Here is a 115,343-nt window from a genome sequence, read left to right on the forward strand (position 1 = left end):
GCGGCCTGCGCGGCGCCACCGGCGTGCTGCACCTGGACGGCTTCGGCAACATCGTGCGCACCCCGGCCTGGTCCACCTTCAGCGGCGGGCGCCCGACCCCGCTGCCCGATGGAAACTGAGCGGCGCCGACGCGGCAACGCGGTGGAAGCGGCGGCGCGCGCCGAACTGGAGCGCGCCGGCCTGCGCCTGATCGCCGCCAACGTCGCCTTCCGCGGCGGCGAGCTGGACTTGGTGATGCAGCAGGCGCAGAGCCTGGTGTTCGTCGAAGTGCGCTACCGGCGCAGCAGCGCGTTCGGCGGCGGCGCGGCCTCGGTCGACCTGCGCAAGCGCCGCCGCCTGCTGCTGGCGGCGCAACTGTTCCTGGCCGCGCATCCGCAGTACGCCACCTGGCCGTGCCGTTTCGACGTGGTCGAGGCCGAGGGCGATCCGCCGCGGCTGACCTGGCTGCGGGACGCCTTCCGCGCCGAGGATTGCTGAGATGCCCAGCATCTTCACCCACGCCGCGGTGCCGCTGGCGCTGTGGGCCGCCGCCGACCGCGGGCGCATCTCCACGCGCCTGCTCGGCGCCGGCATCGTCGCGGCGATGCTGCCCGACGCCGACGTGCTCGGCTTCGCCCTGCATATCCCCTACGCCGACGCCTTCGGTCATCGCGGCGCCAGCCACTCGCTCTTGTTCGCCGCGGTACTGGGCATGCTCGGCGCGCTGCTGCACCGTCCCCTGCGCGCCGGCGCGTTGCAGGCGGCCGTCTGGATGTTCGTCTGCACCGCCTCGCATCCGCTGCTCGATGCGATGACTTCCGGCGGCCTCGGCGTGGCCCTGGCCTGGCCGTGGAGCGAGCAGCGCTGGTTCGCGCCGTGGCGGCCGATCCGGGTCTCGCCGTTCGCCAACGGCTTCTTCAGCGCGCGCGGCGTGGCCACGCTGCTGTCGGAACTGCGTTGGGTGTGGCTGCCGCTGGCGCTGGCGGTGCTCACCTGGAAACTGCTGCAGCCGCCCTCGCCCTCCGCTCCCTCTTCACCGCCTTCGCCATGACCACACCCCTCCCCGCCGCACTCACCGACACCCTCGCCGCGCTGCTCGGCGCCGACGGTTGGCGCACCGATGCCGACAGCCGCCGCAGCTACGGCGAGGACGATTCGCGGCGCTGGGCATTGGCCGACGCGGTGGCACTGCCGCAGACCCGCGAGCAGGTGCAGGCGATCGTGCGCGCCTGCCGTGCGCACCGCGTGCCGCTGGTGGCGCGCGGCGCCGGCACCGGCACCGCCGGCGCCGCGGTGCCGTTCAGCGGCGGCGTGGTGCTGTCGTTCGCGCGCATGAACCGCATCGTGCAGTTGCGCCCGGCCGACCGCTGCGCCGTGGTCGAACCCGGCGTGCTCAACGGCGACCTGCAGCAGGCGCTGGCGCCGCACGGGCTGTTCTGGCCACCGGATCCGTCCAGCGCGGAGATCTGCAGCGTCGGCGGCAACCTCTCCACCAACGCAGGCGGGCCGCGCGCGGTGAAGTACGGCGCCACCCGCGACAACGTGCTCGGCGTGGTCGCGGTGACCGGCAGCGGCGAGCTGATCCGCTGCGGCGGCGCCTACACCAAGGACGCCACCGGCTACGACCTGACCCACTTGCTGGTCGGCAGCGAAGGCACCCTGGCGCTGATCGTGGAAGCGACGCTGAAGCTGTCGCCGCGGCCGCTGGCACAGGCCGGCCTGCGCGCGCTGTACCGCGACGCCGCCGGTGCCGCCGCGGCGGTGTCGCGGCTGATGGCGCAGCCGAGCACGCCGACCATGCTGGAATTCATGGACCGCAGCGCGATCGCGCTGCTGCGTCGCAACGGCAGCGACGTGCCCGAGGCCGGCGCGATGCTGCTGATCGAGGCCGACGGCGACCACGACACCCTGCCCTACAGGCTGCAGGCGCTGGGCGCGGCGGCCGAGGGCGACGGCCTGCTGGCCCTGGACGTGGCCGCCGACGGCAGCGCACGCGACCGCCTGTGGGCCGCGCGCCGCGCGCTGTCGCCGGCGCTGCGCACGATCCGGCCCGGCAAGATCAACGAAGACGTGGTGGTACCGGTGTCGCGCATCCCCGAGCTGGTTGCCGGTGTGGAAGCGCTGGCCGCCGAGTTCGACCTGCCGATCGTCGCCTTCGGCCACGCCGGCAACGGCAACCTCCACGTCAACATCATGTACGCGCCCGACGATGCCGACGAGACTGCGCGCGCGCAGGCCGCCCTGCCGCAGCTGTTCGCCCTGGTGCTGTCGCTGGAAGGCACGCTGTCGGGCGAACACGGCATCGGCGTGGCCAAGCGCGACTACATGGATCAGGCCTTCGACGCCGCCACCCTGGACGCGATGCGCGCGATCAAGCGGGCACTGGATCCGGATGGGATTCTCAATCCGGGGAAGGTGTTGCCGGAGGCTTGAGCGGGATTCGGGATTCGGGATTCGGGATTCGTAACAGCGTCTTTCGCGTGCGGATCCATTGAAACGTCGACCTAATCCTGATTTCCGTCGCTGTCGGGCTGTGTCCGTCGCGATACGCCCTGTGGAGCGACTTCAGTCGCGACGGGCCTTACCGAAAACGCCGGGTCGCGGCTGCAGCCGCTCCAACGAACACCGGGCAAGGCCGACGCGACACATCACGCGGACGGACACTGCACGCCGATGAAGCGCAGCCCCACGCCCGGCTCGGTGGCGATGTAGCGCGGGGCCACGGCGCTGTCGCCGAGTTTCTGCCGCAGCTTGCCGACCAGGATGCGCAGGTAATGCGTGTCGTCCTGGTGGGTGGGACCCCACAGTTCGCGCAGCAGTTGCGGCTGCGTCACCACGCGGCCGCTGTGCCGCAGCAGCAGCGCGAGCAGCGCGTACTCCTTGCGGCTGAGCGGCAGCGCCTCGCCGTCCAGGCGCACCTCGCGCAGGCCCAGGTGGATGTGCAGGCGGCCGTCGTCGAACACCGGCTCGGCCTCGCCGGCCACCGGCTGCATGCGCAGCAGCACGCGGATGCGCGCCATCAGTTCCTGCACGCCGAACGGTTTGGTCACGTAGTCGTTGGCACCGGCGTCCAGCGCCTGCACCTTCTCGTCCTCGCCGGCACGCACGGTCAGCATGATCACCGGCACCGACGACCATTGCCGCAGTTCGCGCAGCACGCTGTGCCCGTCCTGGTCGGGCAGGCCGATGTCCAGCACCACCAGTTCGGCGCCGTGCGCGGCCAGTTGCGCCAGGCCGGCGGCGCCGGTGTCCGCCTGCAGCACGCGGTAGCCCTGCGCGCGCAGGCTGATGTCGAGGAACCGGCGGATCTGCGGCTCGTCGTCGATGACCAGCACGCGCGGCGGCGGAATCGGATCGGCGTGGGACTCAGTCGGCATCGGGGCGGGACGGCGGCGCGGCGGGTTCGATGAGCGGCAGGGTAATGCGGATTGTGGTGCCACGACCATCGGGGCCGGGCAGCGCCTCGACGCTGCCGCCGTGCGCGCCGATCATGCCCTGGCAGATGGTCAGGCCCAGGCCGGTGCCGTGGCGGCCGCGGTCGCCGCGCTCGACGCTGTAGAACATATCGAAGATGCGCGCGCGCTCGTCCTCGGGAATGCCCGGGCCGCGGTCGCTGATGTCGATGCGCAGGCGGCCCTCGACCATGCCCGCGGCGACGCGGATCGCCGCATCCGCCGGCGAGAACTTGGCCGCGTTCTCCAGCACGTTGAAGATCGCCTGCTCGACCAGCGCCGGGTGCACCCACAGCGTCGGCAGGTCCGCGGCCAGGGCGATGTCCAGGCGCACCTGCGGCTGGTAGCGCTGCAGGCGCCGCGCGGCCGAGCCGATCAGTTCGTCCACGCCGATCCAGTCGCGGTTCAAGGTCAGCCCGGTGTGGCCGAGCCGGGTCATGTCCAGCAGGTTCTGGATGTAGCGATCCAGGCGCTCGCCTTCCAGTTGGATCGTCTCGAGCAGGCTGCGGCGATCGTCCGCGTCCATCGCCTGGCCGTAACTGGACAGGCTGCTGGCCGCGCCGATCATCGCCGCCAGCGGCGAGCGCAGGTCGTGCGAGACCGAGGACAGCAGGGCCGAACGCAGCCGCTCGGTCTCGCCGCTGACCCGCGCACTCTCCAGGTCGGCGACCAGGCGCGTGCGCAGCGCGGCCTGGCCGATGTCCTCGACCATCGCCTCGGCCAGGCGCTGCTGCTCCAGGCCAGGGCGCTGCACGCCGGCGCCGAAGCGCAGGCCGACCACGCCGATGGTGCCGCGCTCGTGGCGCACCGGCAGGAACCACCAACTCGCGCCGGCCAGCGTATCGGTGAAACGGCCGGTGGCCTGGCCGTGGCGCTGCGCCCAGTCGGCGGCGCTGCGGTCCACCGCGGCCATCGTCGGCGCGTAGTCGTCGGCGCCGTCATGGGCGCGCTCCAGCGGCTGCAGGCGCAGCCAGGCCTCGGCGTCGAGCGTACCGGCGAGCGCGCGGCGCCCGGCCTCCAGCACCTGGCCGAGGTCGGCAGCGCTGGTCAGTTCGCGACCCAGCCGCTGCAGTGCGGTGGTCTGCGCATTGACCGCGCGCAGCGCCAGCACCTGCATGCGCAGGCGCGAGGCCAGGCGCCCGGCGACCAGCGCGGCGACCAGGAACAGCAGCACCGTGACCACGCCCTGGCGCGCGCCGATCTGGAAGGTGAAGCGCGGCTCGATGAAGAAGAAGTTGTAGCTGAAGAAGCTCAGCAGCGCCGCCAGGACCGCCGCGGCCATTCGCGTCTTCGACGCCACCATCACCACCGCGACGATGAACACCATCGACAGGTCGTCGATACCGACCCAACGTTCGGCGACCCAGGCCACCACCACCGCGAGGACGGAGGCCAGCGTGGCGAACACCAGGTCGTCGCGCGACAGCCAATGCCCCGGACTGCGCCAGCGCCGCCGCGCGCGCGCGCGCGCCTCCGGCGAACTGATGATCACCAGCTCGTAGTGCGCGCCGCGTTGCAGCAGTTGCTGGGTCAGGGTGCGGTTGATCATGCGCGCCAGCGGACGCTCGCGTGTGCGCCCCAGCACCAGCGTGGACACCCCGCTGCGCGCGGCATGGTCGAGCAAGGTATCGGCGACGTTGGCGCCGTGCAGGAGCGCGGCGTCGCCGCCGAGCCGACGCGCCAGCGCGAAGGCGCGGTCGATCTCCAGTTGCCAGTCGGCGTCGGGCTGCGCCTGGGTCTGCACGGTGACCACGGTCCACGGCGCGCCGCGGCGCTCGGCCAAACGCCGTGCCACGCGCACCAGATAGTCGGACTGGCCGCGCCCGTCGATCGCCACCATCACCGTGCGCCGCAGCGCGACGCTGGTGCGGCCCTGCGCGGCCTGCACATCGCGCAGATCGTTGTCGACGCGGTCGGCGGCGGTCTGCATCGCCAGTTCGCGCAGCGCGGCCAGGTTCGACGGCGAGAAGAACGCCTGCAGCGCCTGCCCGGCCTGCTCGGGCAGGTAGACCTTGCCCTGCTGCAGGCGCTCGATCAGTTCGCGCGGCGGCAGGTCGACCAGCACGATGTCGCGCAGGCGGTCGAAGATCGCATCCGGCACGGTCTCGCTCACGCGCACGCCGGTGATGCGGTGGACCACGTCGTTGAGGCTCTCCAGGTGCTGGATGTTGACCGTGCTGTAGACGTCGATGCCGGCGTCGAGCAATTCCTGCACGTCCTGCCAGCGCCGCTCGTGGCGGCTGCCGGGCGCGTTGCGATGGGCCAGCTCGTCCACCAGCACCAGCGGTGGGCGCAGCGCCAACAGCGCATCCAGGTCCATCTCGTCGAGGGTGCGGCCGCGGTACTCCAGGCGCCGCCGCGGCTGCACGGTGAGGCCCTCCAGCAGTGCCGCGGTCTCGGCGCGGCCGTGGGTCTCGACCACGCCGACCACCAGGTTGCTGCCCTGCTGCTGCAACTGCCGCGCGCGCGACAGCATCGCGTAGGTCTTGCCGACCCCTGGCGCCGCGCCGAGGAACACGGTCAGTCGCCCGCCGCGCTCGCGCTGCAGTTCGCCGATCAGGGCGTCGGCCTGTTGGGTGCGGGGGTCGGGCATCGAAGGGCCGGGATTGGGGATTCGAAATTGGGGATTCGCGAAGCGTACAGCGTCAGGCCATGCGCTCTACTGCTTTTGCCCATTCCCGATTCCCGTTTCCCCATTCCCGGCCGCGTCCAAGGCCAAATTCAGCGCCAGCACATTCACCCGCGGCTCGCCAAGCACGCCGAACTGGCGCGGCTGGGTCTGCGCGGCGACCAGGGCGGCGACGGTCTGCGGCGGCAGGCCGCGCGCGGCGGCGACGCGCGCCACTTGGATGTGCGCCGCATCGACGCTGATGTCCGGGTCCATGCCGCTGCCGGACTGGGTGACCAGATCGTCCGGCACCTGCGCCGGGTCGATGCCTTCGCGCGCGGCGACCGCCTGGCGGGTGTCGTCCAGGCGCTTGCGCAGGTCGGGGTTGCTGCGCGCCTGGTTGCTGCCGGCCGCCGACATCGGGTCGTACTTGGCGCCGGACGGACGCGGCTGGAAGTAACCGGCAGCGGCGAACGGCTGCGCCACCAGCGCCGAGCCGACCACGCGGCCATCGTGGGTGCGCAGGCTGCCGTTGGCCTGCGCGGGGAACAGCGCGCCGGCCAGCACGGTGGCCAGCAACGAGTACAGCGCCGCGGACGCGAGCACCAGCAACGGCAGCACCAGCACGGCGCGCCAGCGCATCGGCTCGCGGGGAGAAACGGAAGACACGGTCATGGGAGCGATTCCGGAAGGAGCGTCAAAATCGGCGCCGGGCTCAGCCCAGCACCACAAGCAGCAGATCAATGGCCTTGATCCCGACGAACGGCAGCAGCACGCCGCCCACGCCGTAGATCAGCATGTTCCGGCGCAACAGCGAGGTCGCCGAGGACGGGGTGAAGCGCACGCCGCGCAGCGCCAGCGGGATCAGCGCGGGGATCACCAGCGCGTTGAAGATCAGCGCCGCGAGCACTGCGTTGGTCGGGCTGGACAGGCGCATCACGTTCAGCGCGGCCATCTGCGGGATCGAGGCGGCGAACAGCGCCGGCAGGATCGCGAAGTATTTGGACACGTCGTTGGCCAGCGAGAACGTGGTCAGCGCGCCGCGGGTGATCAGCTGCTGCTTGCCCACTTCCACCACCGCCAGCAGCTTGGCCGGATCCGAATCCAGGTCGACCATGTTGCCGGCCTCCTTGGCCGCCTGGGTGCCGGAGTTCATCGCCAGGCCGACGTCGGCCTGGGCCAGCGCCGGCGCGTCGTTGGTACCGTCGCCGACCATCGCCACCAGGCGTCCGCCGGCCTGCTCCTGTCGGATGCGCGCCAACTTGTCCTCGGGCGTGGCTTCGGCGATGTAGTCGTCGACGCCGGCCTCGGCGGCGATGGCTGCGGCGGTGAGCGGGTTGTCGCCGGTGATCATCACCGTCTTGACGCCCATCGCGCGCAGCCGCGCGAACTTCTCGCGCACGCCGTGCTTGACCACGTCCGACAGCTCGACCACGCCCAGTACGTGCCGGCCCTCGGCCACCACCAGCGGCGTGGCGCCGCTGCGCGCGACCTGCTCGACCCGGCTCTTCAGCTCCGCCGGCACCTGCCCGCCCAGCGCGGTGACGTGGCGGATCAGCGCATCGGCGGCGCCCTTGCGGATCGAGCGCGGCGACGCCGTGCCGAATGCCGGCAGGTCGACGCCGGACATGCGCGTCTGCGCGGTGAAGGCGACGAACTCGGCGCCTTCCGGGTCGGCCGGCGGCAGGCCCTGCTCGCGCGCCAGGCGCACGATCGACTTGCCTTCCGGGGTCGGGTCGGCCAGCGACGACAGCATCGCCGCCTCGCGCAGTTGCGCCACGTCCACGCCGCTGAGCGCATGGAACACGGTGGCCTGGCGATCGCCGTGGGTGATGGTGCCGGTCTTGTCCAGCAGCAGCACGTCGACGTCGCCGGCCACTTCCACCGCCTTGCCCGACTTGGCCAGCACGTTGGCCGACAGCGCGCGATTCATGCCGGCGATGCCGATCGCCGGCAGCAGCCCGCCGATGGTGGTCGGGATCAGGCACACCAGCAGCGCGATCAGCAGCAGCGGATCCACGTGCACGCCGACGAAGCCGGCGATCGCCGGCAGCGAGGCGACCACGATCAGGAAGGTCAGGGTCATCGCCGCCAGCAGCATGGTCAGCGCGATCTCGTTCGGGGTCTTCTGCCGGTTTGCGCCTTCCACCAGCGCGATCATGCGGTCCAGGAAGCTGTGGCCCGGCTCTGCGGTGACCTTCACCAGGATCTCGTCGGACAGCACCTTGGTGCCGCCGATGACGCCGGAACGATCGGTGCCGGCCTCGCGCAGCACCGGCGCGGATTCGCCGGTGACCGCGGCCTCGTTGATCGTGGCCAGGCCGTGCACGATCTCGCCGTCGGCCGGGATCAGTTCGCCGGCCGAGACCACCACCAGGTCGCCCGGGCGCAGTTCGGCGGCGGGCACGCTGGCCTCGCCGTCCAGCCGCGCGCTGGCGACCCGGCGCGCCACCAGGTCCTTGCGTGCGCGCCGCAACGAGGCGGCCTGGCCGCGGCCGCGGGCCTCGGCCACCGCTTCGGCAAAGTTGCCGAACAGCACGGTGACCAGCAGGATCGCGGTCACCGCCCAGCCGAAGCCGGCCGGGCCCTGGCCGGACACGGTGATCAGCGCCGACAGCAGCGTGCCGGCGAAGACCACGGCCATCACCGGGCTGCCGAGCAGGTGCCGCGGCGACAGCTTCAGCACGCTGTCGCGCAAGGCCGCGCGCAGCGCCGCGGCATCGAACAGCCCAGGCCGGCGCGCCGGCGAAGAAGCCACGGAAGTAGAAGGAAGCGGGGTGCTCATCGTCGTCGTCTCAGTGCGCGGCCAGGGTCAGGTGATCGGCGATCGGTCCCAACACCAAAGCCGGCGTGAATTGCAGAACGGTCAGGACCGCGATGACCGCGATCAGGGTCAGCGCGAAGGTCGGGGTTTCCACCTGCAGGCTGCCGCCGGTTTCCGGCGCCACCCGCTTGCGCGCCAGTTGCGCGGCCACGATCAGCGGCACGATCAGCGCCGGATAGCGGCCCAGCAGCAGCACCGCGGTGCAGCTCAAATTCCACCACGGAATGCCGTCGCCCAGGCCCTCGAAGCCGGAGCCGTTGTTGGCGAAGGCCGAGGTGTACTCGTAGAACACCTGGCTGATGCCATGGAAGCCGGGATTGGAGGTCGCCGAGATCGATGCCGGCAGTGCCAGGGTGACCGCAGTGAAGCCGAGCAGCACCAGCGGCTGCAGCAGGATCAGCAACGCCAGCAAACGCACTTCCGGCGCCTCGATCTTGCGCCCGAACAACTCCGGGGTGCGCCCGGTCATCAAGCCGGCCAGGAACACGCTCAGCAGCAGATACACCAGGAACTGCTGCAGGCCGCAGCCGATACCGCCCCAGATCGCGTTGATCAGCATGTTGACCATGGCCACGCCGCCGGTCAGCGGCGCCAGCGAGTCGTGCATGGCGTTGACCGAGCCGTTGGAGGTCTGCGTGGTCAGCGACGACCAGGCGGCCGAGGCGTCCACGCCGAAGCGCACTTCCTTGCCTTCCATCAGCGCGGCGCTGCCGGGCGCGTGGCCTTCGGCCCACAGCGACACCGCGGTGGACGCCAGCGACATCACCAGCATGCTGCCGAACACCAGCGCGGTGAATTTGCGGCGCCCGGTGAACGGCCCGACCATGAACGCCACCGCCACCGGGATCAGCACGATGCCCAGCATCTCCAGCAGGTTGGAGAACGGCGTGGGATTCTCCAGCGCCATCGCGCTGTTGGGCCCATACCAGCCGCCGCCGTTGGTGCCGAGCTGCTTGATCGCCACCATCGCCGCGACCGGGCCGAGCGGGATCTTCTGCGTCTGCTGCCCGGCGCTGGCGTCCAGCGGCGTGGCCACCGGGCCGGCGGCCAACGTCGAGGGCACGCCCTGCTGGGTCAGCAGCAGCGTCCACAGCAGGCACAGCGGCAGCAGGAAGCGCAGGGTCGGACGGATCACGTCGGCCCAGTAGTTGCCGACGTCCACGTCCTGCGGCAACTCGCCGCCGGCCGCCGCGCGCGCCGCATCGTGGCCGCGCCCACCGAACAGGCCGCGCAGCGTCGCCGCGACCAGCGCCAGGCCCATCATCGGGGTGATGAACTGCAGGCCGACCACGCCCACCGCCTGCGACAGGTACGACAGCTGCGCCTGGCCCGAGTAGTGCTGCTGATTGGTGTTGGTCAGGAACGAGACCATGGTGTGCAGGGCCACGTCCCAGCGCATGTTGGGCACCGCATCGGGATTGAACGGCAGCCAGGCCTGGGTCACGAATAGCGCGAACACCAGCACGCCGAGCACCAGGTTGCTGGCCAGGAACGCGCCGGCATAGGCGCGCCAGTGCATGCCGCGCGCCGGATCGGTGCCGAGCAGGCGGTACAACGGGCGTTCGATCCAGCCGAACAACGCGTCGCCGCGCATCGGCGCCCCGCGCATCACCTTGGCCAGGTACAGGCCCAGCGGCCATCCCAGCAGCAGCGCGAGCGCATAGACAAGCAATGTATCGATCATGGAAGTGGCACTCGGCTCAGAAATCTTCGGGGCGCAGGATCACGTACAGCAGGTAACCGGCCGCGACGATCACCGCCACGCCGCAAACGAACGAAAGCCAACCGCTCATGGTCTCAACTCCGAAACAAAGGGACGGCCCGCCGCAGGGCAGGCCGCAATCACGTGGGAACACCGCCGCACGCGACACGCGCACGGCGGCAGAAGGGAAGCGCAACATGGCGAGGGACGCCGGGTCGGACAGGCCTTCTGGCCCAGGCCGGCATTATCGAAGCCGGCGCCATAAACTCTCCGTGGCGAAGCCGCGCGGCGCGCATAAATTCTGCGTAAAACCGTGCGGTGCCGACGATCACACCGCACGTTGCCGGCGTGTCGCCATGGTCGGCGCCGGCAGCGCACGATGACGCGCGACGCGGCCGGCGCCGCGTACGCCGTCCTCAGTAGTGCAGGATCACGTCGATCAACGCCGTCGCCTGATGATTGCGGCGGCCGCCGTCGTAGGCGGGAAAATCGTAGGCGTGTTCGTAGCGCAGTTCCGGGCGGATCTCCAGGTCCTGCGACACCCAATGAGTGAGGCCGATGGTGTGGCTGGAGTAGCGCGTGGCGAAACCGGTGCGCTGGCCGTCGTGATCGTTCACGAACTCGTTGCGGATCGCCAGCATGTCCGAGGCGCCGAGCTGGATGTTGACGTAGTTGACGATGGCGTCGGCGCTACTGCGGCCCAGCGGGAAGTCGGGCGCCTCGCCGAGCGCATAACCCGGGCGTCCAGTCGGCGCGTGCGATTGCGACGGATCGGTGGCCAGCGCCTGGTCGCGCACGTAGAGGTGGTAGGCCTCGGTGAGCATGTGCACCTTCGGCGAGAAGCGATGGCCCCAGGTCAGCACGAACTCCTGCAGGTTGTTGTAGGTCTGTGCGGCGTTGTTGTACGACTCCACGCACGGATACAGCATGTCGTCGTTGCTCTTGGACACCCAGCGCAGACAGGCCTGCGCGCTCAGGCGACTGGTCGCGTCCCAGATCGCCGAATCGTCGCCGCCGTGCACGCCGAGCTGCAGCGTCCACTGATCGTTGAGCTTGGTGGTGGTGAGGATGCCCATGTTGGTATAGGCATCGACCGTGTACAGGATCGAATGGGTCAGCAGGTAGTTGTTCGGCGAGAACTGCGCCTCGATGTCCGGCAGCGACAGGTAGCGGCCGACCGTGACCAGCATGCCCTGCGCCACCGACGGCAGGTACAGGTCCACGTGCGCGATCATCGGATCGTTGCCGTAGATCTTGCCGTTGAGTGCGCTGTTGGGCTGCGGGTGGTGCAGCAACTGATCGCTGGTGACCCCCTTCATCGTGGTGTAGTGGTAGTCGTAGCCATACAGGTCGTCGAGATGGAAGCCCCAGTCGACATGATCGGTCTGCACGGTGTCCGGCACGCGCTGCAGGCGGATCAGCGCCTGGTTGAACTCGCCGCGATTAGGCCGCGTGGAGTAGGACAGCGGATAGTTGGTGCGCGAGGACGTGCTGGCGTTGAGCGAGGGATTGATCCAGCCGTACAGCTCGATGCGGTTGCGCTGCATCCACTGCCCCACACGCGTGCAGGCCAGCGCCTTCTCGACCGGGTACTGCGCATTCTCGTTGGGCACGCCGACCGGGTAGTCCACGGCACCGAGCTGCCATTCGGCCGACGGAAACGGCGGCGAGGAGAACGGCGAAGCCAGGCCGCGGCGTGCCGGCGTCGGCGCATCGGGATCGGCCGGTTGCGCATCCTCGCGATAGGCCGAGGCCAGGCGCGAGAAGAAGCCATTGGCACAATCGGCGCTGCGCGCCAGCGGCGCCGTGGCGGCGTCCGACGCCGGCATCGCGTCCGACACGGGCGCAGCCAGACCCGCGGCGGCGGCATCGCCGGCGCACAGCAGGGTCAGTGACAGGAAAAGGGGGTGCAGCTTCATGGACATCGCGACTTCGGCTCTGCGACGAGCCGTCCTTGTTTGGGTGGAGGGAGACAACGACAGCGCGCCGCGTCACGCGCACGCGCCATCGCCGGCGATGCGCCTGGTGGCGCATCGTGGGGAGAGAGTTGGAATGCAGCGCCGCGCTGGCGGCTGTGTCAGACAGTCAACGCGCGTGCAGTGAGCGCGCGCGGCGGCGTGGCGGCGGACGCTGCAGCGCGCTGCGGCAGACATCGTGGCGTCGCACCGCACGTGGCATGACGGCCACGCTGATGCGGGCACCAGGCGAATGCGCGAGCGGAGGCGACATATTGCGCATGCAAGCGATCGTTGCGGTCAGCGACACGCTCAAACTTCCAGCCATCGATTCCACGCAAGCATCCCCGTCGTCAGCGCGGAAAGTATAGGAATCGCCGGATATCTTCGTTGCAAAGCGCGCGCCGGTTCGAATAAAACCTACGTAAATTCGTCTGCAGAATGGGCCGGTGCGCTGTGTGGCGATGCGTGGTTCCGTACCCTCATCCGCCCCTGCGGGGCACCTTCTCCCGAAGGGAGAAGGGAAGAGCCGAAGCCCCTCTCCCACCGGGAGAGGGGTTGGGGTGAGGGTACGGCGCGCGAAGCGTCGCCTCGACCTGATCATGCGAGGCTACGCCCGTACCCTCATCCGCCCCTGCGGGGCACCTTCTCCCGAGGGGAGAAGGGAGAGCCAAAGCCCCTCTCCCTCCGGGAGAGGGGTTGGGGTGAGGGTCCGGTGCGCGAAGCGTCGCGTCGACCTGATCATGCGAGGCTTCGCCCGCACCCTCATCCGCCCCTGCGGGGCACCTTCTCCCAGGGGGGGGAGAAGGGAAGAGCCGAAGCCCCTCTCCCGCCGGGAGAGGGGTTGGGGTGAGGGTCCGGTGCGCGAAGCGCCACGTCGACCTGATCATGCGTGGCTTCGCCCGCACCCTCATCCGCCCCTGCGGGGCACCTTCTCCCGAGGGGAGAAGGGAAGAGCGTAAGCCCCTCTCCCACCGGGAGAGGGGTTGGGGTGAGGGTCCGGTGCGAAGCGCCACGTCGACCTGATCATGCGAGGCTTCGCCCGTACCCTCATCCGCCCCTGCGGGGCACCTTCCCCCGAAAAGGGGGCCATGGTCCCGAGGGGAGAAGGGAAACGCTAACTGCCTCAGTGCAACGGCACGCTCAGGAACGACGGCGCGGCCGACGGCGAGCTGAAGCTCACCGTGCCGCCGAAGCGGCTGGCCGAGGTATAGCGCGGATCGGTGGTGTCCACCACCAGCACCAGGCGGCGACCAGCCGGGATCTCGACCGCGGTCGCCTGCAGCGCCAGGTCGAGCGTCACCGGTGACCCTGGCGTCGCATTGCGCAGGGTGTACGGCACGTGGCTGAGCAATTGCGCCGAACCCGAACTGTCCATGCTGTACAGATAGGCGAACAGCGACACGTTGGACTGACTCGGGGTCACCGTCAGCCGCAGCGACGGCGCGCCGGCCAGGCGCTTGTCGCTGGACAGCGCCGGGCCGCTCCACACTGCGGCACCAGCACGGCTGACCAGCGGGATCGAGGTCGTCACCGGCTGGCCGAGACCCTGCAGCAGGCCGCTCAACATCACCACGCCGGAGTCGGCCAGGGTCGGCACGCCGGTGGCGATGCGGTAGTTCCAGCCGCTGCTGTTGCCGGTGCTCAGCGAGCCGGTCGGCAACAGCAGGCCGCTGGGGCCGGTCAGGCCGTAGCGCGTGGCGCCGGCCTGCACGCTGTTCCAGTCGGCATAGCTGAGCCAGGTGCCGCCGAGGGTCGACAGTTGCACCGGCGCTTCGCGGTCCACGCCGTTGTCGCGGCCCTTCAGGTAGCGGTCGAACCAGCGCGTGGCCTCGGTATACACCTGGTTCGGCAGGCCCAACGCGCCCGGCAGTTCGGCGGTGGCGTGGTCGCCCTGGCTGAACATCAGGTGCTTGGGCACGCTGAGCTGGTTGTAGAGGTTGATGTACTGGTTCGGCGGGAACAGGCCGTCGTTGAACGCATTGGCCAGCAGCACCGCCGGGCCGTTGCGGTTGAGCGCCTGCACCTCGTTGATCACCCCGCGTTCGGCGGCCTTGGGCAGGAAGCCCTGCACCGCACCGTCGTAGTCGCCCACCGCCACGTGCGCGGTGATCTGCGCCAGTTCCGGACCGGGCCGGCCAGTGGCGACCCCGGCGGCGACCAGCATGCCCACGCCCTGCTGGCTGACCGTGCTATTGGCGTACAGCGACGCCTGCAGGTCGGCCCAGCCGCTGAGCGCGGCCACCGCCTTGATCCGCGGGTCGCGTGCGGCGGCGAGCAGACTGGTGCCGGCGCCGTAGGAGATGCCCGACACACCGATCGCCTTGGCGTCGGCCGGAGTGTTGGCCAGCGCCCAGTCGATCACCGCGCTGACGTCCTCCACCGTCGGCTGCCCGGCGATGTCGATCAGCCCCTGCGAGTCCCAGAAGCCGCGCGAGGTGTAGCTGACCACCACGTAGCCGTCGTTGGCCAGTTCGCTGGCGCGGCCCACGTACTCCAGGTTGGGCAGCGACCAGCTGGCTGGCATCACCACCAGCGGGAACGGTCCCGGGCCCTGCCCCTGCGGCACCAGGACGAGCGCGCCGAGCTTGGTGCCATCGAAACTGGAAATGCTCTGGTACTGCTTGCTGAAGCCGGCCGCGGCCGCGGCGGCGGAGAACACCAGCAACATCGCGCCAAGGGCGATGCGACGTGACACGGACATGCGCATGGACTGCCTCCCAAGCGGCGCCGAACCGGAATGGCCGGCTGCCGGAACGGTACTGCCAGAACGGTGACAAGCGCTCGACACGGGGCCGGGCAGGCGGACCGTACCACCAGGTACGGGCGATATTCACGCCGCAGTGCGGCACAGTATGGAAGGGGCGTCGGTCGGCGTTGGCCGGAGGGCCTCACGTCCTGGCGCCGCGGCCTGGGCCCGGCGTGCGCTCAGGCCACTTGGCTCAGCTCAAAAAGTGCTGGTAGCCGCTGCGCGGCGGTTGCCACGGCCGGCCGGCCGCATCGCGCACCACAATGCCGCGGCCGGCGACGATGCGCCCGATCGGCGTCGCCGTGACCCCGACCGCCTGCAGCGCCTGCACGATCGCAACGCGCTGTACCGGGTCGGCAGTGAAGCACAGCTCGTAGTCGTCGCCGCCGCCCAGTTGCCAGGCGTGCACCTGTGCAGGGTCCGCGTCGGCCGGGGCGGCGACCGCCGGCAGCGTGGCCAGCTCCAGTTCGGCACCGACGCCGCTGCGCACGCAGATGTGGTCCAGGTCGGCCAGCAGGCCATCGGAGACATCCACGCAGGCCCGCGCCAGGCCGCGCAGGCGCAAGCCGGCCTGCACCCGCGGTGTCGGCCGCAGCAGGCGCTGGCGCAGGTGTTCGTGCAGCGGATCGGCGGCTGGCGCGGTCACGTCCAGGCGGCCGCCCTGCCACAACGCCAGCGCCGCGGCAGCCTCGCCCGGCTGGCCGGTCACCCAGACCTCGTCGCCCGGCTGCGCGGCATCGCGGCGCAGCGCCGCCGTCGCCGGCACGCTGCCGATCGCGGTCACCGACAACGCCAGCGGCCCGCGCGTGGTGTCGCCACCGGCCAGGCCGATGCCGTGCGCGTCGGCCAGGGCGAAGAAGCCCTCGGCGAACGCATCGACCCAGGCCATGTCGACCTGCGGCAACGACAGCGATAGCGTGCACCAGCGCGGCTGCGCGCCCATCGCCGCCAGGTCGGACAGATTCACCGCCAGCGTCTTCCAGCCGATGTCGGCGGCCGCGGTTTCGGCCGGGAAATGCACCCCGGCATTGAGCGTATCGGTGGTGATCGCCAGCAACTCCCCCGCCGGCGGCAGCAGCAACGCCGCATCGTCGCCGATGCCCAGCGGCAGATCCGCACGCGCCCGACTGCGCGCACGCAGGCGCTCGATCAGATCGAATTCGGGCATTGAAGGGCCGGGAATGGAGATTGGGGATTGGGGATTGGCAAAAGCGCGTCCTCGGACGGGAATGTCGCTCTGGCGAATCCCCAATCCCGAATGCCCAATCCCGCGCCGTCAGGCGCCGCCGCCGCCCGACTCCACCGCGCGCCACTGCAGCGCGGCGCGATCCAGGACGCCGTTGACGTAGGTGTGCCCGTGCTCGGAGCCGAAGCGCTTGGCGGTCTCGATGGCTTCGTTGATCACCACGCGGTACGGCACGTCCATGCGGTGCAGCAGTTCGTAGGCGGCAAGGCGCAGCACCGCGCGCTCGATCGCATCCACTTCCTCCACCGTGCGGTCCAGGTAGCCGACCAGCGCCTCGTCCAGTTCGGCGCGGTGCTTGAGCACGCCCTCGACCAGGTTCTCGAAGTACACCAGGTCGGCGATCTCGTGCGCCTGTTCGTGCGCGAACTGCGCGATCACGTGCTGGGCGTTGCCGCCGGAAATCTGCCAGGCGTAGATCGCTTGCAGCGCACGCCGACGCGCGCGCGAGCGCAGGACCGGATCGACACCATCGCGGCGTGGGTGGTGCTTGTGGCCAGCGGGTTTGTTCACGGCAGCAACTCCAGCAGGTTGACCATCTCCAGCGCGCTCAGCGCCGCTTCCTCGCCCTTGTTGCCATGGCTGCCGCCGGCACGTGCTTCGGCATCCTCGACCTGCTCCACGGCGAGCACGCCGTTGAGCACCGGGATGCGGAAGTCCAGCGAGACCCGCAGCAGGCCCTCGGCGCAGCCATCGGCAACGTGTTCGTAGTGGCGGGTATCGCCACGGATCACGCAGCCCAGCGCGATGATCGCGGCGTGCTTGCCGGTCGCGGCCAGGCGCGCGGCGACCAGCGGCAGCTCCCACGCGCCCGGCACGCGGATCACGTCCACCGCGTCATCGGCGATGCCGTTGCCGGACAGGCTCTGCCGCGCGCCGGCGACCAGCACGTCGGTGATGCGGGCGTTCCAGCGGCTGGCGATGATCGCGAAACGCGCCGACTCGGGAGTGCGGAGGTCGCCTTCGTAATGGGACATGGCGGTGGCAGCTTGAGGGGGTGGGAGAGTTTAACAGGCAGGGAGGCCAGGGCCCGGAAAGCGATCCAGGGGAACCGCGTAGTCGGCCGAGCACCGCCAATGGCGAGAATCGCGCGGAATCAGCCTTTACCGATTCCCCAATCCCGATTCCCGATTCCCGGCTCAATGTGCTCCACCACCTCCAGCCCGAACCCGGCCAGGCCGATCTGCCGGCGCGGCGTCCCGAGCACGCGCAGCTTGCCCAGGCCCAGGTCGGCCAGGATCTGGCTGCCGGCGCCGTTGCGCCGCCACTGGCCCACGTCCTTGCCGTGCGCCGCCTCCGGCTGCGCGCGCAGCCGCGCCAGCAGCGCCGCACTGTCGCGCGGCGCGGACAGCACCACCATCACCCCGCGGTCGGCCGCGGCGATCGCGCGCAGCGCGTCGCTGGCAGCCACGCCGAAGTCCTCGCGGCGCCAGTGCAGCAGATCGGCGAGCGGATTCTCCACCTGCACCCGCACCAGGGTCGGGGTGTCAGCATCCGGGGTACCACGGACCAGGGCGAAGTGCAGGTCGTGGGCGATGCGGTCGCGGTAGGTGACCAGGGTGAAGCCGCCGAACTCGGTGTCGATGGGCCGCTCGTCGATGCGTTCGACGGTGTGCTCGGTGGCCAGGCGGTAGGCGATCAGGTCGGCGATCGAGCCCATCTTCAGGCCATGGGTGCGGGCGAACTCCTCCAACTGCGGACGCCGCGCCATGCTGCCGTCGGGATTGAGCACCTCCACCAGCACGCCGGCCGGCTCCAGCCCCGCCAGCATCGGCAGATCGCTGGCGGCCTCGGTGTGGCCGGCGCGGGTCAGCACACCGCCGGGCTGGGCGATCAGCGGGAAGATGTGGCCGGGCTGGCTGAGGTCGTGCGGCTTGGCATCGGGCTTGACCGCGGTGCGCACGGTGTGGGCGCGGTCGTAGGCGGAGATGCCGGTGGTCACGCCTTCGGCGGCCTCGATGCTGACGGTGAAGTTGGTATGGAACTGCGCGGTGTTGCGCTGGACCATCGGCGCCAGGCCCAACTGCGCGCAGCGCTCGCGGGTCAGCGACAGGCACACCAGGCCGCGCGCGTGGGTGACCATGAAATTGATGTCCGAGGGCTTGACCAGCTCGGCGGCCATGATTAGGTCGCCCTCGTTCTCGCGGTCCTCGTCGTCGACGATGACCACCATGCGGCCGGCGCGGAGTTCTTCCAGCAGCTCGGGGACGGAGGCGAAATTCAGGCTCGGGGTAACGGAAGGCGACATGCGGGGACTCGCGGAAAGACGGAGGGTGCCGCGCGCGACGCAGGCAGCGGCGTGGCGCGACGAAAAGGCGAAACGGATGCGGCCAGGATCAGTCCTGGCGGCCCTGCAGCAGGCGTTCGACGTAGCGCGCGACCAGGTCGATCTCCAGGTTCACCGCCGCGCCGACGGCGGTCTGCGCGAACGCGGTGTGCGCCACGGTGTGCGGGATCAGCGCGACTTCGAAGCCTTCCGCATCGACCGCATTGACGGTGAGGCTGACCCCGTCCACGCAGATCGAGCCCTTCTTGGCGATGTAGCGCAACAGCGCCGCCGGCGCGGCGAAGCGCCAGCGCTGCGCGCGCGCGTCGTCGTGGATCGACAGCACCTGGCCGAGCCCGTCGACATGGCCGCTGACCAGGTGCCCGCCGAGGCGGTCGCTGGGGCGCATCGCCCGCTCCAGGTTCAGCGCCGCGCCCTCGGCCAGGCGGCCGAGCGTGGTCAGCGCCAGGGTCTCGGTGGAGGCGTCGGCCTGGAACGAGGCGGCGTCGAACGCGATCACGGTCAGGCACACGCCGTTGACCGCGATGCTCTCGCCCAGGCGCACGTCGGCGAACGGCAGGCTGCCGGTGGCGAAGGTGAAGCGGATATCGCCGCCCTGCGGCTGGCGTGCGGCGAGATGGCCGACGCCTTCGATGATTCCGGTGAACATAGCTACGTTTCTCGCAATGGGGTGAGCGAAAAACGCCACAAGGCAAACAGGCACGCGCACAGCCGCAAGGCTGCGCGAAGGCCGTCTTCTTTCATCCGGACTATACCGTCGGCTCCGGCATCGCACCGGATCTGCTGACCTTCCCGATTTCGACGCGTCGCGCCTGCGCCGGGAAGCGCTCGCGGGCTCGTGCGCGAACGCACCTACCGCCGGTGGGGAATCGCACCCCGCCCTGAAGACGTTTGTGGTCGCCGGCGAACCGGCCCGCGCATTCTAGCAGGCGCGGCATGCGGGCCCGGCCTGCATTACCCATCGCGGCGGGACGCTGCATCACGCAGCCCGCCGCGAAGACAGGAATGTGAAATATATGTTAAGATGCTGTTTGCGACAGGAGACGTCGCCTGTGTGCCGCCCTGCATTGGGGCGATGACACTGCCATTCATCCGGAGAGCACCACCCATGCGCAACACCCTGATCCTGGCTGCCCTGTTGGCGGCCGCACCTTTTGCCGCGTCGGCCGAAGGCCTGAGCTACAACTATGTCGAAGGCGGCTGGAACCGCACCGACATCAACGTCAATGCGTCCTCCGAGAACGTCAACGGCGGTTACCTGCGCGGTTCCTGGCAGATCGCCGAGCCGGCGTATGTGTTCGCCGGCTACCAGCGCGCCAGCGAAGACTTCGCCCTGTCCGAGGTGTACAGCGGCAAGGTGACCGTGCAGCAGGCCAACCTGGGCATCGGCTACCGCCAGGAAATGACCGAGCGCGTCGATTTCATCGCAGACGCCAGCGTGTTGCGGATCAAGGCCGAAGCCGACCTGCGCGAGGACGGCGTGCGTCTTGGCCGCGGATCCGATTCCAGCACCCTGGGTGCCGTCAATCTCGGCTTGCGCGGCAAGCCCTCGCCGCGGACCGAAGCCTGGATCAAGGCCGGCTACATCGACGGCAGCGATGCCGACGAAGGCAAGTTCGTCGGCACCCTCGGCGGCCAGATCAACTTCACGCGCACCTGGGGCATGGTCGGCGAAATCGAATACATCGATGACGCCAGCCAGTACAAGGTCGGCGTGCGCGCAAGCTTCTGATCAAAAGCGCGGCGTTTTGCGCGCACAAAGGGCACGCCGGCATACACCGCCGGCGTGCCCTTTACGTTTATGCCTCACGTTGATGGACTCAGCCCACCAACGGGAGATAGCGCAAGCGCAGGTCCTGCCCCAGTTGCACCACGTCGGCAAGCTGCAGCGGCACGCGCTGCGCCATGGTCTCGATGCCGAGCCCGGCCAATAGAGGGCGGGCGGTATCGCCCAGCAGCAGCGGCGCCATGTACACCAGCACTTCGTCGACCAGGCCGGCGCGCAGCAGCGCGCCGCCCAGCGTCGCCCCGGCTTCGACCTGGACCTCGTTGATGCCGCGCTCGCCGAGCAGGCGCAGCGCCGCGTGCAGGTCGCAGCGGCCGTCGTGCAGCGGCACCGCGGCGAAGGCGGCATGCTCCAGCGTCGGCGGCACGCAGTCCGGCGCGTGCAGATACAGGGTCGGCGCGCTGCCGTCGCGGACCTTGGCCTGCGCCAGGCTGCGCAGTTGCGCGTCCAGCACCACGCGCAGCGGCGGCGCCACTTCGATCGCGGCATCCAGGCGCACGGTCAGTGCCGGATCGTCGGCCAGCACGGTCCCGGCGCCGGTGAGGATGGCGCCGACGCGGGCGCGCCAGTGCTGCACATCCTGCCGCGCCGCCGCGCCGGTGATCCATTTCGATTCGCCGCTGGCCAGCGCGGTGCGTCCGTCCAGGCTGGCGCCGAGCTTGATCCGCAGCCATGGCCGGCCGCGCTCCACCCGCGACAGGAAACCGCGATTGAGCGCGCGCGCCTGCGCCTCCATCAGGCCGGTCTGCACCGCGATGCCGGCGGCGCGCAGCAGCGCGAAGCCGCCGCCGTTGACCTGCGGGAACGGATCGGCCATCGCCGCCACCACCCGCGTCACCCCGGCATCGATCAGCGCCAGCGCGCACGGCGGGGTGCGGCCGTAGTGCGCGCACGGCTCCAGGGTCACGTAGGCGGTGGCGCCGCGGGCGCGTTCGCCGGCGGCGCGCAGCGCGAACACCTCCGCGTGCGGCCCGCCGGCGCGCTGGTGGAAGCCCTCGCCAACCACCACGCCGTCGCGCACGAGGACGCAGCCGACCATCGGGTTCGGGCGCGTGGTGTAGGCGCCGCGCTCGGCCAGGCGCAGGGCCTGCGCCATCCAGCGATGGTCGTCGGCGGAGAAGCCGGGAACGAGGTCGGCACTCATGCGGATGCGGCGGCAGCGCCGGCATCGCGGCGCATCACCACGATCTGCAGCGGCCCCAGCGGCAGGTCGGCGTGGCGCCGCCAGCCCAGGCGCTCGTAGAACGGCACCAGCACCGGCTCGCAGTACAGGTACAGCCACTGCACGCCGAAGCGCGCGGCGGCCTGCACGCAGTGCGCGACCAGGGCGGCGCCGACGCCGGCACCGCGTGCCTGCGGCCGCACGTACAGCGTGGCCAGCCATGGCGAAAACTGGCGGATGCGCGCGTCGTCGTTCTGCAGCAGGCTCACCGATCCCAGCCAGTCCTCGCCATCCAGCGCGATCCAGGTGGTGGGAATACGGCGATCGTCGCGATGGCTGCGCAGGTCGGCCTCGGCCTCCACCACGTTCCATTCCGGCAGCAGCGGGCCGAACGCCTGCAGATGTTCCTGCGCCAGCGCCGGGATGTGCTGCGCCGCCTCGGCCAGACAGACGATGCGCATGCGCTCAGCGCTTGCCGGTCTTGTCGCCCGGCTTGGCCGCGCGCACCAGGTCCAGCAGCGGCAACTGCTCGCTGCCCACCGGCAATTCGCGCTCGAGCTTCTCGATCTCCTCGCGGAAATCGGCCACGTCCTGGAAGCTGCGGTACACCGAGGCGAAGCGCACGTAGCCGACGTGGTCGAGCTTGCGCAGCTCGGCCATCACGTACTCGCCGACCCGGATCGAGGGCAGTTCGCGCTCGCCGGACATGCGCAACTGGTGCACCACCGCGCGCACCGCCGCCTCGATCTGCTCCTCGGCCACCGGCCGCTTCTGCAGCGCGCGGTCGAAGCTGGTGCGCAGCTTGCGCGCATCGAACGCCTCGCGGCCGCCGTCGCTCTTGATCACCGTCGGCAGCTTGAGTTCGATCGTCTCCAGCGTACTGAAGCGCTCACCGCAGGCCTCGCACTCGCGACGACGGCGGATCGTCGCGCCGTCCTCGGACACGCGCGAATCGATCACCCGGGTATCGGTGTGCTGGCAGAAAGGACAGTGCATCAGGGGCCGGGATTGGGAATTGGGGATTGGGGATTGGAAAAAGCGGGCGCCTCAGGACCGGAGCTTACGCTCCATCCCGAATCCCCAATCTCCAATCCCCGCCGCTCAGCCATACACCGGATACTTGCGGCACTGCGCGGTCACCGCGTCGCGCACGCGCGCCAGCACGGTGTCATCGGCCGGGGCGTCGAGCACGTCGGCGATCCAGTTGGCCAGGTCGACGCAATCCTGTTCCTGGTAGCCGCGGGTGGTGATCGCCGGGGTGCCCAGGCGCAGGCCCGAGGTCACGAACGGCGAGCGCGGGTCGTTGGGGACCGAGTTCTTGTTGACGGTGATGTGGGCCTTGCCCAGCGCCGCTTCCGCGTCCTTGCCGGAGACGTCGCGGCCGATCATGTCGACCAGCATCAGGTGGTTCTCGGTGCCGCCGGAAACGATCTTGTAGCCGCGCGCGATCAGGGTCTTGGCCATGGCCTGCGCGTTCTTCACCACCTGCTGCTGATAGGTGGTGAACTCCGGCTCCAGCGCTTCCTTGAACGCCACCGCTTTGGCCGCGATCACGTGCATCAGCGGGCCGCCCTGGATGCCGGGGAAGACGATCGACTGCAGCTTCTTGGACAGGTCTTCGAGCTTGTCGCCGGCGCCGGCGGCACTGGCGAGGATGATGCCGCCACGCGGGCCACGCAGGGTCTTGTGGGTGGTGGAGGTGACCACGTGCGCATGCGGCAGCGGAGTCGGATAGACGCCGGCGGCGACCAGGCCGGCCACGTGCGCCATGTCCACGAAGAAATACGCGCCGACCTTGTCGGCGATGGCGCGGAAGCGCGCCCAGTCGATCACCTGCGAGTAGGCGGAGAAGCCTGCCACCACCATCTTCGGCTTGTGCTCCACGGCCAGGCGCTCGACCTCGTCGTAGTCGATCAGGCCCTGGTCGTTGACGCCGTACTGCACGGCGTTGAACAGCTTGCCGGAGGCGTTGACCTTGGCGCCGTGGGTCAGATGGCCGCCATGCGCCAGCGACATGCCGAGGATGGTGTCGCCCGGCTGCAGCAGCGCGAAGTACACCGCCTGATTGGCCTGCGAGCCACTGTGCGGCTGCACGTTGGCGTAGTCGGCAGCGAACAGTTGCTTGACCCGATCGAGGGCCAGTTGCTCGGCGACGTCGACGAATTCGCAGCCGCCGTAATAGCGCTTGCCCGGGTAGCCTTCGGCGTACTTGTTGGTGAGCTGGCTGCCCTGCGCTTCCATGACCAGCGGGCTGCAGTAGTTCTCGCTGGCGATCAGCTCGACGTGGTCTTCCTGGCGGCCGGCTTCGGCGGCGATGGCGCGGGCCAGGTCGGGATCGTAGGTTTCGATGCGGGCGTCGCGCGGGAACATCGGGTCTCCAGGGGCATGGACAGAAGGCAGACCGCTAGTTTAAGCCCCGCGCAGGGCCCAGGGCGAACCAAAACGCAGACGGCCTCCCGAAGGAGGCCGTCTGCTGGTGCCGCAGCAAGGCTCAGCGACCGCTGAGCACCAGGTCGGCGATGATGCCGGTGGCGATGGCGACCAACAGCAGGTTGCCGGTGTCGTCGCGCACCCAGCGATAGCCGTGAGGCGGACGCCGGACCTGGTAGCGGTCGTAGTCGTAGACCACGTAGTTCGGGCCGTAGTAGCGCTGGCCGCGCGCCCAGCGCGGCGGACCCGGGCGGTAGTAGACGACGTCCGGCCCGGTGCGATAGCCGTCGCGGTAGCCGCGATCGTAGGCACGGCGGGCGTCGCGGCGGTCGCGCTCACGGTCGCGCCAGTAACGCTCGCGATCGGCGTCGCGGTAGCCGCGGTCGTACCAGCCATGGTCGCGCGGACCCGGTCCCGGCGGCGGAGGCGGCGGCCCCGGAGGACCCGGCGGGCCCCAGCCCGGACCCGGGCCGCCCGGACCCCAGGCGAATGCGGGTGGCGCCATGAAACCCAGCGCCAGCGCGGACGAGAGGGCAATTGTGGCAAGGCGTTTCATGTTCATGGCAACTCCGTCACGTGGTGTGGCGATTGCATTTAGGCCCTTGCCATCTGAACCGCCTCCTTCTGGAATCGGTTACGTATTCAGCTTTCCCGATCGGACTAAGAAAGCGTTCATCCATCAGGGTTTGCGGCCTGTGCGTGCAGGCGCAATAGCGCCGCCTGCGCTGTGTCATCGGCCGGCAAATAGACCACCAGACGGTTGCCGTTGCGCGGCGCCGACCACCAGTTGACCTGGTGCAGGCGCAGCTCGCCTTCCTGCGGATGGCGGAAGCGCTTGAGCTGGTTCTCAACACCCCGCACCTCGCGCCGCTGCCGCCACAGCGCATCGAACTCGGGCGAGGCGGCACGGTAGCGCGCCAGCAACGCCTCCCATTCCGGCTCGCCCAGGTGTTCGGCCATCGCCGCGCGCAGCAACGCCACCATGTGCTGCAGCACGTCCTGCCGATCGAGCAATGCGTCGCGCCAGCGCGGATTGGTGAAGGCCTGATAGACGCAGTTGCGATCGGTGTCGGGCAGGTCGGCCAGGGTCACGCCCATCAGCCGCTCGAAGGCCGGGTTGGCGCCGAGGATGTCGAAGCGCGGGGTCTGCAGCATCGCCGGCCACGGCCCGAGCTGATCGAGCAGCATGCGCGCGGTGCCGGTCAGGCGTTCGCACGGCGCCGCCGCCAGGGCGGTCGTGCCGCCCACGCCGGCCAGCGCCAGCACGTGCGCGGTTTCGACCTCCGAACACTGCAGGGCGCGGGCGATGGCGGTCAGCACGCGCGCCGAAGCGCGCACCGGGCGCCCCTGTTCAAGCCACGTGTACCAGGTCACGCCGACATCGGCGAGCAAGGCGACCTCCTCGCGGCGCAGGCCGGGGGTGCGTCGCCGTCCGCCGCGCGGCAGCGCCAGGCGCGCCGGATCCAGGCTCTCGCGGCGGGCGCGCAGGAAGGCGCCCAGCGCGCGGGCACGCTCGCTGGCCAGGGCCGGGCCCGACGACGCGGCAGGCGTGGCAGACGCGGCGGCCCGCTCCGGCCTGGAGGTGGAATGGGCGAGGTCCAGTTGCATCGTCTTCTCCGCTTCGTTGTCCGCCAGTGCCACGATCCCGTGCGACACACAGCGCTCGCTGCGCCGCCATTTCCCGTTACACCACCGGGGGACGTCGCACCCAAAGCAACCGCCCGAGATCCTAGGGAGGCACTACCAGTACCAGGATAAATGAGTCCTTGTACCAGTTTAGAGGCTCTCCATACTGCGCGCCATGACCACGCCCTCCCCCGTCTCCGCCATGTCCGCCACCGCCCCCACCCTGAGCCGCCGCGGCCTCGGCATCCTGCTGATCGGGCAGATGCTGCCGTTGATCGACTTCTCCATCCTCAATGTCGCGCTCGGCTCGATCGCGCGCACGCTGCATGCGTCGGCGATGCAACTGGAGCTGATCGTGGCCGTCTACGGCGTCGCCTTCGCGGTGGGCCTGGCAGCGGGCGGCCGGCTCGGCGACAACCTCGGCCGGCGCCGCGTGTTCGGTGCCGGCGTGCTGCTGTTCGCCCTGGCCTCGTTGCTGTGCGGCGTGGCCGGCTCGGTGACGGCGCTGCTGGCCGGGCGCACGCTGCAAGGGCTGGGCGCGGCACTGGCGGTGCCGCAGATCCTCGCCACCATCCACGTCAGCCTGCACGGCAAGGCGCACGCCCGGGCGCTGGCGCTGTACGGCTCGCTGGGCGGCATCGCCTTCGTCATCGGCCAGGTACTGGGCGGATCGCTGGTCAGCGCGAACATCGCCGGCTCCGGCTGGCGCAGCGTGTTCCTGATCAACCTGCCGTTCTGCCTGCTGGCGCTGGCCTGCCTGCGCGCCGTGCCGGAGACGCGCGCCGCGCGGCGGATGCCGCCCGACCTGGCCGGCGCCGGGCTGCTGGGGCTGTTCCTGGCCTGCCTGCTGCTGCCGTTGGCGCTGGGCCCGGCGCTGCACTGGCCACCGGCATGCCTGGCGGTGCTGGCCGCCTGCCTGCCGCTGCTGGCGGCACTGACCCGGGTCGAACTGTGGCAGGAACGCCGCGGGCGGACGCCGCTGCTGCCACCGGCCTTGCTGCGACTGCCCAGCGTGCGCTTCGCGCTGCTGGTGGGCGGGGTGTTCTTCACCTGCTGGAGCGGCTTCATGTTCGTGCTGGCGCTGACGCTGCAGACCGGCGCCGGACTCTCGCCGCTGCAGTCGGGCAACGCCTTCATCGTACTGGGCGCGGCCTACTTCGCCTCCGCGCTGGTCAGCGCCCGCGTGGCGGCGCGCTGCGGCCCGGTGCCGACGCTGCTGCTCGGCTGCCTGGTGCAGATGCTGGGCCTGCTGGCGCTGGGCTGGACGCTGCACGCGGTGTGGCCGCATCCGGGCGCACTCAACCTGGCTCCGGCAACGGCGCTGATCGGCGCCGGCCAGGCCTGGATCGTGGCCAGCTTCTACCGCATCGGCCTGTCGCAGGTGCCCACCGACCATGCCGGCGCCGGCAGTGCCATGCTCTCCACCATCCTGCAGGCGGCCATGGGCCTGGGGCCAGCGGCACTGGGCGCGATCTACGCCCACGCCCGCGGTGGCGGCAGCCTGGCCGCGATGCAGGCGGCGCTGCACAGCGAGTGGCTGGCGATGCTGCTGCTGGTGCTCTGCGCACTGTTCTATCTGCGCCGGCAACGTCGTGCCGGCACATCGGCAACGGCACCGAGCGCAGCGCTGCCGCCGATCGCCGAGTAGGCCGCGCGGCAACGCCCGCGCGTCTGGTGCCGCAACCGCGCGGCAAAGAATGCAGGCGGCCGTCCGGCTATAATCCGTCATCCCTTTCGACGCCCTCCGGCCGCCGGCCGGCGGGCGCCCTGCGCCTTTGGAGCCGCCATGTCGCAATACATCTACACCATGAACCGGGTCAGCAAGACCGTGCCGCCCAAGCGCCAGATCATCAAGGACATCTCGCTGTCGTTCTTCCCCGGCGCCAAGATCGGCCTGCTCGGCCTCAACGGCGCCGGCAAGTCCACCGTGCTGAAGATCATGGCCGGCGTGGACACCGATTTCGAAGGCGAGGCGCGCCCGCAGCCCGGCACCAAGGTCGGCTACCTGGCGCAGGAGCCGGAGCTGGACCCGAACAAGACCGTGCGCGAGTCGGTCGAGGAAGGCGTGGGCGAAGTGCTGCAGGCGCAGGCCGCGCTGGAAGCGGTGTACGCCGCCTATGCCGAGGAAGGCGCCGATTTCGACGCGCTGGCCAAGGAACAGGAGCGCCTGGAGGCGATCCTCGCCGCCGGCGATGCGCACACCCTGGAGAACCAGCTCGACGTGGCCGCCGACGCACTGCGGCTGCCGCCGTGGGACGCCAAGATCGCCAACCTGTCCGGCGGCGAGAAGCGCCGCGTGGCGCTGTGCCGGCTGCTGCTGCAGAAGCCGGACATGCTGCTGCTCGACGAACCGACCAACCACCTCGACGCCGAGTCCGTCGAATGGCTGGAGCAGTTCCTGGCGCGCTACAGCGGCACCGTGGTCGCGGTCACCCACGATCGCTACTTCCTCGACAACGCCGCCGAGTGGATCCTGGAACTGGACCGCGGCCGCGGCATTCCGTGGAAGGGCAACTACACCGAGTGGCTGATGCAGAAGGACGAGCGCCTGAAGCAGGAAGAGAACCAGGAGAAGGCGCGGCAGAAGGCGATCCAGAAGGAACTGGAGTGGGCCCGGCAGAACGCCAAGGGCGGCCGCTCCAAGGGCAAGGCGCGTCTGGCGCGCCTGGACGAACTGCAGTCGGTGGATTACCAGAAGCGCAACGAGACCAACGAAATCTTCATCCCGCCGGGCGAGCGCCTGGGCAACTCGGTGATGGAGTTCAAGAACGTCTCCAAGAAGTTCGGCGACCGCCTGCTGATCGACAACCTGTCGATGATCATTCCGCCGGGCGCCATCGTCGGCATCATCGGCCCCAACGGCGCCGGCAAGTCGACCCTGTTCAAGATGATCACCGGGCAGGAGAAGCCGGATTCGGGCGAGATCGTGGTCGGCCCGACCGTGCAGCTGTCGTACGTGGACCAGAGCCGCGACAAGCTGGAAGGCAACCACAACGTCTTCCAGGAAATCGCCGGCGGCCTGGACATCCTCAACATCAACGGCATCGAGATCCAGTCGCGCGCCTACATCGGCCGCTTCAACTTCAAGGGCCAGGACCAGCAGAAGATGGTCGGTTCGCTGTCAGGTGGTGAGCGCGGCCGCCTGCACATGGCCAAGACCCTGCTGCAGGGCGGCAACGTGCTGCTGCTCGACGAACCGTCCAACGACCTGGACATCGAAACCCTGCGCGCGCTGGAAGACGCGCTGCTGGAGTTCCCGGGCAACACCTTCGTGATCTCGCACGATCGCTGGTTCCTCGACCGTATCGCCACCCACATCCTCGCCTTCGAGGGCGACTCGCACGTGGAGTTCTTCCAGGGCAACTACCGCGAGTACGAGGAAGACAAGAAGCGCCGCCTGGGCGACGATGCCGGCCCCAAGCGTCTGCGTTTCAAGGCTCTGAAGTAAGCCGCAGCGCGTTCGTGCAGCACCCGCCACGGCCCGCCTCGCGCGGGCCGTGTGCGTTTTGCGGTCGTATCTGCGATGACGTTTGCAGGGACGCTCGTGGGAGCGGCTTCAGCCGCGACCGAGGCGCTACCGGTAACGCCCGGTCGCGGCTGAAGCCGCTCCTACGAAAAGCAGGTCGGTCCTGCGCTACAGCTCGTAAGACAGCACGTCCTCGAAGCCGAACTTGTCGAAGTCGCGGATGCGCGAGGGATACAGCCGGCCGATCAGGTGGTCGTGCTCGTGCTGCACCACGCGGGCATGGAAGCCCTCGGCCTCGCGCTGCAGCGGCGTGCCGTCCGGCAGCACGCCGCGGTAACGGATGTGCCGGTAGCGCGGGATCACCGCGCGCAGCCCGGGAATGGACAGGCAGCCCTCCCAGCCATCCTCCAGTTCGTCGGACAGCGGTTCGATCTCGACGTTGGCCAGGGCGGTGCGCGGCACCGGCGGCGCCTCCGGATAGCGCGCGCTGCGCTCGAAACCGAACACCATCAGTTGCAGATCCACCGCGATCTGCGGCGCGGCCAGGCCGACGCCGCGCGCGGCGTCCATGGTCTCGAACATGTCGGCCACCAGCGTGTGCAGCTGCGCGCTGTCGAAGTCGGTGACCGGTGGCGCCTGGCGCAGCAGACGCGGGTCGCCCATGCGGATGATGTCGCGGATCATGTGCGGACTCCTGGACGGGGATGCCCGCGATTATCCGCCGTGGCGGCGACGCGTGCAGCGGGGCTACGATGTACCGTGGCCCCAGCTACGGTCTGCAGCGGTGCATATCTGCATTCCAGCAAAGCGCCGACGCAACGTCGTAGGAGCGGCTTCAGCCGCGACAGGTTTCATGGGAACGCCTGTCGCGGCTGAAGCCGCTCCTACGACGGGAGCAGTGCGCCTGCCTCGCCCTACTCCGGCACGTATGGCGAGGCCAGCACCTGCGGGCGACGGCCGAGGCCGGCGCCGAGCCGGTCGAGCACGAAGCGCACGTAGAGGTTGGTGCTGAACTGGGTGTAGTCGCGGGCATTGTTGAACAGCAGGCGGCCGCCCAGGAACAGTTGCGGGGCGATCTGCCATTCGGCCGCGCCGGCGATGTTGTAGGACATGCCGGTCTTGCTCTGCCCGGCGTAGACCGGCGCGACGTAGCGGTCGGTCAGCCCCAGCAGCGCGGCCAGCGAGGCGGCATCGTAGGCGGCCTGCTGCATCTGCGCGCTGGTCGGGAAGTACGGGCTGTCGTCGCTGCGGAAGTGCTGCACGCCGACGCTGGCGTCCACGCTCCAGTTGACCGTGCGTCCGGCCGTGCGCCCGCTCCAGTGCACCGGGAAGCTCAGGTCCACGTAGTCCTGCGGGCTGAAGTAGCCGCCCTGGCCATACGTGTAGCCGCCCAGGTTCTTGTCGTACTGCATCGCGGTCAGGTTGAGGCCGGCGGTCAGCGACTGGTTCTCGGTGTCCAGCGCGTGCACGTACACGCCCAGGTCGACCTGGCGGTGGTCGTTGCTGGCGACGTTGCGGCCGACCAGGCGGTCGGCGCCGACGCTGGCGTAACCGCCGAGCAGGCCGTTGTCGAGGGTGGCCGACAGGCGCAGGCCGTTGCTGGTCACGCCGCCCCAGCCGAGCCCGGCGCGGCCATCGTCGACGCCGCCGAAGGACAGCAGGCTGTCGCTGACCGCACGCCGGAACACCTCGCCCGAATAGGTCAGGGTGTCGCCGGCCTGGCCGCGGTAGCCGACGCCGCCGACGATGCGCCGCTCGGGAAAGCCGACCGGGGTGCTGCCGAGGTCGGCGCTGAAGCCGCCGTTCTTGTAGGTCACCGCCATGCCGACGCCGCGCGCGTCCTGGTCCATGCGCCGCGCGCCGTTGCCGTTGGCGGCCATGGTGTACAGCGCCTGGCTGAAGCCGGCCGGGGTCAGCGTCGCGGCGGTGGGGTTGGCCGCCAGGTTGCGGAAGCGGGCGATGTCGGCGGCACTGAGGTCGGCGCTGCGCGAGGCGTCGCCGAGGATGGCGCTGGCCAGCGTGCCGATCGCGGTGTCGGCGGCGGTATTGCCGAGCAGGAACGCCGACAGCGGCTCGGCGTACAGCGCCTGCAGCGCCGCCGCCTCGCGCTGCGCGTTGGTCAGCGTCGGGTCGGTGTCGTTGAACAGCTTGTTGTACAGCCCGGTGTTGACCGCGTAGGTGCGCAGCGCGTTGCGGGTGGCGTTGCTGTTGCCCTCGGTGAGCAGCAGTTGGTACAGATCGCTGCCGACCAGGCTGTCGATCGGGGTGCGGTCGGCAGCCAGGGCATCGCCCATCGCCGCAGCGGGACCGGCGCCGAAGCGGCTGGCGGTGGCGTAGCCGGTGCCGAGCGTGCCGGCATCGAGCAGGGTCGGGGTGACGTCGACCTGCAGCTTGCCCTCGCCCACCGCGAACTCGCCATGCAGCGGCACTTCCAGATCGCGCAGGCGGCCCAGGCCGGCTTCGCCGTCGCGGGCGCGGTAGCTGGCGCCGGTGGCGACGCTGTCGCTGTTTTCGGCCTGCACTTCGCGCAGTTCGTCGAGCACGCTGGAACCGCCCGCGGAGGTGGCCGGTGCCGCCGGCTGGCGCAGGGACGCACGCGGCGTGTCGGCCAGCAATCCATCATCGGGCAGCGCGCGCGGCGCGGTGCGGGCTGTGGTGCTGCGCTGGCCCGGCACCGGCAGCGCGGCCAGGGCCACGCCCACGGCGCTGGCGCTGGCGCTGGCCGGCGGCGGCAGGTCGTCGCCGGCGGCCACGGGCGCAGACGCCGGCAACGCGGAGGCCGCGTAGGCCGGGGCCGGCACGCCGCCGCCGAGGCTGTCGGACACCACGGCGGCGCTGCGCGGCATGCGCCCGTTCATGCCGGCGAACGGATTGAGCGGGCGCCCGGCCGCGGCGTACGACGCCGGACCGTTGGCGGCCGGCAGGCCGTTGTCGTACTGACCCGATTCGTGCGCCTGCGCCGCCAGCGCGGCGCGGAAATAGCTCTCGGCCTTGCGGTTCTTGCCGGCGCTGCGATACACGCGACCGGCGGCGGCGAGCACCTGCGGCGAATCCGGCGCCTGCGCCAGCGCGCGCTGCAGGTAGTCCTCGGCGCTGTGCAGGTCGCGCAGTGCGGCGGCGGTGTTGGCCGCGGCGATCAGCGTGTCCAGGTCGTTGGGCGACTGCTGCAGTTGCTGCTGGTACAGCACCAACGCCTGGCGCTGGTCGCCGGCGGCGGCGTACAGCCGCGCCAGCGCGGCCACCGCCTGCGGGTCCTGGTTCTGCTGCGCCAGCAGCGGCGCGAGCGCGTCGTAGGCGGCTTCGAGGTTGCCGAGTTCGCGCAGGGCATCGACCTGGCGCAACACGTAGCCGCTGCGCAGCGCCTGGTAGCGGCGCTGCTGCTCGGCGCTCATCTCGGTGTCGCGCAGTTGGCGCAGGGTCGCCGCCAGCTCCGCGTCCTGATGCGCGCGCAGCAGCACGCCGGCGTACTGCAGGCGCGATTCGGTGGAGGGATTCTGTCCGACCAAGCGCTGCGCCAGGGTCAGCGCGCGCGTGTTGCTGCCGATATCGGCATAGGCGCCGGCCATCGCCGCCAGCAATGCCGGCTGCTCCAGCGCGTCGCCCAGCGCGGCCTCGGTGCGGCCCAGCAGCAACTGCGCTTCGCCGCCGCGGCCCTGTTGTTGCAGCAGGCGCGCCTTGGCCGCCTGTTGTTCGACCCAGGCGGTGTTGCGCAGCGCGCTCATCTCGGCGGTGCGCGCACTGGCCGGGATGCGCTCCAGGCTGGCGTAGGCGCTGGCCCAGTCGCCGCGTTCCTGCGCCAGCAGCGCGTTGGCGTACAGCGCCTCGGGCATGTCGCCATGCACCGCGAGCAGGCCGTCCATGACGCTGCGCGCCTGGTCCGGACGCCCGGCCTGCTGGTACAGGCGCGCCAGGTCCAGGCGCACCCATGGGTCGCCGGGGTTGTCGACCATCGCCGTCTCCAGCTCGCTCTGCGCGGTGACGGTGTCGCCGGCCTCCAGCGCCTGCTGCGCGCGGGCGCGCTGCAGGTTGGCTTTCAGTGCGGTCTCGCCGCCGGCCTGCTGGCGCTGCGCCGGGCTGAGCCTGGCGAACAGCGCATTGGCCTCGTTGGCACGGCCCTGACGGCTGTACAGGGCGATCAGGCCCTGCAGTGCGCCGGCATCGTCGGCATGCAGGCGCAGCGCCTCGCGGTAGCTCTTTTCGGCCGCGGCGGCATCGCTGGCCGACTGCAGGTCGCCCAGCAGCGCGTAGCCGGCGGCCTCCTCGGGCTTGAGCTTGACCGCCTGCTGGGCCAGGCGCAGCGCCGCGTCGTTGTCGCCGCGCGCACGCGCGGCCTGCGCCTGCTGCAACTGCAGCCAGTAGCGCGCGCTGTCCAACGCGCTGCGCCACTTGCCGTTGGCGGCCGCGGCCGGGCGCAGCAGCTCCTGCGCTTCGCCGAAGCGCTGCTGGCGCAGCCGCACCGAGCCCAGGCCGCCGAGTGCCTCGGCGTCGCGCGGACGCGCGCGCAGCACCTGCGCGAAGCGCTGTTCGGCCAGGGCCAGGTTGCCGGCGTTGAGCGCCTTGAAGCCCTCGCCCAGCTGTTCGCCGGCTGGATCGCCGCCTTGCGCGCGGCGCTCCTGCAGTTGCGCGGCCTTCCTGGCGATCTCGGCATCGTTCGGATTGGCGGCCAGGAACGCTTGGTACAGCGGCGCATCGGCAGGGCCGGCATTGAGCCACAGCAGGGCCTGACGCCAGCCGGCGCGCGCCGGGCCGGCGACATCGGCGCGCTTGCTCAGCGCGGCGAGCTGGGCGATGCCCTCGCGCCGGGACGGTTCGCGGTAGGTCTGCACCTGCGCCAGCGCCAGCGCCGCGGCGGTGTTGTCCGGCTGCGCGGCGGCCAGGCGGCGCAGGCCGTCGCGCGCGCCTTCCCAGCCCTGCGGCGTGCCGGCCAGCGCCTGGTAGTACTCCAGCGCCAGCGCGTCCGGCGGGCCCTTGCCATCGAACATCGCCTGGTAGGCGCGCACCGCGTCCACGTAGCGGCCGGCGGCGGCGGCGCGGCGCGCGTTGCGCAGGTCGACGTTGTCGCCGGTGCCGCCGATCGACATCGCCAGGCGCTGGGTCTGCGGTGCCTGCGGATGCGTCTTCTGCAATTGCGCCAGGCGCTTGCGCGCGTCGGTCTGGCGGCCTTGCGCCAGATCGATCTGGGCCAGGCCGAGCAGCGCGTCGGGCTGGTTCGGGTCGACCCGCAGCAACTTGCGCCAGGCGTCGGCGGCGAGGTCGTCGCGGCCCTGGTCGTGCCAGTAGTTGCCCTGGCTGACCAGTTGCTGGGTAGCGTCGGCGTTCTGCGCGTGTGCGCTGCCGGCGAGCAGGCACAGGTCGATCATGCCGGCCAGGTACAGGGGTTTGAGGTTCATGCGGAGCATTGGGTTCTCCAGGCGGGCTGCAGCGCGCCGTCTGCGGAAAAGCGGTAGCGGTTGTCGAGCCAGGCACGTCCGAACAGGATCAGCACCCGGTCGTAGTAGGGAAGCCGGGCCGCGGCGGCGTCGCCGGGCGCGGGAATGCGTTGCGCCTGCGCCTTGAGCAGCGCCGGTTCGCGCAGCGCGCTCAGGTACGGCAGCAGCGCTGCGGCGAAGCCGGGCGGGGCCTGGCCGCTGCCGACGCCCTGGCGGGTATCGATCTTCTCGTCGAGGCGGCCCTGCGCGCGCAGTTGCTGCAGCGGGCCGGACAGATCGTCGAGCAGCGCCTTGCGCAGCGGATCGGCGGCATCGAGCATGCCGGCCCACAGGTACACGCGGATCGCGTCGTAGCTGCCGATCGCACCCTTGTCCGGATCGACGCCGAAGGCGCGGCCGTCCCAGGCGATCCAGTCCGGCGCGAAGCCGACCGGCGCGCTGTCGCGCAGCAGGCGCGCGCTGCGCGTGGCCAGACCAGCCCACGGCCCCTTCGGATCGACCGCGGCGAAACGCCGCAGCAATTGCAGCGGCAGGTAGCTGGGATTGAGCGTCCAGCGCTGCGGCGTGACGAAGCCCTTGGCCGCCGGCAGCAGCATGCTGCCGAACCCGGGCAGTTCGACCAGCTCGGTGCGCCGCACCAGCGCCAGCATCTGCAGGCCGGCCTGGGTGTAGCCGGGCCGTTGCCACAGGCGCCCGGCCTCGAGCAGCACGTAGGCGATCCACAGGTCGGCGTCGCTGGCGCTGTTGCCGTCGAGCACGCGCCAACTACCGTCGCTGGCGCGGCCCCACAGCCAGGCCGGCAGCACCTGCTGCGGGCGGCCGCCGCACAGGTTGTGCCGGGTCCAGCCGAGCACGCGCTCGAACAGCACCTGGTCGTTGGCCACCAGCGCGAAGAACAGCGCGTAGGACTGGCCCTCGGAGGTGCTGCGCTGGTCGGCGTGCTGGAAATCGATCACCCGTCCGCTGGCATCGAGGTGCTTGGCGACGAACGCGGTCCACTCGCGCCACGGCGCGCAGGCCGGCGCCACCGTGAGCGCGGCGCGCGCCGGCGGCAGCAGCGTCGCCGCGCCGGCAGCGAGCAGGCCGCCGAGCAGGCGCCGGCGTTGGCCGGTGTGTCCGTTCACCGCCCTTCCTGCAGCCGTGCCGCCGAGTGCCGGCGCAGCACCACGCGCGCGGCCAGCGCCAGCAGCACGCTCAGCACCACCACCGCCAGGCCCAGCAGCAGCGGGTGCTGCGAGAAGTACCAGCGTGCCCAGGTCGGCAGCGGCAGGTGGCCGACGTAGTAGGTCTGGTTGCCGGCGAGGCTGCGCACCTTGCCTTTCTGCAACAGCACCACGCTGCCCTGGAAGTCCTTCAGCGTGGCCGGCTCGAGCCAGGCGTCGAAGAAGTCCTCGACGCTGGCCGGATCCTCGGCCAGCAGCGCGACCACGCTGCGCCCGGCCTTCAGCGGCGACTGGAAGCCCATCAACACCACGTCGCCGGGCGCCGGCTTCACCGCCACCTCGGCGGTGGTCGGCAGGTCGGTGCGGCGCGCATCGAACGACAGGAAGCCGGGCAGCTTGTCCAGCACCCAGTCGCTCATCGAAAAGCGCCGCCCGCTGGCGCCGTCGCCGATCGGCAGCGCCGCGCTCCAGCGCTGGAACAGCGGCTGCGAGCGCAGGCTGCCGAACACCAGCAGGTCGCTGTCGGCGTGCTTGTCGACCTCGGCGGCGTGGATCAGGGTCACCCGAAGCGCCGGGTAGCCGGTGGACGCGCCAAGCCGGCCGAGCAGCGTCAACAGGTTGGCCATGTCCTGGTCGCCGATCTCGTCCGGCACCACCACGGTGGACTCGGACAGGTCGGCCAGGCGCGTGAACGGGAAGCCGGCATTGCCGAAGGCGGCCAGATTCGGCATCGCGATGTAGTGATGGAACGAACGCAGGTCCACGCTGGAGTCGGCGTCGATCGCGCCGGACACATCGGGGAAGGTGTTCTTGCACGCCTCCGCCTGCGGGCGATCGAAGAAGAAGTGGAAGCGCAGCTGGCTGTTGGCCGAGAACGGCCCGGTCGGCAGCAGCAGCTTCTGCTCCACCGGCATCGCGCCCTTGGGCGAGAGCGCGTGCCACCAGCGCAGCGGCAACGACTCGGCATAGGCGTGGCCGTTGAGCGGCAGCGTGGTGACGAAGGCATCGTTGATGCTGACGTTGAGCGCCGACTTGTTCTGCGTCTCCGGCACCGTGTAGCGGTAGCGCAGATTGACCGGGATGCCGTCGCGCTGCCACACGAACAGGTCCGGCGGCAGCTGCAGGCCGACCCGGATCAGGTCGGGGTGGTAGCCGCTGACGTTCAACTGCGCGGTCTGCGCAACCAGGTCGCCGAAGCGCACCGGCTTGTCGCCGGAGATCCAGTTGGGCGCGTCGTAGGGCTTGCGCGGCTGCGCCTGCTTGAGTTCGCCGATGCGCGCCACCGGGCCGTTGAGCGGCGTGCCCAGGCTCAGCGCGGTGGCGGCCTGCTGCAGGTCGTCGTCGTCGCGGCCCAGCACCAGCAGCAGCTTGCCGGTGGCATCGCGCGGATTGGTGATCATCGCCAGGGTCGGGCCGGCGATCTCGCTCAAGCCGGCCTGGGTCGCCGCCAGTTCCGCCGGCAGGGTCGCGGCGGTGGCGAACAGCACCGCGTTGCCGGTGGCCGGCACGTCGCCGATGGCCACGCCGAACGCGGCGCCGCGGTAGCCCGCCTGCGCGCCGAACCAGGAGGCGACGATGCCGGCGCTGCGCAGCGTGGCCAGGTCCGGGCGCTGCGGGAACACGAACGGCAGTTCCAGGCGGCGCGTATCGCGCTTGTCGTAGAACGGCACCGGCAGCAGCGCCAGGTCGTTGCGCAGCACCAGCGGGGTGGCGGTCAGCGACAGCCGCGTGGACGGATCGATGTTGGCCCACAGGCTGGTGTGGTCCGGATCCTCGCAGTCGCGGGTGTAGTGGCCGATCAGCTGCAGGTTGAGCCGGTTGTAGTCGCTGATCAGGCGCGGATCGATCGGCACGTCGCTCTGCTGCAACTTGCCGGCGTTCTCGCGGCTGACCGGCAGGGCCGCCACGGTGACGCCGTTGACGCTGACCTTCAGGTGCGACAGGTCCGGCAGCAGCGCCGGCGAGTAGCTGTACACCAGATGCAGGTTCGCCGCCTGCACCACTTCGTCGGTGCGCGTGCTGAAGGGAATGCCGGCGCTGCCCTGGATGCCGCGCAGGGTCATCTCGTAGTCGATGCCGAGCTGCTTGAGCGTGGCCGAGCGCTCGCGTTCGGCCGGGGCCGGCAGCGGCACAGCGGTCGCGGCGGCCGGCGCAGTGGCAGGAAGGGTCGGCTCCTGGGCCAGCGCCAGGCCGGACAGGACCGTGAGACAACATGCAGCCAGGGCGGGTAGACGCATCGACGGCGACCGGAAAGAAAGGGAAGAGAGGAAGGAACGCAGCACAGCGGGACGACGACTCACGGCGCAGCCTCCTCGCCGGCGGTACGGCCGCGCCAGCCGCTGCGCGCGCTGCTGGCGACGTGCTGACCGAGACGCCGGAAACCGCGCACGCTGGCAGCGAACACGCGCCCCAGCGACACCCAGAAGCGATCGCGGTCGTGGCGGCCCCACTGCGACACCCAGATGTCGGCGCGGGCGAAGGTGCAGGCCACCAGCCAGCGCTCCTGTTCGATCGACATCGGCCGGAACTGGATGCTGATCTCGCCGTCGCGGTCGTGGCGCACCATCGCCGGCAGGCGCTTGGAACTGCCGCGCTGCGGCAGCGCGATCTCCACCGGCATATCCGGCTCCACCGGCACCGGCTCGAGCAGGCGCAACGCCATGCCGCCGGTGGAGAAGTTGACGGTGCGGCAGGCCAGTTCGCGGCCATCGGCCAGATGCAAGGTGGCCGGGATGTCCAGCGGCACGCGGTGCGAACGGCGCACCTGCCGCATCTCGCTGGCGGTGGCGATGGTGGCGCCGAGCAGCAGCACGTTGTAGGCGGTCCAGGCCAGGTTGAACCAGATGGTCTGCGCCTCGCCGCCGGCCTGCACGCTGAGCAGGCGCATCACCCCGGCGACCACGCCGGCCAGGTTGAGCACCAGCAGGAACAGGTAGGGCTTGGCGATCTGCCCGTCGAAATAGCTGCGCGGCACCAGGCCGCCCTTGGGGGTGACGTTGAACTTGCCGAGCTTGGGATTGAACAGCGCCACCAGCGTCGGGCGCAGGATGTACCAGGCCAGGGTGGTCTCGTAGACCTCGTTCCACAGCAGGTGGCGGAACTTGCCCTGGGTGCGCAGGTTGGTCAGGTTGGCCTGCAGGATGTGCGGCAGCGCGTAGGCCAGGATCATCAGCGCCGAGGCGTGGATCACGTGCGCGCCGAAGAACAGGAAGGCCAGCGGCGCGGTGAGGTAGACGATGCGCGGCAGCCCGTAGAAGAAGTGCAGCATCGCGTTGGCGTAGCACAGCCGCTGCGACAGGCGCAGGCCCTTGCCCAGCAGCGGGTTGTCCAGCCGCGCGATCTGCGCCATGCCGCGCGCCCAGCGGATGCGCTGGGCGACGTGGCCGGACAGGCTTTCGGTGGCCAGGCCGGCGGCCTGCGGCACCGCGATGTAGGCGCTGCGGTAGCCGCGGCGGTGCAGCTTCAGCGCGGTGTGCGCGTCCTCGGTGACGGTCTCCACCGCCACCCCGCCCACTTCTTCCAGCGGCTTGCGCTTGATCACCGTGCACGAACCGCAGAAGAAGGTGGCGTCCCACTGGTCGTTGCCGTCCTGCAGCAGGCCGTAGAACAGTTCGCCTTCGTTGGGCACCTTGCCGTGGTTGCCGAGATTGCGCTCGAACGGATCGGCCGAGAAGAAGTAGTGCGGCATCTGCACCACCGCCAGCTTGGCGTCGCGCAGGAACCAGCCCATCGCCACCTGCAGGAACGAGCGCGTGGGGATGTGGTCGCAGTCGAAGATCGCCACATACTCGCCGCTGGACTTCTTCAGCGCAGCGTTGATGTTGCCGGCCTTAGCGTGGAGGTTGTTGGTGCGGGTGACGTAGTGGATGCCGGCCTGCGCGCAGAACGCGCGGAACTCCTCGCGGCGGCCGTCGTCGAGCAGGTAGATGTTGAGCTTGTCGGCCGGCCAGTCCATCACGCTGGCGGCGAGGATGGTCGAGCGCACCACCGACAGCGGTTCGTTGTAGGTGGGGATGAACAGATCGACGCTGGGCCATTCGCGCTGGTCGGCCGGCAGCGGCAGCGGCCGCCGGTTCAGCGGCCACAGCACCTGGAAGTAGCCCAGCGTCAGGATCACGAATGCGTACAGCTCGGCCAGCAGCAGGCCCAGGCCCAGGCTCAGGTCGACCGGGCTGCTCATGCCCACGGTCTGGGTCAGGCGCCACCAGATGTAGCGCGAGGACACCGCCAGCGACAGCGCCATCATCACCAGGATCGCCAGGCGGCTGCCACTGCGCCGCAGCAGCATGGCCGCGGCGAACACCACCAGCGAGAACAGCAGTTGCTGCGGCACATCCATCGGGATGGCGACGACGAAGACCAGCAACACGGCGCCCAGCAGCCACAGCGACCAGTTGGCCAGGACATGCAGCGGGCGCGCGGCATGCGACGCGGAGGCAGCGCTCATCGGCGGTTCCTAAAAGGGGGAGGAGGCCGGCGCGTGGTCTTCCCCACCACGCGGCGACGGCAAACAGGTGCGGCGCCCGCAGGCGCCGCGCGACATCAACGATTCAAGAAGCGCTTGAGCGGACCGCCCGGCGCCGGCACGGCGGCCTCGCGGCCGGCCTCGAGCAGGCGCTGGAACAACTGCTGCAGCGGCGTGCCGGTGGCGGCGCCGGCGGCAGCAGCCGGTGCAGGTGCGGCAGGCGTGAGCGGCAACGGTGCAGCCGGGGACAGCGCGGCCGGCCTGGCCTCGATCGCGGCGCGTACCACCGACAGCACCGGCGCCGGTGCGGCGGGTGCTGGCGGCGGCGTGGCGGCAGCCGGCTCGGCGGCGCTGAGCCGGTCGGCGGAAAAATCCTGGTAGGCGGTGGCGCCGCTACTGCCGAGCTTGGCGAACAGGCTGGAGACGTCGTCGCCGGTTTCGGCACCCGTCTGCTTGGACTTTTTGGACATGACTCCCCTCATGACGATCAAAAAAAGTTCGGTGCGTCGCGCCGCGCTCAGCCGACCCGGGCCAGCACCAGGCGGCGCAGGTCTTCGTTCGCGGACGACAACGCACGCACGCCCAATCCGGCCGACATGCCGACCTGCACGAACCAGGCCTGGTACACCCCTTCCAGGAAGCCGTCGGCGCCGGCGGCCTGCCCGGCCAGGCCGATATGCAGCGGCGAACCGGCGTGCAGCAGGTCGACGCGGTCGGCATGTTCCTCGAACCGCGCATAGCCCCATTCCAGCCGGTCCCAGACGCGATTGGCCGCGTCCTCCAGCTCCTGCAGGGTGGCGCAGGCACCGACCGGATGTTCGGCGGCGAAGCGACGGCCGATGCGCGCCATCAGCAGCGCCAGATCCTCGGGGCCCAACTCCGCGGCGAACTCCTCCGCCAACGCGCGCAGGAAGCCCCGCCACTGCCGCGAACAGGCCTGGGTGCGGTAATGGGTCGGCAACGCGTGAGCGCTCATCGGGAAGTCTCTGGCCAGGGACGGAACGACAACGGCGTAGCGGCTGTAGCGCCTGGGCGGCCCATCCTGACCGTCACTATTGCGACACAGTTCTCACTTTCCCGTGCAGTGTATCTCACTCTTTCTTCACCGCAAAGCCCTGTTGCACCGAACGGCGACTCCTGCCCGGCCGCCCCGGCGACCGCTGCCGCATCGGCACCGGCAGGGTCATTGCAGGCTCAGGGCTGGTCCTCGGCCGGCACCTGGAACACCTGCCGCAGGTAGGCCAGATAGGCCGGGTCGTCGCACAGGGTCTTGCCGGGCGAGTCGCTGAGCTTGGCCACCGGCTGGCCGTTGCAGCGAACCATCTTGATCACGATCTGCAACGGCACCAGGCCCAGGTCGTTGGTCAGGTGCGTGCCGACGCCGAACGCGAGCATGCAGCGCTCGCGGAAATGCGCGTACAGCCGCATCACTTTGTCGATGTCCAGGCCGTCGCTGAACACCAGGATCTTGCTGCGCGGGTCCACCCGATGCTGCTGCAGGTGCGCCAGCACGCGCTCGCCCCACTCGAACGGATCGCCGGAATCGTGGCGCATGCCGTCGAACAGCTTGCAGAAATACAGATCGAAATCGCGCAGGAACGCGTCCAGGCCGACCACGTCCGACAACGCGATGCCGAGATCGCCGCGGTACTCGCGCGCCCACGATTCCAGCGCCGCCGCCTGCGAGTCGCGCAAGCGCGGCCCCAGCGCCTGGAACGCCTGCAGATACTCGTGCGCCATCGTGCCCAGCGGCGTCAGGCCGTAGCGGCGGGCGAAGTACACATTGCTGGTGCCGACGAACTGCTGGCCCAGGGTCTGCTGCAGCACCGGCAGCAGTTCGCCGTGCCACGCCCGCGAATAGCGACGCCGGGTGCCGTAGTCGGCGATGGCGCAGCCGTCGTAGCCCGGGGTGTCGCGCAGCAGCGCGATCTTGGCCTGCAGGCGGCGCAGGCCTTCGGCATGGTCGGCGCCGCCGGCGTTGCGGAACCACACCTCGTTGACGATCGCCAGCAGCGGCACCTCGAACAGGATGGTGTGCAGCCACGGCCCGCGGATGCGCAGCTCGATCTCGCCGGGCACGCTGGTCGAGGCCTGTAACTGCAGGTACTTGCGATCCAGGTGGAACAGCGCCAGGAAATCGACGAAGTCCGGCTTGATGAAACGCATCGCGCGCAGGTAGTCCAGCTCGTCGGCGCGGAAGCGCAGCGCGCACAGCGCGTCGATCTCCGCCGAGATCTGCGGCAGGTACTGCGCCAGGTCGATGCCCGGGGTGCGGCACTTGAAGCGGTACTCCACCTGCGCGCCGGGGTGCTGATGCAGCACCGCCTGCATCATGGTGAATTTGTAGAGGTCGGTGTCCAGCAACGAGTCGATGATCATCGCGCGATTATGCGCCCGCTGCGTTGCCAGTCCGTTGTCGCCGGTTGCGCGCGTCGCAATGCGGCCGCACACCTCAACGCTTGAGTACCGCCTGCGCCGGCTTGTGCTGCACGGTGAAATCGCTGTCGCGGGCGCCGCCGGCGCCCGGATCGGTGTACCAGCACCACAGTGCGATGCCGGCGATGCGCGGCTGCGCGTCGAGTACATCGCGCCACTCGCGCAGCACCTGCGCCTGCAGCGCGGTGTCGACTTCGGCGCTGCGCTGCTCCGGGCTTTCCCACGGCGCGGCGAGGCTGCCGCGCGCCGAGCGCAAGCCGAGTTCGGCCACCCACACCGGGCGGCCGCTGCGTTCGCCCAGCGCCTGCACCCGCGCCGCCGCCGCATGCATCTGCGCGCGCCGCTGCGCCGGCGCCGCGGCCAGCGCCGGGTACAGGCTGGTACCGACAAAATCGAAACGGTCCCAATAGCCGAAGCGCTCGGCCTGCTCCAGGCCGTCGGCGACGTAGCCGATCGGGCCGCGATAGACCTGGCGCACCGCCGCCAGCAGCGCCGGCCACTGCGGCGCATCCTGCAACTGGCGCAGTTCGGTGCCGACGATCAGCGCGCTGGCGCGCTCTTCGGCGGCGACCTGGGCCAGTTGCAGCAGCGCGCGCCGGTAGGCGGCGAACCAGGCGTCGCGATCGGCCGGCGCGGCCTCGCCGGCCCAGTGCCCGGGAATCCACAGATGCACCTTCAGCACCGGCTGCAGGCCGGCCGCACGCATCTGCCGCAATCCGGCGCGGATCAGCGCAGGACTGCTGTCACTGCCCAACACCGGCGCCGAGGACTGCGGCGACGCCTGCCAGACGAAGGCGACCAGCAGCGCGCGCGAGGCGCCGGCATCGGCCAGCTGCTGCAGCGACTGCTGTGCCGCGTTGCTGCCCCACGGCGCGCTGGGCGACACCTTGACGTTGGCACCCATCCACGGCGGTGCGGGCGCCGCACTGCAGCCGCCGGCGCTCAGCGCCAGCAGCAAGGCGGCCAGCAATCTCACGGCAATCGGCGCCATACCCGGTAGATGCCCTGGTGGTAGACCAGACTGTAGCCCGGCAGGCCCTGTTGCCATAGCTGCGGGAAGCGCCGGTTGAGGCTGTCGAGGGCACCGGTCTGGCTGGCCGGGTCGCTCACCACCACCTGCGCCGGCATCTGCCGCGGATCGACCAGCGCCTGCTTGAAGCGCGGATCGAACGGCAGGACCAGTTGCTTGGCGTCGCCGCGGGCAACGATCACCGGATAGCTGGCGCGATCGTCGAGCAGGGTCGGCAACCGCGCCTCGGCCAGCCACGCCCCCAACTGCGCGGCGTCGGCATGGCGCGGCGCTGCCGGCGCCTGCAGCGCGGCGATCCAGTCGCGGGTGGTGGAGGTGGCGGTGCGGGCGATCACCCAGCCGCTGGACACCGCGCCGGCCAGCAGCAACGCCAGGCCCAGCCAGCGCAGGTCGCGGCGCAGGTCGCCCAGCACCAGCGCCACCGGCACCAGCAGCAGGGCCAGGAAGTCCAGCGGCTGCGCAGTGAAGCGCGCCCAGGTGGCCAGCGTGCCGGCGCCGATCACCGTGGCGGTGGCGGCCAGCACGCTGCGCCAGGTGTCGCCGGTGCGGGTGTGGCGCAGCAGCAGCAACAGCGGCGCGCTGACCATCCCGGCCAGCAGCAGCCACAGCGGCGGCCACCACGGCTGCGCCGCGGCCTGCTGCAGCCACGGCTGCAGCGCCGCCTGCGCATAGATGCCGCGGAAGGCGGAATTGGCGTCGCGCACGAACAGCAGCGGGTCGCCGAAGAACATGTAGTTGAGGTACATCCAGGCCGCCACCGCGAACAGGAACGGCAGGTAGCACACCAGGTAGAAGGCCAGCGGCGCCTGCCGCATCAGGCGCGGCGGCGCGATCAGGAACAGCCACGGCGCCAGCCCCACCGCCAGGAAGCAGGCGCGCTCGTCGACGAAGAACAGCAGGCACAGGCTCGCGGCCAGCCGCAGGTAGGCGAAGGCTTCCGGATCGTCGCGGAAGTGGCGCAGCGCGCGCGCGGCCACGTAGAACACCAGCAGGCCCAGGCCCTGGTTGTTGCCGGACAGGGTCGGCCACAGGAAGAACGGCTGGATCACCAGCCCGGCGCTCAGCGCCCAGGCCCAGCCGCGGCCCAGCCCGGCGGCGATGTCGCGCCACAGCAGGGTCACCAGAGTCGCCCCGGCCAGCACGTCGACCAGGTATGGCAGCAGCGGCGTGGACAGCCCCGGCAGGCCGCCGATCAGCACGCCCAGGTACAGCGAGGCCTGCGCGTACAGGAAGCCCAGGTACTCGATGCGGAAGCCGGCCGCGTCGCGCAACAGCAGCAGCTTGGCGTACTGCGCCATCGCGTCGTCGCTCATGTAGCCGTGCGCGAGCAGCCGGTGGCACAGCAGCGCCAGCAGCGCCGCGGTGCACACGAACACCGCGGTGCCGCGCGCGCGGCGCGGCGCGTCAGTCGTCGAGCGCGGCGCGGCGCTCTTCGGCCATGTGCTTGCTGATGCCATGGGTGGTCTTTTCCCAGTAGAACGGGTTGCGGATGAGCTGCCACAGGCCCTTGTAGGCGGCGATGGACTGCAGCAGCCAGTACAGCGGCACGGTCAGCGCGTAAGGCGCCAGGCGGAAGTAGTCGCGCTTGAACGCCGCCACCAGGGTCATGTAGATCAGGAAGCCGTTGCCGAGCAGCAGGTTGAGCAGGCTCAGGTACAGCAGCGCCGGCGGGAAGAACGGATCGAAGAACTTCGACCCGACCGCCAGCCACAGCCCGTAGCTGAGCCACATCAGCGGCGCGGCCAGCGCGGTGAAGAAGGTGCCGCCGACGAACAGCTGGAAGCCCCAGAACCCGCGCGCGCCGGTGGAGCGGTACAACTGCAGCGGGTTGCGCATGTGCACCAGCCACGTCTGCATGTAACCCTTGAGCCAGCGCGAGCGCTGCCGGATCCAGTTGGGGATGCTGACGTTGGCTTCCTCGAACGTGGTCGAGTTGACCACGCTGACGCGGTAGCCCTGCTGGGTCAGGCGCACGCCCAGGTCGGCGTCCTCGGTGACGTTGTACGGATCCCAGGCGTGGACCTTGCGCAGGATGTCCAGGCGGAAGTGGTTGGAGGTGCCGCCGAGCGGGATCGGGATGCGCAGGGTCTCCAGCGCCGGCAGGTAGAAGTCGAACCACAACGTGTATTCCAGCGTGAACATGCGCGTGAGCCAGTTCTCGTCGGCGTTGTAGTAGTTCAGCCGCGCCTGGATGCAGGCCACGTCGGCCGGCGATTTGCGGAACGCGGCGACCACGCGCTTGAGCTGGTCGGGCTCCGGCTTGTCCTCGGCGTCGTAGATGGTGAGCATCTGCCCGCGGGCGAAGCGCAGCGCGTAGTTGCAGGCCTTGGGCTTGGTCTTGGGCTGCGACGGCGGCACCCGGATGATCTCGAAGAACGCCTCCAGGCCCAGCGCCTTGGCCGCCTCGATGGTCTCGGTGTCGTCGGCCTCCAGCACCAGCTTCACGTCCAGCTTGGAGGTGGGGTAGTCGAGCCGGCGCAGCGCGTTGGCCAGGATCGGCAGCACGTCCGGTTCCTTGTACATCGGCACCAGCACCGTGTAGACCGGCAGGTCCTCGTCGCCGAGCGCGGCCACTTCCTCGTCGCTGACCTTGATGTCGATGCGGCGCCGCGCGCCGCGCCAGGCCAGCACCAGCTTCAGCCCGAAGGTGGCCAGGAACGCCACCGCGATCAGCGTGTTGAGCGCGATCAGCGTGACCAGCGGCCACAGCGCCAGCGCCGCGGCCAGCACCACGGTCAGCGCCACCAGGAAGGCGGACTGCGCGCGGGTGATCACCTGCCGCGCCGAATGCTCCGGCGCGTGTTCGGCCAGCAGGTTCAGCGCGTCGTGGGTGAGCTGCGCGTCGGCGTGCTGCTGCAGGCTCCAGACGATGTCGAACTTGGAGGTGCCGACGAAACGCACCTGCTCGCCGTAGGTGGCGCGCGCCCAGGCGAAGATCTCCGGGCCGGGATCGGCCACCGCCAGCACGAGTTGGCCGTCCTCCTCGCGCCACGGCAGCACCAGGCGCTGCGCGTAGTCGGCCAGCCGCTCCGGCTGGAACAGCGCCGGGTCGATCGGCTGCTTGAGCAGATTGACGAAGTTCAGCCCGAAATGCTGCGCCAGCACGGTGTAGAAGCGCAGCGGCGCGACCCCGCGCTGGGCCAGCACCACGTCGCCCAGGCGCGAGCGCCAGCGCGCCTGCAGGGCCAGCGCGTTCTGCAGCAGCGGCGGGTCGATCACCCCCGCGGCGACCAAGGCCTCGCCGATCGGCAACTGAAGGCCGCCCTCGGTCGCAAGCCGCCCGAGCCGGCCGGGCACGCTCGCCTCGGCGGCGGCGCTGTCGTGTTCGCCGGACACGGTTAGAACCGCCACCAGGCGGCGACGAACGGGCCGCCCGCGCCGCCGGTGTTGCGCCCGGCCACCGGCTGCTGGTAGCCGAGCTGCAGCTGCGTGCCACCGGGCAGCGTGTACAGCACCGAGGCCTGCAGCTTGCTGAAATCGAAGTTGTTGCCGCGGATCGGCGTGTTGTCGCCGGGCGCGTAGATCCGGTTCGGCCCCTTGCCGTTGCCCAGGCTCTGGATCACGTTGAACTCCCCGATCAGCATCCAGCGCGGCGCCAGCGCCACGCCGCTGGACAGGTCCAGCCGCGCCTCGTCGGAGGCATCGCCGCCGCGCAGGCGCACCGCCGTGCCCAGATCGACATAACCGTCGTGCTCGCCCAGCCGGTAGCCGCGGCCGACGCTGTAGCGCAGCTCGGCGCCGTAGTCGCCCTGGCCCAGCGCCGGCCGTTCACCGTCGCGCTGGCGCGCGTAGCCGGGGACCAGTGCCAGCACCTGCAGCGCGCCCTGCCAGGGACCGTCGCGGCCGTCCGGGTCGAACCGGTAGCGCAGGCCGATTTCCTGATCCGACCAGCCGCTACTGTGGCGATCGCCATAGCCGCTGTCGTTGCGGTAGCCGACCTTGCTGAAATAGAAGTTGCCGACCAGGGTCAGGTCCGAAGTCAGCGCGTATTCGCCGTAGAGATTGAGCTGGTCCTGGCGGCTGCGCCCGGCATCGGGGAAGTTGCCGGACTGGCCGTGGCTGTTGAACACCGCGCCGCCATCGGTGTGGCTGGCCTTGAGGATCACCAGCCCGTGGCCGGCCTCGTCGACCCAGGCACTGGCGTAGCAGGGACCGGCGGCCAGCGCGAGCAGCGCCAGCGCCAGCCGCGCGCGGCGCGCGGGCGTGGCGCTGCCGGGAGCAGGCATGGGCATAGCGGGCGCGCAAGCGCGCGCGCGGGTGCGCGGACGCACGCCATCGAAATCATGCATGGTTGAGTTCCTGGTGGGGGTCCCCGAACCGGAAAAGCAGACGCGGCCCAGGGAGGAAATCGGCGGAACACGCCATTTGTTAAGTGACGCACTTCCCAATATAGCGAATTTATGTTGCTATGCCGCACGCGCGCGCAACGCGGCCGATTTCGTTCAGCCTGGGCGGCGCCAGCACAGCCGGGCGAAGGTGACCCAGGCATGCAGCCAGATCACCGCCCACACTGCCACCCGCACCGGCCAGGCCCGGGTCGGTGCCTCGAACTTGCGGAAGTAGCGCCACAGGCCGCGGTGCTTGTGCCACTCGACGAACCACGGCCGCTTGCGGCTGGACACGCCGCGTACGTGCAGCACGCGCAGGGTGTTCAGCACCGCCACCGTGGCCCCGGCCTGGCGCGCGCGGCGGCACAGGTCCAGGTCCTCGGCATGCAGCCGGTAACCGGCGTCCCAACCGCCAATGCGCGCGAACAGCGCACGCGGCAACAGCATCAGCGCACCGGACAACGCCGGTACCGGCTGCAGCGGCTGCGCCGGGTCGGCCGCCAGCGCCAGCCGCGAGCCGGCCAGCGGATGCCGCAGCATCGCCGCGAAGTCCGGATCGCGGCGCCGCACCGCGGCGTCGGCGCGGCCGTGCTCGTCGACCTGCTCCACGCCCAGCAGCGCCTCGCCGAGCGCGGCGGCCTGCGCGCGCAGTTGGGCCAGGGTGTCGGGCTCGACCATCAGGTCGGGATTGACGAAGGCCAGCCACGGCGCGTCGCTGGCCGCGGCGCCCTGGTTGCAGGCGGTGGCGAAGCCGGGGTTGTCGGGATTGGCGATGAAGCGCACCCGCGCATCGTCCAGCGCATGCCGTTGCACCACCGCCAGGGTGTCGTCGCGCGAGGCGTTGTCGATCACCCGGATCTGCGCCACTTCGGCCGCCGCGCGCAACCGCTGCAGACAGGCATCGATGGTGCTGCCGCTCTCGTAGGTCACCACCACCACGGCTATCTGCTGTTCGCTCATCCGCCAATTATCCCGCATGTCTCCCGTATGCGCCGCCCGCCACGCGCGCGGCGGGCATGGCGGCGGCGGCGATTGCCGCGCATACTCTGCGCCCGTGCGCTGCGCGGCCGCCTGCGGCCCCGCGCGTGCGGGAGACGGAGCGATCCGTGCCCTCTCCTTCGCCCAGTGCAGATGCCGGTCAGCGTTGTTTCCTGTCCCAGGCTGCCGCCCCACCCCGCACACCGCGCGCGCCACCTGAGCCCGCGCGCATGCCGAGATGCCGGCGGCGCCACCGTCCCCGCTCCCGATCGCGCGACCGGGCCCTCCGCCAGGCCTCCCCGCTCCTGGTCTAGACCAACCATCCGCGAAAGCCGCGCCGCAGCGCATTGCATGCCCGGCATGCAGCCGCCAACGTGGCGCACTGGGTCGCGCCGACGCCACGAGGCGCGCGCATGAGCGCCCGCCACCAGATGCACGGCATGGGCACGCAGACCGTCGTGGCCGACTGGCCGCCGCTGTCCGACGGCGAGGTGGAGGCGCTGCTGCAGCAGTACCCCGTGCCCGGTCGCCTGCGCGCCCTGCGCTGGCACAGTCCGCGTCCGTTCTCGGCGGCGGCGGAGGTCGAGACCACCGCGGGCACGCTGTTCGTCAAGCGCCACCATCGCCGCGTGCGCGACCTGCACGCGCTCGGCGAAGAGCACGCCTTCATCGCCCACCTGCGCGCGCGCGGCATGCCGGTGCCGGAGGTGCTGCGCGACCGCGACGGCGCCAGCGCGGTGCGGCGCGGCCACTGGACCTACGAAGTGCTGCGCGCCGGCGAGGGCGAGGACCGCTACCGCGAGGCGATGTCGTGGACGCCGTTCGCCGACACCGCCCATGCCGCCGCAGCCGGCCGCGCGCTGGCCGCGCTGCACCGCGCCGCCGCCAGTTACGCGGCGCCGCCGCGCACCACCACTGTGCTGGTCGCCAACCTGCGCCTGTTCGTCCAGCCGCAGCCGTTGCAGGCGCTGCAACACGACCTGGCGCGGCGCCCGGCGCTGGCGGCGTGGCTGCAGCAACGCGACTGGCAGGACGACCTGCGCGCGCACCTGCTGCCCTGGCACGCGCAGGCCTGGCCGCTGCTGCAGACACCGCCGCCGGCGCTGTGGACGCACGGCGACTGGCATGCCTCCAACCTGCTGTGGCGCGGCCATGGCCCGGCCAGCACGGTCAGCGCAGTGTTCGATTTCGGCCTGACCGACCGCACCTTCGCCCTGTTCGACCTGGCCACCGCGATCGAACGCAACCTGATCCCGTGGCTGCAATTGGACGACGGCGGCAGCGCGGTCGCCGACCTCGACCAGCTCGACGCGCTGCTGCAGGGTTACGCCTCGCTGCTGCCGCTGGACGCGGCGCAACTGCGCTTGCTGACTGCGCTGCTGCCGCTGGTGCATGCCGATTTCGCACTCAGCGAGATCGAGTACTTCGCCGGCATTACCGGCTCGGATGCGCACGCCGAGATCGCCTACCGCCGCTACCTGCTCGGCCACGCCGCCTGGTATGGCGAGGACGAGGGCCAGCGCCTGCTGCGACATCTGCAGCGGCGCGCCGCGGCCGCGCCATGAACCGCCGTCTCGACACCGTCACGCCTGTCGTCCGCGCACTGCGCGGGCGTGCCGCTTCCCTCTTTCGTTTCGTTTGCCCGAGGTCGTCCCGCATGCTTCCCACCCGCCGCTTCCCCGCCCCGCACGCTCTCACGCTGGCGCTGGCCATCGCGCTGCCGCTGCCGGCCCTGGCCGCCGACGCAGCGCCGGCATCCGCCGCGACGCAGACCCCGGTCGACCTGGACGCCGTCAACGTGCAGGGCCGCCAGCCGCACAACCGCAGCAGCCTGAGCGGCTACGGCGATGCACCGCTGCTGGATACGCCGATGGCCATCGACACGATCGACCGCACCCAGCTGTCCGACCGCCAGGTGCGCGTGCTCAGCGAGGTGCTGCGCGCCGACGCCGCGGTCGGCGACAGCTACGCGCCGATCGGCTACTACGAGAACTTCCTGGTCCGCGGCTATTCGCTCGACGCGGCCAACAGCTACCGCATCAACGGCCTGACCATCGCCGGCGAACAGAACGTGGCGCTGGAGAACAAGGAGCAGGTGCAGGTGCTCAAGGGCCTGTCCGGGGTGCTGTCCGGCATCACCACCCCGGCCGGGGTGATCGACTACCAGACCAAGCGTCCGCAGCACGTGCGCAGCCTGGTGCTGAGCGGCGACGACGACGGCAGCCGCGGCGCGGCGGTGGACCTGGGCGACTGGTTCGGCAGCGAGCGCCAGTTCGGCCTGCGCGTCAACGCCGCGCACGAGACGCTGCGCAGCTATGTCGACCACGCCGACGGCCACCGCAACTTCCTGTCGCTGGCCGCCGACTGGAACATCGATCCGCAATCGACCCTGCAGTTGGACGTGGAATACCAGGACCGCCAGCAGCGCTCGGTGCCGGGCTACCAATTGCTCGGCGGCACGCAGTTGCCGAGCGGGGTGTCCGTGCATCGCCTGCTCGCCTACCAGCCGTGGTCCAAGCCGGTCGGCATCGAGGCGCTGAATGCACAGGTGCGCTACGAGTACCGCTTCAGCGACGCCTGGAACGTACACGTCGCCGCATCGCATAGCCGCGCGCTGATCGACGATTACTCCAGCTTCGCCTGGGGCTGCTACGGCGCGGCCAGCTGCGCTGGCGACGCGGTGCCCAACTACTTCAGCCGCGAAGGCGACTACGACATCTACGACTACCGCAGCCCGGCCGACAGCCGCCGCAACGACGAACTGCAGGCGATCGCCAGCGGCAGCGCCAGCACTGGCGTGCTGCAGCACCAGTTCCAGGTCGGGGTCGACTATCTGCATCGCACCATCGACCGCCACGGCTCGATCAATGAAATGATCGGCAGCGGCAACATCGACGCCGATCCGCCGCTGCTGGCGCCGGCAGACGCCGTGCTCGGCCCCAAGCGTCGGCGCCTGGACAGCGAACAGACTGCCCTGCTGGCCAGCGACCGCATCGGCATCGGCGATGCCTGGCAGCTGCTGCTGGGCGCGCGCCAGGTGCGCTACGACGAACGCGCCTGGGACCGCGACGGCAACCTGACCCGGCAAACGCGCCGCTCGGTGCTGCTGCCGCAGGCGGCGCTGCTGTTCAAGGTGCAACCGTCGCTGTCGCTGTACGCCAGCTTCGCCAAGGGCCTGGCCCCGGGCGGCACCGCGCCGTGGTTCGCCAGCAACGCCGACAGCATCTTCGCCCCCACCAGCGCCTACCAGCGCGAGGCCGGCATGAAGTACGAGCGCGACGGCGTGACCCTGGGCGCGGCGCTGTTCGACATGCGCCAAGCCAACCAGTACGCGCAGCCGCAGGCCGACGGCAGTTTTCTGTTCGTGCAGCAGGGCCGCCTGCACAACCGCGGCATCGAACTGTCCGCCGCCGGCACGCTGGGCGCCGGGCTGCACCTGCAGGCCAGCGTCGCCGGCATCCGCGCGCGCGCCGAGGGCACCGGCACACCGAGTGACGAAGGCCACCAGGCACTGAACGTGCCGCGGTTGCGCGCCAGCGCCCAGGCCAGCTGGGACGTGCCCGGCGTCAGTGGCCTGGCGTTGCTGGGCGGCGCGCAGTACAGCGGCGCCAAGTACGCCGACCGCAGCGGCCAGGTCGCCGTCGGCGGCTACAGCGTCTACAACCTGGGCGCCCGCTACGCCACCCGACTGGGCACGGTGCCCACCACACTGCGGCTGAGCGTGGACAACCTCACCGACAAGCGCTACTGGCGCGACGTCGGCGCCTACGAAGGCGACGACTATCTGTTCCTCGGCGCGCCGCGGACTGCGCGGCTGGCGTTGCAGTTCGATTTTTGAAGGGCCGGGATTGGGGAATCGGGATTGGGGATTGGTAAAAGCCGAAGCTAGATGCGGATGCGTCACTGGTGTGGGAGCGGCTTCAGCCGCGACGCGCTGCCGCTGACCGGTCGCGGCTGAAGCCGCTCGTGCAACACCCACGATCCCATGCGTTTGCGAGATGTCCTGATTCAGATGCCTTGATCCACGATGACGTCATTCACCATCCCCTCTTCGAACGCCAACTGGGCTGAGGGCCGTTGTAGGAGCGGCTTCAGCCGCGACGGGCTTTCCCGGTAACGCCTATCGCGGCTAAAGCCGCTCCTACAAAAACGAGCGCAATGCTGCGCGCTCGCGCACCCCCTCCAATCCCGAATCCCCAATCCCCAATCCCCACTCCCCACTCCCCAATCCCGGCCTCCCACCCATGTCCCCCCTCGAACTCCTCGCCGTGCTGATCAACGTGTTGGGCGTATGGCTGACCGCGCGGCGGGTGCGCTGGTGCTGGCCGGTCAACGTGGTCGCGGTACTGCTCTACGCGTGGCTGTTCTATCAGTGGAAGCTGTACTCGGACATGCTGCTGCAGGGCCTGTACGTGGTGCTGCAGGGCTACGGCTGGTGGCGCTGGAGCAAGGGACTCGGCGACGACGGCAAGGTCCAGGTCGGGTCGCTGCCGTGGGGGGAAGCCGTGCGTTCGCTGCTGGCCGGCGCCGCCGGCGCGGCGCTGTTGGGTTGGTGGATGCACCGGCACACTGATGCCGCGCTGCCATGGCTGGACGCGGCGCTGTCGGCGTTCAGCGTGGTCGCCAGCGTCTGGGCCGCACGCAAGCGCATCGCCAACTGGGGCCTGTGGATCGTGCTGGACTGCGTCTACGTCGGCGTGTTTCTTTACAAGGGGCTGTATCCCACCGCCGCGCTATACGCCGGGTTCGTGGTGCTGGCGGTGTACGGCTTGCGGCTGTGGCAGGCGGATCTGCGCCGTGCACAATCCCTCGCCTGACGCGCCGCTCCCTTTTCGCTGGCTAGAGGCACAGCGCGCGCCTGCGTCAGGTCGGGTGCGAACGGCGCGCAGGAACCGCACGAGCCTGCGATGCTCACGCATCGTCCGCGTGCCGGCCAGAAGGTAGTCTTGTCAGCCACGCTTCACCACGCCCTGGACTTCGCATGAGCTTCGCCACCACCGCCGGCTTCGCCCAGCGCATTGCCGATGCGCTGCTGGCGCGCATCGCCGCTGGCGAATGGCGTGCCGACCAACGCCTGCCGGTGGAGCGCGAACTGGCCGCGCTGTTCGGCTGCACCCGCATCACCTTGCGCGAGGCCCTGCAGCAACTCGAATCGGACGGGCACATCTACCGCGAGAACCGTCGCGGCTGGTTCGTCAGCGCGCCGCGGGTGCGCCACGACCCCAACAGCATCGCCGGCTTCATGCAGTACGTGGCGGCACAGGGCGGCGTGCCGCGCACCGAACTGCTCGCCGCGCAGTGCCAGCCGGCCGGCCCGGCGCTCGCCCGGCACCTGCACCTGGACGATCCCGCGGCCGAGGTGTTCGTGCTGCGGCGCCGGCGCTGGATCGGGCGCCGCGCGGTGCTGCTGGAGACCAACGCGATCCTAGCGGCGTGGGCGCCGCGCCTGCTCGACCACGACCTGGCCGGCTCGCTGAGCGCGGTACTGACCCAACGCCTGGGCTTGCGGCAGGCGCGCAGCCGGCTGTCGATGTATCCGGCCACGCTCGATGCCGAGCAGGCCGCGTTGCTGCAGTCCACCGCCGGCACGCCTTGCTTCCGCCTGCAACGCGTCAGCTACGCCGCCGACGGCCGCGCCGTGGAATTCGACATCGAGTCCTGGCGCCACGACGTGCTGGAAGTGTCGGTGGATGTGTACGCGCCGCCGGAGTGAGGCTGACTCTGCATATCGCCGCGCAGACGCGCTGCCAGGAGTGGCTTGTATGGCCATCTGGGTCGCTCCCGCGTCACCACCAGAACCACAGGCGAAGATCGCCCCTGCCGATGCAATAGTCTCCCCGCCCCTTCGGGATGCCGTCGATCCCGTCTCGCAGGGCTGCAAGCCAGACCGCGCCAATGTCGAGTGCAGCCGGCGCTAGATCCGCTGGAAACGACCACAGATCATCGGTTGTCGAGAAGGTGAGGCGCAGCTTCTCCGGAGCAACCCACGCAGCGCGACCGCGCCGATTGTTTGGAACGGCAAGCTCGACCTTAGTGGGTGCTGTGATCGCGATAGCACGTGAACCGTCGCCATCGGTGACCAACGCATCAAGCAAGGCCAGCAGGGACTGGCATCCATCTGGATCTGCGCTGAGATGCCAGCCGGGGTAATTGCGCTCGTTCTCGAGATAGCGCCACAGCGAGATGCGGCCGGATTGCGTCCAACAATGCGCACGCCGCAGGTCGGGCGGCGCCAGGCTACGCATCGAACAGCGCGCGTTGCGGATCCGGCGGCGGCAGGTTGTCGTACAGGCGCTGCAACTCCTCGCGGCAGGCGCGCAGCGGATCGTGCATCAGGAACCCGGCCAGGCGCGCGTGCCAGGCGGGCCAGCGCGTGGCCAGCGCGTCCATGTCGCCGTCGGCGGCGCGGCCCTCGCCGCTGCTCGCGACATGCGCGGTCTCGCACAGCACGTTGCGCCAGCCGAGCCCGGCCATGCGCAGCGACAGGTCAGTCAGCGCCGCATACCAGGAACCGTAGCTGCTGGCGTCCAGGCCACCGGCGCGTTGCCGCGCCACCCCGCGCAGCACCACCGCATGGCACACCGCCGACGGCAGTTCCGGATGCAGCGGTGGCAAGGCCGCGCAGGCCCGCGCCAGGCGCTCGGGATCCTCGGGCAGCGGATTGATCTCGCCCAGCCGCGGCCACGCGCAGGCTTCGCCGGCATTGCTCCACGGCGTGGCGCTGGCGATGGCCGCATCGCGCGCCAGGCAGGCGCTCAACTGCAGCAACCAGCCCGGCCCGGGCTGCGCATCGGCAGCCAGCACCGCCACGTCGGCGTCGCCGCAGGCGCGCAGCATCTCGTCCACATGCGCGACCTCGCCGAGCATGCGCGGCCGCCGCGTGTAGTCGGCCTGCAGGCGCGTGCGCGCCAGCCAGGCCTCGATCACCCGCATGCCGCGCGGGCCGGCCTGCGCATCGTCGGCCAGCCACACCCGGGTGCCGGCCGGCGTGTTCGCCTCCAGTGCGCCCAGGCAGGCGTCCAGCGCGACGTCGTCGACGCCGACCGCCAGCAGCACGATAGGCAGGTCTATACAGACACCTGCAAGCCCGGGATCAAGCGCATATTCTGCCCATCACTCAATTCACGAAAAAATTATCGACATACACCATAGAAGGCACATTCTGCACTTCGCCCAAGTTGGTTACATAGTTCGATGTGTAGCCCGATATCGTGACCGTCACTTGCTTCCCGGCGTACTTCGACATGTCTATATTGCTCACCTGCCTGAACCTCGGACACGACTGTGTCACGGAACAGCTTTGCTGCTCCTGGTTTCTACCGCTGTAAGAAGCCAGGGACTCCGTCGCTCCTGTGGCCAAATCCTTGATCGTGACGTACAGGTATCCCGTCTCAAAAGTACGTGGAGTCGATGCGGGCTGGAAGATATCCCCGATCTTGTAGGCAAAGCTCAGTTTCGCCGCTACGGGAACGACGAAGGTCTGGGACACGCGCCCACACAGATTATTCGCTCCCACGTCTCCTCTATAGTCGAACGACACGACCGCCACATAACCATCGGCCGGACTCTCTGTGGCACCACCCAATCTCGCCCCACCCTGAGTGTAAGTCGCGTTCGCGCAACTCGAAAAAGCACCGGACTTGCCGAATGCGGCTTCCCATACCCAAGGCTGACCAGGCCTATTGAACGCTCCGTTCACTACTTGAGCATGCGCACTTAAAGGCAACACGCCGGAAACAGCAAAAAGCAGAAGAGCGCATTCTTTACGCATAAAAACTCCTGTAATTCATCTTGCTCGCCACTGAAACAGGACATTACATCAGACTGGATATCCACAGACTCCGTTGAAAGGCAGAAAAGGTGAGATCCTAGCGGCAGATCAAAATTGAGCCTCGCAACAGCAAAGATCGCACTCCACCATGCCTGACCGCATCCACATAAGATACTTGATCGGTTAGCGACTTGATCGTGTGCGCGGCCTGCGTTTCAGCAAGCCGCACACAGGAGTGTCCGCTTACTTCTTGCCGCGTGCCGGCAGCGGCTTCATGGCCTCGAATTTCTGCCCGTATTCGTCGGTGAGATTGCGCGCTTCCTGCGGGTTGCGCACGATCGTCGGGGTCAGCAGTACGATCACTTCGTTGCGGCTCTTGTCCTGGGTCTTCTGTCCGAACAGCGCACCGACCACCGGCAGCTTGCTCAGGTAGGGCACACCGTTGCTGCCGTCGGTGGTGCTGTCGCTGATCAGGCCGGCGAGCATGATGGTGTCGCCGCTCTGCACCGCGGCCTCGGTCTTGACCCGACGGGTGTTGATCGGGACGTTGCAGGCGGTGCTGGTGCCAGCGCTGGTGCCGCAATTTGTCGGCGCCGCACCGGGCGAGCTGACCTCCTGCACGATGTCCAGGAACACCATTCCGTCCTTGGTCACCCGCGGGCGCACCTTCAGGATCACGCCGGTGTCGATGTAGTTAACCGAGGAGTAGGTAGTGCCGGTGCCCAGGCCGGTGTCGACGCTGACCGAATTGATCGGAATGCGTGTACCCACATTGAGCGTCGCCTCGGCGTTGTTGCGCACAAACACCGATGGCGTCTGCAGCAGCTTGACGTTGGTGATCTGATCCAGCGCCGTGATCACCGCTGCGGCGTTCCTGCCTAGGAAAGTCCAGCCCAGGCCGCTGCTGCCGGTGATCTTACCGGCGATATCGCCCCAGATCTTGCGGCCCTGCGCACTGGGCAAGCCTGCTCCCGGTCCGAGACCGGTGGAATTGGACACGTTGGAATCGGCAGAGGCGTTGACCGAATTCTCGAAGAACCAGTTGACGCCATACTGCAACTTGCCGGTCAGGTTGACCTCGGCCACCTGCGCCTCGATGTGCACCTGCATCGGCATCACGTCGAGCTTCTCGACTATGTCGCGGATCGAGCGCCAGGCCTGCGGGGTCGAGCGCACCAGCAGGGTGTTGGTTTCCTCCACCGCCGACACGCCGACCTTGTCGCCCTGCACTTCCAGGGTCACGCTGCCGTTGCCGGCAGTGCGCGGCGACAGCTGCAGGCTGCCGTTGCCGAGGCCGCCGCTGCTGCTGCCGGAAGAACTGCTGCCGCCGCCCAGGCTGTCGCTGCTGCCACCCAGGCTCCCGCCCAAGCTGCCGCCGCCCAGGCCGCTGCTGTCGCTGCCGTTGAAGCCGCCCAGGCCGCCGCCGTTCAACTGGCTCATCTGCGAGCCCGGCATCAGCGAGGCGTTGGAATCGCCGCGGTTGCCGCCGCCGGCGCCGAACACTTCGGCAAGACGATCGGCCAGGTCCTTGGCCTTGATGTACTTGAGTTCGTAGGAGAACAGCCGCGCGCCGCCGCCGGCGCTGTCGATGCGGTCCAGCCACTCCTGGATCTGGTCCAGGTAGCGCGCCTGCGGGGTGATCACCAGCACCGCGTTGGCGTTCTCCAGCGGCATGAAGCGGAACATGCCGGCGCTGGGAGTCTTGCTGTTCTCGCCGAACACCTTCTCCAGGTCGGCCGCGACCTGCTCGGCCTTGCCCGACTGGATCGGGAACACGCCCACCGACATGCCCGACAGCCAGTCGACGTCGAAGATCTGCACGGTGCGCAGGTAGTTCTCCAGCTCGGCGCGGGTGCCGCCCAGGGTGATGACGTTGCGCGAGCCGTCGATGCCGACGATGGCGTTCGGTCGCGCGTACGGCTCCAGCACCTTCTTCATCTCGCTGGCGGAGATGTATTTCAGCGGCACCACGCGCACCTCGAAGCCGCGCGCGTTGGCCGGCGAGGCGGTGCTCGGTGCCACCGTACCGGCCAGGGCCTGGTCGGCGGGGACGATGTTGTAGCGGCCGCCGCTGTAGACCATGCGCGCGTTGTTCCAACCCAGCACCATCTCCAGCAGGTTCAGCGCCTGCGCCGGCGACACCGGCTTGGGCGTGGCCAGGGTCACCGTGCCCTGCACGCCCGGCGCGATCACGTAGTTCTGCCCGAGCATGTCGCCGAGGATGGCCTTGACCACCGCCTGCAGCGATTCGCCCTCGAAGTTGAAGGTGGCGCTGCCGCTGCTGGCGTTGCCCAGCGACGGTGCCGGCGCGGCGGCGGCCGCGGAATTGATCATGGTGCCGCTGCCGCGGCGGATCACCGGCGTGGCGCGCTCGGGCAAGGCATTGGGATCGGCCGGGCCGCCCTCGCCGTCGTTCTGGGTGCTGCCGGCCGCGCCGACCTGGGGATTGATCGCGGCGCCGCGACGGACGTCCGGCGAGGGCGTGGTGGCGCAGCCGGCCACCAGGCCGATGGCGAGGAACAGGGAAAACAGACGCGGCGTCATGCGATCACTCTTCAAGGGTTCTGACCTGAGGGGTTGTTCTGGCGCTGTTGCTGCAATTGCCGGCGCCGCGCTTCGATCCGCTCGCGGATGGCCTGCAGCTGCTCCGACGAGGGAGCCGGCGACGACGGCGCGGGTGCGCTCGGGGTCGGTGCCTGGTTCGGCACCGGGTTGGGGGCGGACTGGGTCGGCGGGCGCGGCGCGGTGGCGTTGGACTGGCCGTTGGGCGCGGACGCAGGCGGCGGCATCTGCCCTTGCCCGGCAGCCGTGCGCCCGGCCTGCCCGAGCACGGTCGGCGGTTGCCCGCCCTTGCCGTCGAACACCTTCAACTCCAGGGTCTGGGTGCCGCCGCTACCGCTGACCGTGGCCTGGCGCGGCGCCAACGACAGCAGCCGCCAGCCCTGCACCGCGGCGCCGCCTTCCTGCAGGCGCAGCGATTCGCCCTGCTCGGTGGTCAGCGTCGCCATCTTGAAGCCGTCGGTGAGCAGCACGCCGGTCAGGCGTACGTTGGGTGCGGCGGACTGGCCGCTGTCGGCGCTGAGGAAGAACGGATGCGGGCGGCGGTCCTCGGCGAACACCGGGCGCGCGGCGATCTCCCCGTACTGAGAGAAATCGCCCAGGCGCTGCGTGCTCGCCGCGGGCAGGCCCGGCAGCCGCTGCAGCATGGACGGATCGTCGGGCAGGGGCGCCACGCGCTCGCCGAGCCCGCCCAGGCCCAAGGCCCAGACCAGCAGCCCCCACAGCGCCAGCGTGCCCAGCCACACGGTGCGCAGGCCCATCGCTTCAATTCGCATGGCGGCCCTCCACCTGTTGCGGCAGGTCCGCCGGGGCGGTATTCGCAGCGCCGGGCGTGCCCGGCAGGTTGGTCGCGCTGGGCGCGGCCTGCGGCGCTGGCGCGGCAGCCGGCTCGCTCGGCCCGGCACCGGCGGAACCGCCAGCGTTCATCACCGGTGTGGCCGCGGCGGGTGCCGCCGCTGCAGCCGGGTCCGGCGTGGCGGACGCCGGCGGCGCCGGCATCGCGTTCGGGCGCAGGTAGCCGGCCAGTTCGAAAGCCACGTCCAGGCCGTTGCCGCTCTCGCCCGGCGAGAGCTGGTAGCGCTGCGCCATCACGTTGAGGTTGTCGACGAACAGCGCCGGCGTGCCGCTCTCCAGCGCATGCAGCACGGCGGCCAGTTCCGGCGTGCCGCAGCGCAGGCGCACCTGCACCGCGACGCGGGTGAAGCGGTCGCTGCGATTGTCGGCGGCCAGCGGCGAGCGGTTGCTGATCGCGCAGCTGCGGTTGCCGGGGCTGGCCGTGGCCACCGCGCTTTCCAGGCGCTGCACCAAGCCGGCCGAGGCCAGCTCGGCCGATGTCTCGCGCAAGAAGCCCGGGCGCGTGGCCAGTTCGCGCTGCGCCTGCTGCAGCCGTTGCGCCACCTGCGGCGCCTGCTGCAGCTGCATGCGCACGCGCAGTTCGCGCTGGCGCAGTTCCTGGATCTGCGTATCGACCTCGCGCATCGGCACGGTCCACCACGGGTGCACCAGCACCAGGTAGCCCAGCGCCAGCGCCGCCAGCAGCAGCCCCAGCGCCAGCCAGCGGTCGCGCTTATCGACCTGCACCGGCATCGGCGGCCTCCTTGCGCTTGGTCCCGGCCAGTTCGGCGGTGAGGGTGAAACGGTCGCGGTGGCTGCCCGGGTCGGCCTGCAGTACGCCGGTCAGCGACGGCGTGCGCCACAGCGGCGAGCCTTCCAGGCGCCCGACCAGCGACGAGGCTTCGCTGCTGAGGCCGATCAACTGCAACTGGTTGCCCTCGATCGAGAACTTCTCCAGATAGGTGCCCTCCGGCAGGCGCTTGCTCAGTTCGTTCCAGACCTCCACCGAGGCCGGGCGCTCGGCGCGCAACTGGTCGAAGAATGCGGCACCTTCGACCAGGTCGATCAGTTGCTGGCGCTGCGCGGCGACGGCGCGCGCGCGCTGCGCCCCGCTGTCCACCTGCGTGCGCAGGTGCTCCAGCGCGTCGCGGCGGTTGTCCAGCAGCTGCCAGCCGGCGGCGCACAGCGCCAGCAACGCGGTGACGGCGAGGATCGCGTTCCAGCGCCGCATCGGGTCGGCGCGGCGGTGGCGCTGTTCCTGCGGCAGCAGGTTCACCCCCAGCGGCGCGCCAGCGCTGCCGGCGACGTCGATGCCGGCCAGGGTCGGGCGCAGCGCGCCAGCGCTGGCCTGCAGGTCGTCCAGCACGCGGCGCGGCGCCACCACCAGTTCGGCGTCGAGCTGGGCGTCGTCGCGGCGGCCCTCGGCGCGCACGTCGTAGATCACCTGGTCGGCCTGGAACGGGGTCTGCCGGTCGATCTCGAACTTCACCACCTCGCGCAGGTGCTCGGCCGCCGCCGCCGGCAGCCGTAACCGGCGCTGCAGTGCCGCCTCGGCCGGCAACAGCCACACCCGCGGCAACGCCGCCAGGCGCGGCCCCAGCAATGCCTCCAGTTCGTCGGGCAGCAGCGGCCACGGCAGCGCCAGCGGCGCGCCCAGTTCGGACTCGACCTGCCGCGCCAGCATCAGCTGCTCGCCCTCGCGCCACAGCAGCAGCCGCGCCTGCGACCAGCCCAGTTGCAGCTGCCAGCGCGGCGGCAGCCACGCCATCAGCGAGCGCTGCCACCAGGCCAGCAGCCCGCCCGCACCGGGGGCGATGCGTACGCCAAGTTTGTCCATCGTGTCGCGCCACGCCGTCATCGCACCGTCGTTCCTTCTTCCCAACGCAACACAGTGTAGGCGGAGCCCGGCAGCGCCGACGAGCCTGGGCGCACCACCGCACGCAACACGCCCTCGCGGCCATTGCCCAGCCGCGCCCGGCTTTCGATGCTGTAGGTGCCGCCACCGCCCATGCCGACCATGCCGAGCTGGGTCTGGTCGGTGCGTTCGCGCTGCGCCAGCACCTGCTGCGCGTCCAGGCCGAGCGCGGTCAGCACCGGCCCCGGCGCGAAGTCCGGCGTTGGCCGCGACACGCCGCCGTACAGGGTCAGGTTGGGCAGCAGCTTGGCGTACAGCTCCGGGTCCATCCCCAGTACCAACTGCAGCTCGGCCAGGCTTTCGAACGGCGCATCCTTGGCGCCATAGGGCAGGCCGGCCGCGGCATAGTCCGGGTCCTCGGCGCCGTTGGGCTGGGTCAGGTTGTCCGGGTCGCGCCAGTCCACGATCGCCGCGGCGATGCGCTCGGCGCGCTGCGGATCCTCGCCGACCGCGCGCACCAGCGCCGCCAGCAGTTGTGCATCGGCCATGTTCAAATCGACCTTGCCGCTCTCGTCGGTGACCCGCAGGTCTACCGTGGCGCCTTCGTACTGCCAACGGTAGCGGCGTCCGTCGGCGCGCCAGCCCGGTTGGGTGGGCGTGCCGGCGAGCCGGGTCAGCGCGTATTCCAGGCCTGCGCGGGCGCGCTCCTGCGCCTCGGCGCCGTCGCCGAGCACCTTGCCCTGCAGGTTCTCGGTGCGCGCGGTCAGCGCGAAGGCTCCGATCAGGGCGGTCAGCAGCGCGATCAGCCACAGCACCAGCACCAGGGCGGCGCCGCGGTCGCGACGTGCCGCGCTCATTGCCGCATCTCCGCGCCGCCGGCCTGGCGCAGCGCCACCACCAGCGGCGGCCATGCCGTGCCGTCGCCGCTGCGCAGTTCGATCGAGACCAGCAGCGGCAGCGTGTCGGTGCGCTCCCAGCGCTCCTGCCAGGGGCCGATGGTGCCGCGCTCCGGGTCCAGGCCGCGATAGCGGAAGCGCACCTCGCGCAGGTCGCGCGCCAGCGGCTCGGGCGGACGCGGCGGGGTCTCGGCCAGTTGCTTGCCGGCCTGCACCTGCACCAGCGCGATCGCCAGTTGCCGATGATCGCCGTCGCCACTGACCCGCAGGTCGTGCAGATAGGGACCGCCGCGGCCGAGGTACTCGGGCAGATCGGCGACGAACTGCATGCGCTGCGGTTCGCCGACGAAGCGCACCGGCTGCAGGGTGTGCGTGTCGATGTCCAGTGGCAGCGACTGCGCGCCGCTCAGGCGCCGGCGCAGGAAACCCTCGACCGCGCGCATGCGTTCGCTGCGCCCGGCGATCGCTTCGCCGCGGCCGCTGATCGCCATCGCCGAGCGCAGCGTGGCGAAGGCCAGGGTCAGGCCGCCGACCAGCAGCACCGTGGCCAGCAGCACTTCGATCAGGGTGAAGCCGCGCGCAGTGGCGCGGTGCGGCGCGCGCGCGTTCATTGCGGCACCCCGTTGCCTTGCGGGGCGACCAGGCGCAGGGTCTTCCACTGCAGTGCCTGCGCCGGCGTATCGCCCCAGCGCACCTGCAGGGTCAACTGCAGCAAGGTCGGCGCGCCGGGCGTCACCGCGGCATCGGGCGGCCGCCGCGGGTCGGCGTAGGGCGCCACGTCCAGGGTCCAGCGGTAGCGGCCCTCGTCCAGCGTGCCCTGGCTGCGCCCCGGCTGCAGCGGCTGCTCCACGCCCTGCGCCGCCAGCAGCGATTGCGCATACAGGGTGGCGCGGCTCAGTTGGTCGGCGCGCTGCACCTGGCGCGCGGCACCGGACAGCGAGCCCAACAGCAGGGTCAGCGCCAGCGCCAACAGCGCGAACGCCACGATCACCTCGATCAGGGTGTAGCCGCGCTGGCGGTTCATGGGCCCGCCTGGTCCGGTGCACGCCCGACCGTGACCTCGCCGGTCAGCCAGGTCACATCCACGCGCCAGCGCGCCTGGCGCGCCTGCAGGTCGATGCGCCCGCCGGTGGAGGCGCCGTCCTCGAAGAACTGGATCGCGCCCTCGCCGTCGCGGCGCTGCGCCTGGCGCGCACCGGTGAAGCGAATCGTCAGCGACGGCGGGATCTCGCCGTGGCGGCCGTTGGGCGCCTGCCAGCGGTGCGCCTGCGGATCGATCAGGAAGCGCTGCGGCTGGCCGCTGGCGATCGCCTGGGTGCGGGTGTAGCGCAGTTGCGAGGCGATCTCCTTGGCCGCCGAGCGCAGGCGCATGCCGTCGATGCCGCCGGTCAGCACCGAGGCCGCCAGCAGCGCGGCGATCGCGATCAGGCCCACCACCAGCAGCATCTCCAGCAGCGACACGCCGCGCATGCGCGCACGCGCAGCCGGCGCGCACGCCGGCGCGCCGAAGCGCAGCGCGCCGGCAGGGGCCCGGATCACGGCGCCGGATCACTCGTACTTGATGTCGGCGTCGTAACTGCTGCCGCCGGGCTGGCCGTCCTTGCCCAGGCTGATCAGGTCGAACGGACGGCCTTCGCCGGGCACCTTGTACTCGATCGGGTGGCCCCACGGGTCGTTCAGTTCCGCCGGCTTGGCGTACGGGCCGAGCCAGCCGCTGACGCCGCCCGGCGCGGTGACCAGGTCGTCGAGCTTGGACGGCAGCTTGCCGGTATCGAGCTGGTAGTTGTCGATCTTGCCGGCCATGGTCTGGATCTGCGACTTGGCCAGGTTGGCCTTGCCGCGATCGGCGCCGCCGAGCACGCGGCTGCCGACCAGGGTCAGCACCGCGCCGATCAGCACGATGACGATGATGATTTCCAGCAGGCTCATGCCCGCCTGGCGTGCGGCGGACGGGGAACGGGTGAGGGAGCGGCGGAGAGTGCGCATTGCATGGATCCTTGCGGTGGAAGACCTATGTAGCCGAACACGGTGACGATGGCAGCCGGCGCCGGCCGGCGGTACAGCGGCGCGTCACGCACGCCGTCACACCTGGCGGCGGAGGATCCGTGCCGCGCGCACGCACGGCCGCGGCCGGCATGCGCGGCGCCGCTGGCAATGGGACAGGGACGGCGGCGGAAGGTTCCCGGCCGGAAACGCGCGGCGTCACAGTCCGCGAGGGCCGCCCGAGGCCCGGCCGTGGCCGGGCGTTCGGCGCCACATGCGCGATGGCGCGCCGCGCGGACGCACCAGGCAAGGCCGCTGCCGCCCATGGCGTCGCATTGCCGGCTCCGGATAGACCGGCCCGGCCATCCATGGCCGGGCGTTCGGCCATGCGCGAACCGGTGGTTCGCAAGCGCATGGCCTCCTTCGATTCATTCGGCCGCTGCGCCAGACGCACGCGCGGCCATCCATGGCGCAACATCACGGGCGCCGGAACCACCGGCCCGGCCATCTCTGGCCGGGCGTTCGGCGCCACATGCGCCATGGCGCATAAGCGTGGCGCCTCACCCAATCGCATTGGTGAGGTCGTAGAGGGGGACGAGGACGGAGATGATCACCAGGCCGACCACCGAGGCCAGGACCAGGGTGATCGCCGGCACCATCGCCGCCAGCAGGCGGTCGATGGCCTGGGCGGTCTCCTGCTCGAAGGTGTCGGCGGTCTTCAGCAGCATGATGTCGAGGGCGCCCGATTCCTCGCCGACCTGGATCATCTGCAGCGCCAGGCGCGGGAAGCGCTTGCCCTTGGACAGCGACGCCGACAGCCCGTGGCCGTTCTTGACGTCGTCGGCAGCGGCGCCGACGTCCGCCGTCAGCGCCAGGTTCGACAGCACGTTGCGGGAGATGCCCAGCGCCGCCAGCAACGGCACGCCGTTGCGCAGCAGGGTGCCGAGGGTGCGGGTCAGGCGCGCCGTCTCCAGTCGCGAAATCAGCACGCCGACGAAGCGCTGGCGCAGCAGCCAGGCGTCGAAACTGGCGCGGAATGCGGGGTCGCGGCGCTTGCGGTCCACCGCCAGGAGGGTCACCCCGGGCACCACCAGCAGCACGATCCACCAGTCGCGCACGAACAGGCCCACGCTCAACACCGCCTGGGTGAACCAAGGCAGGGCCACGTCCAGGCTCTCGTACATCTGCGCGAACTGCGGCACCACGTAGCCGAGCAGGAACAGCAGCGCGCAGCCGACCACGCTGACCAGGATCGCCGGGTAGATCAGCGCGTTGATCACCCGTCCGCGCAGTTCGCGGCTGCGCTCGAGGTACTCGGCCAGGCGCTGCAGGGTGTCGTGCAGGCTGCCGCCGGCCTCGCCGGCGCGCACCATGTTGATGTACAGGCGCGAGAACAACCCGTGCTGGCGCTCCAGCGCGGTGGACAGCGGCGCACCGCCGCGCACCGCGTCGCGGATGTCGCCGACGGTGCGCTTGGAGCGTTCGTCCTCGGGCAGTTCGAGCAGGATCGACAGCGCGCGGTCCAGCGGCTGGCCGGCGCCGAGCAGGGTCGCCAGTTGCTGGGTGAACTGCACCAGCGCCGCGCCGTCGAACGGCTTGGGCCGGAACAGCCCGCGCAGCGAGGTGCCGCCGCCCTCGGCGGCGAGCCGGGCCTGCATCGGCATGTGCCCCTGCTCCTGCAGGCGCAGCGCCACCTCCGCCTCGCTGGCGGCTTCCATCTGCCCTTCCAGGACCTCGCCGTGCGAGTCCAGGGCCTTGTAGCGATAGAGCGGCATCAGACGCGGGACCCGGGACCCGGGACCCGGAACCCGGAAAACAGCAATGCCGCATCGCGCGCGCGCCGACGCGACGCGCCGAACGAGCATGCGGGTGCGACGGACCTCCGCGGCAGCGACATCAGGTTTCCTCCGTCACGCGCAACACTTCCTCGATCGTGGTCTGGCCGCTGAGCGCCTTGGACAGGCCGTCCTCGTACATGGTGCGCATGCCGGCCTCGCGCGCCAGCTGCTCGATCTCGCCCATGCCGGCGTGGCGCATCACCGCGCGCCGCAGCGCGTCGTTCATCACCAGGAATTCCATGATCGTGGTGCGGCCGACGTAGCCGGTCGGCGCGATCGCCGAGGGCCGCGGGCGGTACAGGAAGATCTCGCCTTCCGGCTGCAGCCGGCGCAGTTCGAACTTCTCGATCTCCTCCGGCGAGGCCGCGTAGCGCTCGGCATGGGTCGGCTCCAGCCGCCGCACCAGGCGCTGGGCCAGGATGCCGTTGATGGTGGAGGTCAGCAGGTAGTCCTCCACACCCATGTCGAGCAGGCGGGTGATGCCGCCGGCGGCGTTGTTGGTGTGCAGGGTGGACAGCACCAGGTGGCCGGTCAGCGCGGACTGGATGGCGATGCGCGCCGTCTCCAGGTCGCGCATTTCGCCGATCATGATGATGTCCGGATCCTGACGCACGATGCTGCGCAGCGCATGCGAGAAATCCAGGCCGATCTGCGGCTTGGCCTGGATCTGGTTGATGCCCTCGATCTGGTATTCGACCGGGTCTTCGACGGTGATGATCTTGACGTCGGCGGTGTTGAGCTGGCTCAGCGCGGTGTACAGCGTGGTGGTCTTGCCCGAGCCGGTGGGGCCGGTGACCAGCAGGATGCCGTGCGGCTGCTCCAGCACCTTGCGGAACTGCGGCAGGAACGCGTCGGTGAAGCCGAGCCGGTGGAAGTCGAACACCACGGTCTCGCGGTCGAGCAGGCGCATCACCACGCTCTCGCCATGCGCAGTGGGCACGGTGCTCACGCGCAGGTCCAGTTCCTTGCCCTGCACCCGCAGCATGATGCGGCCGTCCTGCGGCAGGCGGCGCTCGGCGATGTTGAGCTTGGCCATGATCTTGACGCGGCTGATCACCGCCGCGGTCAGATTGGCCGGCGGGCTCTCGCCGTCGATCAGCACGCCGTCGACGCGGTAGCGCACCTTCAGCCGGCTCTCGAACGGTTCGATGTGGATGTCCGAGGCGCGCAGTTCCACCGCACGCTGGATCACCAGGTTGACCAGACGGATCACCGGCGCTTCGGAGGCCAGGTCGCGCAGGTGTTCGATGTCGTCGGCGGCGACGCTGTCGCCGTCGGCGGTTTCCACGATCGCGCCCATCGCGCTGCGGCCCTGGCCGAACCAGCGCTCGATCAGGTCGTCGATCTCCGAGCGCAGGCCGACCCGCGGCAGCACCTGCAGGCCGGTGGCCAGGCGCACCGCGTCGGCGGCATAGGCGTCGTGCGGATCGGCCATCCACAGTTCCAGCACGCCGTCGCGCTCGCCCAGCGGGCACACATGGAACTGCTTGAGGAAGCGCAGCGACAGCGGCTGCGCCTCGGGCAGGCTCTCCGGCGCGGTGGCCGGCAATTGCTTGGCATCGAGCAGCGGCAGGCCCAGGACCTCGGCGCTGAGTTCGGCGTGGTCGCGCTCGGAGACCAGGCCCAGGCGCGCCAGCAGCGCCAGCAGGCTGCCGCCGGATTCGCGCTGCAACTGCCGCGCGCGCGCCAGGTCGCCGTCCTTGAGCCGGCCCTTGGCCAGCAACGCCGCGATGATGCGGGTTTCGGGCGTCTCCACGGCGACGACAGTGTCCTTCACGAGCGCATTCACGCGATCCCTCCCAGATGACCGTGCGACTTTAGCAGTTCGGCATGACCCGACGCCGAATCCGACCCGCTCCCCTGCCGCTGTCTACCGGGCGGCCAGGAAGCGGGTGCAGGCAGGCCCGTCGCGGTCATCGGCCTGACATCCTGGCAGGACATGATGATAAGTTGCGTAGCGCACCATGGCGACCGCGGAGCAGGCCGCACGGCGCTGCCCCCCAGACGCAGGAAACCCGGCCGCAGCCGGGTTTCCTGGAACCGCATGGCGCTTCCCTGCGCCGCGTGCGCTTACTGGCGCGCGACCAGGCTCACGCCGTTGTAGGCGCTCTCGCCGACCAGCTTGATGTAGTAGGTGCCGGCCTGCGGCGCGGTGAAGCGCACCGTCTCGTTGTTGCCCGGACGGGTCGACTTGGCGTCGGCGTTGCCGGTACCCGGCTCCTTGCCGAAGCTGACATACAGCGACACGTTGCCGCTGCCGCCGTAGGTGAGGAAGCTCAGCACCGCACCGGCCTTGGCCTCGAAGCTGTACAGCACCTCGTTGCCCGCGGCACCGGCGAGGCCCGCCACCGCCACCTTGTTGGTCAGCGCGGTCGCCGGCGGCGCGCACTGCTCGGTGGCCGGATCGCACGGTTCTTCCAGCGCCTTGGCCAGGGCGGCCTTGGCGTCGACGATGCCGGTGCCGATCGGGGTGCTGGACGGGATCGACACCGGGAACGGACGCGCGGTCTGCTTGAGCAGGGTCTCCAGCGCCGCCGGGGTCAGCGGTGCCTTGCCCGCGGCGATCAGCGCGCTCTGCACCAGCGCACCGACCGCGGCCACGTGCGGCGAGGCCATCGAGGTGCCGCCCAGGCCCATGTAGGTGTAGCTGCCGGAGGTGGGCGTGGTCGCACCGTTGTACCCGTTCTGCCAGATGTAGCCGCCCGGGTTGCCGTCGACGCTGCCGCCGCCGCCCGGACCGGACAGGTCCACCTTGGCGCCGTAGTTGGAGTAGTAGGTGATGCCGCCGGTGATGCGGGTGGCGCCGACCGCGATCACGTTGTCGCAGCTGGCCGGGCTGAAGTTGGCGGCATTGGCGGTGCTGTTGCCGGCGGCCACCACCACGGTGGTACCGCGCGACACCGCACCGTTGATCGCCTCCTGGGTGGCGCTGTCGCAAGCGCCGCCGCCGCCCAGGCTCATGTTGATGACCTCGGCCGGGTTCTGGTTGGCCGGCACGCCGGACACGGTGCCGCCGGAGGCCCAGATGATGGCATCGGCGATGTCGGAGGTGTAGCCGCCGCACTTGCCGAGCACGCGCACCGGCAGCACGGTGGCGTTGGGCGCCACGCCGGCCATGCCGATGCCGTTGTTGGTGGCTTCGGCGACGGTGCCGGCGACGTGGCTGCCGTGCCAGGAGCTGTCCTCGGCCACCGAGCCGGCGTAGCACTCGTTGTCGTTCTCCACCCAGTCGCCGTAGTCCAGCGCGCCCGGCACGCGGGCGTCGGTCGGACGCCGCGAGGTCGCCGCGTCGGAGATGAAGTCGTAGCCCTGCAGCAGGTTCACCGCCACGTCCGGGTGGTTCGGCAGGATGCCGGTATCGAGCACCGCGACCACCACGCCGTCGCCCTTGGACACATCCCACGCGGCCGGCAGGTTGATGCCACCGGTGGCGTTGCTGTAGTGCCACTGGTACTGCGCGTACAGCGGATCGTTGGGCACCAGCTGAGGCTGCACCTGCGACGCGGCCCGCAGCACATCGACCGGGCGCAGCTTGGCGTCGACCTGCGCGTACTTCACCGTCGGGTCGGCGGCGATCTCCGCCACCACCTTGTCCAGGTCGGCCTTGCTCAGCTTGCCGGTCAGGCGGATCAGGTCCGCGCCGATGCCCAGGGTGCGCACGTACTCGGCGCGCACGCTGGCCGCGGCCGCGCGCGAGATGCCGTTGCCGCCGCCGAGGCTGGCGCGGCCCACCGCCGACTGCACGGTCGACAGCTTGGCGCTGCGGTCGCTGGCCGCGGCGGTGCCGGCGTTGTAGCGCACCAGGATGCGGTTGGAGGTCACCGCATCGGCCGGCGCGGACGTGCCCGGTTCCTTGACCGGCAGCGGCGCCGAAGCGCTGGCCGCGATCGCGCTCGAGGCTCCCAGTGACATCGCCAGCATGGCGGCGGCGATGGCATTGATACGAAGGTTTTGCTTGTCGATCACGTTGACGTCCTCTTCAAAGTTTCGTGGATCAGGCGACAGTTGCGGCCGTAAAACTCCCTCTACCGAATCCGTTGGCCGGCCCAGCCAAGGTCCTGTGGTCTGCCCCCTCAGGCCATTGCGTGGCGGACGGCGGCACGCGCCGCCGTCCGCGATGGATCACCAGCCGAAACCGGCACCGATGCCGATGGAGCTGTCGTCGCTGCTGAACGCACCGCCGATGGTCACGGTGGCGCGATCACTGAAGGCACGCTGGTAGCCCACCGACAGCGCCGACTCGCCGTTCTGGAAGCCGATGCCGGCGCCGACCCGGTTCTGGGTGCGGATGCCGGCGGCGCTGGTGGCCATGTTGAGCATGGCCGCGCTCATCGCGCCCTGGCGGTCGATGCGGCGGTCCTGGTCGCGCAACCGCGCATCGACGTCGCCGCGCAGCACCTCGAAGCTGTCGGCCATGGTGCCGAAGCGCGCATCGGTGTACGACTTGGCGGTAGCCACGCCGTTGTCGAGCTGGCTCTTGTTGACCGCATCGGTAGCCTGGGTGCCGGCGGCGACGTTGGCGAGCTGGCGCTCGTTGCCGGCGCTGCCGATCGAGACCGTCTGCGCACGATCGGCCACCGAACCCTGCCCCAACGCGACCGCACCCTGCGCCGTGGCGCTGGCGCCCTGGCCGAGGGCGGTGCCCGAAGCCGCGCTGACGCTGGCGCCCTCGCCCATCGCCACCGCATTGGTCGCCACCGCCGCGATATGGCTGTTGGCGCCCACCGCGGTGCTGCCGTCGGCATTGACCTTGGCGTTGCTGCCGATCGCGGTGTCGTTGGGGCCATGCGCATACGCGCTGCCGCCGATGGCGGTGCCGGTGACGTCGTTGGCGCGCGCGGCGGTCCCCACCGCCGTGGCACTGGAGGCCACCGCCACGTTTTCGCCGACCTGCGCAGTGCCGATGCTTCCGGACACCGGCGTCGCCGCTGCTGCAGTGGCAGCCGTCGCTGCCGACGCCGCAGGCGCAGCCTCGGCCTGCACGGCCACCGCACTGGTACCGACCATGCGTGCGCTGCGTGCCGCGGTGGCGCTGCCGCCGCTGCGCGCATCCAGTTCGCTGACCTTGCCATCCAGCGCTGCCAGCGCCGCGCCGACGTTGTTGTAGCTGGCACCCTGGATCACGTAGGTCGGCGCCACGAACAGGCCTTGCGCACCGAGCCCGGCACCGCCGCCCAGGAACGTGGCCATGTTGCTCAGCGACTGGTACAGCTGCCCGCCGTTGATCGCCTCGGTGCTGCCGGCGGCAAGGCTGCCGGCGGTCAGGTTGACGATGCGCCGGGTGGCCGGGCCGCCGCGGCCGTTGCCGCTGCCCAGCGACACGGTGTCGGCCTCGTACACGCGCGAGCCGGCGCCGAGCGCGACTGCGTTGTCCGCCGAGACGCCGGCATTGGCGCCGAGCGCGACGCCGTTGCTGCCGCTGTTGCGGACGAAGCTGTTGTAGCCCATCGCCACGCCGTTCTCGCCGATCGCGTTGGTCTGCAGGCCGATCGCGGTGCTGCGCGCACCGGTCGCCGAGCTGCCGGCACCGTTGGCGGTGGCACCGGCGCCGGCGGCGACGCTGCCCACGCCCAGCGCGGAACTGCGCAGGCCGCTGGCGGTAGCGCCGGCACCGGCCGCGGTGCTGTCCACGCCGCTGGCGCTGGCCACCGCGGTGCCGGAACTCTGGAAGCGCGCACTGGTGTCGCCGGCGGCCGTGGCCACCGCATCCAACTGCGCCTTGTTCACCGCATCGTTGGCGTTGACCGCGGCACCGACATTGGTGATGCGGCGCGTCGCCGGTGCGCTGACCCCGTTGCCGCCACCCACCGACACCACGTTGGCTTCGCTGGTGCGCGCGCCCGAGCCCAGGGCGACGCTGCCGGCGCCGCTGGCCGACGCGTTGATGCCCAGCGCCGTGGCATTGGTGCCGCCGAAGGCGAAGGCGTTCTGGCCGATCGCGGTGCCGCCCTGCGCCGTGGCCCAGGCGAACTGGCCGACCGAGGTGGTCTGCGCCGCCGTGGCCCAGGCCGAGGCACCGAGCGCGGTCGCATCTTCGCCGGTGGCGCGGGCGCTATTGCCCAGCGCCGACGCATAGGCACCGGACGCGGTGCTGCCCCACCCCAGCGCCGAGGCGTAGTTGCCTGCCGCCGCCGCACCGTAGCCGAACGCGCTGGTGCGGGTGCCGCTGGCGGCGCTGAAGGCACCGACCGCGGTGCTGTAGTCGCTGCTGGCGGCAGCCTTGTAGCCGTCGGCAGTGGCCTGCAGTCCGCTGGCGATGGCACCGGCGCCGCTGGCGCTGCTGAACGTGCCGCTGGCCTGCGCCCCCGCGCCCAGCGCGGTGGCGCCGGCGGCGCTGGCGGTGGTGGTGCCGTCGAGCAGCACGTTGCCCGACGCATCGGTGTAGTACAGCGAGCCGCCGATCGCGGTGCTGGATTCGCCGGTGGCCGTGGCGTTGTAGCCGGACGCGGTGGCGTAGCGGGCACCGGCCAGCGCACCGCTGCCGAACGCCGAGGCGCCGGTGCCGTAGGCGTTGCTGGCCTCGCCGGCGGCGGTGGCGTAATTGCCTTCCACGTAGCTGCCGACATCGTCGGCCGGATCGCTGCCGCCGCTGGCCTTGAACTGCTTGCCGGTGGCATCGGCGGACTGCTTCACCGCGTCGAGCTGGGCGACGTTGACCGCGTCGGTGGCCTCGGTACCGGCGGCGACGCTGGTGATCTGCCGCTCGTTGCCGGCACTGCCCACCGAGACGGTGTTGTCGCGCGCCGCCTCGGAGTTCGCCCCCAGGGCCACGCTGTTGACGCCGGACGCGTACGCGCCGTAGCCGAAGGCGCTGGCGCTGTCGGCGCTGGCGTAGCTGAGGCTGCCGAGCGCACTGCTGAAGTCCGCGGTGGCGCCGGCGCCGGCGCCGAACGCCGCGCTGTTGGCGCCCGAGGCCTCGGCCGGAATCAGGCCGAAGAACGAGGTGCCGCCGACCGCCACGCTCTCCTCGCCGGAGGCCACGCTGTACTCGCCCACGGCCACGCTGCCGCTGCCGGAGGCGGTGGAGGACACGCCGACCGCGGTGCCGTAGCTGCCGGATGCCAGCGCGCCATAGCCCAGTGCCGAGGACAGATAGCCGGTGGCCTCGCTGTAGCCGCCCAGCGCGGTGCCGCCGGTGCCCGAGGCGGTGCTGCGGAAGCCGGTCGCCGTGGCCTGGTTGTCCGAGGCCACCGCTTCGTTGCCGGTGGCGGTGGCGTAGGTGCCGCTGGCCTGCGCACCGGCACCGCTGGCGGTGGCGCCGATCTCGCTGGCCTGGGCGTTGCTGCCGATGGCGATGCTGTTCTCGCCCGACGCCTGGCTGGTGTTGCCCAGCGCAACCGCGTCGACGCCGCTGGACACGGCGTTGAAGCCGATCGCGGTCGCCCCGGCAGCCACGGCATTGGCGCCGCCGCCGAGCGCGGTGGCACCGTCGCCGGTGGCATTGGCCGCCTCGCCGGCGGCCAGCGCGTTGTCGCCGTCGACCAGCGCACCGGCATCGCTGTCGGCGCTGCCGCTGGCCTGGAAGTACTTGCTGGTCGTCGCCGCCGCCTGCTTCACCGCATCCAGCTGTGCGACGTTGACCGCGTCGGTGGCTTCGGTGCCGGCGGCGACGTTGGTGATCTGCCGTTCCTGCCCGGCACTGCCCACCGACACGCTGTAGGCGCGGTCGGCAACCGCCCCGGCACCCAGCGCCACCGCATTGGCGGCGGTGGCTTCGCTACCGGCACCGATGCTGATCGCGCTTTCGGCGTCGGCCACGGTGTTGGTGCCGATGGCGATGGTATTGACCTGGTTGCCCAGCGCCTGGAAGCCCATCGCCACGCTGTAGTTGCCGTAGCCGAAGGCGCCGCGGCCGACCGCGGTGGCGCTCAGACCCGGCGCCCAGCTGTTGAAGCCGATCGAGGTGGCGCCGCTGCCGCTGGCCCATGCACCGGTACCGAAGGCCGACGCATTGGCGCCGGTGGCCCAGGCCGAGGCACCGAACGCCGAGGCGCCGTCGGCAGTGGCCCAGGCATAGGCGCCGACCGCACTGGCGTCCTCGCCGCTGGCCCAGGCGTTGTCGCCCTGCGCCAGGCTGTAGTTGCCGGTCGCGCGCGCCTTGTAGCCGCCGGCGGTGCTGTGGTCGCCGGTGGCCTGCGCACCGTAGCCGGTGGCGGTGGCGACGCTGCCGGTGGCCTGCGCGCCCGCACCGAGTGCGGTGGCGTTCTCGCCTGCATTGGCGCCGACCAGCACCGGCTTGCCGTCGGCATCGACGATCGGCTGGTTGTACTGGTCGTAGGCCTGGCCGCGGCCGCCGATCGCGGTGCCGCCCGTGCCACTGGCGCTGCTGCCGTTGCCCAGCGCCACCGCGTCGTCGCCCATCGCCGCCGCGCCGCTACCGAACGCCGCCGCGCCGCTGCCGTAGGCATTGGCCGCATCGCCGGCGGCCAGCGCGCCCTCGCCGTCGGCATAGGCGCCGACCGCGCCGCCGCCGTGCGCGAAGAACTTGGAGGTGTCTTCGGCGGTGGCGCGCACGGCATCCAGCTGCGCGAGGTTGACCGCATCGGTGGACTGCGTGCCCGCGGCGACGTTGACGACCTGCCGCTCGCTGCCGGCATCGCCGACCGACACCGTATTGGCCCGGCGCGCCACCGCGTTGGCGCCCAGCGCCACGCTGTCGGCGGCCAGCGCGGTGCTGTAGTAGCCGACCGCGGTGCTGTTGGCGCCGCTGGCCCAGGACTGCGCGCCCAGCGCGCTGGCGAAGGCGCCCGGCGCATAGGCGAAGTAGCCCAGCGCGGTGCTCTGCAGGCCCGAGGCTTCGGTCATGCTGCCGTTGGCGGTGGCGTAGTTGCCCGAAGCGATGGCACCGGCGCCGAACGCGGCCGCATTGGTGCCGCTGGCCTGGGTCTGCACGAACAGGCCCAGACCCGGGATCAGGTCGGCCGGACCGCCGACCGCGACGCTGCTGGTGCCGGTGGCCGCGCTCTGCGTGCCGACCGCCGTGGCGTAATCGCCGGTGGCATTGGCCACTGCGCCGAAGGCCGCCGCCTGCGCACCGCCGGCGTAGGCGCCCACGCCCACCGCCGAAGCGGCGAAACCGCTGGCGTCGGCGCTGGCGCCCAGCGCGGTGCCGCCGACCCCGGCGCTGGTGGCGCCGGTGTCCACCGCCACCCCGCTCTTGGTGATCAGCGGCTCGCCGTTGGCATCCACCGCCACCCCGCCCACCGCTACCGCCGCCGGCCCGGTGGCCTGCGCGTTGGTGCCGAAGGCGGCGCTGTTCTGCCCGGCCGCGACCGCGCCGCTGCCCACTGCGGTCGCCCCGTTGTTGAGCGCATCGGCACCGGCGCCGAGCGCGGTGCTGCCGTTGCCGATGGCATTGGCGGCCTCGCCGGCGGCCAGCGCGTCGTCGCCTTCGACGTAGGCGCCGGCATCGCTGCTGGCACTGCCGCTGGCCTGGAAGTACTTGCCGGTGGTGGCCGCGGCCTGCTTCACCGCGTCCAGTTGCGCCACGTTGACCGCATCGGTGCCCTCGGTGCCGGCGGCGACGTTGGCGATCTGCCGCTCCTTGCCGGCAGTGCCGACCGAGACGGTATTGGCGCGATCGGCGACCGTGCCCTGGCCAAGCGCGACGCTGCCGCTGGCGGCGGCCTTGGCGCCGTAGCCCAGCGCGGTGGAATCGTCGGCCTGCGCCCAGGACGCGGCGCCGAACGCGGCGCTGGAGGCGCCGTCGGCCGAACTCAGCCAGCCGACCGAGGTGGAGAAGGCGCCATTGGCCCAGGCACCGGCGCCGAACGCGCTGCCGCCCTCGCCCTGCGCCTCGGTGGTGAACAGGCCGAGCACGCTGCCACCGACAGCGGTACTGGACGCGCCGCTGGCCAGGCTCGAATAGCCCAGCGCCACGGCGTTGCCGCCGCTGGCGTTGGCGCCGTAGCCGACCGCGGAAGCGAAGTCGCCACCGGCCTGGCTGAAGCCACCGTTGGCGGTCGCGGCCAGCCCGGTGGCCGCGGCGGAAAAGCCGGTGGCGGTGCTCTGCAGGCCGTCGGCGCGCGCCGCCGTGCCCAGTGCGGTGGAGAACGCACCATTGGCCTGCGCGCCGGCGCCAAATGCGCTAGCGCCCTGCTCGGCCGCGGTGGTGGTGCCTTCCAGCTGCACCTGGCCGTTCTCGTCGACGATCGACAGCGCACCGCCGACCGCGGTCGCCGAGGCGCCGACGGCGGTGGCGTTGCTGCCGACCGCGGTGGCATTGCCGCCCAGGGTGGTGGCGCCGCTGCCGAGCGCGCTGGCGCCGTTGCCGATGGCGTTGGCGCCTTCGCCGGCGGCGATCGCATTGGCGCCCTCGACGTAGGCACCGGCATCGCTGGCGTCGCTGCCGCTGGACTGGAAGTACTTGGCGGTGGTGTCGGCGGTCTGCTTGACCGCGTCCAGCTGCGCCACGTTGACCGCGTCGGTGGCTTCGGTGCCGGCGGCCACGTGGGTGATCTGGCGTTCGCTGCCGGCCTTGCCGACCGAGACGCTGTCGTCGCGGTCGGCCACCGCATCGGCGCCCAGCGCCACGCTGTTGCGGCCTTGCGCGACCGCGCTGTTGCCCAGCGCGGTGCTGTTGAAGCCGCTGGCGCTGGAGAAGCCGCCGACCGCGGTGGCGTACTCGCCCGTCGCGTCGGCCGCCACGCCGACCGCGGCGCTGGCGGCACCGGAGGCGATGCTCTCGGCGCCGAGCGCGGTCGCGCCATCGCCGCTGGCGGTGCTGTAGTAGCCGAGCGCGCTGGCCTCCACGCCGCTGGCTTCGCTGAGCGTGCCGCTGGCGACGCTGCCGTCGCCGCTGGCATTGCTGGCCGCGCCGGTCGCGGTGCTCTGCGCGCCGCTGGCGTTGCTCTCGGCGCCGACCGCGGTGGCGTACTCGCCGCTGGCGCTGGCGTTGTCGCCGATCTGCAGGGCCTGCGCCTGGGCGCTGGTGGGAAGGGCGCCGGCGCCCAGCGCCAGGGCGATCGCGCCGGCCAGGGCCAGGCCGTGTGCGCGTGCGGCGCGGCGGTCGCGGACGACGGCGCCGCGCGCATCGCCGCTGGCCAGTTCCGATGCCACGACCCACATCCCCAGTGCGTTGTTCCAGACCTTGCGATAAATCCGATTCATCGACGACTGCTCCTCAATTCGGCTGGTTTTGGTCAAAAAGCCACCCTCGCCCGGCGTTCCGGCCGGCCGACCCCCTGTCGGTTTTTGGTGCCGCACGTCCCTTACCGGGACGCGAGAGGCTCACGCCTGTCGCTGCTCGGAGCTGTAGATGAACCGAGGTGGAATGCGGAACTGACTCGAGTGTTAACTTGGCCTCGGAATTACGTCAAGTTTTTGACTTGATGCGACACGAGTCGTGACAAAAGCCGCGAATTCAGCCTTGTTTCGTTAATTTTTCGACAAATATCAATAAAAACAATCAGGTTTCGTCAATTTTTCGGCACGCACCTTGCCATTCTTGACATGCCGCCTTTCCGGCGATTTCTTTTTCTGTCAAGGACTTGACGCAAAGAGGTGGTAAGTACGCCCTCGGGCCGCCGACGCATGCCGAAGGTCGCACCAGACGGACGCGGATGGAGTCGATTGCGCGAAATGCGGCTCCCGCGATCGCGCGAGGAGAACCTGGAGCGCAGGCGACGACGCGTGCCGTGATTCGGCCCCAGCTCGAGAGCCGCGGATCGTTCGGCAGGACGGTGTTGGTTTGCGCACGGCGCAGACGGCGCAGGCATGCAGGGGCGTCGCCACGGCGATCAGCCGAGAGAGATGGTCAGACGCGCAACGCCTTTGCAGGAGCGGTCTCAGCCGCGACCACGCCCCCTCAGCACAGGCGGGCAGGCTGCATCGAGGAATCTCCTCGCGCACAAAACGACCGCATGCGGTCCCTCAGGCGCAGTGGCCAGCCTGGGCAATTCCCGCGTCGGCAGCTGCGGTGCCGCCCGCTCCGACACATGCGGACGTGACAGCACGCGCTGTCGTAGCGCGTGCCCAGCGGCCGGCCTTGTTTGCGCCCGGCAGCCGCGACGTCGTTCGCCGCAGCTCGGGTCGGGCATCGTCCATGTGTGGCAAGCGTGGCAAAGAATTCCGCGCAAGACACCAGGCTCGCTGCTCCGCCATCAGATGGCACGGTGCCACAGCAACGACGTGGATCGAAACCGGAAGGTCTTCTTCTCCCAGGAACGCAACACGGCAACCGCTAGAAGTAGAACCCGATGTTGAGGTTGAACCGCGAGTGCCACCTGGACCGGTCGCCGTCGTCGATCGCGATACCGTCGCCGCCTGCGAACCACATGTTCCTGCCGGCGATCCAGTCCAGATAGGTCAGCATGACGCCCTTCTTGATGCTGCACCCGCTGACGTTCTGCGAGGACGAACGCAGGTCGGGCCGATCGTGGGTGGGCAGGGTCATGCTGAAGTTGTTGTAGCAGGTCACGTCGTCCAGCCAGCGCCCCTTGCCGAACGAATACGCGATGTTGGCGGTGGGGACATCGGCTTCGGCGGCGATCTCGAACGGCGCAAGGAACGCCGACATCGCGATGCGATCGCTCGGTACCGCGTAGCGATAGCGCGCCCACTGCACCTGGCTGGTCCAGCCGCCGCTGCTCCACTGCGCGTGCAGCGCCGCGGCGCGATGCCCGTAACGGCGGCGATCCTCGACATCGAGTATCTGCCCGGAAAACGCCGACGCGCCAAGCAGGAGGCTGCCGTGCGCCAGGTCGACGCGGTGTTCGTAGCGCACATTCAGCCGATGGTATTCGCGATAGGGATAGCGCGCCGTCTCGGCGACATCGAACGAATAGCGCGCCGTGCGCGCACCGTCACCGTATTCGTCGCCCGAGAACCAGCCGACGTGCACGGTGTCGTTGCCGTTGGTGCGCATGAGTACCACGCCCGGATCGTAGTCGTCCTCGATGCCGAGGTAGTAGCCGGACCCGAACCAGAAACTGTTGGAGGCGGTCGGCAACAGGCCGAACGGCACCTGCTGGATGCCGGCCTTCAGCACCGTGCGATCGTCGACGTTCCAGCCCACGAACGCATGATGCACCGCATTGAATCCGTCGTACCAACGCTGTTGCGCAGAGACGAAGAACGGACCGTCTCCCGCATTCAGGTCGACCCGCAGCAGTTCCAGATCGAGGCCATGCGTGGGGCCGTAATCCAGCCAGCCGTAGTTGAAACGGACCGCTCCGCCGAGCTTGAAGTAGGTCTCGGTGTTCTGAGTGTCCTGTGCGCATACATTACCGCTTAAGGCAGCGGCCAGCACGAATAAAAGCCCGGAACGAAAGGACATGAGCGTGACCGCCTCCCTGGTGGTTGTCGCCAGACCAGTATCGGCCACGGCAGGCCCAGCATGAGCATGAAAACGGAGATCAAGTTTGGCGCGGGGACGTCGATACCTCAGCGCAGCGGTGTGCCCAGCAGGGTCGCCCATCATCCACAACGGGAGCAGCAATGAGCAGGACCCTCGTCCGCCGTCACAGCGTCGCCAGTCGTTTGATGATCGGCACCGGCATCATCGCCCTGCTGTGTTTCGGCATGACCGCCGCCATCACCTATTGGCGCAGCAGCCATGCCTTGCTCGACGCGTCGCATGCCATGCTGCGCGAAGCGGCGCGCCACGAGGCGAGCGAGATCTCCTCGGACATCGGCTCGGCCTTCGACGCCGGCGCGACCCTGGCCAACACCTTTCGCATCCAGCGCGGCGCCAACGGCGTGAGCCGGGACTCGGCCGCCGCCGTGCTGCATGAGCAGCTGCGTCTTCACAAGCGCTGGCTGGGGATCAGCACGCTATGGGAGCCGAACGCATTCGATGGACACGATGCCGCCAATGTCGACGCGCCCTTCCACGATGCGACCGGGCGCTTCATGGTGTACTGGTCGTACCAGAAGGGCGAGCTAGTGCGCGAGGCGCTGCACAGCTACGACAAGCCCGGCGAGGGCGACTGGTACCTCGCGGCGCGCAACAGCCACGCGCCGGTGGTGATCGAGCCCTACTACTACCCGGTGGCCGGCGTCGACACGCTGATGACCACCTTGAGCACGCCGGTGATGGACGGCGACAAGTTCCTGGGCACGGTCAACATCACCATGTCGCTGGATGCGCTGCAGAAACGCGTGGCGTCGCTGCATCCGCTGGACGTGGGCCAGGCGATGCTGCTGTCGCCGACCGGCGCGGTGATGGCCAGCGCCGATGCCAAGCAGGTGGGCAAGACGCTGTCCGATGCCCGCACCCAGGCCATGCTGGCAAACGTGCGCGCGGGACAGATCAGCAGCGACGAGGCCATGGTGGCCGGAGAGGACTGGTTGCGCGTGTTCGTGCCGATGCGCCTGGGCCAGGCGCCGCAGGTATTCGCGCTCGGCATCATGGTGCCCAAGCACCACGTGATGGCGCAGGCCCGCACCTTGCTGTGGGTCATCCTGGCGGTGGGGCTGTTCTCGGCCGCGTTGCTGGGCGTGTCGCTGTACCTGTTGCTGCGGCGGCAGGTGCTGGCGCCGCTTGCCGACGCGGTCAAGGTCTCCGCGGCAGTGTCCTCGGGCGAATTGAACAGCCGCATCGAACCGCGCCGCATGGACGAAATGGGGCAGCTGCTGCAGTCGATGGGCAGCATGCAGGCCCAGTTGCGCGCGGTGATGGACGCGCAGGACGACATGGCCAGCCGGCACGATGCCGGCGAGATGAGCTATCGCATGGATGCGGCGCGCTTCCCCGGCGAGTACGGCCGCATGGTGGCCGGCACCAACGACCTGGTCGATGCGCATGTGCAGGTGCAGCGCGAGTTGGTGGCGGTCATGTCGCGCTACGCCGTGGGCGATATGCAGCCCGACATGCGCGCCTTGCCCGGCGAGAAGGCGGCGCTCAGCGATGCGATGGCGGCGACCAAGCGCAATCTGCAGGCGATCAACCGGCAGATCCTCGCCCTGGCGCAGGCCGCCGCGGCCGGCAACTTCGCCACCCGCGGCGATGCGCAGGCGTTCGACCACGATTTCCGCGGGATGGTGGAAGGGTTGAACAACCTGATGCAGACCACCGACACCAACCTGGCGGAGGTGTCGCGGTTGCTGCAGGCGATCGCCACCGGCGACCTCACCGTGCGCATGAACGGCGAGTTCCGCGGCGTGTTCGCGCAGATGCGCGACGACGCCAATGCCACGGCCAGCCAGCTGGCGCAGATCGTCGGCAGCATCCAGACCTCGGCCGCATCGATCAAGGGTGCCGCCAGCGAGATCGCCGCCGGCAACCAGGACCTGTCGCAGCGCACCGAGCAGCAGGCCGCCAACCTGGAAGAAACCGCCGCCTCGATGGAAGAACTCACCTCCACCGTCAAGCAGAATGCGGACGGCGCGCGTCAGGCCAATCAGCTCGCCATCGGCGCGGCCGGCGTGGCCGCGCAGGGTGGGCAGGTGGTGGACCAGGTCGTGGAGACCATGCGCGGCATCGAAGCCTCGTCCAGGAAGATCGCCGACATCATCTCCGTGATCGACGGCATCGCGTTCCAGACCAACATCCTGGCCTTGAACGCAGCGGTGGAAGCGGCGCGTGCCGGCGAACAGGGCCGCGGCTTCGCGGTCGTGGCCTCGGAAGTGCGCATGCTCGCGCAGCGCTCCTCCGGCGCGGCCAAGGAGATCAAGGACCTGATCGAAGACTCGGTGCAGCGCGTGGCCGAAGGCTCCACCCTGGTGCACAGCGCCGGCGCGACCATGAGCGAGGTGGTGGCCAGCGTGCAGCGGGTCACCGACATCATGGGCGAGATTTCCGCAGCGTCGCAGGAACAGTCGGCCGGCATCGCCCAGGTCAACCAGACCATCACCAACATGGACGAGACCACCCAGCAGAACGCCGCGTTGGTGGAAGAAGCCACCGCCGCCGCGCGCTCGCTCGAGGACCAGGCGGTGCAGCTCACCGAAGCGGTGGCGGTGTTCAAGCTCGATGCCGCGCATGCGGCCGCGCGGCAGGCGGTTCCAGGCCCGACGGCACCGCCAGCCAAGCGTCCGACGGCCGGCCGCCCTGCCGCGTCCCGGTTGCGCGCTGTCGTGACCACGCCCGACAGCGACAGCAGTTGGAAGGAGTTCTGAAACAGGCGCGGGCGCGCGGTCGGCGCCCGCATGGTCCAACAGTGCCTGGCCTGGCCAGGCACTACGCGGCCGGCCTGTCGGCCAGGCGGACGCAGCGCGCGCGATGCGCCATCGCCTGCCCGCATCGCGTCGCGTCGCACCTGGGTGCTGAAGGCACAGAGGCGGCGCCCCGATCGGCACCGCGTCCCTCGAACAAGGCCTGATGTCTCCAGCGCGCTGCAGCGTCGCCGTCGCAGGGTGCAAGCACCCCTGCGGCGGATGGCTGCCGCGACCGCCCCCGACCCGCCACGCCCGCCACGCCCGCCAGGGGCGGACGTGGCGCAGGGGCGCTCAGCCCACCCACACCCGTGCATTGCGGAACATGCGCAGCCACGGCGCCTCGTCCGGCCACTCGGCCGGATGCCAGCTGAGGTTGAGCGAGCGCAGAGTCCGCTCCGGATGCGGCATCAGGATGGTCACCCGGCCGTCGTCGCTGGTCAGGCCGGTGATGCCGTCGGGCGAGCCGTTCGGGTTCAGCGGGTACTGCGTGACGACGGCGCCATGGCCGTCGACGAAGCGCAGCGCCACGCGCGCGGCCGCCTGGTCCACCGCACTGTCGAATTCGGCGCGGCCTTCGCCGTGCGCCACCGCCACCGGGATCCGCGAACCGGCCATGCCGCGCAGGAAGATCGACGGCGACTCCACCACTTCCAGCAGGCTGGTGCGCGCCTCGAACTGCTCGCTGCGGTTGCGCAGGAAGCGCGGCCAGTGCTCGGCACCGGGGATGATGTCCTTGAGCTGGCTGAGCATCTGGCAGCCGTTGCACACGCCCAGGGCGAAGCTGTCGCTGCGCGCGAAGAACGCGGCGAAGGCATCGCGCAGCGCCGGCCGTTCCAGGATCGAGGTGGCCCAGCCGCGGCCGGCACCAAGCACGTCGCCGTAGCTGAAGCCACCGCAGGCGGCCAGGCCGACGAAGTCGGCCAGGTTCACGCGGCCGGCGATCAGGTCGCTCATGTGCACGTCGAAAGCACGGAAGCCGGCGCGCTCGAACGCATTGGCCATCTCGATCTGGCCGTTGACGCCCTGCTCGCGCAGGATCGCCACCTTCGGCCGCTGGCCGCTGGCGATGAACGGCGCGGCGATGTCCTCGGCCGGGTCGAAGGCCAGCTTCGGCTTCAGCCCGGGCGCGGCGAAGTCGCGCGCCAGCGCGCGTTCCTCGGCGGCACTGTCGGGGTTGTCGCGCAACGTCTGCATGGCGTGGGTGACCGACCACCAGGCATCGAACAGCTCGTCCCAACGCCATTCGGCCAGGGTCTTGCCGCCCAGGCCCACGCGCACCGCCGCGGCGGTGCTGGGTCGGGCGATGCGCTGCGCGCACTCGGTCAGCGCGTGGCGCTCGACCAGGTCGGCGAACGCGGCGCGGTCTTCCTTGGCGACCTGCACCACCGCGCCCAGTTCCTCGTTGAACAGGCTGCGGAAGGGATCGTCGCCCCAGGCATCGAGGGTGATGTCCAGGCCTTGCCGCGACGCGAACGCCATCTCGCACAGCGCGGCGAACGCGCCACCGTCGCTGCGGTCGTGATAGGCCAACAGCATGCCGGCCTCGCGCGCATCGCGGATCAGCTCGAAGAACGCGCGCAGCCGCTGCGGATCGTCCAGGTCCGGCACCGCGCCGCCGAAGGCCGGCAGCGCGCCGTCGCCATGCACCTGCGCCAGCACCGAACCGCCCAGGCGCTGCTTGCCGCCGCCTAGCCCGATCAGCCACAGCTCACTCTCGGCCTCGCGCGCCAGCAACGGCGTCAGCTGCGCCCGCGCATCGGCGACGGGTGCGAAGGCAGAGACGATGAGGGAGACGGGGGAGACGCTTTTGTGGGTTTCGCTGACGCCGGGAGTGGGGAGTGGAGATTCGGGATTGGCAACAGCACTGTCCGTGCCCGTCGACCCGCTTCCACCAATCCCCAATCCCGCTCGCTCTTCGACGGCCGCAGGCCGGCCATCCCGAATCCCGGCCACACCCCACTGCGCCTGCATCGACAGCGAGTCCTTGCCCACCGGGATGCTCAGGTCCAGCTGCGGGCACAGTTCCATGCCCACCGCCTTGACCGCGGCGTACAGGCGCGCATCCTCGCCGTCGTGGTTGGCCGCGGCCATCCAGTTCGCCGACAACTTGACCTGGTCCAGCGCCTGCACCGGCGCCGCGCACAGGTTGGTGATCGCTTCGCCCACCGCCATGCGCGCCGCTGCGGCGGCATCGAGCAGGGCCAGCGGGGTGCGCTCGCCGATCGCCATCGCTTCGCCGGCGTGGGTATCGAACCCGGCCAGGGTGATCGCGCAATCGGCCAGCGGCAGCTGCCAGGGGCCGATCATCTGCTCGCGCGCGGTCAGGCCGCCGACGCTGCGGTCGCCGATGGTGACCAGGAAGCTCTTCGCCGCCACGGTCGGATGGGCCAGCACGCGCAAACCCGCCTCGCGCAGGTCCAGCGCATCGGTGTCCAGTTCCGGCCAGCGCGGCGCCGGCGGCTGCCGGGCGTCGCGGTGCATCTTCGGCGGCTTGCCGAAGAGGACGTCCATCGGGAGATCGATGGGGTGCGGGGATTGGGGATTCGGAATTCGGGATTCGTGAGAAGCGGGGGAGCCGGCCGACGTCGTGCCGTTACCAATCCCCAATCCCGACTCCCCAATCCCGCCGCCGAGGACGCCATAGCCCACGACGAGCCGCTCCTCGGCGGTCGCCACACCGACAGCGGCAAACGGACAGCGCTCGCGTTCGCAGATCGCGGCGAATTCGGCCAGGCGCGCCTGCGGCACGCCGAGCACGTAGCGCTCCTGCGATTCGTTGCACCACAGCTGCATCGGCGACAGCGACGGGTCGTCGCTGGGCACGCGGTCGAGGTCGATGAGGCCGCCCACACCGGAGTCGTGCAGCAGTTCGGGAATGGCGTTGGACAGGCCGCCGGCGCCGACGTCGTGGAACCAGCGGATCGGGTTGTCCGTGCCCAGCGCCACGCAGCGATCGATGACCTCCTGCACGCGCCGCTCCATCTCCGGGTTGTCGCGCTGCACGCTGGCGAAATCCAGGTCCTCGGCGCTGTCGCCGGAGGCCACCGAACTGGCCGCGCCGCCGCCCAGGCCGATCAGCATCGCCGGCCCGCCGAGCACGATCACCGCATCGCCGGGCTGCAGCGGAATCTTCTCCACCTGCACGCGGTCGATCGCGCCCAGGCCGCCGGCCAGCATGATCGGTTTGTCGTAGGCGCGGGTCAGGTCCTGCGTCTCCGGCAGCTCGAAGCTGCGGAAATAGCCGAGCAGGTTGGGCCGGCCGAATTCGTTGTTGAACGCGGCGCCGCCGAGCGGGCCATCCAGCATGATTTCCAGCGCCGGCGCCATGCGCGGGTTCAGCGGACGCGCGCCCTCCCACGGCTGCGGCAGGTTCGGAATGCGCAGGTGCGAGACGCTGAAGCCGGTCAGGCCGGCCTTGGGCTTGCCGCCGCGGCCGGTGGCGCCCTCGTCGCGGATCTCGCCACCGGCGCCGGTGGAGGCGCCCGGGAACGGCGCGATCGCGGTCGGGTGGTTGTGGGTCTCGACCTTGATGCAGAACGCCGACGGCGTCACCGCCTCGCTGCGGTACTCGCCGCTGGCCGGATCCGGGCGGTAGCGCGCGGCCGGATGCCCTTCCACCACCGCCGCGTTGTCGCTGTACGCGCTGAGCGTGTGCTGCGGGGTCTGCTGGTGGGTGTGCTTGATCATCCGGAACAGCGAGCGGTCCTGCTCCTTGCCGTCGATGGTCCAGCTCGCGTTGAAGATCTTGTGCCGGCAGTGCTCGGAATTGGCCTGCGCGAACATCATCAGTTCCACATCGGCCGGGTCGCGGCCGAGCTCGCCGAAGCGCTGGCGCAGGTAGTCGATCTCGTCCTGGGCCAGGGCCAGGCCCAGCCGCGCGTTGGCCGCCTCCAACTGGTCCAGCGGGATACGCTCGACCTCGCCACGCGCCGGCGCCTGGAACAGCGCCTGCGCCTGCGCGGCGCCGTCCAGCAGCGACTGGGTCATCGGATCGTGCAGCAGCCTGGCCAGCGCGGCCTGGTCGGCCGGCGCCGCGGGCCAGCCGGCCAGGTCCAGGCGGGTACCGCGCTCGACCCGGCGGATCGCCAGGCCGGCACCGCGGACCAGTTCGGTGGCCTTGCTCGACCACGGCGAGCGCGTGCCCAGCCGCGGCACCACGTAGCGCGAGCAGGTGCCCGCTTCGGCCGGCGCCGGCGCGTCCTGCGCCTGCAGGATGCGGCGGGCCGCGACCAGGTCGAGCGCTGCGTCGGGTTCGCTGTCGAGAAAGTAGACGTGCCAGGCGCCGGCGATGCGCACGCCGGGGACGATGGACTGCAGGCGGGTTTCGAGCCGAGCGCGACGGAACGGCGAAAGGGCGGAAGCGCCCTCGAGGACGATCATGTCCGGGGAACCGTGTGAGGAAACGGGCTGGCTATTGTAAGCCGGGATTGGGGATTCGGGATTTGGGATTGGTAAAAGCGGCGTTTCGCGCGCGGATGCTCATCAGGCAACGCCATGAAGATGGCCTGTCCGTGGCGGGGTTGCGGCAACGGGAGCGGCAATGGCAGCGCCCCGCGCGGGCACGCTCGCTAGGGACGCACCGAAGGCGTCCTGATCGCAGGGGGCTTAGAGATTCAGGCTCCCGGCTCGGGATGCGGGACGACCACGCGTTGGAGTTCGCCGCAGCAGCGCTCCAGCGAATCCCCAATCCCGAATGCCGAATCCCCGTGCGCGGCCCTTAACGGCTTCCGCCAGCCTTCGCCGCTTCCGCCGCGCGCTTGTCCAGCGCTTCGCGCATCTTGGCCGGGGGCAGGTAGCCGCCGATCTGGGTGCCGTCCGGGGCGAAGATCGCCGGGGTGCCGTTGACGCCCAGGCGCTGGCCCAGGTTGTACTGCATGGTCACCGGGTTCTTGCAGTTGGTCGCGCCCGGCACCTTGCCGCTGCTCTTGGCCTCGGTCAGCGCCTGCTTCTTGTCCGCCGCGCACCACACCGCGACCATGTCCTTGTAGTCCTGGCTGCCCAGGCCCATGCGCGGGAACGCCAGGTATTCCACGGCGATGCCCTGCTTGTTGAGCTCGCCGATCTCGCTGTGCAGCTTGCGGCAGTAGCCGCATTCGATGTCGGTGAACACGCTGATGGTGTACTTGGGATTGGCCGGGGCGAAGACGATGCGATCGGCACGCGGCGCCGACTCCAGCAGCTTGCGGCGATAGCTCAGCAGGCCCTCGCTGGAGGTGAGCTGCTTTTCCTGGATGTCGAACGGCTGCGCCTGGAACAGATAGCGGCCGTCGTCGGACACGTACAGCACCTGCCCACCGACCACCACTTCGCGGAAGCCCGGGAACGGCGCTGCGCCGATGTAGTCGGGCTTGAAGTTGGGATCCAGCTGCAACAGCGCCGAACGCACGCGCTGCTCTCCCGGCGCGCCGCTGGCGGCGGGTGCGGACTTGGCCGAGGCGGCCGCACCGGCCGGAGGCGTGGTGGACTGTGCGCAGGCGGAGAGCGAAGCCGCGCCCAACAGCGCGCAAAAAGCAAAACGGAGCATTGGCGATCCATGAGGGCTGCGAATCGCCCGATTGTCGCACACCCCCCGGCACGGTCCATGTAGACAGGCTGAGCGGCCAGCGCAGGCGCTGCGGCGGCGCTCAACCGCGCGGATGATGCTTGCGGTGCAGGCTCTGCAGATGTTCGCGCGCGACCAGGGTGTAGATCTGGGTGGTGGACAGCGAACTGTGGCCGAGCAGCATCTGCAGCGCGCGCAGGTCGGCGCCGCGGTTGAGCAGATGCGTGGCGAAGCTGTGGCGCAGGCCGTGCGGGCTGATCCGCGCCGGATCGATCCCGGCCACCGCGGCATAACGCTTGACCAGCACCCAGAACTGCTGGCGTGTCAGCGCGCGCCGCGCGGCGTCGATGAACAGCGGCACCACGCCGTCGCTGGCCGGCACCGGCTGCCCGGCCGCCAGCGCCGGGCGCGCGCTGTCCAGGTAGCGCTGCAGCCAGTGCTGCGATTCCTCGCCCAGCGGCACCAGCCGCTCCTTGCTGCCCTTGCCGGTGACCCGCAGCACGCCCTGGCGCAGGTTCACCGCATTGGCCGGCAGGTTCACCAACTCGCTGACGCGCAGGCCGGCGGCGTACATCAGCTCGAGCATGGCGCGGTCGCGCAGCCCGGCCGGCGCGGTCGCGTCCGGCGCCGCCAGCAGCGCATCGATCTGGCTCTCGGCCAGCGCCTTGGGCAGCGAACGCGGCAGCCGCGGCGGCTCCAGCAGCGCGGTCGGATCGTCGCCGCGCTCGCCGCGGCGCACGCGCAGCGCGAAGAACGCGCGCAGCGACGACAGCCAGCGCGCATTGCTGCGCGGCGAATAACCCAACTCGGTGCGCCAGGCCAGATAGTCGAACAGCGCCTGCCGATCGGCACCGGCCAGGCCGCCACCGGCGCCGTCGCGCCAGCGCGCGAAGCCCTCCAGGTCGCGGCGGTAGCTGTCCAGGCTCTGCCGCGCCAGCCCCTGCTCGGCCCAGGCCGCATCCAGGAACTGCTGGATCGCCACCGCATCGGCCTCGCGCAGCGGCGCGAGCCATTGCGTCTGCTGACGGCGTTCGGCGGGGGAATGCAGGGAGGGCATGCGGGCGGGATTGGGGATTGGGGACTGGAGACTGGGACTGGGACTGGGACTGGGACTGGGACTGGGACTGGGACTGGGACTGGGAAAAGCCTAGCCACTTTGCCTGGGTGTGCAAGGTCGACGTGGCCGGGCAGCGCACCGGGATGGCGTGCGCCAGCAGCACCGCTGCGATGTGCACGGTCCACCGCAACGCGCGCGACTGGCTCTAAGCTGTGCCGATGAGCGCATCGCCTCCCGCTTCCGCCCCCCATCCACGCGCGCTGCTGCTGTGGCGGCTGCTGGCACTGTTCTACGACGCCTGGCCGGTGCTGGCGCTGTGGTTCGTGATCTCGGCGCTGTTTACGCTCGGCTACGCGCTGGAGGGCCATGCGCCGCGCGAGAACATCGCGCCGTTCAGCACCCTGCAGTGGCTGCTGTGGCTGTGCTGCTGGGTGGTGGCCGGCTTGTACGCGACGCTGAGCTGGCGTCGCGGCGGCCAGACCCTGGGCATGCGCCCGTGGCGGCTGCGCCTGCACGGCGCCGACGGCACCACACCGAGCTGGGGCGCGCTGTGGCGCCGCTATCTGGTCGGCACCGTGTCGTTGCTGCTGGGCGGGCTGGGGTTCTGGTGGGCGCTGGTCGATCGGGAGCGATTGACGTGGCATGACAGAGCCAGCGGCACCACTCTGACACGACTGCCGAAAGCCAAACCCTGATCCCAGCACATGGGCGCGCCAAATGCGCCTGCCGCGTCGTGATCTCTGTGGCGCGACATGACCGCATCAGCGGCACACGGCTGACGCGTCAGCCCAAAACGAAATCCTGACCGCACTGCGCCGGCGCGCGGCGGTGCGCCGACAACTTATACCCGTCAGTGCCGCAGCGGCGCGCCCGAAGACGCACGCGGCGTTGCACAACGCCGCCATGGCGCATGACCCGACCGAGAGAACCCGGCATGCCGCGCCTGCGCCAATGCGGTGACCAGCGCGACGGTTGGCTAAACCTTGGTTTGTCCGGTCACGACCCGCTCGATGACCGCCAACCTGACCCTGTCCTCGGGCGAGTCGCTGAGATTCAAGAATCCGTCGACGCCATGCTTCGTGCCGTTGCGGAAATCCTGGAACGTGTCCAGGATCCGGGTCGGGTAGCGCTCGAGATGCTGCGCGTCCTTCAGGAAGACGGTGACGCAGTCGTTCCATTGGTCCAGATACTGATTGCTGACGTAGGACTCGAGCAGCACCGCATCGATCTTGTTCCACTTCGCCCAAGTGACCAACGCCTGACCGGCATCCGGATAGAATCGCCAGCAATCGACCGGATATCGATGGAAATCGCCGTTCGACGGCGTATTCAGGTAGCACAGCCCACCCGGCTTGAGGACTCGCAGGATCTCCAGGAACACAACCCAGAACATTTCCGAATGTTCGAGGCAACTGCTCGACAGCACCATGTCGATGGAGGCATCGTCGAACGGAAGCGAATACGGCGAATCCAGCACGACATCGACGCCATCGCCACTGGCAAAATCCACACCGATGTACTCGAACTGCTCCGGCGTGACCTGGCGCAAGGTGCCGTTGAAATTCCTGGATCCGATCTCGACGACCTTGACGCTCGATTGACTCTTGAATGGCTCGGAGTAAGCGTCAAAAAAACGCTGGCCATTGCTCATTGCAGTGGGATGCATCGAAAACCCTTCCAGGTGGCAATTACACGATTTCAGCCTTCATCGAGCCGACGGACAACGCCGCTCGAAAGACCGCCAATGATGGGGCACACAGGCACTGCCACCCCTGCAGAACGCGCACGATTATTGCCGCATCAGGCAGACGGGGTAAAGGGCGCCCGATGTCGACGACCAACGCCGATGCAGGCCCCAAACGGCTGCGGAACTCCAGGCTCGGCAGTGCCCGGAGCCGCATGGACGACATGCACTAACTGCTGCGTTTGCGGAACAGCAACCAGGACACGGTCAACATCACCAAGGGCGGCAAGGCGTAGGCGATGCGGTAGTCGAACTTCAGGGCGCCGGCCATGCGTCCGAAGAACAGCTGCAGGAGCCAGAACACCAGCGCGAACAGGATGCCCAGGAACAGGCGCTTGCCCATGCCGCCGCTGCGCAGCGCGCCGAACGCGAACGGGATCGCGGCGAAGCACAGCGCCAGCACGTTCAGCGGATAGAACCAACGGCTCCAGTACTGATCCTCGTAGTCGCGCGCGTCCAGGCCGTTGCGGCGGCGGTATTCGATGCTGGTGTGCAGGTCGCGCGCCGACAGGTTGCGCGGCTTGGCCAGGCCCGAGGCCAGTGCCGCCGCATCCAGGCGCGATTGCCACGGCAGGCTGTCGAACTTCTCGCGCTGCACCGAGCGCTCGGCGAAGGTGTCGCGGTAGGCCTGCTTGAGGGTCCAACTGCTGTGACGGTGCTCGGCGATGGCGGCGTGGGTCAGCGAGGCCAGCCGGCCGCTCTCGTCCAGCGTGTACAGGCGCACGTCGCGCAACTCCAGCCAGGTGCCGCCGTCGTCCTCCAGGTGCTCTTCGCCGGCCTGGGCATTGAGGAAGGTGTTGCCCTCGCGCGCCCACAGCCCGGAATAGCGGGCCATGCTCATGTCGCCGTTGTACTTGGCGTTGGCCTTGATCGCGTCGGCCTGGTTCTGCGCCCACGGCGCCAGGGTCTCGCCGTTGAACACCATGGCCACGGTCAGCACCGCCATGGTCGAGGCCGCGGCCAGGCTCAGCCGGCGCCGCGACAGGCCCAGCGCGCGCAGCGCGGTCAGTTCGGAGGTGGCGGCGAGCTGGCCCAGGCCCATCAGCACGCCGATCACCGCGCCGGTCGGGAACAGGGTGTAGGCGCGGCGCGGCACCGTGTAGGCCACGAAGGCAGCGGCATGGCCCAGGCTGTAGCTGCCGGTGCCGATGACCTTGAACTCGTTGGACAGGGCCATGATCACGTCCAGGCCCAGCAGCACCGCCCAGGTCAGCAGCACCGTGCCGAGCACGGCGCGGCCCACGTACACATCGTGCAGGTTCGGACGCAGCCTCATGCCGCCTGCCTCCGCGGCCGCGACAGCCGGCCATCGCGCAGGTACATCCACACCGACAGCGCCAGCAACGGCAGCGTCAGCCACCACAGGCCGAGCGCACGTGGCAGCTTCTCGGTGCTCAGCCACTGGGTGCCGAGGAACATCAGGTTGGTGCCGACCAGGTAGGCCAGGAACGCCAGCATGATCCGGCCGTAGCGCTGCTGCCGCGGCGAACTGCGCGACAGCGGCAGGGTCAGCAGGGCGAAGGCCAGCGCCAGCAACGGCGGTGCCAGGCGCGCGTGCAACTGCGCATTGGCCTGCGGGCGCGGATCGCCGATCAGCTTGCCGGTGGGCAGCAGTTCGGGGTCATCGTCCTTGCGCGCGGCGTTGCGGTCGGGCAGCGCCACGTCGTTGCTGACGAACCGCATCATCCGGTAGTCCAGCCCGTCGCCGGCCAGCGGCCCCTCGACCCGGTAGCCATCCTCCAGGCGCAGGTAGCGGTCGGCCTTGCCCTCGAAGAACATGGCGCCGCGCTGCGCGGTGACCACGTCCAGGCGGCCGTCCTTCTGGCGCTGCATGAACACCTTGCTGAGCTTGGTGCCGTCCCCGGACAGGGTGCTGATGTAGACGATGCCGCCATCGGACAGCGGGGTGAAGCGCCCCGCCTCCAGCCCGGCCATCAGCAGGCTGTGGTTGGCCTCGTCGATCAGCCGGTCGGAGGTGCGGTCGGCCCAGGGGCCCAGCCACAGCGAGCACATGCCGACCAGGGTCACCACCGGGATCACCAGCATCAGGATCGGCCGCAGCAGGCGCCGCGGACCGACGCCGATGGCGGTGATCACGGCCATTTCCGAGTCGCGGTACAGGCGCGCGAGCGCCAGCAGCAGGCCCAGCATCAGCGCCAGCGGCAGGATCAGCGGCAGGTACACCACGAACTGCAGGCCCAGCTGTGAAAACAACAACTTGGCCGGGATGCGGCCATCGGCGATGTTGCCCAGGATGTCCACCAGCACACCACCGACGCTGACCACCAGCAGCACGATCAGGGTGGCAGAGAAGCTCTGGACGAAATCGCGCAGCAGGTATCGATCGAGCTTCGGCATGGGGGTGGGTTGATTTAAACTCTCGGATTCGTTCGCGGCTGCCCCAGCCTATCCGACTGGGGGTAAAGAGTCCGCGATTGTACGGATTTGCCAACGGAATCTGATCAATGGCCCTGGAATTCACCCTGAACCACGACGCCCCGGCCACCGCGGCGTTCGACTGCATCGTCGTCGGCGTGTTCGCCGACAAGCGCCTGTCCCCGGCCGCCCAGGCCCTGGACGCGGCCAGCGGCGGACGCCTGACCGCCCTGGCCGAGCGCGGCGACGTCAGCGGCAAGACCGGCGCTACCGCCCTGCTCCACGACCTGCCCGGCGTGAAGGCGCCGCGGGTGCTGGCCGTGGGCCTGGGCGACGCCGCCAAGTTCGGCGTGCCGCAGTACCTGAAGGCGATCGGCGACGCCGCGCGCGCCCTCAAGAGCGGGCCGGCGGGCAGCGCGCTGCTGACCCTGAGCGAGCTGGAGGTGAAGGGCCGCGACCAGGCCTGGGCGATCCGCCAGGCGGTGATCGCCAGCGACCACGCCTGCTACCGCTACACCGCCACCCTCGGCAAGAAGAAGCCCGACGACAGCGGCCTCGCCCGCCTGGCCGTGCACGGCAACGACGCCACCGCGCTGGCCCAGGGCGAAGCGATCGCCGCCGGCGTGACGTTCGCCCGCGAACTCGGCAACCTGCCGCCGAACCTGTGCACCCCGGCCTACCTGGCCGAGACCGCGGCCGCCTTCGCCCAAGGCGTGGAGGGCGCCGAGGCCGAGATCCTCGACGAGACGCAGATGCAGGAACTGGGCATGGGCTCGCTGCTGGCGGTGGCGCGCGGCTCGGCCAACCGCCCACGGCTGCTGGTGCTGAAGTGGAACGGTGGCGGCGACGCCCAGCCCTACGTGCTGGTCGGCAAGGGCATCACCTTCGACACCGGCGGCGTCAACCTGAAGACCCAGGGCGGCATCGAGGAGATGAAGTACGACATGTGCGGTGGCGCCAACGTCATCGGCACCTTCGTCGCCGCCGCGACCGCGCGCCTGCCGCTGAACCTGGTGGTGGTGGTGCCGGCGGTGGAGAACGCGATCGACGGCAACGCCTACCGCCCGTCGGACGTGATCACCAGCATGTCTGGCAAGACCATCGAGGTCGGCAACACCGACGCCGAAGGCCGCCTGATCCTGTGCGACGCGCTGACCTACGCCGAACGCTTCAAGCCTGCGGCGCTGATCGACGTGGCCACCCTCACCGGCGCCTGTATGGTCGCCCTCGGCCACCAGACCGCCGGCCTGATGAGCAAGCACGACGACCTGGCCGCTGAACTGCTGGCCGCCGGCGAGCACGTGTTCGACCGCGCCTGGCGCCTGCCGCTGTGGGACGAGTACCAGGGCCTGCTGGATTCCAGCTTCGCCGACGTCTACAACATCGGCGGCCGCTGGGCCGGCGCGATCACCGCCGGCTGCTTCCTGTCGCGCTTCACCGAAGGCCAGCGCTGGGCGCACCTGGACATCGCCGGCGTGGCCAGCGACGAAGGCAAGCGCGGCATGGCCACCGGCCGGCCGGTGGGCCTGCTGTCGCAGTGGTTGCTCGACCGCGTTGCAGGCGGCGCGGCGTGATTGGGGAGTCGGGATTGGGGATTCGTGAAAGGCGCCTCCGTGTTCCCTTTCCGCGCCTCTTGCTCTGGCAGGCGACCGTGATCCGCGGTTGCCAATCCCCAATCCCGAACAACGAATCCCTGCCCTGATGCGCGCCGACTTCTATCTGATCGCCAAGCCGCGGTTCCTCAACGAACCGTTGCGACTGGTGTGCGAGCTGGCGCGCAAGGCCAACGACGCCAACCTGTGGACGCTGGTGCTGGCGCGCGACATGGCCCAGGCCGAGGAACTGGACGAGCTGTTGTGGGCGTTCGATGCCGACGCCTACATCCCGCACCAGATCGCCGACGCCGATGCCGACGAAGAAGAGGCGCAGGTGCTGATCGTCCCGCCCGGTGTCGACGCGCCGGAACGCCCGCTGGTGATCAACCTGCGCGATGCGCCCTACCTGGGCGCCTGCGAGCGCGTACTGGAAGTGGTCCCGGCCGACCCGTCCGCGCGCGAACCGCTGCGCGAGCGCTGGAAGCAGTACAAGGCCCAGGGCTACGCGGTCAGCAAGCACGATATGTGATGGAGCCGGGATTGGGGATTGGGGATTCGGGATGGGTCCCTGCCCCACCCCATCATCGGCACCGCACGGCAACGAATCCCGAATCACGACTCCCCAATCCCGGCTTCCCCATGACCACCCTCGCCTCCAGCTACGATCCCAAGTCCTTCGAATCGCGCCTGTACGCGCAATGGGAAGCGTCCGGTTACTTCGCGCCGTCCGGGAAGGGCGAACCGTATACCGTGCTGCTGCCGCCGCCGAACGTGACCGGCACGCTGCACATGGGCCACGCCTTCCAGCAGACGCTGATGGATGCCCTGGTGCGCTACCACCGCATGCGCGGCTTCGACACGCTGTGGCAGGTCGGCAGCGACCACGCCGGCATCGCCACCGAGATGGTGGTGTCGCGCAACCTGACCCTGGAAGGCAAGGGCGAGACCCGCGATTCGCTGGGCCGCGACGGCTTCATCGCCAAGGTCTGGGAGTGGAAGCAGCACTCCGGCGACACCATCGAGCGGCAGATGCGCCGCCTCGGCACCTCGGCCGACTGGTCGCGCAGCACCTTCACCATGGATCCGCAGCCGTCGGCGGCGGTGATCGAGGCCTTCGTGCGCTGGCACGAACAGGGCCTGATCTACCGCGGCCAGCGCCTGGTCAACTGGGACCCGGTGCTGAAGACCGCGATCTCCGACCTGGAAGTGGAGAACGTGGAGGAAGACGGCTTCCTGTGGTCGATCGCCTACAAACTGGAAGATGGCGCCAGCTACGAGCACGTCGAGCACGACGCCGACGGCCACGAGACCCTGCGCGAGACCCGCGACTACCTGGTGGTCGCCACCACCCGCCCCGAAACCCTGCTCGGCGATACCGCGGTCATGGTGCACCCCGAGGATGCGCGCTACGCGCACCTGATCGGCAAGACGGTGACACTGCCGCTGACCGGCCGCCGCGTGCCGGTGATCGGCGACGACTACGTCGACCGCGCGTTCGGCACCGGCGTGGTCAAGGTGACCCCGGCGCACGACTTCAACGACTACCAGGTCGGCGTGCGGCATGGGTTGCCGATGATCAACCTGTTCACCCCGACCGCCGCGCTCAACGACAGCGTGCCGGAGCCGTACCGCGGCCTGGACCGCTACGATGCGCGCAAGGCGGTGCTGGCCGACCTCGAAGACCTCGGCATCCTGGTCGAGACCAAGCCGCACAAGCTGCAGGTGCCGCGCGGCGACCGTACCGGCCAGGTGATCGAGCCGTACCTGACCGACCAGTGGTTCGTGAAGATGGACGCGCTGGCCAAGCGCGGCCTGGAACTGGTCGAGTCCGGGCAGATCCAGTTCGTGCCGCCGAACTGGATCAACACCTATCGCCACTGGATGGAGAACATCCAGGACTGGTGCATCAGCCGCCAGCTGTGGTGGGGCCATCGCATTCCGGCCTGGTTCGACAACGCCGGCAACTGCTACGTCGGCCGCGACGAGGCCGATGCGCGCGCCAAGGCTGGCCTCGGCGCCGACGTCGCCCTGCACCAGGACAGCGACGTGCTGGAGACCTGGTTCTCCTCGCAGCTGTGGCCGTTCGCGACCATGGGCTGGCCGGAGCCGCAGGCGATGGCCGAGCGCGGCTTCGACCGCTACCTGCCGTCGAGCGTGCTGGTCACCGGCTTCGACATCATCTTCTTCTGGGTGGCGCGCATGATCATGGCCACCGACAGCTTCACCGGGAAGGTGCCGTTCCGCGACGTCTACATCACCGGCCTGATCCGCGACAAGGACGGGCAGAAGATGTCCAAGTCCAAGGGCAACGTGCTCGATCCGCTGGACATCATCGACGGCATCAGCATCGAGGACCTGGTCGCCAAGCGCACCACCGGGCTGATGCAACCGCGCATGGCCGAGAAGATCGAGAAGGCCACGCGCAAGGAATTCCCCGAGGGCATCATCGCCCACGGCGCCGATGCGCTGCGCTTCACCATCGCCGCGCTGGCCGGCCACGGCCGCGACATCAAGTTCGACCTGGGCCGCGCCGAGGGATACAAGAATTTCTGCAACAAGCTGTGGAACGCCAGCCGCTTCGTGCTGATGAACACGCGCCAGGAAGATGCGGACGCGGCGACAATCACGAACGCGTCGCCACGCGCCCAGATGGCGAACCACGCGGACACCGCTTTGAATGCCGGTTCAGCCACGCAACAGCCGGTGACCGATGCCGAGAAGTGGATCCTGCTGCGCCTGCAGGCGGTCACTGCCGAAGCGCAGGCGCAGTTCGCCGCGTACCGCTTCGACCTGCTCGCGCAGTGCCTGTACGAATTCGCCTGGAACGAGTTCTGCGACTGGTTCCTGGAACTGACCAAGCCGGCGCTGAACGGCGACGACGCGGCCGCCGCCGACAGTACCCGCCACACCTTGCTGCATGTGCTGGAAACCCTGCTGCGCCTGCTGCATCCGCTGACCCCGTTCGTCACCGAGGAACTGTGGCAGCAGGTGGCGCCGCGCCTGGGCATCGCCGCGCCGACCATCTCGCTGCAGCCGTACCCGGATGCGGCGGCGATGGACGTGGCCGCCTATGCCGGCGCCGCGGCCGACGTGGAATGGCTGAAAGCGATGGTGTCGGCGCTGCGCCGCGTGCGCAGCGAATTGCAGGTGGCGCCGTCGCGGCAGGTGCCGCTGCTGCTGCAGGGCGGCCAGGCGCAGGACCGCGCGCGGGTCGAACGCTTTGCCGCGCAACTGCGCTTCCTGCTCAAGCTCGAGGCCATCCAGTGGCTGGACGACGGCGCGACCGCGCCGGCCGCAGCCACCGCGATCGTCGGCGAACTGAAACTGCTGGTGCCGCTGGAAGGCCTGGTCGACCTGGATGCCGAACGCCTGCGCCTGGACAAGGAGATCGCCCGCGTCGCGTCCGAGAAGGACAAGAGCGAAGCCAAGCTGGGCAAGTTCACCGACAAGGTGCCGGCCGCGGTGATCGAGCAGGAACGCCAGCGCCTGGCCGACTGGAGCGCGCAGCTGGACGGCCTGCGCGAGCAGCGCGCCAAGCTGTAACGCGAGCGATTGGGCCGCCTCCGCCCATCACGGCGGTGGCGGAGGCGTCGTCATGCAGCATCGCGCTGCGACGAACGCGCGATGTGGGAGGGACTTCAGTCCCGACGCGCTGCACCATCAAACGGCAAGCGGTGCTGTTTGTCGCGGCCGAAACCGCTCCTGCAGTGAGGCTCGTCGTTATTGGATCTGCCTGGAGTCGCTCCTACAGTTGGCTCCCACAACGCATCTGCAACGAGAGCGGCCAACGATAAAAGCGGCTCCGCGCCTGATCACTGACATTCCACGAACGCGCGCAACGCCGCCGCCCGGCCTTGCGGGCGGCAGCGCAGCGACGCACTCAGAGCTTGCCGGCGCCGGCCTTGGCCTTGACGTCCGCCGCCACCTTGTTCGCCGGCAGCAGCGAATAGGTGTACGGCGGGGTCCAGCCGATGTTGTTGTTCCAGGAACAGGTCAGCGCCTGGCCGTTGAGCAGCGAGCCGAAGTCGCGGTAGACGCTGCCGCCGTAATCGGCCGCGATCTTGTCGCAGCTGCTCACGCCGCTGATGTCGAACACGTTGTTCTCGGAGAAGATCTTCGATTCCTTGCCCACGCCGTGCGCGTAGGAGAACGGATACACCGCGTTGCTGGTGCTGCCCACGTGGTAGTTGTTGTAGAGGTGTACCTGACCGAAGCGCACCCGCGGCGCGCGCGCGGAGATGTTCTCGAACAGGGTGTTGTGGATGGTCACCTTGAGCTTGCCGCTGTCGGTGCTGGAGGCGCTGTCGCTGGAGCCGATCAGGTTGTTCTTCTCGTGCGACTTGAACGCCGAGTAGGACACGGTGACGTAGTTGGCGCCCTTCTTGATGTCCAGCGCGCCGTCGTGGTGCTGTTTGGGCCGGCCGTTGGCGGTGCCGTTCTGGTCGTCGGTGCGGCGGCCGTCGGTGAAGGTCACATGGTCCACCCACACGTTGCTGGCACCCTCGATGGTCATGCCGTCGTATTCGGAATTCCAGTTGCCGGCGCTGCCGTCGTTCGGATCCCACACCGGTTGCGGATCCCACGGATTCTCGATGGTCAGGTTGCGCACGATCACGTCGTTGGCCTTGACGTAGAAATAGCCCTCGCGGATCTCGGCGTTGCTGCCGACGCCGATCAGCGTGGTCTTGGTGGGCACGTCCAGGCGCGCGCGGCTCTTCATGTCCGCAGTGGTGCTGTACGGCGTGCCTTCGCTGATGTCGATGATGCCGTTGACCTTGATGATGCGGCCGTTGCTGCCGGCACTGGCCTTCAGCGCGGCCTTCAGCTGCGCCGCGGTGCTGACGCTGTAGACATCGGCGGCGGCGGCCTTGGAGCCGCCCTTGGTGCCGCCGTTCTGCGTCGCCCAGCCGGTGCTGGCGACCTCCAGGCTGGCGTCGGCATGGGCGGCGCCGGCGATGCCGGCCAGGCACAGGGCCAGGCCGAAGGTGCGCAGCGGCGAGCGCGGCGATGGAGCGATGCGGGACTGCGTGGTCATCCTGGAAACCTCGTGAGCATGCGTGGTTTGGACGCAGGCGCGCGCGTTCCGCAGCAGCGGAATGCACGGCGACGCCTGCGCGGTCGCTGTCCCCTCGGACAACTGCGGGTCATGCCTTCGTGGGAGGCAGGCGCCGAAGAGGCGCGCACTGTAGGGACCGCGCGGCGTGTGTAAAGGGACGATGTAGACACCCACGATCCAGCCGCACGATATGGGAGCCGCGTCGCACGAATTGCCTGCGCGCAACAGGGCGCCGCAGCGCCGTCGCTGCGGGACAACAACGCTGTCCCACCGACAGAAGGCGACATTGCACAGTTCGCCTGCGACGGCGCAAAAACGCCGCGAAAACCACAACAGGCGGGTGACGGCACACGTCGGTCATCGCCGATCGACGCGCGGCACGTAGCACGCAGGTGCACTGGCCGCAGCGAACACGACGCCGACATCGCCAAGCGCCTGCAGCGCGATCGCCTAGATCAGGTTGCGACGCGCACGCAGCGCAGTACATCGCACCGGCCAGACGCAGGCCAGCACTCACCCACACCGGCCGCTTGCGCCGGCGCCTTCCGCACACACGCGGCAGCACTGCTCGAATGAAACCGCACGTCGCCCGTGGCGGACGCGCAGAGGCCTCAGGACATGCCGTCGAAGAACAGCTCGATCGCCATCACCAGCGCGTCCTCGCGGCCGTTCGCGGCCGGGTAGTAGCGCGGGCGCCGGCCGATCTCGTTGAAGCCTTCGCTGTGATAGAGCGCGATCGCATTGGGATTGGATGGCCGCACTTCCAGGAATACCCGGCGCGCGCCGAGGTCGACGCCGTACTTGATCAGCGCGCGCAGCAGCAGTCGGCCGTAGCCGCGCGACTGCCGCTCCGGCGCCACGCAGACGTTGAGGATGTGCGCCTCGTCGGCGGCGACGCTGATCACCCCGTAGCCGACGATCGTGCCCTCCTCCACCAGCACCCAGCCCGGGTAACCGGCCTGCAGGCAGTCGCGGAAGATGCCGCGGGTCCAGGGGAAGGGATAGGCGCGGCGCTCGATCTCCATCACCGCATCCAGATCGGTTTCGCGCAAGGCGCGCAGCGTGGCCGCTGGCGCAGGCGCCGACCCGAGCGCGCTCATCGCGGCGTCCGCTTGCGCAGCGCGCGCAGTTGCGGCCACAGCGCGCGCTTGGCCGCGGCATTGCCGCGCAGTTCGTCCAGCGGCCAGGTCGCCATCAGCGCCTGCGTGGCCGGATCGTTGGGATTGAGGCCGGAAGCGCGCAGCAAGGCGATCTGCAGGCGATCGGGCAGGCGCAGGCCGACCCGACGCGCCGCTGCCGCAGGTGCCGCACGCACCGCGTCCGGCGCTTCCGCCGGTGGCGGCGGCGCCGACGCGCGGCGCCGTTCCGGCAACTCGGCGGCCGGCAGCTCGGCGGCGCGGCCTCCCCGCGGTGGCGCCGATCCGGGCGCCGACCGCTGTACCGGCGCTACGGGCTCCACCTCCGGCGTCGGCGCCGGTTCGATCACCGCCGCGGCATCCACGTACACGGTGTGGCCGAGCGCCTGGAGCCAGCCGACCTGCTCGGCCGACCACAACGGCGCATCCATGGATGCGTGCTCGCTCATGTCGCGTCCGGCACCTTGCGCCAGCGCCGCCACAGCCACAGACAGGGCCCGGACAGCGCGTACAACACGCCGATCGCCAGCAGCGCCCGCGCCAGGTCGATCACCAGCACCGCCAGCACGATCGGCGCCAGCACCAGCATCAGGAACGGCACCCGGTCGGTGCGCGGGCCCTTCTCGCCACTGCCCTTGAAGCTCCAGAAACGGATGCGGCTGACCATCAGCAGCGCCGCGGTCACGGTCAGGCCCAGCGCCACGTAACGCAGTTGTTCGCCGTCCCAGCCCAGCGAGCCGTCGGCGAAGGACCAGACGAAGGCCATCATCAGCCCGGCCGCGGCCGGGCTGGCCAGGCCCACGAACCAGCGCTTGTCGACCGTGCCGACCTGGGTATTGAAGCGGGCCAGGCGCAGCGCGGCGCAGGCCGCGTACAGGAACGCCGCCGACCAGCCGACCCGGCCCAGCATGCTGCCGTCGAACTTCAGCGCCGACAGCGACCAGTGGTACATCACCAGCGCCGGCGCCATGCCGAAGCTGACCAGGTCGGCCAGCGAGTCGTACTGCACGCCGAATTCGCTGCTGGTGCCGGTCAGCCGCGCCACACGCCCGTCCAGCCCGTCCATCACCGCAGCCACGAACACCGCCACGCTGGCGTGCACGAACTGGCCGTTGGCGGCGGCGATGATGGCGTAGAAACCGGAGAACAGGCCGGCGGTGGTGAACAGGTTCGGCAGCAGGTAGATGGTGCGCGAACGGGGGGGCGGTCGGGATGAGTCCATCCCGTCAGTCTAATCGACTTGCCAGGCCCGTCGGCGGGTGCTGCAATCGGCGCTCCCGCCGCGCCCCTGGAGACCGCGATGCGCGCCCTGCCCCGGTTTTGCTGCCTGCCCCTGCTCGCCGTCAGCGGCATGCTCGGCGCCACCACCCTGTACCAATGGAAGGACGCGCAGGGCGTCACCCACTATGCCGAGACCCCGCCGCCCGGCGGCAAGTACCAGGTCCGCAAGGTCGACACCCGCGGCGACGCCCCGGCCGAGACGCCCGAGGCGGCCCCGGCCGAGAACGGCCAGTGCCTGACCGCGCGCAAGAACCTGGACATCCTCAACAAGCCCGGCAGGATCACCACCGACAGCGATGGCGACGGCAAGCCGGACGGGGAACTGGACGAATCCCAGCGCGGCGCGCAGAAGGCCCTGGCCGAGGCCGCGATCAAGGCCTACTGCTCGCCGGCGGCCGCACCCGCCAAGTAACCCGAACGCGCGGCGCCGGCCGCGGGCAATGCCCGCAGCGCCGGCAATGACTGGCAAAATGGGCGACCCGCCGTCTGCGAAGCCCCTCGATGCGCCTTTCCCAGTTCCACCTGCACACCACCAAGGAAACCCCGGCCGACGCCGAACTGGTCAGCCACCAGCTGATGCTGCGCGCGGGCATGATCCGCAAGCTCGCCTCCGGCCTGTACACCTGGTCGCCGCTGGGCCTGCGCGTGCTGCGCAAGGTGGAAGCGGTGGTGCGCGAGGAAATGAACCGCGCCGGCGCGGTGGAAGTGCTGTTCCCGACCATCCAGCCGCGCGAGCTGTGGGATGCCACCGGGCGCTGGAGCAAGTTCGGCGGGCTGATGCTGCGCATGCAGGACCGCAAGGAGCAGGACTACTGCTACAGCCCGACCGCCGAAGAGGCCGCCGCCGATTTCGCGCGCCAGGAACTCAACAGCTACAAGCAGCTGCCGGTCAACTTCTACCAGATCCAGACCAAGTTCCGCGACGAGATCCGGCCGCGCTTCGGGGTGATGCGCGCGCGCGAGTTCCTGATGAAGGACGCCTACTCGTTCCACCTGAGCGATGAGGACCTGGCGCGCGAATACGAGAACATGAAGGCGGCCTACATCCGCATCTTCACCCGCCTGGGGCTGCAGTTCCGCGCGGTGCAGGCCGATTCCGGCGACATCGGCGGCGACGCCTCGCAGGAATTCCACGTGCTGGCCGAGTCCGGCGAGGATTCGCTGGCGTTCTCCACCGGCTCGGACTACGCGGCCAACGTCGAAGCCGCGGTCGCCGCGGCACCGGCGCCGCGCGCGGCGGCAAGCGAGGAGCTGCGCAAGGTCGCCACGCCCACCCAGAAGACCTGCGAGGCAGTGGCCGAGCTGCTCGGCATCCCGCTGCAGCGCACGGTCAAGTCGGTGGCGGTGATGGCCGGCGAGCGCTTCGTGCTGGCGCTGGTGCGCGGCGACCACACGGTCAACGAGATCAAGCTGGGCAAGGTCGCCGGCCTGGCCGGCTACCGCATGGCCAACGAGGCCGAGATCCTCGCGCACCTGGGCAGCGAGCCGGGCTTCCTCGGCCCGCTGGGTCCGCGCCAGCCGATCCGCGTGGTCGCCGACCGCGACGTCGCGGCGCTGGCCGACTTCGTGGTCGGGGCCAACGAACGCGGCTTCCACCTGGCCGGGGTCAACTGGGGCCGCGACCTGCCGGAACCGGACGCCGTGGCCGACCTGCGCAACGTGGTCGAGGGCGAACGCGCCCACGACGGTGGCGAGATCCGCCTGGCCCGCGGCATCGAGGTCGGCCATGTATTCCAGCTCGGCCGCCAGTACGCGCAGGCGCTGGATGCCACCGTGGTGGACGAGCACGGCAAGACCGTGACGCTGGCGATGGGCTGCTACGGCATCGGCATTTCCCGCATCGTCGCCGCGGCGATCGAGCAGAACCACGACGACGCCGGCATCCGCTGGCCGCAGCCGATGGCGCCGTGGACGGTGGCGGTGTGCGTGATCAATCCCAAGCGCGACCCGGCGGTCGACGCCGCCGGCGAGGCGTTGCTGGCGGAACTGCAGCAGGCCGGGCTCGATGCGGTGCTGGACGACCGCGGCCTGCGCCCCGGCGCGATGTTCGCGGATATCGAATTGATCGGCGTTCCGCACCGGGTGGTGGTCTCGGAACGGGGTTTGGCCGCCGGTACGTTCGAATATCGCGCGCGCAGCGGCGGCGATGCCGAACACCTGGACCGCGCCGCCTTGCTGGCGCGATTGCAGGGGTAATGTCTGGGGCCGGGAGATTATCCCGGCCCTTTTTCTTTACGCGCTCATCACGCTCGCAAGCGAATTCTCCGGATATCGCTGCAATTGAATACATCCCGTATAAGCGGATCGGGAAATGGTGCAGCGGTATCCCGCTTGCAGATGCCTGCCGGGAATAAGCCGAATATTTGTCAAACCGATAACACATCATTATCATTCTTCGCTGGCCAGGGAATGGCGGACGGCCACCACCCATTTTCCGGAGTAAAGATGACCATCGATCTCAGCGGCCTGTCGGCCAAGCAATTGGGCGCGCTCATCAAGACCGCCAAGAAGCAGCAGTCCATCGTCGCCAAGCGCCCCCCCATCGCCAAGGTCCGCACCCAGCTGACCCGCCTGGCCAAGAGCCACGGCTACAGCATCGAGGAAGTCTTCGGTGGCGCCGCCCCCGCCGCACGCGGCCGCAAGGCCGGCAAGCCGGGTCCGAAGCCGGGCCGCAAACTGGGCAAGGTTCCGCCGAAATACCGCAATCCCGCCAATGCCGCCGAAACCTGGACCGGCCGCGGCAAGCAGCCGCGCTGGCTGGCCGATCTGGTCGCCAAGGGCAAGAAGGTCGACGATTTCCTGATCGCCGGCGGCGCTGCCAAATCCGCCGCGCCGGCCAAGAAAACCGCCAAGAAGGCGGTCAAGCGCGTGGCCAAGAAGGCCAGCAAGAGCGCCGCGCCGAAGGCCTGATCCGCCTCGGTGACCGCAGTGAAAAACGCCGGCGCATGCCGGCGTTTTTTATTACCGGATTCAAAGATTCTTGCGCGCCGGTACCAGCAGATTGCCGAACAGCAGGCCGGCGACCAGCGCCATCACGATATTGGTCACCGTCAGCAGTGCCGATTGCCCGACGAGCACGTCCTGCTGCTGCACCAGGGTCAACAGTCCGCGCAGACTGGCGCTGCCGGGCACCAGCATGATGATGCCCGGCAACCGGACCAGGGCCCCTGGCCGGTGCACGATGCGGCCGAACAGATTGCCGGCCGCAGTCAACACCATCGCCGACAGGAAGATGCCGACCGGGCTGCCCCAGGCGTCGCCGGCGAAGCGCGCGATCGCATAACCGGCCACCGATGCGGCCATCACGAATGGATAATCGCGGCCGCTGGCCTTGAACAGCAGCGCGAACGCATAGGCGGCGACCAGCAGCGAGGCCCATTCCACCCAGCCGTGCTGCGGCCGCGACGCCCTCACCATCGGCTCCAGGCCGAGCAGTTGCGCCAGGGTCACCGCGATCACCGCGCCGACGGTCAGCTTGAGGACGGTGGTGACCGCGCCGGCGAAGCGCGCCGTGCCCGAGACCCAGTGCTGGCTGGTCAGTTCGTTGACCGCATTGGTCAGCGCCATCCCCGGCAGCAGCACCACCAGCGAAGCGATGATCACCGTATTGAGATTGAGCGGCGCCACGAAACTGGCCACCAGGGTCGCGACGAAACCGGCCAGCAGCGCCGCCAGCGCGTCGTTGGCTTCCTTGGTCGCCGGGCGCTTGTCGGTGAGCTGGGTCAGCACGCCGATCAGCAGGCCGATCACCGTGGCGGTGGCGATGTCCAGCCACGGCAGGCGCCACAGCCCGGCCACGCCGGCCGCGGCCAGGCCGAAGCCGAGCACCTGCATCGCCACCCAGCGCCGCCCCGGCGGCTGGTCCAGCTGGCGCAGCGCGGTGTGGCCCTGGGCCACGCTCATGCGCCCGCTGGCCACGTCGTCGGCGATGCGATCGGCGACGCTGAGCTTGTGCAGATCGTTGTCGCCCGGCGCCAGCCGCACCACGCGGGTGATGTCGCTGGAGCCGATCGCCTTGGTCGGGTCGCTGAAGCTGAGGATCAGCCCGGTCGGGTTGGACCAGGGTTCGCAATCCAGGTCCAGCTGCTGCGCCAGCGCCACCACCGCCGCCTCCAGCCGCTGCGCGGTGGTGCCATAGGTGTGCAGTCGTCCGGCGATGTCCGAGACGAAGGCGATGCGCTGCGCGTAGGTCGCGTTGGCGGAGGGACTGACGGTGGGAGCGGCGGGCATGTCGGCTAGTATGGCGCGAACGCCGCGCCCGGCCACCCCGTCGCGATCACCACATCTGCAACACGGGCGAAACAGGTATGCTCGCGCACCGGACGCCCCCATGATCGAACCGCAACCGCCCAAACTCAGCCAGGACGACCGAGACCCCTCGCGGGTGCGGCTGACCGGCAGTTGGACCCTGGCCACGGCCCTGGCCTCCTCGGAAGTGCTGCGCGGCATGCCGGCCGGCACCACCGGCATCGACGCCAGCGGCATCGGCCAGCTGGATTCGGCCGGGGTGCTGCAGCTGATGCGCTACGCCACCCGCAACGGCATCGCCCACGAGGCGCTGGATTTCCGCCAGGACCATCGCGCGCTGGTCTCGACCATCGAGGACGTCGCCGACGACCGCCCCAAGCGCAAGCGCGACTACGGTTTCGCCGCGGCGCTGGAACGCCTGGGCTACGCGGTGCACCGCAACGGCAAGGAAATCGTCGCCCTGGTCGGCTTCCTCGGCGAGACCCTGGTCAAGATGATGCGCCTGGTGCACGAGCCGCGGCGCTTTCGCCTGACCTCCACCGTGCACCACATGGAGCAGGTCGGCCTGGACGCGGTGCCGCTGGTGGCGCTGCTGTCGTATCTGGTCGGCGCGGTGATCGCCTTCCTCGGCTCGACCATCCTGCGCGACTTCGGCGCCGAGATCTATGTGGTGGAACTGGTCAGCATCGCCTTCCTGCGCGAGTTCGCGGTGCTGCTCACCGCGATCGTGCTCGCCGGGCGCACCGCCAGTGCGTTCACCGCGCAGATCGGCGCGATGAAGGCACGCGAAGAGGTCGACGCGATCCAGACCCTGGGCCTGGACCCGATGGACCTGCTGGTGATCCCACGGCTGGTGGCGCTGATGCTGATGCTGCCGCTGCTGACCTTCGTGGCGATGATCGCCGGCCTGGCCGGCGGCGTCACCGTCGGCGCCTTCGACCTCGGCATCCCGCCGCAGATGTACCTGGCGCGCATGCACGACACCATCGATATCCGGCACATGCTGGTCGGGCTGTCCAAGGCCCCGATCTTCGCCATCGTGATCGGCCTGATCGGCTGCCTGGAAGGGCTGCGGGTGGAAGGCACCGCGCAATCCGTCGGCGAGCGCACCACCTCCAGCGTGGTGCAGACGATCTCGCTGGTGATCATCATCGACGCGATCGCCGCGCTGTGGTTCATGAACATGGGGTGGTGATGGAGCCGGGATTGGAGAGTGGGTATTGGGGATTCGTTGAAGCCGGGCGCTACGCGCCTGGGCGGGAGCGGTTGCGTTGACCAATCCCGAATCCCAAATCCCGAATCCCGAATTGGCCATCTCCGTCCGCGGCCTGGTCAACCGCTTCGGCACCCAGACCGTGCACGAGGACCTGGACCTGGACGTGCGCCGCGGCGAGATCCTCGGCGTGGTCGGTGGCTCGGGCACCGGCAAGTCGGTGCTGATGCGCACCATCCTCGGCCTGCGCGACCCCGATGCCGGCAAGATCCAGGTGCTCGGCGTCGATACCGACTCCGGTCGCCGCGCCGATCGCCTGCACGTGGAGCGCAATACCGGCGTGCTGTTCCAGGACGGCGCGCTGTTTTCCTCGCTGACCGTCGGCGAGAACGTGCAGGTACCGCTGAAGGAGCATTTCGGCGAACTGCCCGACAGCTGGCATTACGAGCTGGCGCTGCTGAAGGTGAAGCTGGCCGGCCTGCCCGCGGATGCGCTGAACAAGCTGCCCTCGCAACTGTCCGGCGGCATGCGCAAGCGCGCCGGGCTGGCGCGTGCGTTGGCGCTGGACCCGCCGCTGCTGTTCCTGGACGAGCCCACCGCCGGCCTGGACCCGATCGGCGCGGCCGCCTTCGACCGGCTGATCCGTACCCTGCAGGAAGCCCTGGGGCTGACCGTGTTCCTCATCACCCACGACCTGGACACCTTGTACGCTATCTGCGACCGCGTGGCGGTGCTGGCCGACCGCAAGGTCATCGCCAACGCGCCGTTGGCCGAGATCGAGCAAGTGGACCACCCGTGGATCCAAGAGTATTTCCACGGCCCGCGCGCGCGCGCCGCGCGCGATGCCAAGACCGCCTGGACCGAGACCCCCTGAGCCCATGGAAACCAAAGCCAATTACGTGCTGATCGGCGCCTTCACCATCGTGGTGGGGATCGCGCTGCTGCTGTTCGGACTCTGGGCCGCCAAGTACTCCTCCGACCGCACCTGGCAGGAATACCGCGTGGTGTTCCGCGAGGCGGTGACCGGCCTGTCGGTCGGCAGCCCGGTGCAGTACAACGGCATCGCGGTGGGCTCGATCACCGAGCTGACCCTGGCGCCGAACGACCCGCGCCAGGTGGTGGCGCGGATCCGGGTCAACTCGACCACGCCGATCAAGAGCGACACCCGCGCCAAGCTGGGCATCACCAGCCTGACCGGCCCGTCGATCATCCAGCTCTCCGGCGGCACCCCGGAAGCGCCGTCGCTGACCTCGATCGACAACAGCGATGCGCCGATCATCCAGACCACGCCCTCGGCGCTGCAGAACATCACCGACACCGCCAACCGCATCGTCGAACGCCTGGACGAAGTGCTCAGCGACCGCAATGTCGCCAGCATCACCGCCACCCTGCACAACCTGGAGACCATCAGCGGCGGCCTGGCCGACCGCGACCAGGGCATGCAGTCGCTGATCGTCAGCGCGCGCGACGCCGCGCGCAACCTGGACACCACGCTCAAGACCACCAACGGCACCATCCAGCGCCTGGACCAGAATCTGGTGCAGCAGCTGCCGCCGATCCTGGACAAGCTGGAGGACACGCTGAGCAAGCTGGATTCGGCCGCGGGCAATGCCGACAAGATCCTTGGCGAGAACCGCTCGGCGATCAACAGCTTCGCCAACGACGGCCTCGGCCAGCTCGGCCCGACCCTGACCGAACTGCGCGGCCTGATCCGCGACCTGCGCCGGGTCAGCGACCGCCTGGACAACAACCCCGCGCGCTACCTGCTCGGCCGCGACGCCCCGAAGGAGTTCAAACCCAAATGAAGCCGATGCGCGCCTTCCTCCTGCTCGCCGTGCCGGCCCTGCTGCTGGCCGGCTGCTCGCTGCCCGGCGGCAACAAGGAGCCGGTGACGATCTACGCGCCGGACGTGCGGGTGACCGCCGACCCAACCTGGCCGCAGGTGAGCTGGCAACTGGCACTGACCAAGCCCAGCGCCGCGCGCGTGGTCGACAGTTCGCGCATCGCGGTGCGGCCGACGCCCGACGAACTGCAGGTGTACGGCGGCGTCAGCTGGGCGCAGCCGGCCACCGACATGCTCGAGGACATGCTGCTGCGCGGGTTCGAGGATTCCGGGCGCATCCCCGGCGTGGCCCGGCTCGGCACCGGCATTCGCGCCGACTACAAGCTGCTGCTGGACCTGCGCCGCTTCGAAGCGGACTACGCCGGGCGCGCGGTGCCGTCGGCCACCATCGAACTCAATGCCAAACTGCTGTACAGCGCCGACCAGCGCGTGGTCGCCTCGCGCACCTTCCTGGTGACCCAGCCGGCCGCCGGCATCGCCGAATCGCAGGTGGTCGACGCCTTCGGCCAGGCCATGTCGCAACTCGGCCACGATGTGGTCGGCTGGACCCTGCAGCAGGGCCAGGCCGACGCGGCGACGGCGATGGCCCCGAGCGTTCCGCCGCCGGCCAGCCCGAGGCCGCCGCGGCGCTGATTGCTCCCCTGATTGCTCCCCTCTCCCACCGGGAGAGGGGCCGGGGGTGAGGGTACGGCGGCTGCGGAGTCATCTCCCCAGAAACCTCTTTAGCAACCCGACCCTCATCCGCCCCTTCGGGGCACCTTCTCCCGGAGGGAGAAGGGATCAAGTCCCCCCATGACCGCTCTGCTCCCCTCTCCCACCGGGAGAGGGGCCCGGGGTGAGGGAGGGTACGGCGGCTGCGGAGTCATTTCTCCAGACACCTCCCTAGCGCCCGAACCCTCATCCGCCCCTTCGGGGCACCTTCTCCCGGTGGGAGAAGGGATCAAGTCCCCCCATGACCGCTCTGCTCCCCTCTCCCACCGGGAGAGGGGTCGGGGGTGAGGGTGCGGCGGCTGCGGAGTCATTTCTCCAGACACATCCCTAGCGCCCGAACCCTCATCCGCCCCTTCGGGGCACCTTCTCCCGGAGGGAGAAGGGATCAGGGCAAGGAAGGCGCAATGCGGCGGAACGTCAGGTTGATCCGCTCGCCGACCGGCTTGGCGGTGCGCGGTAGGGCGTGCCGGTACAGGCGCTGGGTGTCGCCCGCCATCAGCAGCAATCCGCCGGAGCTCAGTTCCAACGCCTGGCGCAGCGCCGGCTGCTCGCGATGGCGCAACACGAAGCGACGCGACGCGCCCAGGCTCAGCGAGGCGATCACCGGCGCCGGGCCGAGTTCGCGCTCGTCGTCGCTGTGCCAGCCCATCGCATCGCGGCCGTCGCGGTAGCGGTTGGCGAGCACGCTGTTGAACGCCACCCCGGTCTCGGCCGCCAGCCGCGCACGCAGCGGCAGCAGCGCCGGCGGCCACGGATGCGGCGCGAAGCGGGTACCGGAATAGCGGTAGCTGGCGTCGGCATCGCCGATCCAGCAGCTCAGCCGCGGCGAATCGACCAGCTTGCCGAACAGGCGGATCCGGTGCACTTCCCACGGCACCTCGCGCAACAACTGCGCGCACAGCGCCGCCGCCGCGGTCGGGTCCAGCCACTCGGGATACCAGCGCAGATCGGCGCCGGGCAGGTCCAGTTCCATCGCGCCACGCTAGCACGCCCGCCCCCACCATACGCCGGCGTGCGGAATTTGCCCCTTCACGCGCAAACCCTGAAAATGCAGGCAGCCAGAACGAGCCAACGGGAGCGGAACAGATGACGGGAACCGAGGGCGGCGCCAACGCGCCGCAGCCAGTGGAGCGCGACGTCATGGAGTACGACGTCGTCACCGTCGGCGCGGGCCCGGCCGGGTTGGCGTTCGCAATCCGGCTCAAGCAGCTCAACCCCGACATCTCGGTCTGCGTGATCGAGAAGGCCAGCACCATCGGGGCGCACATCCTGTCCGGCGCGGTGATCGAACCCGCGCCGCTGGATGCGCTGCTGCCCGGCTGGCGCGACAACCCGCCGCCGATCTGCGTGCCGGCGGCCGAGGACGAGTTCTGGTACCTGAGCAAGGACGGCGGGCACAAGTTCCCGATGGTGCCGCCGGGCATGCGCAACCACGGCAATTTCATCGTCAGCCTCGGCGCCATGTGCGCCTGGCTCGCACCCCAGGCCGAGGCGCTGGGCGTGGAGATCTACCCCGGCTTCGCCGCCGCCGAGACCCTGCACGCCGAGGACGGCACGGTGCTGGGCGTGCGCATCGGCGACATGGGCGTGGCCAAGGACGGATCGCACAAGCCGGGCTACACCGCCGGCATCGACATCCGCGCCAAGGTCACGGTGCTGGCCGAAGGCGCGCGCGGACACCTGACCAAGCGCCTGATCGCGCGTTTCGCGCTCGACGCCGGCCACGATCCGCAAGCGTTCTCGATCGGCATCAAGGAGCTGTGGCAGTTGCCCGAGGGCCGCGTCAGCCCCGGCAAGATCGTGCACACCCTGGGTTGGCCGGCCGACAGCAAGACCTACGGCGGCAGCTTCCTGTATCACCTGGAGAACAACCAGGTGGCGCTAGGCTACGTCAGCGGCCTGGACTACCACGATCCCGAATACCGGCCGTGGGAAGCCTTCCAGCAGTGGAAGAACCACCCGATGATGAAGTCGCTGCTGGAAGGCGGCAGCATCCTCTCGGCCGGCGCGCGCGCCATCGCCAGCGGTGGCTGGCAGTCGCTGCCGAAGGTGGAGATGCCCGGCGCGCTACTGATCGGCGACACCGCCGGCCTGCTCAACGTCCCCAAGATCAAGGGCACCCATCAGGCGATCCGCAGCGGCATGCTCGCCGCCGAACACCTCGCCGCCGGCGCCGCGCTCGACCCGGCCGGCTTCGACGCGCGCCTACGCGGCTCGGAGGTGATGGCCGAGCTGCGCCAGGTGCGCAACATCAAACCCGGCTTCAAGAAGGGCCTGTGGTTCGGCCTGCTCAACGGCGCCTGGGAGACCCTGGTCAAGGGCGCCTCGCCGTGGACGCTCAAGGTCGGCGCCGACTGGAAGAGCCTAGACCGGCTGGGCGAGCACGAGCAGCCCAAGCGCGACTACGTGCAGCGCGAACTGGCCCCGCGCGACCGCCTGCAGGGCGTGTACTTCGCCGCCACCGAGCACGACGAGGACCAGCCGGTGCACCTGCACGTGCTCGATCCGCAGATCTGCGTGACCCGCTGCACCGAGGAGTACGGCAACCCCTGCACGCGCTTCTGCCCGGCGGCGGTGTACGAGATCGTCGACGACGCGGCCGGCAAGCGCCTGCAGATCAACGCCGCCAACTGCGTGCACTGCAAGACCTGCGACATCAAGGATCCGTACGCGATCATCGACTGGGTGACGCCGGAAGGCGGCTCCGGGCCGAACTACCAGAACCTGTGAGCGCAGGCCTGCCCGCGCGCCTGAAAACCGCGCTGTACCTCACGCTGCGCGCGGGCTTTCGCGTCCTGCCGCTGGCGCCGGCGCAGCGCGATCGCCTGCGCGCGCGCTTCCTGGAGCGCCATGCGGATCTGGTGCCGCCGCCGCCGCGCGGGCGCGCCACCGACGGGCATGGCGAACGCCGGCCGCGCGCGCGCGCCGACGAACGCGCGATCGGCCATGTATCCGCGCAGCAGGTGACGCTGCCGACGCCACTGCCGGCGACCGTGGTGGCGTTCTACCTGCCGCAGTTCCATCCGATCCCGGAGAACGACGCCTGGTGGGGCACCGGCTTCACCGAATGGCGCAACGTCACCCGCGCGCTGCCGCAGTTCGAGGGACATGTGCAGCCGCGGCTGCCGGCGGACCTGGGGTTCTACGACCTGCGCAACCCGCAGAGCATGCGGCGGCAGGTGGCGCTGGCGAAGCAGTACGGCATCGGCGCGTTCTGTTTCTACTTCTACTGGTTCGGCGGCAAGACCCTGCTGGAGACGCCGCTGCGGCAGTGGCTGGACGATCCCACGCTGGAGCTGCCGTTCTGCCTGTGCTGGGCCAACGAGCAATGGTCGCGGCGCTGGGACGGCCGCGGCGACGATGTGCTGATGGCGCAGGCGCACAGCGCGCAGGACGATCTGGACTTCATCGCGCACGTCGCCGACTACCTGCGCGACCCGCGCTGCCTGCGCGTGGATGGCCGGCCGATGCTGCTGGTGTACCGCCCGCATCTGCTGCCGGATCCACAGGCCACCGCCACGCGCTGGCGCGACTGGTGCCGGCAGCACGGCATCGGCGAATTGCACCTGGCCTACGTGCAGGGCTTCGAGCGGCCGGACCCGCGCGACATCGGTTTCGACGCGGCGGTCGAGTTCCCGCCGAACATGAGCAATCCCCGCTCGCTGGCGGCCGAGCAGCACCTGCTCAATCCCGACTACAGCGGCGCCGTGCTGGATTGGCGCGCCCTGGCCGCGGAGATCGCCGCGCGCCCGCTGCCCGACTATCTGCTGTATCCGGGCGTCAACCCGGGCTGGGACAATGAAGCGCGCCGCCCCGGCGCCGGCCGCGTCTATCTGCACGCCTCGCCGCGCGGCTACGAGGACTGGCTGCGCACCACCATCCATACCCGGCTGCAGGGTCGCCGCGCCGAGCAGCGCCTGGTGTTCGTCAACGCCTGGAACGAGTGGGCCGAAGGCGCCGTGCTGGAACCGGATGCGCGACTGGGCCATGCCTATCTCGACGCCACCCGCCGCGCGCTGGCGCCACTGCCGGCACGCGACACGACGCCGCACGCGATCGTCCACGCGTGGTATCCGGACGTGCTGCCGGAACTGCTGGCGCAACTGGCCGCGAGCGCCCTGCCGTGGCGTCTGCTGGTCACCACCTCGCCCGACCAGGCCGATGCGGTGCGCGCGCACCTGCGCGCGTGCGCATTGCCGTCCGAGGTGATGGTGCTGGAGAACCGCGGCCGCGACATCCTGCCGTTCCTGCACGCCGCCGAGCGGCTGCTGCGCGATGGCGTGGACGTGGTGCTGAAACTGCATACCAAGCGCAGCACCCATCTGCACAACGGCGATGCCTGGCGCACCGAACTGCTGCAACGCCTGGCCGGCGCCGACCGTGCCGCGCGCGTGCTGCAGGCCTTCGCGCAGGAGCCTGCGCTCGGCCTGGTCGCGCCCGAAGGCCATCTGCTGCCGTTGGCCGAATTCTGGGGCGGCAACCGCGCGGTCGCCGACTACCTGCTGCGCCGGACCGGCCACAGCGACGCGCGCCTGGAGCAGGCGCAGTTCATCTCGGGCAGCATGTTCTGGGCACGCCTGGACGCGCTGCGGCCGCTGCTGGACAGCGG

The 115,343-nt window shown here is 70.1% G+C and carries 86 protein-coding genes, 1 pseudogene and 1 riboswitch (2 of these 88 running past the window's edge); of the genes and pseudogenes, 26 read left to right on the forward strand and 61 right to left on the reverse strand.

Translation table 11 applies throughout. The annotated features are described in order from the left end of the window. The 4 genes in view from GGR66_RS12045 to GGR66_RS12060 are tightly spaced (at most 1 nt apart) and all read left to right on the forward strand, a layout consistent with a single transcriptional unit that may run on beyond the window. Nucleotides 1-119, forward strand: the 3' portion of a protein-coding gene (locus tag GGR66_RS12045) for a penicillin-binding protein activator (protein ID WP_184448378.1). Its footprint begins 1,606 nt before the window's first position; the window shows 119 of its 1,725 coding nt (coding positions 1,607-1,725); the start codon falls outside the window, past its left edge; the stop codon is at nt 117-119. Continuing rightward, nucleotides 109-477 (forward strand): YraN family protein, encoded by a 369-nt coding sequence (locus tag GGR66_RS12050; protein ID WP_184448379.1) that lies wholly within the window; start codon nt 109-111, stop codon nt 475-477. Before GGR66_RS12045 ends, GGR66_RS12050 begins: the two co-directional genes overlap by 11 nt. Before the next feature lies 1 nt (nt 478). After that, complete coding sequence (locus GGR66_RS12055; protein WP_184448380.1) at nt 479-1,030, forward strand: metal-dependent hydrolase; 552 nt, start codon at nt 479-481, stop codon at nt 1,028-1,030. Continuing rightward, entirely contained in the window at nt 1,027-2,412 is a 1,386-nt protein-coding gene (locus tag GGR66_RS12060) for an FAD-linked oxidase C-terminal domain-containing protein (protein ID WP_184448381.1), read from the forward strand. The genes GGR66_RS12055 and GGR66_RS12060 overlap by 4 nt, the downstream gene beginning before the upstream one ends. A 215-nt stretch (nt 2,413-2,627) precedes the next feature. Here the strand turns inward: GGR66_RS12060 and GGR66_RS12065 are convergent, their stop codons facing one another. The 13 genes from GGR66_RS12065 to GGR66_RS12125 form a co-directional block, all read right to left on the reverse strand. Continuing rightward, a complete protein-coding gene (locus GGR66_RS12065; RefSeq protein WP_184448382.1) occupies nt 2,628-3,356 on the reverse strand; it encodes a response regulator in 729 nt (242 codons plus the stop codon). Next, nucleotides 3,346-6,024 carry a sensor histidine kinase KdpD gene (locus GGR66_RS12070; protein WP_184448383.1) on the reverse strand — a complete coding sequence of 893 codons (2,679 nt, stop codon included), beginning with the start codon at nt 6,022-6,024 and terminating at the stop codon, nt 3,346-3,348. The genes GGR66_RS12065 and GGR66_RS12070 overlap by 11 nt, the downstream gene beginning before the upstream one ends. 66 nt (nt 6,025-6,090) lie before the next feature. Continuing rightward, the gene (kdpC, locus tag GGR66_RS12075) at nt 6,091-6,681 is read right to left on the reverse strand and encodes a potassium-transporting ATPase subunit KdpC (protein WP_255421681.1); all 591 of its coding nucleotides are present in this window, start codon (nt 6,679-6,681) and stop codon (nt 6,091-6,093) included. A gap of 73 nt (nt 6,682-6,754) precedes the next feature. Next, on the reverse strand, nt 6,755-8,824 hold the full coding sequence (gene kdpB / locus GGR66_RS12080; protein ID WP_184448385.1) for a potassium-transporting ATPase subunit KdpB: 2,070 nt from the start codon (nt 8,822-8,824) through the stop codon (nt 6,755-6,757). A 10-nt stretch (nt 8,825-8,834) separates the two neighbouring features. Then, a complete protein-coding gene (gene kdpA, locus GGR66_RS12085; RefSeq protein WP_184448386.1) occupies nt 8,835-10,547 on the reverse strand; it encodes a potassium-transporting ATPase subunit KdpA in 1,713 nt (570 codons plus the stop codon). Between the two features lie 16 nt (nt 10,548-10,563). Continuing rightward, nucleotides 10,564-10,656 carry a potassium-transporting ATPase subunit F gene (locus GGR66_RS12090; protein WP_010341961.1) on the reverse strand — a complete coding sequence of 31 codons (93 nt, stop codon included), beginning with the start codon at nt 10,654-10,656 and terminating at the stop codon, nt 10,564-10,566. 325 nt (nt 10,657-10,981) lie between these two features. Beyond that, entirely contained in the window at nt 10,982-12,490 is a 1,509-nt protein-coding gene (locus tag GGR66_RS12095) for an outer membrane beta-barrel protein (RefSeq protein ID WP_184448387.1), read from the reverse strand. Nucleotides 12,491-13,646: 1,156 nt separating this feature from the next. Next, nucleotides 13,647-15,218: a CocE/NonD family hydrolase gene (locus GGR66_RS12100; RefSeq protein WP_184448493.1), complete on the reverse strand. Its 1,572-nt coding sequence runs from the start codon at nt 15,216-15,218 to the stop codon at nt 13,647-13,649. A gap of 244 nt (nt 15,219-15,462) precedes the next feature. Beyond that, the gene (thiL, locus tag GGR66_RS12105) at nt 15,463-16,437 is read right to left on the reverse strand and encodes a thiamine-phosphate kinase (RefSeq protein WP_184448388.1); all 975 of its coding nucleotides are present in this window, start codon (nt 16,435-16,437) and stop codon (nt 15,463-15,465) included. A gap of 108 nt (nt 16,438-16,545) precedes the next feature. After that, nucleotides 16,546-17,025, reverse strand: a complete 480-nt coding sequence (gene nusB / locus GGR66_RS12110) for a transcription antitermination factor NusB (protein ID WP_048490537.1) — start codon at nt 17,023-17,025, stop codon at nt 16,546-16,548. Further along, on the reverse strand, nt 17,022-17,489 hold the full coding sequence (gene ribH / locus GGR66_RS12115; RefSeq protein WP_184448389.1) for a 6,7-dimethyl-8-ribityllumazine synthase: 468 nt from the start codon (nt 17,487-17,489) through the stop codon (nt 17,022-17,024). Before ribH ends, nusB begins: the two co-directional genes overlap by 4 nt. A 119-nt stretch (nt 17,490-17,608) precedes the next feature. Next, nucleotides 17,609-18,736, reverse strand: coding sequence for a 3,4-dihydroxy-2-butanone-4-phosphate synthase (ribB, locus tag GGR66_RS12120; RefSeq protein WP_184448494.1), 1,128 nt, complete (start codon nt 18,734-18,736; stop codon nt 17,609-17,611). Between the two features lie 112 nt (nt 18,737-18,848). Continuing rightward, a complete protein-coding gene (locus GGR66_RS12125; protein WP_184448390.1) occupies nt 18,849-19,448 on the reverse strand; it encodes a riboflavin synthase in 600 nt (199 codons plus the stop codon). Between the two features lie 79 nt (nt 19,449-19,527). Then, a riboswitch (FMN riboswitch) is annotated at nt 19,528-19,692 on the reverse strand. Between the two features lie 215 nt (nt 19,693-19,907). On the opposite strand from GGR66_RS12125, the gene GGR66_RS12130 reads away from it, so the two are divergent. Next, the gene (locus GGR66_RS12130) at nt 19,908-20,531 is read left to right on the forward strand and encodes a hypothetical protein (RefSeq protein ID WP_160966575.1); all 624 of its coding nucleotides are present in this window, start codon (nt 19,908-19,910) and stop codon (nt 20,529-20,531) included. 88 nt (nt 20,532-20,619) lie between these two features. Here the strand turns inward: GGR66_RS12130 and ribD are convergent, their stop codons facing one another. From ribD to GGR66_RS12160, 6 genes are all read right to left on the reverse strand, one after another. Further along, complete coding sequence (gene ribD, locus GGR66_RS12135) at nt 20,620-21,729, reverse strand: bifunctional diaminohydroxyphosphoribosylaminopyrimidine deaminase/5-amino-6-(5-phosphoribosylamino)uracil reductase RibD (RefSeq protein WP_184448391.1); 1,110 nt, start codon at nt 21,727-21,729, stop codon at nt 20,620-20,622. Beyond that, entirely contained in the window at nt 21,726-22,208 is a 483-nt protein-coding gene (locus tag GGR66_RS12140; RefSeq protein WP_160966571.1) for a GNAT family N-acetyltransferase, read from the reverse strand. Before GGR66_RS12140 ends, ribD begins: the two co-directional genes overlap by 4 nt. A gap of 4 nt (nt 22,209-22,212) precedes the next feature. Next, nucleotides 22,213-22,743 (reverse strand): transcriptional regulator NrdR, encoded by a 531-nt coding sequence (gene nrdR / locus GGR66_RS12145; protein ID WP_010340907.1) that lies wholly within the window; start codon nt 22,741-22,743, stop codon nt 22,213-22,215. A gap of 105 nt (nt 22,744-22,848) precedes the next feature. Then, on the reverse strand, nt 22,849-24,117 hold the full coding sequence (glyA, locus tag GGR66_RS12150) for a serine hydroxymethyltransferase (protein ID WP_160971105.1): 1,269 nt from the start codon (nt 24,115-24,117) through the stop codon (nt 22,849-22,851). Between the two features lie 121 nt (nt 24,118-24,238). Beyond that, entirely contained in the window at nt 24,239-24,739 is a 501-nt protein-coding gene (locus GGR66_RS12155; protein ID WP_184448392.1) for an RcnB family protein, read from the reverse strand. Between the two features lie 110 nt (nt 24,740-24,849). Continuing rightward, complete coding sequence (locus GGR66_RS12160; protein WP_326520995.1) at nt 24,850-25,833, reverse strand: helix-turn-helix transcriptional regulator; 984 nt, start codon at nt 25,831-25,833, stop codon at nt 24,850-24,852. 172 nt (nt 25,834-26,005) lie between these two features. Here GGR66_RS12160 and GGR66_RS12165 point away from each other — a divergent pair, with 172 nt between their 5' ends. Then, complete coding sequence (locus tag GGR66_RS12165) at nt 26,006-27,451, forward strand: MFS transporter (protein WP_184448393.1); 1,446 nt, start codon at nt 26,006-26,008, stop codon at nt 27,449-27,451. Nucleotides 27,452-27,589: 138 nt separating this feature from the next. Then, entirely contained in the window at nt 27,590-29,251 is a 1,662-nt protein-coding gene (gene ettA, locus GGR66_RS12170; protein ID WP_160970653.1) for an energy-dependent translational throttle protein EttA, read from the forward strand. Nucleotides 29,252-29,437: 186 nt separating this feature from the next. Here ettA and GGR66_RS12175 read toward each other — a convergent pair whose 3' ends face one another. The 13 genes from GGR66_RS12175 to GGR66_RS12235 all read right to left on the reverse strand — a co-directional run bounded on the left by GGR66_RS12175 (nt 29,438) and on the right by GGR66_RS12235 (nt 49,080). Beyond that, nucleotides 29,438-29,953: a peptide deformylase gene (locus GGR66_RS12175; protein WP_160970655.1), complete on the reverse strand. Its 516-nt coding sequence runs from the start codon at nt 29,951-29,953 to the stop codon at nt 29,438-29,440. Nucleotides 29,954-30,183: 230 nt separating this feature from the next. Then, the gene (locus GGR66_RS12180) at nt 30,184-34,668 is read right to left on the reverse strand and encodes a cellulose synthase subunit BcsC-related outer membrane protein (RefSeq protein WP_184448394.1); all 4,485 of its coding nucleotides are present in this window, start codon (nt 34,666-34,668) and stop codon (nt 30,184-30,186) included. Beyond that, complete coding sequence (bcsZ, locus tag GGR66_RS12185; protein ID WP_184448395.1) at nt 34,656-35,822, reverse strand: cellulose synthase complex periplasmic endoglucanase BcsZ; 1,167 nt, start codon at nt 35,820-35,822, stop codon at nt 34,656-34,658. Before bcsZ ends, GGR66_RS12180 begins: the two co-directional genes overlap by 13 nt. Further along, nucleotides 35,819-38,098 (reverse strand): cellulose biosynthesis cyclic di-GMP-binding regulatory protein BcsB, encoded by a 2,280-nt coding sequence (gene bcsB / locus GGR66_RS12190; protein ID WP_184448396.1) that lies wholly within the window; start codon nt 38,096-38,098, stop codon nt 35,819-35,821. Before bcsB ends, bcsZ begins: the two co-directional genes overlap by 4 nt. A gap of 59 nt (nt 38,099-38,157) precedes the next feature. After that, nucleotides 38,158-40,308 (reverse strand): UDP-forming cellulose synthase catalytic subunit, encoded by a 2,151-nt coding sequence (gene bcsA / locus GGR66_RS12195; RefSeq protein ID WP_184448397.1) that lies wholly within the window; start codon nt 40,306-40,308, stop codon nt 38,158-38,160. 95 nt (nt 40,309-40,403) lie between these two features. After that, on the reverse strand, nt 40,404-40,796 hold the full coding sequence (locus tag GGR66_RS12200) for a hypothetical protein (protein ID WP_184448398.1): 393 nt from the start codon (nt 40,794-40,796) through the stop codon (nt 40,404-40,406). 47 nt (nt 40,797-40,843) lie between these two features. After that, a complete protein-coding gene (locus tag GGR66_RS12205) occupies nt 40,844-41,302 on the reverse strand; it encodes a hypothetical protein (RefSeq protein WP_184448399.1) in 459 nt (152 codons plus the stop codon). A 218-nt stretch (nt 41,303-41,520) separates the two neighbouring features. After that, nucleotides 41,521-42,705, reverse strand: a complete 1,185-nt coding sequence (gene pncB / locus GGR66_RS12210) for a nicotinate phosphoribosyltransferase (RefSeq protein ID WP_160970667.1) — start codon at nt 42,703-42,705, stop codon at nt 41,521-41,523. 73 nt (nt 42,706-42,778) lie between these two features. Next, nucleotides 42,779-43,744, reverse strand: coding sequence for a glycosidase-like protein (locus GGR66_RS12215; protein ID WP_160970708.1), 966 nt, complete (start codon nt 43,742-43,744; stop codon nt 42,779-42,781). Further along, nucleotides 43,735-45,249 carry a hypothetical protein gene (locus GGR66_RS12220; RefSeq protein ID WP_184448400.1) on the reverse strand — a complete coding sequence of 505 codons (1,515 nt, stop codon included), beginning with the start codon at nt 45,247-45,249 and terminating at the stop codon, nt 43,735-43,737. The genes GGR66_RS12215 and GGR66_RS12220 overlap by 10 nt, the downstream gene beginning before the upstream one ends. After that, a complete protein-coding gene (locus GGR66_RS12225; RefSeq protein WP_317845397.1) occupies nt 45,197-47,089 on the reverse strand; it encodes a glycosyltransferase family 2 protein in 1,893 nt (630 codons plus the stop codon). Before GGR66_RS12225 ends, GGR66_RS12220 begins: the two co-directional genes overlap by 53 nt. A gap of 41 nt (nt 47,090-47,130) precedes the next feature. Further along, the gene (locus tag GGR66_RS12230; RefSeq protein ID WP_255421672.1) at nt 47,131-48,018 is read right to left on the reverse strand and encodes a hypothetical protein; all 888 of its coding nucleotides are present in this window, start codon (nt 48,016-48,018) and stop codon (nt 47,131-47,133) included. Between the two features lie 216 nt (nt 48,019-48,234). Then, nucleotides 48,235-49,080: a glycosyltransferase family 2 protein gene (locus GGR66_RS12235; RefSeq protein ID WP_184448403.1), complete on the reverse strand. Its 846-nt coding sequence runs from the start codon at nt 49,078-49,080 to the stop codon at nt 48,235-48,237. A gap of 431 nt (nt 49,081-49,511) precedes the next feature. On the opposite strand from GGR66_RS12235, the gene GGR66_RS12240 reads away from it, so the two are divergent. The 4 genes from GGR66_RS12240 to GGR66_RS12255 all read left to right on the forward strand — a co-directional run bounded on the left by GGR66_RS12240 (nt 49,512) and on the right by GGR66_RS12255 (nt 54,811). Continuing rightward, nucleotides 49,512-50,663: a phosphotransferase gene (locus GGR66_RS12240; RefSeq protein WP_160970677.1), complete on the forward strand. Its 1,152-nt coding sequence runs from the start codon at nt 49,512-49,514 to the stop codon at nt 50,661-50,663. Nucleotides 50,664-50,755: 92 nt separating this feature from the next. Next, entirely contained in the window at nt 50,756-52,936 is a 2,181-nt protein-coding gene (locus tag GGR66_RS12245; protein ID WP_184448404.1) for a TonB-dependent siderophore receptor, read from the forward strand. Between the two features lie 406 nt (nt 52,937-53,342). Beyond that, nucleotides 53,343-53,915, forward strand: coding sequence for a nicotinamide riboside transporter PnuC (gene pnuC, locus GGR66_RS12250; protein WP_184448405.1), 573 nt, complete (start codon nt 53,343-53,345; stop codon nt 53,913-53,915). A 164-nt stretch (nt 53,916-54,079) separates the two neighbouring features. After that, on the forward strand, nt 54,080-54,811 hold the full coding sequence (locus GGR66_RS12255) for a UTRA domain-containing protein (protein WP_184448406.1): 732 nt from the start codon (nt 54,080-54,082) through the stop codon (nt 54,809-54,811). A gap of 73 nt (nt 54,812-54,884) precedes the next feature. Here the strand turns inward: GGR66_RS12255 and GGR66_RS12260 are convergent, their stop codons facing one another. The 17 genes and pseudogenes from GGR66_RS12260 to GGR66_RS12340 form a co-directional block, all read right to left on the reverse strand. Further along, complete coding sequence (locus GGR66_RS12260; RefSeq protein ID WP_184448407.1) at nt 54,885-55,343, reverse strand: hypothetical protein; 459 nt, start codon at nt 55,341-55,343, stop codon at nt 54,885-54,887. Further along, nucleotides 55,336-56,169, reverse strand: coding sequence for a glycosyltransferase (locus GGR66_RS12265; RefSeq protein WP_184448496.1), 834 nt, complete (start codon nt 56,167-56,169; stop codon nt 55,336-55,338). The genes GGR66_RS12260 and GGR66_RS12265 overlap by 8 nt, the downstream gene beginning before the upstream one ends. 46 nt (nt 56,170-56,215) lie before the next feature. Continuing rightward, nucleotides 56,216-56,869 carry a hypothetical protein gene (locus tag GGR66_RS12270; RefSeq protein WP_184448408.1) on the reverse strand — a complete coding sequence of 218 codons (654 nt, stop codon included), beginning with the start codon at nt 56,867-56,869 and terminating at the stop codon, nt 56,216-56,218. 243 nt (nt 56,870-57,112) lie between these two features. Continuing rightward, nucleotides 57,113-59,413, reverse strand: coding sequence for a type II secretion system secretin GspD (gspD, locus tag GGR66_RS12275; protein WP_184448409.1), 2,301 nt, complete (start codon nt 59,411-59,413; stop codon nt 57,113-57,115). Between the two features lie 11 nt (nt 59,414-59,424). Continuing rightward, the gene (gene xpsN, locus GGR66_RS12280) at nt 59,425-60,204 is read right to left on the reverse strand and encodes a type II secretion system protein XpsN (protein WP_184448410.1); all 780 of its coding nucleotides are present in this window, start codon (nt 60,202-60,204) and stop codon (nt 59,425-59,427) included. Nucleotides 60,205-60,373: 169 nt separating this feature from the next. Continuing rightward, nucleotides 60,374-61,015: pseudogene (gspM, locus tag GGR66_RS12285) on the reverse strand (type II secretion system protein GspM); the annotation flags it as partial. Beyond that, nucleotides 60,996-62,120, reverse strand: a complete 1,125-nt coding sequence (locus GGR66_RS12290; RefSeq protein WP_184448412.1) for a PilN domain-containing protein — start codon at nt 62,118-62,120, stop codon at nt 60,996-60,998. The gene GGR66_RS12290 and the pseudogene gspM, both read right to left, overlap by 20 nt. Next, nucleotides 62,117-62,974: a type II secretion system protein GspK gene (locus GGR66_RS12295; RefSeq protein WP_160970282.1), complete on the reverse strand. Its 858-nt coding sequence runs from the start codon at nt 62,972-62,974 to the stop codon at nt 62,117-62,119. The genes GGR66_RS12290 and GGR66_RS12295 overlap by 4 nt, the downstream gene beginning before the upstream one ends. Beyond that, nucleotides 62,971-63,624 carry a type II secretion system protein J gene (locus GGR66_RS12300; protein WP_160970280.1) on the reverse strand — a complete coding sequence of 218 codons (654 nt, stop codon included), beginning with the start codon at nt 63,622-63,624 and terminating at the stop codon, nt 62,971-62,973. The genes GGR66_RS12295 and GGR66_RS12300 overlap by 4 nt, the downstream gene beginning before the upstream one ends. Then, the gene (locus GGR66_RS12305; RefSeq protein ID WP_184448413.1) at nt 63,621-64,037 is read right to left on the reverse strand and encodes a prepilin-type N-terminal cleavage/methylation domain-containing protein; all 417 of its coding nucleotides are present in this window, start codon (nt 64,035-64,037) and stop codon (nt 63,621-63,623) included. Before GGR66_RS12305 ends, GGR66_RS12300 begins: the two co-directional genes overlap by 4 nt. Then, nucleotides 64,034-64,483, reverse strand: coding sequence for a GspH/FimT family pseudopilin (locus GGR66_RS12310; RefSeq protein ID WP_039726527.1), 450 nt, complete (start codon nt 64,481-64,483; stop codon nt 64,034-64,036). The genes GGR66_RS12305 and GGR66_RS12310 overlap by 4 nt, the downstream gene beginning before the upstream one ends. Before the next feature lie 78 nt (nt 64,484-64,561). Then, the gene (gspG, locus tag GGR66_RS12315) at nt 64,562-64,999 is read right to left on the reverse strand and encodes a type II secretion system major pseudopilin GspG (RefSeq protein WP_048492274.1); all 438 of its coding nucleotides are present in this window, start codon (nt 64,997-64,999) and stop codon (nt 64,562-64,564) included. Nucleotides 65,000-65,556: 557 nt separating this feature from the next. Beyond that, nucleotides 65,557-66,771: a type II secretion system F family protein gene (locus GGR66_RS12320; RefSeq protein WP_160970274.1), complete on the reverse strand. Its 1,215-nt coding sequence runs from the start codon at nt 66,769-66,771 to the stop codon at nt 65,557-65,559. A gap of 121 nt (nt 66,772-66,892) precedes the next feature. Beyond that, entirely contained in the window at nt 66,893-68,623 is a 1,731-nt protein-coding gene (gene gspE / locus GGR66_RS12325; protein ID WP_184448414.1) for a type II secretion system ATPase GspE, read from the reverse strand. A 281-nt stretch (nt 68,624-68,904) separates the two neighbouring features. Continuing rightward, on the reverse strand, nt 68,905-70,800 hold the full coding sequence (locus GGR66_RS12330; protein WP_160970270.1) for a S8 family peptidase: 1,896 nt from the start codon (nt 70,798-70,800) through the stop codon (nt 68,905-68,907). 156 nt (nt 70,801-70,956) lie between these two features. Then, nucleotides 70,957-77,943 (reverse strand): ESPR-type extended signal peptide-containing protein, encoded by a 6,987-nt coding sequence (locus GGR66_RS12335; RefSeq protein WP_184448415.1) that lies wholly within the window; start codon nt 77,941-77,943, stop codon nt 70,957-70,959. A 1,072-nt stretch (nt 77,944-79,015) separates the two neighbouring features. Then, entirely contained in the window at nt 79,016-80,251 is a 1,236-nt protein-coding gene (locus GGR66_RS12340; protein ID WP_255421673.1) for a hypothetical protein, read from the reverse strand. Nucleotides 80,252-80,271: 20 nt separating this feature from the next. Between GGR66_RS12340 and GGR66_RS12345 the strand changes: the two genes are divergently transcribed. Next, entirely contained in the window at nt 80,272-82,893 is a 2,622-nt protein-coding gene (locus tag GGR66_RS12345) for a methyl-accepting chemotaxis protein (RefSeq protein WP_184448416.1), read from the forward strand. A gap of 330 nt (nt 82,894-83,223) precedes the next feature. Here GGR66_RS12345 and purL read toward each other — a convergent pair whose 3' ends face one another. From purL to xerD, 3 genes are all read right to left on the reverse strand, one after another. Continuing rightward, nucleotides 83,224-87,312 carry a phosphoribosylformylglycinamidine synthase gene (purL, locus tag GGR66_RS12350; RefSeq protein WP_184448417.1) on the reverse strand — a complete coding sequence of 1,363 codons (4,089 nt, stop codon included), beginning with the start codon at nt 87,310-87,312 and terminating at the stop codon, nt 83,224-83,226. A gap of 337 nt (nt 87,313-87,649) precedes the next feature. Continuing rightward, on the reverse strand, nt 87,650-88,456 hold the full coding sequence (locus GGR66_RS12355; RefSeq protein WP_160970262.1) for a DsbC family protein: 807 nt from the start codon (nt 88,454-88,456) through the stop codon (nt 87,650-87,652). A gap of 100 nt (nt 88,457-88,556) precedes the next feature. Beyond that, nucleotides 88,557-89,531, reverse strand: coding sequence for a site-specific tyrosine recombinase XerD (xerD, locus tag GGR66_RS12360; RefSeq protein WP_184448418.1), 975 nt, complete (start codon nt 89,529-89,531; stop codon nt 88,557-88,559). Nucleotides 89,532-89,548: 17 nt separating this feature from the next. Here xerD and GGR66_RS12365 point away from each other — a divergent pair, with 17 nt between their 5' ends. Both GGR66_RS12365 and GGR66_RS12370 read left to right on the forward strand, forming a co-directional pair. Further along, nucleotides 89,549-89,740, forward strand: coding sequence for a hypothetical protein (locus GGR66_RS12365; RefSeq protein WP_184448419.1), 192 nt, complete (start codon nt 89,549-89,551; stop codon nt 89,738-89,740). Between the two features lie 9 nt (nt 89,741-89,749). Further along, nucleotides 89,750-90,226 (forward strand): RDD family protein, encoded by a 477-nt coding sequence (locus GGR66_RS12370; RefSeq protein WP_184448420.1) that lies wholly within the window; start codon nt 89,750-89,752, stop codon nt 90,224-90,226. A gap of 281 nt (nt 90,227-90,507) precedes the next feature. Here GGR66_RS12370 and GGR66_RS12375 read toward each other — a convergent pair whose 3' ends face one another. The 3 genes from GGR66_RS12375 to lptF all read right to left on the reverse strand — a co-directional run bounded on the left by GGR66_RS12375 (nt 90,508) and on the right by lptF (nt 93,633). Then, entirely contained in the window at nt 90,508-91,182 is a 675-nt protein-coding gene (locus tag GGR66_RS12375; RefSeq protein WP_221236415.1) for a class I SAM-dependent methyltransferase, read from the reverse strand. A gap of 262 nt (nt 91,183-91,444) precedes the next feature. Beyond that, nucleotides 91,445-92,551: an LPS export ABC transporter permease LptG gene (lptG, locus tag GGR66_RS12380; RefSeq protein WP_160968937.1), complete on the reverse strand. Its 1,107-nt coding sequence runs from the start codon at nt 92,549-92,551 to the stop codon at nt 91,445-91,447. Then, nucleotides 92,548-93,633 carry an LPS export ABC transporter permease LptF gene (gene lptF, locus GGR66_RS12385; protein ID WP_184448422.1) on the reverse strand — a complete coding sequence of 362 codons (1,086 nt, stop codon included), beginning with the start codon at nt 93,631-93,633 and terminating at the stop codon, nt 92,548-92,550. Before lptF ends, lptG begins: the two co-directional genes overlap by 4 nt. 107 nt (nt 93,634-93,740) lie before the next feature. On the opposite strand from lptF, the gene GGR66_RS12390 reads away from it, so the two are divergent. The 3 genes from GGR66_RS12390 (at nt 93,741) to GGR66_RS12400 (ending at nt 98,789) form a co-directional block, all read left to right on the forward strand. Beyond that, complete coding sequence (locus GGR66_RS12390; RefSeq protein WP_184448423.1) at nt 93,741-95,225, forward strand: leucyl aminopeptidase; 1,485 nt, start codon at nt 93,741-93,743, stop codon at nt 95,223-95,225. A 124-nt stretch (nt 95,226-95,349) separates the two neighbouring features. After that, a complete protein-coding gene (locus GGR66_RS12395; RefSeq protein WP_160968945.1) occupies nt 95,350-95,775 on the forward strand; it encodes a DNA polymerase III subunit chi in 426 nt (141 codons plus the stop codon). A 110-nt stretch (nt 95,776-95,885) separates the two neighbouring features. After that, a complete protein-coding gene (locus tag GGR66_RS12400) occupies nt 95,886-98,789 on the forward strand; it encodes a valine--tRNA ligase (RefSeq protein WP_184448424.1) in 2,904 nt (967 codons plus the stop codon). Nucleotides 98,790-99,126: 337 nt separating this feature from the next. Here the strand turns inward: GGR66_RS12400 and GGR66_RS12405 are convergent, their stop codons facing one another. From GGR66_RS12405 to pssA, 4 genes are all read right to left on the reverse strand, one after another. Beyond that, complete coding sequence (locus GGR66_RS12405) at nt 99,127-100,281, reverse strand: pectate lyase (protein ID WP_184448425.1); 1,155 nt, start codon at nt 100,279-100,281, stop codon at nt 99,127-99,129. A 632-nt stretch (nt 100,282-100,913) separates the two neighbouring features. After that, on the reverse strand, nt 100,914-101,402 hold the full coding sequence (gene rimI / locus GGR66_RS12410) for a ribosomal protein S18-alanine N-acetyltransferase (protein WP_160968927.1): 489 nt from the start codon (nt 101,400-101,402) through the stop codon (nt 100,914-100,916). Then, nucleotides 101,399-101,869 (reverse strand): alanine acetyltransferase, encoded by a 471-nt coding sequence (locus GGR66_RS12415; RefSeq protein ID WP_184448498.1) that lies wholly within the window; start codon nt 101,867-101,869, stop codon nt 101,399-101,401. The genes rimI and GGR66_RS12415 overlap by 4 nt, the downstream gene beginning before the upstream one ends. Before the next feature lie 14 nt (nt 101,870-101,883). After that, complete coding sequence (pssA, locus tag GGR66_RS12420; protein ID WP_048491588.1) at nt 101,884-102,660, reverse strand: CDP-diacylglycerol--serine O-phosphatidyltransferase; 777 nt, start codon at nt 102,658-102,660, stop codon at nt 101,884-101,886. A gap of 78 nt (nt 102,661-102,738) precedes the next feature. Here pssA and GGR66_RS12425 point away from each other — a divergent pair, with 78 nt between their 5' ends. The 3 genes from GGR66_RS12425 to GGR66_RS12435 all read left to right on the forward strand — a co-directional run bounded on the left by GGR66_RS12425 (nt 102,739) and on the right by GGR66_RS12435 (nt 105,629). Then, nucleotides 102,739-103,131, forward strand: coding sequence for a DUF4124 domain-containing protein (locus tag GGR66_RS12425; RefSeq protein ID WP_184448426.1), 393 nt, complete (start codon nt 102,739-102,741; stop codon nt 103,129-103,131). Nucleotides 103,132-103,220: 89 nt separating this feature from the next. After that, nucleotides 103,221-104,915, forward strand: coding sequence for a proline--tRNA ligase (locus GGR66_RS12430; protein ID WP_160968921.1), 1,695 nt, complete (start codon nt 103,221-103,223; stop codon nt 104,913-104,915). A 249-nt stretch (nt 104,916-105,164) separates the two neighbouring features. Then, nucleotides 105,165-105,629, forward strand: a complete 465-nt coding sequence (locus GGR66_RS12435) for an H-NS histone family protein (RefSeq protein ID WP_160968919.1) — start codon at nt 105,165-105,167, stop codon at nt 105,627-105,629. Nucleotides 105,630-105,689: 60 nt separating this feature from the next. Here the strand turns inward: GGR66_RS12435 and GGR66_RS12440 are convergent, their stop codons facing one another. Beyond that, nucleotides 105,690-106,949, reverse strand: a complete 1,260-nt coding sequence (locus GGR66_RS12440; protein ID WP_160968917.1) for a threonine/serine exporter family protein — start codon at nt 106,947-106,949, stop codon at nt 105,690-105,692. Nucleotides 106,950-107,049: 100 nt separating this feature from the next. On the opposite strand from GGR66_RS12440, the gene GGR66_RS12445 reads away from it, so the two are divergent. The 4 genes from GGR66_RS12445 (at nt 107,050) to GGR66_RS12460 (ending at nt 110,656) form a co-directional block, all read left to right on the forward strand. Further along, complete coding sequence (locus GGR66_RS12445; protein WP_160968915.1) at nt 107,050-108,162, forward strand: ABC transporter permease; 1,113 nt, start codon at nt 107,050-107,052, stop codon at nt 108,160-108,162. Nucleotides 108,163-108,238: 76 nt separating this feature from the next. Then, entirely contained in the window at nt 108,239-109,054 is an 816-nt protein-coding gene (locus GGR66_RS12450; protein WP_160968913.1) for an ABC transporter ATP-binding protein, read from the forward strand. Nucleotides 109,055-109,058: 4 nt separating this feature from the next. Next, nucleotides 109,059-109,985, forward strand: coding sequence for an MlaD family protein (locus tag GGR66_RS12455; RefSeq protein WP_043093283.1), 927 nt, complete (start codon nt 109,059-109,061; stop codon nt 109,983-109,985). Beyond that, nucleotides 109,982-110,656: an ABC-type transport auxiliary lipoprotein family protein gene (locus GGR66_RS12460; RefSeq protein WP_184448427.1), complete on the forward strand. Its 675-nt coding sequence runs from the start codon at nt 109,982-109,984 to the stop codon at nt 110,654-110,656. Before GGR66_RS12455 ends, GGR66_RS12460 begins: the two co-directional genes overlap by 4 nt. Before the next feature lie 463 nt (nt 110,657-111,119). Here GGR66_RS12460 and GGR66_RS12465 read toward each other — a convergent pair whose 3' ends face one another. Beyond that, complete coding sequence (locus GGR66_RS12465) at nt 111,120-111,707, reverse strand: alpha-ketoglutarate-dependent dioxygenase AlkB (protein ID WP_184448428.1); 588 nt, start codon at nt 111,705-111,707, stop codon at nt 111,120-111,122. A 113-nt stretch (nt 111,708-111,820) separates the two neighbouring features. Here GGR66_RS12465 and GGR66_RS12470 point away from each other — a divergent pair, with 113 nt between their 5' ends. Together GGR66_RS12470 and GGR66_RS12475 are read left to right on the forward strand one after the other, a co-directional pair. Further along, nucleotides 111,821-113,464, forward strand: a complete 1,644-nt coding sequence (locus GGR66_RS12470) for an electron transfer flavoprotein-ubiquinone oxidoreductase (protein ID WP_160968907.1) — start codon at nt 111,821-111,823, stop codon at nt 113,462-113,464. Next, nucleotides 113,461-115,343, forward strand: partial view of a glycoside hydrolase family 99-like domain-containing protein gene (locus GGR66_RS12475; RefSeq protein WP_184448429.1) — the 5' portion only. Its footprint extends 187 nt past the window's final position; only the first 1,883 of its 2,070 coding nucleotides appear in the window; its start codon is at nt 113,461-113,463; the stop codon falls past the right edge of the window. The genes GGR66_RS12470 and GGR66_RS12475 overlap by 4 nt, the downstream gene beginning before the upstream one ends.

The sequence above is a fragment of the Xanthomonas sp. 3498 genome (genome assembly GCF_014199795.1).
GTDB lineage: Bacteria > Pseudomonadota > Gammaproteobacteria > Xanthomonadales > Xanthomonadaceae > Xanthomonas_A > Xanthomonas_A rydalmerensis.

Excerpts from the sequence above, each read along its gene's own strand:
- GGR66_RS12050 (WP_184448379.1), top strand. The coding sequence starts at position 109 with ATGGAAACTGAGCGGCGCCGACGCGGCAACGCGGTGGAAGCGGCGGCG.
- GGR66_RS12055 (WP_184448380.1), top strand. The coding sequence starts at position 479 with ATGCCCAGCATCTTCACCCACGCCGCGGTGCCGCTGGCGCTGTGGGCC.
- GGR66_RS12060 (WP_184448381.1), top strand. The coding sequence starts at position 1,027 with ATGACCACACCCCTCCCCGCCGCACTCACCGACACCCTCGCCGCGCTG.
- GGR66_RS12065 (WP_184448382.1), bottom strand. The coding sequence starts at position 3,356 with ATGCCGACTGAGTCCCACGCCGATCCGATTCCGCCGCCGCGCGTGCTG.
- GGR66_RS12070 (WP_184448383.1), bottom strand. The coding sequence starts at position 6,024 with ATGCCCGACCCCCGCACCCAACAGGCCGACGCCCTGATCGGCGAACTG.
- kdpC (WP_255421681.1), bottom strand. The coding sequence starts at position 6,681 with ATGCGCTGGCGCGCCGTGCTGGTGCTGCCGTTGCTGGTGCTCGCGTCC.
- kdpB (WP_184448385.1), bottom strand. The coding sequence starts at position 8,824 with ATGAGCACCCCGCTTCCTTCTACTTCCGTGGCTTCTTCGCCGGCGCGC.
- kdpA (WP_184448386.1), bottom strand. The coding sequence starts at position 10,547 with ATGATCGATACATTGCTTGTCTATGCGCTCGCGCTGCTGCTGGGATGG.
- GGR66_RS12090 (WP_010341961.1), bottom strand. The coding sequence starts at position 10,656 with ATGAGCGGTTGGCTTTCGTTCGTTTGCGGCGTGGCGGTGATCGTCGCG.
- GGR66_RS12095 (WP_184448387.1), bottom strand. The coding sequence starts at position 12,490 with ATGTCCATGAAGCTGCACCCCCTTTTCCTGTCACTGACCCTGCTGTGC.
- thiL (WP_184448388.1), bottom strand. The coding sequence starts at position 16,437 with ATGCCCGAATTCGATCTGATCGAGCGCCTGCGTGCGCGCAGTCGGGCG.
- ribH (WP_184448389.1), bottom strand. The coding sequence starts at position 17,489 with ATGTCCCATTACGAAGGCGACCTCCGCACTCCCGAGTCGGCGCGTTTC.
- GGR66_RS12125 (WP_184448390.1), bottom strand. The coding sequence starts at position 19,448 with ATGTTCACCGGAATCATCGAAGGCGTCGGCCATCTCGCCGCACGCCAG.
- GGR66_RS12130 (WP_160966575.1), top strand. The coding sequence starts at position 19,908 with ATGCGCAACACCCTGATCCTGGCTGCCCTGTTGGCGGCCGCACCTTTT.
- ribD (WP_184448391.1), bottom strand. The coding sequence starts at position 21,729 with ATGAGTGCCGACCTCGTTCCCGGCTTCTCCGCCGACGACCATCGCTGG.
- GGR66_RS12140 (WP_160966571.1), bottom strand. The coding sequence starts at position 22,208 with ATGCGCATCGTCTGTCTGGCCGAGGCGGCGCAGCACATCCCGGCGCTG.
- nrdR (WP_010340907.1), bottom strand. The coding sequence starts at position 22,743 with ATGCACTGTCCTTTCTGCCAGCACACCGATACCCGGGTGATCGATTCG.
- glyA (WP_160971105.1), bottom strand. The coding sequence starts at position 24,117 with ATGTTCCCGCGCGACGCCCGCATCGAAACCTACGATCCCGACCTGGCC.
- GGR66_RS12155 (WP_184448392.1), bottom strand. The coding sequence starts at position 24,739 with ATGAACATGAAACGCCTTGCCACAATTGCCCTCTCGTCCGCGCTGGCG.
- GGR66_RS12165 (WP_184448393.1), top strand. The coding sequence starts at position 26,006 with ATGTCCGCCACCGCCCCCACCCTGAGCCGCCGCGGCCTCGGCATCCTG.
- ettA (WP_160970653.1), top strand. The coding sequence starts at position 27,590 with ATGTCGCAATACATCTACACCATGAACCGGGTCAGCAAGACCGTGCCG.
- GGR66_RS12175 (WP_160970655.1), bottom strand. The coding sequence starts at position 29,953 with ATGATCCGCGACATCATCCGCATGGGCGACCCGCGTCTGCTGCGCCAG.
- GGR66_RS12180 (WP_184448394.1), bottom strand. The coding sequence starts at position 34,668 with ATGCTCCGCATGAACCTCAAACCCCTGTACCTGGCCGGCATGATCGAC.
- bcsB (WP_184448396.1), bottom strand. The coding sequence starts at position 38,098 with ATGCGTCTACCCGCCCTGGCTGCATGTTGTCTCACGGTCCTGTCCGGC.
- bcsA (WP_184448397.1), bottom strand. The coding sequence starts at position 40,308 with ATGAGCGCTGCCTCCGCGTCGCATGCCGCGCGCCCGCTGCATGTCCTG.
- GGR66_RS12200 (WP_184448398.1), bottom strand. The coding sequence starts at position 40,796 with ATGTCCAAAAAGTCCAAGCAGACGGGTGCCGAAACCGGCGACGACGTC.
- GGR66_RS12205 (WP_184448399.1), bottom strand. The coding sequence starts at position 41,302 with ATGAGCGCTCACGCGTTGCCGACCCATTACCGCACCCAGGCCTGTTCG.
- pncB (WP_160970667.1), bottom strand. The coding sequence starts at position 42,705 with ATGATCATCGACTCGTTGCTGGACACCGACCTCTACAAATTCACCATG.
- GGR66_RS12220 (WP_184448400.1), bottom strand. The coding sequence starts at position 45,249 with ATGGCATCAGCAAGCACATGGCCGAAGAGCGCCGCGCCGCGCTCGACG.
- GGR66_RS12230 (WP_255421672.1), bottom strand. The coding sequence starts at position 48,018 with ATGCCTGCTCCCGGCAGCGCCACGCCCGCGCGCCGCGCGCGGCTGGCG.
- GGR66_RS12235 (WP_184448403.1), bottom strand. The coding sequence starts at position 49,080 with ATGAGCGAACAGCAGATAGCCGTGGTGGTGGTGACCTACGAGAGCGGC.
- GGR66_RS12240 (WP_160970677.1), top strand. The coding sequence starts at position 49,512 with ATGAGCGCCCGCCACCAGATGCACGGCATGGGCACGCAGACCGTCGTG.
- GGR66_RS12245 (WP_184448404.1), top strand. The coding sequence starts at position 50,756 with ATGCTTCCCACCCGCCGCTTCCCCGCCCCGCACGCTCTCACGCTGGCG.
- pnuC (WP_184448405.1), top strand. The coding sequence starts at position 53,343 with ATGTCCCCCCTCGAACTCCTCGCCGTGCTGATCAACGTGTTGGGCGTA.
- GGR66_RS12255 (WP_184448406.1), top strand. The coding sequence starts at position 54,080 with ATGAGCTTCGCCACCACCGCCGGCTTCGCCCAGCGCATTGCCGATGCG.
- GGR66_RS12260 (WP_184448407.1), bottom strand. The coding sequence starts at position 55,343 with ATGCGTAGCCTGGCGCCGCCCGACCTGCGGCGTGCGCATTGTTGGACG.
- GGR66_RS12270 (WP_184448408.1), bottom strand. The coding sequence starts at position 56,869 with ATGCGTAAAGAATGCGCTCTTCTGCTTTTTGCTGTTTCCGGCGTGTTG.
- gspD (WP_184448409.1), bottom strand. The coding sequence starts at position 59,413 with ATGACGCCGCGTCTGTTTTCCCTGTTCCTCGCCATCGGCCTGGTGGCC.
- xpsN (WP_184448410.1), bottom strand. The coding sequence starts at position 60,204 with ATGCGAATTGAAGCGATGGGCCTGCGCACCGTGTGGCTGGGCACGCTG.
- GGR66_RS12290 (WP_184448412.1), bottom strand. The coding sequence starts at position 62,120 with ATGACGGCGTGGCGCGACACGATGGACAAACTTGGCGTACGCATCGCC.
- GGR66_RS12295 (WP_160970282.1), bottom strand. The coding sequence starts at position 62,974 with ATGAGCGCGGCACGTCGCGACCGCGGCGCCGCCCTGGTGCTGGTGCTG.
- GGR66_RS12300 (WP_160970280.1), bottom strand. The coding sequence starts at position 63,624 with ATGAACGCGCGCGCGCCGCACCGCGCCACTGCGCGCGGCTTCACCCTG.
- GGR66_RS12305 (WP_184448413.1), bottom strand. The coding sequence starts at position 64,037 with ATGAACCGCCAGCGCGGCTACACCCTGATCGAGGTGATCGTGGCGTTC.
- GGR66_RS12310 (WP_039726527.1), bottom strand. The coding sequence starts at position 64,483 with ATGCGCGGCGTGTCGCTGCTGGAGATGCTGCTGGTGGTGGGCCTGATC.
- gspG (WP_048492274.1), bottom strand. The coding sequence starts at position 64,999 with ATGCGCACTCTCCGCCGCTCCCTCACCCGTTCCCCGTCCGCCGCACGC.
- GGR66_RS12320 (WP_160970274.1), bottom strand. The coding sequence starts at position 66,771 with ATGCCGCTCTATCGCTACAAGGCCCTGGACTCGCACGGCGAGGTCCTG.
- GGR66_RS12335 (WP_184448415.1), bottom strand. The coding sequence starts at position 77,943 with ATGAATCGGATTTATCGCAAGGTCTGGAACAACGCACTGGGGATGTGG.
- GGR66_RS12340 (WP_255421673.1), bottom strand. The coding sequence starts at position 80,251 with ATGGGCGACCCTGCTGGGCACACCGCTGCGCTGAGGTATCGACGTCCC.
- GGR66_RS12345 (WP_184448416.1), top strand. The coding sequence starts at position 80,272 with ATGAGCAGGACCCTCGTCCGCCGTCACAGCGTCGCCAGTCGTTTGATG.
- purL (WP_184448417.1), bottom strand. The coding sequence starts at position 87,312 with ATGATCGTCCTCGAGGGCGCTTCCGCCCTTTCGCCGTTCCGTCGCGCT.
- GGR66_RS12355 (WP_160970262.1), bottom strand. The coding sequence starts at position 88,456 with ATGCTCCGTTTTGCTTTTTGCGCGCTGTTGGGCGCGGCTTCGCTCTCC.
- xerD (WP_184448418.1), bottom strand. The coding sequence starts at position 89,531 with ATGCCCTCCCTGCATTCCCCCGCCGAACGCCGTCAGCAGACGCAATGG.
- GGR66_RS12370 (WP_184448420.1), top strand. The coding sequence starts at position 89,750 with ATGAGCGCATCGCCTCCCGCTTCCGCCCCCCATCCACGCGCGCTGCTG.
- GGR66_RS12375 (WP_221236415.1), bottom strand. The coding sequence starts at position 91,182 with ATGAGCAATGGCCAGCGTTTTTTTGACGCTTACTCCGAGCCATTCAAG.
- lptG (WP_160968937.1), bottom strand. The coding sequence starts at position 92,551 with ATGAGGCTGCGTCCGAACCTGCACGATGTGTACGTGGGCCGCGCCGTG.
- lptF (WP_184448422.1), bottom strand. The coding sequence starts at position 93,633 with ATGCCGAAGCTCGATCGATACCTGCTGCGCGATTTCGTCCAGAGCTTC.
- GGR66_RS12390 (WP_184448423.1), top strand. The coding sequence starts at position 93,741 with ATGGCCCTGGAATTCACCCTGAACCACGACGCCCCGGCCACCGCGGCG.
- GGR66_RS12400 (WP_184448424.1), top strand. The coding sequence starts at position 95,886 with ATGACCACCCTCGCCTCCAGCTACGATCCCAAGTCCTTCGAATCGCGC.
- GGR66_RS12405 (WP_184448425.1), bottom strand. The coding sequence starts at position 100,281 with ATGACCACGCAGTCCCGCATCGCTCCATCGCCGCGCTCGCCGCTGCGC.
- rimI (WP_160968927.1), bottom strand. The coding sequence starts at position 101,402 with ATGAGCGCGCTCGGGTCGGCGCCTGCGCCAGCGGCCACGCTGCGCGCC.
- GGR66_RS12415 (WP_184448498.1), bottom strand. The coding sequence starts at position 101,869 with ATGGATGCGCCGTTGTGGTCGGCCGAGCAGGTCGGCTGGCTCCAGGCG.
- pssA (WP_048491588.1), bottom strand. The coding sequence starts at position 102,660 with ATGGACTCATCCCGACCGCCCCCCCGTTCGCGCACCATCTACCTGCTG.
- GGR66_RS12425 (WP_184448426.1), top strand. The coding sequence starts at position 102,739 with ATGCGCGCCCTGCCCCGGTTTTGCTGCCTGCCCCTGCTCGCCGTCAGC.
- GGR66_RS12430 (WP_160968921.1), top strand. The coding sequence starts at position 103,221 with ATGCGCCTTTCCCAGTTCCACCTGCACACCACCAAGGAAACCCCGGCC.
- GGR66_RS12435 (WP_160968919.1), top strand. The coding sequence starts at position 105,165 with ATGACCATCGATCTCAGCGGCCTGTCGGCCAAGCAATTGGGCGCGCTC.
- GGR66_RS12440 (WP_160968917.1), bottom strand. The coding sequence starts at position 106,949 with ATGCCCGCCGCTCCCACCGTCAGTCCCTCCGCCAACGCGACCTACGCG.
- GGR66_RS12445 (WP_160968915.1), top strand. The coding sequence starts at position 107,050 with ATGATCGAACCGCAACCGCCCAAACTCAGCCAGGACGACCGAGACCCC.
- GGR66_RS12455 (WP_043093283.1), top strand. The coding sequence starts at position 109,059 with ATGGAAACCAAAGCCAATTACGTGCTGATCGGCGCCTTCACCATCGTG.
- GGR66_RS12460 (WP_184448427.1), top strand. The coding sequence starts at position 109,982 with ATGAAGCCGATGCGCGCCTTCCTCCTGCTCGCCGTGCCGGCCCTGCTG.
- GGR66_RS12465 (WP_184448428.1), bottom strand. The coding sequence starts at position 111,707 with ATGGAACTGGACCTGCCCGGCGCCGATCTGCGCTGGTATCCCGAGTGG.
- GGR66_RS12470 (WP_160968907.1), top strand. The coding sequence starts at position 111,821 with ATGACGGGAACCGAGGGCGGCGCCAACGCGCCGCAGCCAGTGGAGCGC.